Raw genomic sequence first — 105,540 nt, forward strand, 5'->3', positions numbered from 1 at the left:
AATAAATATCCTCCGGCATAGCCGGAGGTTTTTCATATGCGCCTATAAGGCTCTGTCACCAGCAGCGCCCTAACAGGCGCATCACGATCTGACATTTGCATCTATGGATTACTTACGGCCCGTAAACGGGCTACCCGGATAGGGGATCGACAACTGCTCACCCATTTTATCCTCTTCCAGTTGGTGCTTTATGTATTCCTGTATCCTGGTCGTATTTTTTCCAACCGTATCAACGTAATACCCTCGGCACCAAAACTCCCTGTTACGGTATTTGAACTTCAAATCCCCAAATTGCTCATAAAGCATCAGGCTACTCTTGCCCTTCAGGTACCCCATAAAAGCCGATACACTCATTTTCGGCGGGATCTCCAGAAGCATGTGGATGTGATCCACACAACATTCCGCTTCAAGAATATTCACGTTTTTCCATTCGCACAGCTTTCTTAAGATACTGCCTATCGCTTTGCGTTTTTCACCGTAGAACACCTGTCTTCGGTACTTCGGCGCAAAAACTATGTGATATTTACAGTTCCATCGGGTGTGCGCTAAGCTCTTTTCGTCCCTCATTGGGACCCCCTTTTGATTTCTTGTTGAATGTTTGCAGTTGCCAGACCGCAACCTGTTTTAACAAATCAAAAGGGGTTTTTAGAACCGACTCAAAGCTGAAAGCTTTACTGAACCCCCAGCCTAGCTGGGGGTTTTCTGTGCACAAAAAATCCCCGGTGATAAGACCGGGGAGGTTGTGAAAGATTACGGGGTTGCAGGGGGGTTGTTGGTGCGAATTTCCTGCCAAATCTTGTCGCAACGAGCTTTCACAGCCTGATCGTTGCCAGTACGGGTTGCCTGAATGCACTGCTGATAATCCAGCGTGCGTACTGTTTCCTGATCGGCAAACTGCTTATGCTCTTTTTCCTGTTTCAGGACATCCAGTACGCTCTGGCAGGCCTGGATTTTATCCGGGTTGCCTTCCGCCGTATTGATACAAGCGCTATAAGCTTCTTTCAGTTTACTGTCTTCTTTCGGTATCGGCGGTTGCGCACAAGCCACCAGCCCGGACGCCATGACAGCAATGAGAATCAATTTTTTCATAGTATGCCCTCAGGTTACGCGGCAAACTTTACGCCTGCCGCGTGACGAATCAGAAGATGGTAAACGGTGCAATGACGATGAACTTCACGTCGCGCTCATCCTGGAATATGTTGCCGTAACCGCCACCCCAGCTTGGGATGTCTGAGTGGTTGTCATACTGAGTGAAATGCAGCTTGAACAGGGTGCCTTTGGCACGGCCATCCTGTACGGTATAGGCCACATCGAGGCTATAAGCAGACTCTTTGATGGTGTTGTTTTTATCGTAGTAAGCATCTGGGCTGAGCTGCCAGGTCGCAGGCTTCGCATCCCATGCATAGACGTAGGACGCACCCACTGCCCAGCCCGGCAGGCTCCAGTTCTTCAGGTCATACATTGAGCCGAAGAAGATCGCCTTTTCACCGTTGGCGTTGAAGTCAGAGCGGTTGTCCCACCAGATATCGAGACGGCCGTTTGAAGATGCATAGGTTGGCGTCATCCGTTGCAGGAAGTAGCCCTGCTGGCCGTCAGCCTTAACCCACGTCCCTTCCAGGCGGAAATCGAAGACCTCGTTCAGCTTGTAGCCGAAGGTTAACGCCTGCAACCATGCCGTGCCGTCATAAATATCGTTCACGCCGTGATCGCTGACTTTGTCACGAGTACCGTAGAACTGGTAGCTGGTGGTCAACGGACCGCCAGGGATATCAAACTTGTAGCTACCTTTGGCGAAGTACTGATCAATATAACCTTCCGCCTGACCAAATGCGGCTTCCAGCACTAAGTCGTTTTTGAAATCGTATTTCGCACCGATGGAGTGCAGGTAATCAACCTTACTCTTCTGATCGTTTTGATAGAAGTTATCCATTTCAAGGTGCCACGGCGCCTTGTACTCGTTGGTCCACATGTACGAGAAGCTCAGTGCGCCTGCATCGCCATAGTCAAAGTTAGCCCCGGCTTCCGCGCCCTTGTAAGTACCCGGCATGAAGCTCCAGTGTGGCGCTAACAGCGTCTGGCCGGTTGGCTGAATGTAACCCGCACGCGCCCAGGCTGGACCAAGTTTGAATTTAGCGGCCGCTTTATACAGGCTGATCCCGCTCTTATCGCCAGAATAATCTTCATCGTAGGCCTTGTTGATGGAGGAGAACGCGATTTCGTTTGGGTGCCCACTTTCTGCAGATTCCGCCATTTCGATAGCGGTGAAAGCGGCAATATCGAGACCGATAAAATCGGCAGCATAGCCAGACTGGAAGTCGAGGTTGGCGTTCCAGGTGGAGTGTGAAAGGTTGGTTTTGTATTGGTCACCGTCGGTCACGTCTTTACGGTCACGCTCACGCTGCCAGTAATAGATGCCGCCGGTTAAGGTTGAATCGTCGATGAAACCTGCTGCGCTGGCTTGCGGAACGGCAATCCAGCCCGACATTGCGGTGACCCCGGCAATAGCCAGCGCCAGCGCACTACGTTTGCCACTGAACGTACGCATATGTATATCCTCTTTGACTTTTAAAAACGCTCTCGCAAAGGCGAGAAAACGATAAAAAAATAAGCACTGCCAAAAAGTAGCGGGAAGAATTCTCCTAAAGCTACGTCTCTTAGACTATTTTTCGTGACGCGAATTATCAATCCTTTTTCCGCACGAATACGCAAGAGTATGACAGCGAGCACATATTTGATTGCGTTTTGTTACAAATAGAGATTTCAGAAGAAAACATGATAATCCGCAAAGAAACAGCTTATTTCAGCGAGGATGTGGGATTTCGGGCGGGAAAATGTAACAGGCACCAGTCAGTGTTTCATCACGCTAAATGATATTATCTCGCATCACGAAAATGTCATAAAAAAAGCGCCGCGGTGTGCGACGCTCTTTTTTTAACCCAGCGGATTATTCGCCCGCTTTTGCCCAGGTATCACGCAGACCAACGGTGCGGTTGAAGACCCGTTTCTCAGCAGTGCTGTAGCGGCTATCGAGGCAGAAGTAACCTTCACGCTCGAACTGGAAAGCTTTGCTGGTTTCTGCTGCTTTCAGCGACGGCTCGGCGTAACCCTGTTTGATAACCAGAGAGTCCTGGTTGATAACAGACAGGAAGTCATCCGCAGCACCCGGATTTGGCACGCTGAACAGGCGATCGTACAGGCGAATCTCTACCGGCAGCGCATGCTGGGCGCTCACCCAGTGAATCACGCCTTTGACTTTACGGCCATCAGCCGGATCTTTGCTCAGGGTGTCCGCGTCGTAACTACAGAAAATAGTCGTGATATTGCCTTCGGCGTCTTTCTCAACGCGTTCAGCTTTCACCACATAAGCGTTACGCAGACGGACTTCTTTGCCCATCACCAGACGCTTGTACTGCTTGTTGGCTTCTTCACGGAAGTCAGCGCGATCGATCCAAATTTCACCGCTAAATGGTACTTCGCGGCTACCCATTTCAGGTTTACTCGGATGGTTCGGCATCGCCACCTTCTCGCTCTCACCCTGCGGATAGTTTTCGATAACCAGTTTAACCGGATCGATAACGGCCATTGCACGCGGTGCGTTTTCGTTCAGATCTTCACGGATGCAGGATTCCAGTGAAGCGATCTCAATGGTGTTGTCCTGTTTGGTCACACCAATACGCTTACAGAATTCACGGATAGCGGCAGCGGTGTAGCCACGACGACGCAGGCCAGAGATGGTCGGCATACGCGGATCGTCCCAGCCTTCTACGTGCTTGTCGGTCACCAGTTGGTTCAGCTTACGCTTGGACATCACGGTGTATTCCAGATTCAGACGAGAGAACTCGTACTGACGCGGATGCACCGGAATAGAGATGTTGTCCAGCACCCAGTCGTACAGACGGCGGTTGTCCTGGAATTCCAGCGTACACAGAGAATGGGTGATGCCTTCCAGCGCATCGCTGATGCAGTGGGTGAAGTCGTACATCGGGTAGATGCACCACTTGCTGCCGGTCTGGTGGTGATCGGCAAATTTAATGCGGTACAGCACGGGATCGCGCATGACAACAAAAGAAGAAGCCATGTCGATTTTGGCGCGCAGACACGCTTTGCCTTCTTCGAAGCCGCCGGTACGCATTTTCTCGAACAGCGCCAGGTTCTCTTCCACGCTGCGATCGCGGTATGGGCTGTTTTTGCCCGGCGCAGTCAGGGTGCCGCGGTATTCACGGATTTCGTCAGCAGACAGCTCATCGACATACGCCAGACCTTTGGTGATCAGTTCGACCGCATACTGATGCAGCGTATCGAAGTAGTCAGAAGAGTAGCGAATATCGCCAGACCAGTGGAAACCTAACCACTCGACGTCGTTCTTGATGGACTCAACGTATTCGATATCTTCTTTCACCGGGTTGGTGTCATCGAAACGCAGGTTGCATTGCCCTTGATAATCCTGAGCGATGCCGAAGTTCAGGCAGATAGATTTTGCGTGACCGATATGCAGATACCCGTTCGGCTCTGGCGGAAAACGGGTATGAACGGTCGTGTGCTTACCACTGGCCAGATCTTCATCAATAATCTGGCGAATAAAGTTAGTCGGGCGGGCTTCTGCCTCACTCATCGCGGGTTCCTCAAGGCGTAAACAACATATAACGGCATATGATCTTATAAGCCGGACTGGCTGACAACCCTTAGTTACGCAAAATACGTATCAAACGGATAAATGGCAGATCGATACAAAAAAAGCGGCGGAGGATGACCCCCGCCGCTAAGGCACATAAGATTAACTCAGGAACGATTATTTGCCTTTAATCTCATACAGCGCGGTTTCGCCTGCAACGACGTGACCCTGGGCCTTGATAACCAGACCGCTGAAATCGTCGATGTTGCTGCACACTACCGGGCTAATCATGGAGCGCGCATTCGCGTTCAGGAAATCCAGATCCATTTCGAGGATTGGCTGACCTGCCACGACTTCGGCCCCTTCTTCCACCAGGCGAGTAAAGCCCTGACCGTTCAGCACAACAGTATCGATACCCATATGGACAACGATTTCCGCGCCTTTTTCGGTTTCCAGGCAGAACGCGTGGTTGGTGTTGAAGATTTTAACGATGGTACCGGCTGCCGGAGACACCACTGTTTTTTCAGTGGGTTTCACTGCCACGCCGTCACCTACTGCTTTGCTGGCGAATGCTTCATCAGGAACCTGTTCCAGTGCGACCACTTCACCCGTTACGGGGGAAACCAGTGCCGCGATAGTTGCTGTTGCATTTGGAACGGCCTGCGGTTTTGCCGCTGCCGGAGCTGCAGCCACTGGCGCGGCTTCTGCTGCCGGGACAGGACCACGCGCAACAATTTTCTTCATTTCATCGCCAATAGATTCTGCTTTCGCACCGACGATGACCTGGATAGTTTGCTTATTCAGTTTAACGACACCCGACGCACCTAAGCGTTTGCACATTGCGTCATTAACACGAGCAGAATCCTTAACGCTTAGACGTAAGCGAGTAATACAAGCATCAATTGCGTTGAGGTTGTCTGTCCCCCCCACTGCTGCAATGTAGTTGGTCGCCAGCTGATTCAGACCAGCTTCAGTATTACTGTTAGCCTCTTCGGTAACAATATCATCCGTCTTATCTTCACGACCTGGTGTTTTCAGGTTGAACATGCGGATAATGACACTGAACAGGACGAAGTACACCGCAAAGGCAACCGCCCCCATGACGATCAGCATCCACACGTTTTTACTTGCCGCAGGCAAGTTATACATCAGTACGTAGTCGATCGCGCCTGCAGAGAATGAGAATCCTGCGTGAATACCCAGCGCCGTTGCAATGAACAGACTCACACCAGTCAACACCGCGTGTACCAGATACAGCGCCGGCGCCAGGAACATGAACAGGAATTCCAGTGGCTCAGTAACACCCGTGAGGAAAGCGGTTATCGCGACAGAAAGCAGCAAACCACCGACCATTGGGCGACGCTCTTTCGCCGCAGCAAGGTACATTGCCAGTGCAGCGCCAGGCAGGCCAAACATCATGATTGGGAAGAAACCAGACATGAACATACCCGCAGTGCCGTCACCCGCATAGAAGCGGTTGATATCACCATGGAAGACAGTACCGGCGGAGTTAGTAAATTCACCAATCTGGAACCAGGCAATGGTATTCAGAACCTGATGCAGGCCGGTCGGGATCAGAAGACGGTTGATAAAACCGAAGATACCAGAACCTATCGCACCAGCGCTGACGATCCACTCACCACCTGAATGGATTGCGTTCTGTACCGGTGGCCAGACATATCCAAAGATAGCCGCCAGCACCAGACAGAAGAAACCGGTCGCAATCGGGACGAAACGTTTGCCACCGAAGAAACTCAGGAAATCAGGAAGTTTGATATCGGACCAACGATTGTAAACAGCCCCCCCGACTAAGCCCGCAATAATACCTGCCAATGCCCCCATATTAACGGCTGGATTGATAGTCACCATGGCTTTCGTCATGATTAAGAAACCTACAGCACCAGCCAAAGCAGCAGCTCCTGCATTATCTTTAGACCATGACGCCGCCACACCAATCGCAAACACAAGCGCTAAATTATCAAAGATTGCGCCACCGGCTTGTGCGATGAAAGCCATGTTAAGCAGGTCTGGTTGACCAAAACGCAACATCAACGCAGCGACTGGCAGCACTGCGATAGGGAGTTGTAACGCCCTACCTAACCGCTGGAAAAAACCTAAAATATTCATTTATTCCCCCTATGAGACCCCGAACCGACTTAGTCAAAGTCGTTTTTTATAGTATGACTACTCTTAACAACGCAGCGACGTACGACTCTGCTATCAGAGTGTGTGGAAAATTAATTCGCCCCGCAAATTAAATGCACCTTTTTTGTGATTTTTATCACCAAATATCGTCATCCCCCTCTCTTCCGACTGGCTAACAGTGAAAACTTATTTTATCATTCGAAAAATCAGGACGGATTACCGCCTCTTGTGGCGAAACCAGGTTACTCTTAACAGAGAGTCGGTGCCAATCCGCTAACGCTTTTACTACATTAAACTATTGAGGTGAACAATGAGACTGATTCCCCTGGCGACAGCTGAACAAGTAGGTAAATGGGCCGCGCGTCATATCGTCAACCGCATCAACGCTTTTAAACCGACTGCGGATCGTCCTTTTGTTCTGGGTCTGCCAACCGGTGGTACTCCGCTCACCGCTTACAAAGCACTGGTTGAGATGCACAAAGCGGGCCAGGTTAGCTTCAAACATGTTGTGACCTTCAATATGGATGAATATGTTGGTCTGGCAAAAGAGCACCCGGAAAGCTACCACAGCTTTATGCACCGTAACTTCTTCGACCACGTTGATATCCCTGCAGAAAACATTAACCTGCTGGATGGTAACGCGCCAGATATCGACGCAGAATGCCGTCAGTACGAAGAAAAAATCCGCTCCTACGGTAAAATCAACCTGTTCATGGGCGGTGTAGGCAACGACGGTCACATCGCGTTCAACGAACCCGCGTCTTCGCTTTCTTCCCGCACTCGTATTAAAACCCTGACCCATGACACTCGCGTGGCAAACTCTCGTTTCTTTGATGGCGATGTGAATCAGGTGCCTAAATACGCGCTGACCGTTGGCGTGGGTACGCTGCTGGACGCTGAAGAAGTGATGATCCTGGTGCTGGGCCACCAGAAAGCGCAGGCCCTGCAGGCTGCGGTTGAAGGCAACGTTAACCACATGTGGACCATCAGCTGTCTGCAGCTGCACCCGAAAGCGGTGATGGTCTGCGACGAGCCGTCCACTATGGAACTGAAAGTGAAGACCCTGAAGTATTTCAACGAATTAGAAGCTGAAAACATCAAAGGTCTGTAATTGAATTTCCGCCTCTGTTTTCAGGGGCGGTAGCATTTTTATTACCGGGGGTCGTAGTCAATGTATGCACTAACTCAGGGCCGAATTTATACCGGCCACGAAATTCTGGATGACCATGCGGTTGTGATTGCCGATGGCCTGATTGAACGTGTCTGCCCACAGGCGGATTTACCGGCCGGGATTGAGCAACGCTCGTTAAATGGCGCCATTTTGGCTCCCGGTTTTATCGACGTCCAGCTTAACGGCTGCGGCGGCGTGCAGTTCAACGACAGCCCGGATGCGGTGACCGTTGAAACGCTGGAAATTATGCAGAAAGCCAACGAGAAATCAGGCTGCACCAGCTATCTGCCCACGCTGATTACTTCCAGCGACGACCTGATGAAACAAGGTATCCGTGTAATGCGTGAATACCTCGCCAAATACCCTAATCAGGCGCTGGGTCTGCACCTTGAAGGCCCGTGGCTGAATCTCGTGAAGAAAGGCACCCACAATCCAGATTATGTCCGCAAGCCGGATAACGAGCTGGTGGATTTTCTGTGTGCTAACTCAGACGTGATAACCAAAGTCACGCTGGCGCCAGAGATGGTGCCTGCCGATGTGATTACTCGCCTGGTTAACGCGGGCATTGTGGTCTCTGCGGGTCACTCTAATGCCACCCTGAAAGAAGCCAAAGTGGGCTTCCGCGCAGGTATCACTTTCGCCACCCACCTTTATAACGCGATGCCATACATCACTGGCCGCGAACCGGGTCTGGCGGGTGCCATTTTCGATGAAGCCGACGTGTATTGCGGCATCATCGTGGACGGTCTGCATGTGGACTTCGCCAACGTGCGTAACGCTAAGCGTCTGAAAGGCGACAAGCTCTGTCTGGTTACGGACGCGACCGCACCGGCAGGCGCGAACATTGAAGAGTTCATTTTTGCTGGTAAAACAATATACTACCGTGATGGACTGTGCGTAGACGAAAACGGCACGCTGAGCGGTTCTGCCCTGACCATGATTGAAGGCGTGCGTAACCTGGTTGAACACTGTGGCATCGCGCTGGATGAGACGCTGCGTATGGCAACGCTCTACCCGGCTCGCGCCATCGGCGTTGATAAGCAACTGGGCAGCATTGCACCAGGCAAGGTGGCAAACCTGACAGCGTTTACCCGCGATTATAAAATCACCAAGACCATCGTTAATGGTAACGAGGTCGTTACAGAGTAAGTGAAAGTATGACATCAGGCGGACAAGCTCAAATTGGTAATGTTGACCTCGTTAAACAGCTGAACAGCGCGGCCGTTTACCGCCTGATTGACCAGCACGGGCCCATCTCGCGCATTCAGATTGCCGAACAGAGCCAGCTTGCGCCCGCCAGTGTCACCAAAATTACTCGTCAGCTGATTGAGCGCGGCCTGATCAAAGAAGTCGATCAGCAGGCCTCCACCGGGGGCCGTCGCGCTATCTCCATCATCACCGAAACCCGCAATTTCCACGCTATCGGCGTGCGTTTGGGTCGTCACGATACCACCCTGACGCTGTACGATCTCAGCACTAAAGTCATTGCTGAAGAGCACTATCCTCTGCCGCAGCGCACGCAGGAAACGCTTGAGTACGAGTTGCTCAACACCATCGCCACCTTTATAGAGCACTGCCAGCGTAAAATTCGCGAGCTGATTGCCATCTCGGTTATCTTGCCTGGCCTTGTCGATCCAGAAAGCGGGGTGATCCGCTATATGCCGCATATCCCGGTGGAAAACTGGGGTCTGGTCGGCGCGCTGGAAAAACGCTTTAAAGTGACCTGTTTTGTCGGCCATGACATCCGCAGCCTGGCGCTGGCCGAGCACTACTTTGGTGCGACACAGGACTGCGAAGATTCCATTCTGGTGCGAGTCCACCGTGGTACCGGCGCGGGGATTATCTCTAACGGCCGCATCTTTATCGGTCGCAACGGCAACGTGGGTGAGATTGGTCATATTCAGGTTGATCCGCTGGGCGAGCGCTGTCACTGCGGCAACTTTGGTTGCCTGGAAACCGTCGCCGCGAATGCCGCCATCGAACAACGGGTTCGTCACCTGTTAGAAAAAGGCTACCAAAGCAAAGTCACGGCGGATGACTGCACTATCAAATCTATCTGCAAAGCGGCCAATAAAGGGGATGCGCTGGCAAGCGAAGTGATTGAACAGGTTGGCCGTCATTTGGGCAAAACCATTGCTATCGCCATTAACCTGTTTAATCCGCAGAAAGTCGTCATCGCCGGTGAAATCACCGAGGCAGAAAAGGTGCTGCTGCCCGCCATTGAAAGCTGCATCAACACTCAGGCGCTAAAAGCGTTCCGCCAGAATCTCCCGGTCGTGCGTTCAGCGTTGGATCATCGCTCCGCCATCGGCGCCTTTGCGCTGGTGAAACGCTCGATGCTGAACGGTATGCTGCTTCAGCGCCTGCTCGAAGGCTAATCTCTTCCCTCTTCCTCCCGTGTTAAAGGCGACCGGGAGGTAAATGTGTATAATTACGCCTTTCTCAGAAGAAGACTCCGGACAGTCCATGACCATTCAGAACATCATTTGCGATATTGACGGCGTGCTGATGCACGATAACGTGGCCGTTCCCGGTGCTGCAGAATTTGTTGCGCGGGTGCTGGAAAAGAACGTGCCGTTTGTCTGCCTGACTAACTATCCCTCGCAGACGGGCCAGGATCTGGCAAACCGCTTCGCCACCGCTGGTATTGACGTGCCAGACAGCGTGTTTTACACCTCCGCCATGGCGACTGCCGATTTTCTGCGTCGCCAGGAAGGCAAGAAGGCCTATGTGGTCGGTGAAGGCGCGCTGATCCACGAGCTGTATAAAGCAGGTTTCACCATCACCGATGTGAATCCGGATTTTGTGATTGTCGGCGAGACCCGTTCCTTTAACTGGGACATGATGCATAAGGCCGCTTTCTTTGTAGCTAACGGCGCGCGTTTTATCGCGACCAACCCGGATACTCACGGGCGTGGTTACTATCCGGCGTGCGGTGCGCTCTGTGCAGGCATCGAGAAAATCTCCGGGCGCAAACCCTTTGTGGTCGGCAAGCCTAGTCCGTGGATTATTCGCGCCGCGCTCAACAAAATGCAGGCGCACTCTGAGCAAACCGTGATCGTCGGCGACAACCTTCGCACCGACATCCTGGCCGGTTTTCAGGCCGGGCTTGAAACGATTCTGGTTCTGTCCGGCGTGTCCACCATGGATGACATCGACAACATGCCGTTCAGGCCGTCATGGATTTACCCCTCAGTCGCCGAGATCGACGTCATCTGACATCAAACCACGTCCCAGGACGTGGTTTTTTATTTTCGCCCCAGCAAAACAAGTATTCATCTAATAAAAACCGTCATTCACTGAATAATCATCAACAACACAGTGCAAAACATACGCGTTTTTTAGTATTCCCTAATCCTCATTGCACTATTTTCGTTTTCTCCGCTTATTCCCTTGCTTAGGTGGCCGCTTTACGGCATTTTTTAAGGCATGCAACGACACAACATCACGCAACAGGATTAACGGAGAAGTCGCTATGTGTTCTATTTTCGGTGTACTGGATATCAAAACTGACGCGGTAGAGCTGCGTAAAAAAGCGCTGGAGCTCTCCCGTCTGATGCGCCATCGCGGACCAGACTGGTCGGGTATTTATGCCAGCGATAAAGCCATTCTCGCTCACGAACGTCTGTCGATTGTTGACGTCAATGCTGGTGCCCAGCCGCTGTATAACGAAAAGAAAACCCACGCGCTGGCGGTCAACGGTGAAATCTACAACCATCAGGCACTGCGCGCGGAATACGGTGACCGCTATCAGTTCCAGACCGGATCTGACTGTGAAGTTATCCTCGCGCTGTATCAGGAAAAAGGCCCTGAATTCCTCGACGATCTGCAAGGTATGTTCGCCTTCGCCCTGTATGACAGCGAAAAAGACGCTTATCTGATTGGTCGCGATCACATTGGGATCATCCCGCTGTATATGGGCCATGATGAGCACGGCAACCTGTATGTGGCTTCTGAAATGAAAGCCCTGGTGCCTGTTTGCCGCACCATCAAAGAATTCCCGGCGGGCAGCTATCTGTGGAGCCAGGACGGTGAAATTCGTCCTTATTATCAGCGCGACTGGTTCGATTATGACGCGGTGAAAGACAACGTCACCGATAAAAACGAGTTGCGTCAGGCGCTCGAAGATTCCGTAAAAAGCCACCTGATGTCTGATGTGCCTTATGGCGTGTTGCTTTCCGGTGGTCTGGATTCCTCCGTAATTTCCGCCATCACCAAGAAATATGCCGCTCGTCGCGTAGAAGATGACGAACGTTCAGAAGCCTGGTGGCCACAGCTGCACTCTTTTGCCGTCGGGCTGGAAGGTTCTCCGGACCTGAAAGCAGCGCAGGAAGTCGCTAACCACCTTGGCACCGTGCACCACGAGATTCACTTCACCGTGCAGGAAGGCCTCGACGCCATTCGTGACGTGATTTACCACATCGAAACCTATGACGTGACCACCATTCGTGCGTCCACGCCGATGTATCTGATGTCGCGTAAAATCAAAGCGATGGGCATCAAAATGGTGCTGTCCGGCGAAGGTTCCGATGAGGTGTTTGGCGGCTATCTCTATTTCCACAAAGCGCCAAACGCGAAAGAGCTGCATGAAGAAACCGTGCGTAAATTGCAGGCTCTGCACATGTTTGACTGTGCTCGTGCGAACAAAGCCATGTCTGCGTGGGGTGTGGAAGCGCGCGTTCCGTTCCTCGACAAGAAATTCCTGGATGTGGCGATGCGCATCAACCCACAGGATAAAATGTGCGGCAACGGCAAAATGGAAAAACACGTTCTGCGTGAATGCTTTGAATCCTATTTGCCAGCAAGCGTAGCGTGGCGCCAGAAAGAGCAGTTCTCCGATGGCGTGGGCTACAGCTGGATTGACACGCTGAAAGAAGTGGCGGCGAAGCAGATTTCCGACAAACAGCTGGAAACCGCAAGCTTCCGTTTCCCATACAACACGCCATCTTCCAAAGAAGCGTACCTGTACCGTGAAATCTTTGAAGAGCTGTTCCCACTGCCAAGCGCAGCAGAATGTGTGCCGGGTGGCCCGTCTGTCGCCTGTTCCTCAGCGAAAGCGATTGAGTGGGATGAAGCGTTCAAAACCATGAACGATCCGTCAGGCCGCGCGGTGGGTGTTCACCAGTCTGCTTATCAATAATCAGAACGGGCCGTTTTTGCCATCACGCTCAGCGGATCCTCAGGGATCCGTTGTTCTTTTTAAACGTCAGATTTAGCCTAAATAATCCATTTTTGCCGATTATTCCGTCACGCTGTTCGCAACCTAACCAAACAGTCACATTCAGGGCATTTTCATTGAAAAAGGTGTTGACGCTACAAAGCTCAATACGCATAATGCGCCCCGCAACGCCGATAAGGTAACGCGAAAAAAGAGGCTACGTAGCTCAGTTGGTTAGAGCACATCACTCATAATGATGGGGTCACAGGTTCGAATCCCGTCGTAGCCACCATCTTTTTTGCGGGAGTGGCGAAATTGGTAGACGCACCAGATTTAGGTTCTGGCGCCGCAAGGTGTGCGAGTTCAAGTCTCGCCTCCCGCACCATTCCCAGGTAAGCGTTGCACGGATGGGGTATCGCCAAGCGGTAAGGCACCGGTTTTTGATACCGGCATTCCCTGGTTCGAATCCAGGTACCCCAGCCATTTTTCTTCGATTTGCGGTTCTCCGCGGTATTGGGGTATCGCCAAGCGGTAAGGCACCGGTTTTTGATACCGGCATTCCCTGGTTCGAATCCAGGTACCCCAGCCATCGAAGATTGCAGTACTGGCTACGTAGCTCAGTTGGTTAGAGCACATCACTCATAATGATGGGGTCACAGGTTCGAATCCCGTCGTAGCCACCATATTTTATTGGGGTGTCGCCAAGCGGTAAGGCTCTGGTTTCTGATACCAGCATTCCGGGGTTCGAATCCCTGCACCCCAGCCAGGTTCCAAACGATGTGCCAGCGAAAAGAAAATCTGATGGGGTGTCGCCAAGCGGTAAGGCTCTGGTTTCTGATACCAGCATACCGGGGTTCGAATCCCTGCACCCCAGCCACTTTTCTGCTCACATCGTTAAGTCAAAAATTTATTGGGGTGTCGCCAAGCGGTAAGGCTCTGGTTTCTGATACCAGCATACCGGGGTTCGAATCCCTGCACCCCAGCCAATAAACAAAAAAGCTCGCTTACGCGGGCTTTTTTGTTTTTACATCATCTGTATAACCCCATCGGGTCGTAGGCCGGGAAAGCGCAGCGCCTCCCGGCAAAACTCACAGTCCTAAAGCATATTTCAGCGCCTGGCGTTTCAGCACGCCAGCGCGCTCAGCCGCCATCAGGCCGAGATTACGCAGCATTCTCAGCGGCGTAAGATCGTTACTGAAGCTGGCGTAGAACAAATCCATTCCAGACTGCATCACGTAATTATCTGCCATCCGTCGCGTTTGATAGCGCTTCAGAACTTGCAAGCTCGCCCAGTCTTCACCCTGGCTACGCGCATTCGCCAACACGTCGAGCAACGCATCCACATCGCGATAACCGAGATTTACGCCCTGCCCGGCCAGCGGGTGAATGGTATGCGCAGCGTCGCCCACTAACGCCAGTGCTGGCTGCACATAGCGCAAAGCGTGACGTCGCGTTAACGGGAAAGCACCCGCAGCAACAGCTTTGACATCCCCCAGCCGCGCAGGGAAGTGTTGACGGATCTCTTGATCCAGCTGCGGCAAAGACAGCGCCTGAAGCTGGCGAATTTTAGCGGGAGAGTCATACCAGACCAGCGAGGCCCAGCGATCAAACAGCGGCAGGAAAGCTCTGGGGCCAGCGGGCGTGAATTGCTGCCAGGTGCTGTCGCCCGGTTCCTGCTCGCAGTCAACGGTAATCAGCATGCACGATTGTTGATACTGCCAGGCATGGATCCCAATACCCGCCATTTGGCGCACCTGAGAGTTAGCGCCATCTGCCCCGACCACCAGCTTCGCGCGAAGCTCGCTGCCGTCCGTAAAGTTGAGCAGATAACCCTGCGGCTCATGCAGCATCGTTTCAAGCATTGCGGGTACACATAATTGCACATTGTCGTGGGCTTGCAGCGCCTGCCACAACGCGAGTTGCAGAACATTGTTCTCCACCATGTAGCCAAGCTCTGGCAGCTTCAGCTCCGCCGCATTAAACACCACATGCGCGCTTTCCCACTCCCAGGTTTCAAGCTGGCGATAGCGATGCGTACGCATCCCAAGAATCGCCTCCCAGACGCCCAGCCCGCGCAGCAATCCCACCGAGGCAGCGCTGATCGCAGAAATACGTACATCGGGCTGACTTGAAGCGTCGAACGCCGGTGGCGTGGTTTGTTCAATCACCGTGACAGTGAATCCCTGCTGCGCCAGCCCGAGCGCCAGCGCTCCGCCTACCATTCCGCCGCCGACAATCGCGACGTCTGTTTGTTGAGTGCTCATGGTCAATAATCCTTAAACCTGAATCTCTTAAGTTTACCGGATTTTTTTACCCTTTGGGCGAAGGCTCGGTCATGCTGGTCACACTCGCCGCAAAGCATTACAATATGTGCCCTGCGTTCCTTAGAGCAAAGCTAAGTCGATGACAAAAAAACTCCACATCAAAACCTGGGGCTGTCAGATGAACGAATACGATTCATCAAAGATGGCCGATCTGCTGGATGCCACTCATGGCTATCAACTGACCGACATCGCGGAAGAAGCCGACGTGCTGTTGCTGAACACCTGTTCTATTCGTGAGAAAGCGCAGGAAAAAGTGTTCCATCAGCTAGGACGCTGGAAACTCATTAAGGCAAAACGCCCGGACGTGATTATCGGCATTGGTGGCTGTGTGGCCTCTCAGGAAGGCAAACTTATTCGCCAGCGCGCCCATTACGTCGATATCATTTTTGGCCCGCAGACGCTGCACCGCCTGCCAGAAATGATCACTTCCATTCGGGAAATGCGCGACCATCGCAAACCGATCATTGACGTTAGCTTCCCGGAAATCGAGAAATTTGACCGCCTGCCAGAACCGAAAGCCGACGGCCCAACGGCATTCGTCTCGATCATGGAAGGCTGCAATAAATACTGTACTTACTGCGTGGTGCCTTACACCCGCGGTGAAGAAGTCAGCCGTCCAACGGACGATATTTTGTTTGAAGTTGCTCAACTGGCCGCTCAGGGCGTGCGTGAAATCCATCTGCTCGGCCAGAACGTGAATGCCTGGCGTGGAGCGAACTACGACGGCAGCACCGGGGCCTTCTCCGAACTGCTGCGTCTGGTAGCCGCCATCGACGGTATCGACCGCCTCCGTTTCACCACCAGCCATCCTATCGAATTCACTGACGATATCATTGATGTTTACCGTGATACGCCGGAGCTAGTGAGCTTCCTGCACCTGCCTGTTCAGAGTGGCTCTGACCGTATCCTGAACCTGATGGGCCGTACGCACACTGTGCTGGAATATAAAGCGATTATCCGTAAGCTGCTGGTGGCACGCCCGACTATCCAGATAAGCTCTGATTTCATCGTTGGCTTCCCAGGCGAAACCAACGAAGACTTCGAGAAGACCATGAAAGTCATTTCTGACGTCAATATGGATACCAGCTACAGCTTTATCTTCTCTGCCCGTCCAGGTACACCAGCCGCCGATATGGTCGATGACGTGCCGGAAGAGGACAAAAAACAGCGTCTGTATATCCTGCAGGAACGTATCAACCAGCAGGCGATGGCCTGGAGCCGCCGGATGATCGGCACCACCCAGCGCATTCTGGTGGAAGGCACTTCCCGTAAAAGCATTATGGAACTGACGGGCCGCACCGAAAATAACCGCGTGGTTAACTTCGAAGGCACGCCAGACATGGTGGGGAAATTCGTCGATGTTGAGATCGTTGACGTGTATACCAACTCGCTGCGCGGCAAAGTGGTTCGCACCGAAGCTGAAATGGGCCTGCGTATTGCGGAATCTCCGGAATCGGTGATTGCCCGCACCCGCAAAGAGAACGATCTCGGCGTCAGCATGTTCCAGCCATAATCTTGTCGGCCTGCCCCTGTGGCAGGCCCTTGTTTTTCCTCGCCCTGCCCCCAAATAAATAGCAATGCTTGCACCTTTAAACGCTTGCGAGAATAATTTCCTTAAAGCACGTTGAACCCCTACGCACATCGTCAGCCAGAAGAGGAACAGTTTGAATACAGAAACCCGTGAGATTACCCTCGAGCCAGCGGACAACGAACGCCTGCTGAGCCTCTGCGGCCCCTTTGATGACAACATCAAACATCTGGAGCGCCGTCTGGGCATCGAAATCAACCGTCGCGACAACCATTTTAAACTGACCGGACGCGCTATCTGCGTGAACGCAGCCGCAGATATTCTGCGCAGCCTGTATGTGGACACCGCGCCAATGCGCGGCCAGACGCAGGATATTGACCCGGAACAAATCCACCTCGCGATCAAAGAAGCGCGAGTGCTGGAACAAAGCGCGGAAAGCGTCCCGGATTACGGCAAAGCCATTAACATCAAAACCAAGCGTGGCGTTATCAAACCGCGCACGCCGAATCAGGCGCAGTACATCGCCAATATTCTCGACCACGACATCACTTTCGGCGTTGGCCCGGCGGGGACAGGCAAAACCTGGCTCGCGGTTGCTGCTGCGGTTGATGCGCTTGAGCGCCAGGAAATTCGCCGCATTCTGTTGACCCGTCCTGCCGTCGAAGCCGGGGAAAAGCTGGGCTTCCTGCCAGGCGATCTGAGTCAGAAAGTCGACCCGTATCTGCGTCCGCTGTACGACGCTTTGTTTGAGATGCTTGGTTTCGAAAAAGTCGAAAAGCTTATTGAACGTAATGTCATCGAAGTCGCACCGCTTGCCTACATGCGCGGACGGACTCTGAACGATGCTTTCATCATTCTCGACGAAAGCCAGAACACCACCATCGAACAGATGAAGATGTTCCTGACCCGCATCGGCTTTAACTCGAAAGCGGTGATCACCGGTGACGTGACGCAAATTGACCTGCCACGCAACGTGAAATCCGGCCTGCGCCACGCGATTGAAGTGCTGGCAGAAGTCGATGAAATCAGCTTTAACTTCTTCCACAGCGAAGACGTTGTGCGTCACCCGGTGGTGGCCCGTATCGTCAATGCCTATGAAGCTTGGGAAGAAGCAGAACAGAAACGCAAAGCTGCTGAAGCAGCAGAACGCAAGCGTGAAGCGCTGGCGGCACAAACCCAGGAGCAAAAATGAGTTCGGTGATGTTGGATTTGCAGCTGGCCTGCGAAAACGAAAACGGCCTGCCACAGGAGGCCGCCTTTCAGCGCTGGCTGGATGCAACGATTCCTGCGTTTCAGGAAGAGTCAGAAGTCACCGTACGTCTGGTGGACGAAGCCGAAAGCCACGAGCTGAACCTCACTTATCGCGGCAAGGACAAATCCACCAACGTGCTCTCCTTCCCGTTTGAAGCGCCACCGGGTATGGAATTACCGCTGCTTGGCGATCTCATCATCTGCCGTCAGGTGGTCGAGCGTGAAGCGGAAGAACAAGGCAAACCGCTGGAGGCGCACTGGGCGCATATGGTTGTGCACGGCAGCCTGCATCTGCTGGGTTATGACCATATCGAAGACGAAGAAGCGGAAGAGATGGAGGGCCTGGAAACAGAGATAATGCTTGCTCTGGGCTATGATGATCCGTACATTGCCGAGAAAGAATAACCTGTGCGGCGGCTCACCGCCGCGCTGGCATTTTATGCTGTCTGACGCTGAGTTTACGCGCAGCAGCCACGATTTCCCTGACATGAGACCCCATACGACGCCATGAGCGACGACAACTCACACAGTAGCGACACCTTAAACAGCAAAAAGGGATTCTTCTCCCTCTTACTGAGCCAACTGTTCCACGGCGAACCGAAAAACCGTGATGAACTGCTGGCGCTGATCCGTGATTCCGGGCAGAACGATCTTATCGACGAAGATACTCGTGACATGCTCGAAGGGGTAATGGATATCGCCGACCAGCGCGTCCGCGACATCATGATCCCCCGCTCGCAAATGATTACCCTGAAACGCAACCAGACTCTGGATGAGTGCCTCGATGTCATTATCGAATCGGCTCACTCGCGCTTCCCGGTTATCAGCGAAGACAAAGATCACATTGAAGGGATTCTGATGGCCAAGGATCTGCTGCCGTTTATGCGCAGCGATGCCGAAGCTTTCAGCATGGATAAAGTGTTACGCCAGGCGGTGGTGGTACCGGAAAGCAAGCGTGTTGACCGCATGCTCAAAGAGTTCCGTTCCCAGCGCTACCACATGGCGATTGTGATTGACGAATTTGGCGGTGTGTCGGGTCTGGTGACCATCGAAGACATTCTGGAACTGATCGTCGGCGAGATTGAAGACGAATACGATGAAGAAGAAGACATCGATTTCCGTCAGTTAAGCCGTCACACCTGGACCGTGCGCGCACTGGCTTCCATCGAAGACTTCAACGAAGCCTACGGCACCCACTTCAGCGATGAAGAAGTGGACACCATTGGTGGCCTGGTGATGCAGGCGTTCGGGCATCTGCCTGCCCGCGGCGAATCCATTGACATCGATGGTTACCAGTTCAAAGTTGCGATGGCGGACAGCCGCCGTATCATCCAGGTACATGTCAAACTTCCGGAAGATGCCCCCCAGCCGAATCTGGAAGACTAATTTAACGGGACGACAACGCTAAATGGCATTTGCCCCTCTGATTGAACGCCAGCGCGTACGCTTGCTGCTGGCGCTACTTTTCGGCGCCTGCGGAACGCTGGCATTTTCTCCTTATGATTTCTGGCCTGCGGCGATCGTCTCGCTGATGGGTCTTCAGGGATTAACCCTCAACCGTCGGCCGCTGCAAAGCGCATGGATTGGTTATTTCTGGGGCTTAGGTTTGTTCGGCTCTGGCATTAACTGGGTCTATGTCAGCATCGCCCAATTTGGCGGCATGCCTGGCCCGGTGAACGTGTTCCTGGTGGTATTGCTGGCAGCTTATCTGTCGCTTTATACCGGTTTGTTCGCGGGTATTCTTTCCCGCTTGTGGCCCAAAGCGACCTGGCTGCGTGTGGCGATTGCGGCTCCCGTCGTCTGGCAAATCACCGAGTTCCTGCGCGGCTGGGTCTTAACCGGCTTCCCGTGGCTGCAGTTCGGTTATAGCCAGATTGATGGCCCGCTGAAAGGGCTTGCCCCGGTGATGGGTGTGGAGGCGATTAGCTTCCTGCTGATGATGGTCAGTGGCCTGCTGGCGCTGGCTCTGGTCAGTCGCAACTGGCGTCCGCTGGTTGTTGCCGTGGTGCTTTTCGCATTGCCTTTCCCGCTGCGTTACATTCAGTGGTATCAACTGCTGCCTGACCGTACCACGCAAGTGTCGCTGGTTCAGGGCAATATTCCGCAGTCGCTGAAGTGGGATGAAAAAGAGCTTCTGAAAACGCTCCAGATCTATCTCGATGCCACTGAAAAAGTGATGGGTAAGTCACAGCTCATCATCTGGCCGGAATCGGCGATCCCCGATCTGGAGATCAACCAGCAGCGTTTGCTGAGCATGATGGACGATATGCTGCGAGCGAAAAACAGCTCGCTGATAACCGGTGTAGTGGACTCTCGTCTTAACGCAAAAAACCGTTACGACACCTACAACACCATCATCACGCTGGGGAAAGATAATCCATACAGCTACAACTCTACCGATCGCTACAATAAGAACCATCTGGTGCCTTTCGGAGAGTTCGTCCCGCTGGAATCTATTCTTCGCCCTCTCGCACCGTTCTTCGATCTGCCGATGTCATCCTTTAGCCGTGGGCCGTATGTTCAGCCACAGCTTTCAGCCCATAACCTGAAGCTGACGGCGGCTATCTGCTACGAGATCATTCTCGGCGAGCAAGTGCGTGATAACTTCCGCCCGGATACCGATTTCCTGCTGACCCTCTCTAACGATGCCTGGTTTGGTAAATCCATCGGCCCGTGGCAGCACTTCCAGATGGCAAGAATGCGTGCGCTCGAACTGGCTCGCCCACTTCTGCGCAGTACCAACAACGGGATTACCGCGGTGATTAACCCACAAGGTGACGTGCAGGCGATGATCCCGCAGTTCACTCGCGAAGTGCTGACCACCACCGTGACGCCAACGTCTGGCCTTACGCCATACGCCCGTACAGGCAACTGGCCGCTGTGGATCATCACTGCGCTGTTTGGTTTTGGCGCACTTGTGATGAGTCTGCGAAAACGCCCGAGGTAAACACTAAAAATCGTCTCTAAAGAGACGATTTTTAGTGTTTTCTCCCTCTCCACGTGGGAGAGGGCACCAGACCGCACTTTCGCAACGGCTTATCTGCCGGGCGGCACTCTGTTTGCCCGGCCTACATTTCCCCTCTCCCTTTCAGCAAAAACCATTTCTGGCACGCCAATTGCTTAGTTAATTCAGTGAGCTGCGTATTTTATGCTGGTGCGACCCGGTTGCACCAACAACGCCCATCGGTGGCACCTTTTCAGTGCAAGCCAGGATTTTTGCCTTAAAACGGTGCGGCACACTTCGCAAAAACAAACAATAACGCAGCAAAATCTTTACATTAAGCCAAACTAAATGCTAACAAACAGGCTTAATACTGCACACAAAAGTGGCAGGCAATAACAACACGACACTCACAATGGGTATCTGCGCGTCTCCACGACGCCACGATAAGGAGTTGGATATGCAATTACGTAAACTGGCCACAGCAATGCTGGTGATGGGAATGTCCGCAGGCGTAGTCCATGCAGAAGACGCACCTGCCGCGGGCAGTACGCTGGACAAAATCGCCAAAAATGGTGTGATTGTGGTCGGCCACCGTGAATCATCCGTACCATTTTCCTACTACGACAACCAGCAACAGGTTGTCGGCTACTCTCAGGACTATTCCAACGCGATCGTTGACGCTATCAAGAAAAAGCTGAACAAGCCGGACCTGCAGGTCAAACTGATCCCAATTACCTCCCAAAACCGTATTCCTCTGCTGCAGAACGGAACCTTTGACTTCGAATGTGGATCCACCACCAACAACCTCGAACGTCAAAAACAGGCTGCGTTCTCTGACACCATTTTCGTGGTCGGTACTCGTCTGCTGACCAAAAAAGGCGGCCCGATTAAAGATTTCGCTGACCTGAAAGGCAAAGCCGTGGTCGTGACGTCCGGGACCACTTCTGAAGTGCTGCTGCATAAGCTGAACGACGAGAAGAAAATGGATATGCGCATCATCAGCGCGAAAGACCACGGTGACTCCTTCCGCACCCTGGAAAGTGGCCGCGCCGTTGCGTTCATGATGGATGACGCACTGCTGGCAGGTGAGCGTGCGAAGGCGAAGAAACCAGACAACTGGGAAATCGTCGGCACCGCGCAGTCCAAAGAAGCTTACGGTTGCATGCTGCGTAAAGACGACCCGCAGTTCAAAAAGCTGGTGGATGACACCATCGCTCAGGCCCAGACTTCCGGTGAAGCTGCGAAGTGGTTTGATAAGTGGTTCAAAAACCCAATCCCACCGAAAAACCTGAACATGAACTTTGACCTGTCAGACGACATGAAAGCGCTGTTCAAAGCACCAAGCGACAAGGCACTTAACTAATTAAAACAACGATGGGTGGGTTCGCCTGCCCTCTCGATTGCGAGGAAATACGGACAGACTATATATCGGCTGGTCGTTCCCCAGCCGGTATGAACAACTAAATACCCTAAATAATTCGAGTTGCAGGTAGGCGACAAGGGAGTGACAAATTCGTCTGGAACGAATTTGACCAGCCAAGGGCTGGCCTCTGGTGAGAGACAGGATGTCTCTCATTCAATCCCCAGGAGCTTACTTAAGTAAGTGACTGGGGTGAGGGAGTGCAGTCAACACCCCTGCAGCTCGAAGAATGACGGGTATAGGTTTCCTTAGCAGTCTTCGAGGGTAGCGCTGCTACCCTTTTTTTTTCGGAGTCCATTTATGTCAATCGACTGGAACTGGGGTATTTTTTTGCAACAAGCCCCGTTCGGCAACACCACCTATCTGGGCTGGCTGTGGAGCGGCTTTCAGGTTACCGTTGCGTTATCTGTAACGGCCTGGATTATCGCTTTTCTTGTCGGCTCGCTGTTCGGCATTCTGCGCACCGTTCCTAACCGTTTCCTTTCCGGAATCGGCACGTTGTATGTGGAACTGTTCCGTAACGTTCCGTTAATCGTTCAGTTTTTTACCTGGTATCTGGTCATTCCGGAACTGCTGCCGGAAAACATCGGTATGTGGTTTAAATCTGAGCTTGACCCTAACATTCAGTTCTTCGTCTCCTCCATGCTCTGCCTGGGGCTGTTCACCGCTGCGCGTGTATGTGAGCAGGTGCGTGCCGCAATCCAGTCTCTGCCACGTGGACAAAAAAATGCAGGCTTAGCGATGGGCTTAACGCTCCCGCAAACCTACCGTTACGTGCTGCTGCCTAATGCCTATCGCGTGATCGTGCCACCGATGACCTCTGAGATGATGAACCTGGTGAAAAACTCGGCCATCGCCTCAACCATTGGTCTGGTCGATATGGCCGCACAAGCCGGGAAATTGCTGGACTACTCGGCGCATGCCTGGGAATCCTTCACGGCCATCACTCTCGCCTATGTGTTTATTAACGCGGTGATCATGCTGGTGATGAATATTGTTGAACGCAAAATCCGCCTGCCGGGCACGATGGGAGGCAAATAATGTACGATTTTGACTGGAGTTCAATCGTCCCTTCCATGCCTTACCTGCTGGCGGGTTTGGTCATTACGCTGAAAATCACCGTGACGGCCGTGGTTATCGGTATCGTCTGGGGCACAATCCTTGCGGTAATGCGTCTCTCCACCTTCAAACCGGTGGCCTGGTTTGCAACAGCTTATGTGAACGTGTTCCGTTCGATTCCGCTGGTGATGGTGCTGCTGTGGTTCTATTTGATTGTGCCTGGCTTCCTGCAAAACGTGCTGGGGCTGTCACCGAAGACTGACATTCGTCTGGTATCGGCGATGGTGGCTTTTTCCATGTTTGAAGCGGCTTACTATTCCGAGATCATCCGTGCCGGTATTCAGAGTGTGTCTCGCGGTCAGGGTAACGCTGCGTTGGCGCTGGGGATGACCCAATGGCAGTCAATGAAGCTGATTATTCTGCCGCAGGCCTTCCGCGCGATGGTGCCGTTGCTGCTGACGCAGGGCATTGTCCTGTTCCAGGATACCTCGCTCGTCTACGTGCTAAGCCTTGCCGACTTCTTCCGTACCGCCTCCACCATTGGCGAGCGTGACGGAACCCAGGTTGAGATGATCCTGTTTGCCGGGGCCGTCTATTTTGTTATCAGTTTGAGCGCCTCGCTGTTGGTCAGCTATTTGAAGAAAAGGACCGTGTAATGATTTCCCTGAAAAATGTTTCGAAATGGTATGGTCACTTTCAGGTGCTGACCGACTGCTCCACGGAAGTGAAAAAAGGCGAAGTGGTGGTGGTTTGTGGCCCTTCAGGGTCCGGCAAATCTACGCTGATCAAAACCGTGAATGGCCTGGAACCCGTGCAGCAGGGCGAAATTCTGGTCAACGGCACTCAGGTCAACGACAAGAAAACCGACCTGGCCAAATTGCGTTCTCACGTGGGTATGGTGTTCCAGCATTTCGAACTGTTCCCACACCTGTCAATTATCGAGAACCTGACGCTGGCACAAGTTAAAGTTCTTAAGCGCGATAAAACGGCTGCACGCACCAAAGGACTGAAACTGCTTGAGCGTGTAGGGCTTTCCACGCATGCCGATAAATTCCCTGCTCAGCTCTCCGGTGGCCAGCAACAACGTGTGGCGATTGCCCGTGCGTTGTGTATGGACCCGGTGGCGATGCTGTTTGACGAACCCACTTCCGCGCTTGATCCAGAGATGATCAACGAGGTGCTGGACGTCATGGTGGAACTGGCGCACGAAGGGATGACGATGATGGTGGTGACGCACGAAATGGGCTTTGCCCGTAAAGTGGCGAACCGCGTTATCTTTATGGATGAGGGCAAGATTGTCGAAGACTCCGACAAGGATGATTTCTTCAACAATCCGCAATCGGACCGTGCAAAAGACTTCCTGGCAAAAATTTTGCATTGATGACAACGATGCGCGCACTCCGGTGCGCGTGAGACTGATGACAAACCTCTAACGAATATCGTTTTGTCATGGGAGGCAGAACAAAAAATAAGGAAAATCAATTCATTGATTTTCGACTGCTCACCACAAAGAAGGAAAAACCACGCATTTTCCTTCTTTGTCAGCAATCTGGCGCGCACTCCGGTGCGCGTTTTTATTAACCGCCTATCCAGATTAAGACTCCAGGATCAGCGCTGGAAGTTGATTAAGATCAGCACAGCAATAATCTTTCGTTTTAATCTTAATTTCCTTTTACTGACTAATGTATTCATATAATGGATAATGTGCCACTCGCTATTGGTATTGATCTGGGAACCACAAATAGTCTTATCGCCGTCTGGAAAGAAGGGCGCGCGCAGTTAATACCAAATAAATTCGGTGAATATTTAACACCCTCCGTTATTAGTATCGATGACAATAATGCTATCCTCGTTGGGAAACCGGCTCTGGCACGCAGAACATCTCATCCTGACCGAACGGCTTCCTTATTTAAGCGCTCTATGGGAAGTCAAACGACATGGCAGCCAGGCAGCGAGTCATTCAACGCCCCCGAATTATCTTCACTGGTTTTGCGCGCTCTCAAGGAAGATGCCGAAGAGTGGTTGCAGCAGCCAATTCAGGATGTTGTCATTTCGGTTCCCGCCTACTTCAGCGATGAACAGCGGAAACATACCCACCTTGCTGCCGATCTGGCAGGGTTGAATGCCGTTCGTTTGATTAATGAACCTACGGCGGCCGCGATGGCCTACGGCTTACATCATCAACGTGACAGCCGTTCTCTGGTATTTGATCTGGGCGGAGGTACCTTTGACATCACCGTGCTCGAGTATGCGGCTCCGGTGATAGAGGTACATGCCTCCGCTGGCGATAACTATCTCGGCGGAGAAGACTTCACCCATCTATTGCTCGATGAGATAATAAAACGCAGCAATCGGACGAAATCCTCGCTATCAGACAACGAACTGGCCGCGCTTTACACTCAAGTCGAAGCCGCTAAATGCAGTGGTCAGATGCCGCTGCACGTGGAGTGGCAACATCAGCAGCAAACCCTGACCTGCGACTTTTATGAAGATGAACTGGAAGTCCTGTGGCTACCTCTGCTTAATCGCCTGCGCGTCCCCATTGAGCAGGCTCTGAGAGATGCACGTCTCAAACCAGAACAAATTGACAACCTGGTTTTGGTCGGCGGAGCATCACAAATGCCGCTGGTGCAGCGTATCGCCGTCAGGTTATTTAAGAGATTACCTTACCAAAGCTACGATCCCAGCACCATTGTTGCCCTTGGAGCTGCTGCCCTGGCCGCTTGTCGCCTGCGACATGATGACATTGAAGAAGTGATCCTCACCGATATCTGTCCCTACTCTCTGGGGGTTGAAACCAATCAGAACGAGATTCCGGGTATTTTCTCTCCTGTCATTGAGCGGAATACGACTGTCCCGGTCTCAAGAGTTATGACCTACTTTACGATGCACCCGGAGCAACATTTTATTGCGATCAATATCTACCAGGGTGAAAACCACAAAGTTAAAAACAATATTCTGATCGACTCATTTGATGTCGAATTGACGCAAACGGGAAAAATTCAGGCACTGGATATTCGTTTTAGCTATGACATTAACGGCCTGCTGGAGGTCGATGTTGTGCTGGAAGGAGGAAAGACGGAATCCAGGATCATTTCGCACAGCCCTGTCACGCTTAGCCAACAGCAGATAGACGCAAGTCGCAGTCGGCTCGCGGCGCTGAAAATCTATCCTCGGGATATGCTGGTAAACCGCACGCTCAAAGCACAGCTTGAGGAGCAATGGACACGCGCTCTGGGCAGCGAGCGCGAAAGGCTTAGCCGCATCATTACCGATTTTGATGCGGCTTTGCTGTCTAATGATATCGCACACATTGATTCGGTGCGCCGACGCATAAACCGGGAACTCGGCAAACCCGACCTGGATACCGTCTAACGGTTAATGCAGGAAATGAACTATTCTGCTCAGCGCCAACAGGACAAGCAGCATAAAACCCAGCATTTTCAGCACAGGAAGACACCCCGTCGCTGAGTCTTCATGAGTCGATTCATTCACCGTACTTACCCGAACAACGGTCCCTTCTGCAGCGGCCCGTTGCAGAAGACCGCGAACAATCAGCGCCTCCAGCGGATCGCAGTCGCCAGAATCCAGCCGATGAAGCATTGATAAGACATAGGCTTCATCCGGACGTTTCGCACAAACTAACTGCTCAGTCACACAATACATCACCCAAAGAAGGTCAAATTCTTCCAGTTTGCCGGTGCTTTCGACCCGCCTTTTAGACAACAGCTGCTCAACAAAACGGCCGGCGGTAGAGGACAACAACCCACTGTGCAAGATTTGCGCCCACTGTAAACGGGTTCGTGCATTTTCTCCGGTAACGTAGATCAATGGATTACCGTCTTCATCCACCATTTCACGAGCTTCAATAATAACCGTCACTAACGGGAAAACATCAGGTCGATGCTGGCGACACCACTTCAGCAACAAATTATCGGCTTGGGTAGAAGGTGACTGTTGCCAGTATTGGCAGAGTTCCGGCAGCAGACTTTCCCCTTCGTCCGCATTCACACGCTGGGAGTACTCGTAAAAAGCAGCATCTGCATTCCCGGCTTGATCGTTATGCCATGCTCTGGCATAGGCTAGCAGTTCCGGCATATCCCATCCCAGCGAGGTGTACCAGCGCAGCAATTGATACTGCAATTGCTCGTCATCCGGGATAAACATGACGGTATGCATTTCCAGATAATCCAGAGCCCTGCTCAATTGGGTACGCCACAGACGATCAAGGGTAACAAAGTACTCAATTGTCTGATTTTGCAGCGCGGCTGGCAGGTGAGATAAAGTTGAAAAATCAAACAGATCACCACGTTTTATGGTCCGAAGGAAAGCGTCAACGTCGTCCTCATCTAACGATTCGTCAGCATCCTGCTGCCACCATTGTAATCGCTCTGCTAACAACCTCAGGCAGCGAAATGAGATAAATGTCGCGCCCATCGCCTCCGCACAGAGTTTCCAGCGAAGATCGTCGACTTCACCCATGGAACAATCATTAAGTTGATGGATAAATCTCTGCCAGGCCTGAGGCAGAAAACGCTCACGTTCATTACCCAGTAAGGTACGAAAGATCGTCATCAGCGCATGTTCATCCCTTTGGCTACCAGGCTCGGGGAGCACGTCGTTAACGGATGATTCGGCACAGCGAATGGCGTCTTCATAAGCCCGACGCAACTGTTTAAATCCTTGTGGATCGGTCTCCGGGTGAAAGGAGGGTAACAGCGCCAGATAGGCCTGGCGAATAATCACGACCTCCGTTGACGCCTCTATGCCGAGGATTTCCCAACATGTTTTCATAAGTCGCTGACACCCCTGAGTGTCTGTGGACAGGCCGGGTACGCTTTCAACGCTTTCCAGGGGAGTTCAATATAGAACCCCTCTATACCCGCGATAAGTTCGTTAAACATGCGATCACTGGCCTGGTCATACTTCTTCCGGGTTAAGGCTTCTGTAAGCTGACCATAAGGATCGCCAGGGCATTGCCAGTACAAGCGACCGAGTGAATAAGCAGCAAAATAGTGCATCCAACTGTGATAAAAATGGATAGCCCTGACGTACAGCCTTGACTGTAGCCACAGGCTTTCTTCTTCTGTCAGCCACTTATTGAGCACGCCTATTCGACACAAAAAACCCATCCGGACATAATCCCAGGCTTTAATTCCCGCTTCACCACAGATAGCGGCTGTTTCAGCAACAAACTGAGCGTACGCACGACCTTCATTGTTGAGTTCACTGGTATACCGTTGCCATTCACCGGGAGATAAGCGGAACCAGAGTGAATAAAATGCATCAAGATCGCAGGCATGCCCGTTATCCGTCATACGATAAATCATCTGAATTAATTCATCGCGAGTATTAATCCCCCAGGATTCTGAGACATCAAAAAACGGAATATCCAAATACATCCTCGGCGATGAGTGAGAAGGCGAACAATCCTGGTTTAATATTTCCATCGGTGTGGAAAGGGCAAACAGGAGAAGCTGTGACTCTGCGTCCATATGTCATCCGTTGAATATAATCACAGTAAATATATTAATGAGTAAAACGAGACTGATTAATAATAAATAAGAGCCTAAAGAATATACCCGTAACAATTAACGAGCAAAAAAAAACGGAGTCCAGAACAGGTCAAGATCAGAGGGAAAGAATGAAGATTTAGTGCCAAAAAGCGGCAGGCATAAAGGATTATGCCTGCCGCATTGTTTCCGCACAGCGTTGATGATTAAGGCTCAAAAGCCTTACGCTGAAACTGGTCGTGACCGCATTTCGGGCAGAGCGGCAGTACATCCGGCGAATAGACGGGCAGATGGAAATGGCACTTCTCACAAACCAGATTACCCAGCCCAACCACTTCACCGCTGTGATAGACGCCGTGATGGTTTAAATCCTGGAAAACCTCGCGCCATTCCAGCTGTGTTTTGTCGGTGATATCCGCCAGTTCCTGCCAGATGCTCTCTTTAATGACCCGTAAAAACACGCTGTCTTTCAGCTCGTCCTGGCTTTCGTTGTAGCTGATGGCAAACTCTTCCAGATCGCGACGCACGGCCCGGGTCAACTCTTCGATTTCTGTCCGGGTCAACTCCCCGGACTGGCTAACACTCGCGCGCGCTTGTTCAACCAGCGCATCAATATCGCGCTCGCCATTGCGCAGGCGTTCCGTCAGTGTCGTCACCAGTTCACGATAATACTGAGCAACCTTGTTCATTGTTTCATCTCCCGGGCGGTTAACGTCTTCTAATAGTAGACCTTATTTCCCACACGCTTTGTCAGTTCAGCCACAGACCCGGTAAATAAACGCCAGCCTGGAGTGTGTGAAAGGCTGTTTTGACGTGCGCGTTTGGGCTATGCTATGCGGATCTGAATGACCACATCCATTGGCTACGTTTGTAGCTGTATTGAAAACAGGACCACTGGCTGCCATGCAAGAGCAATACCGCCCGGAAGAGATAGAATCGAAAGTCCAGCAACACTGGGACGAGAAGCGCACATTTGAAGTGACTGAAGACAACAGCAAAGAGAAATACTATTGCCTGTCGATGCTCCCCTATCCTTCTGGCCGACTACACATGGGCCACGTGCGTAACTACACCATTGGTGATGTGATTGCCCGTTACCAGCGCATGCTGGGTAAAAACGTGCTGCAGCCTATTGGCTGGGATGCGTTCGGCCTCCCGGCAGAAGGCGCGGCGGTGAAAAACAACACAGCACCTGCACCGTGGACCTACGACAACATCGCCTACATGAAAAACCAGCTGAAAATGCTGGGCTTTGGCTATGACTGGAGCCGTGAGCTGGCGACCTGTACCCCGGAATACTACCGTTGGGAGCAGAAGTTCTTTACCGAGCTGTATAAAAAAGGCCTCGTGTACAAGAAAACCTCCGCCGTTAACTGGTGCCCGAACGATCAGACCGTTCTGGCCAACGAACAGGTTATCGACGGCTGCTGCTGGCGCTGCGACACCAAAGTTGAGCGTAAAGAGATCCCACAGTGGTTTATCAAAATCACTGCGTACGCGGATGAACTGCTCAACGATCTGGATAAAATGGATCAGTGGCCAGACACCGTTAAGACCATGCAGCGTAACTGGATTGGCCGTTCCGAAGGGGTGGAAATCTCCTTTGATGTCACCGATTACGCAGACAAACTGACGGTCTACACCACCCGTCCAGACACCTTTATGGGTGCGACGTATCTGGCCGTTGCAGCAGGTCACCCGCTGGCACAGCAGGCTGCGGCGAACAACCCAGAGCTGGCAGCCTTCATCGACGAATGCCGTAACACCAAAGTTGCCGAAGCTGACATGGCAACCATGGAGAAGAAAGGCGTCGATACTGGCTTTAAAGCCATTCACCCGCTGACCGGCGAAGCGATTCCGGTATGGGCGGCGAACTTCGTGCTGATGGAATACGGCACCGGCGCAGTCATGGCCGTACCTGGTCACGATCAGCGCGACTACGAGTTTGCCAGCAAATACGGTCTGAACATTAAGCCTGTTATTCTGGCGGCCGACGGTTCAGAGCCAGACCTCTCCGAACAAGCGCTGACCGAAAAAGGCACTCTGTTCAACTCCGGCGAATTCAGCGGCCTGAGCTTCGAAGCAGGCTTCAACGCCATCGCCGATAAGCTTGCAGCGCTGGGCGTTGGTGAGCGTAAAGTTAACTTCCGTCTGCGCGACTGGGGCGTTTCCCGTCAGCGTTACTGGGGCGCTCCCATTCCAATGGTGACGCTGGAAGACGGTACCGTGATGCCAACCCCTGAAGATCAGCTGCCGGTTATTCTGCCGGAAGACGTGGTCATGGACGGGATCACCAGCCCAATTAAAGCCGATCCTGAGTGGGCAAAAACCACCGTAAACGGTCAGCCTGCACTGCGCGAAACGGATACCTTTGACACCTTTATGGAGTCTTCCTGGTACTACGCGCGTTACACCTGCCCGGACTATCAGGAAGGCATGCTGGATTCAGATGCTGCCAACTACTGGCTGCCCGTCGATATCTACATCGGTGGTATCGAACACGCCATCATGCACCTGCTGTATTTCCGCTTCTTCCACAAACTGATGCGCGATGCAGGCATGGTGAACTCTGACGAGCCAGCCAAACAGCTGCTGTGTCAGGGCATGGTGCTGGCAGACGCATTCTATTACGTCGGTGAAAACGGCGAGCGCAACTGGGTGTCTCCGAAAGATGCCATTGTTGAGCGCGACGAAAAAGGCCGTATCGTGAAAGCGAAAGACGAAGCGGGCCATGAGCTGGTGTACACCGGCATGAGCAAAATGTCGAAGTCGAAAAACAACGGCATCGACCCGCAGGAAATGGTTGAGCGTTACGGCGCAGACACCGTGCGTCTGTTCATGATGTTTGCCTCTCCAGCCGATATGACGCTGGAATGGCAGGAATCCGGCGTTGAAGGCGCGAACCGCTTCCTGAAGCGCGTCTGGAAGCTGGTTTATGAGCACACCTCTAAAGGCCCGGTTGCGGCACTGAATGTTGATGCGCTGAGCGAAGATCAGCAGGCTCTGCGTCGCGACGTGCATAAAACCATCGCCAAAGTGACCGATGATGTTGGCCGTCGTCAAACCTTCAACACCGCGATTGCGGCTGTGATGGAACTGATGAACAAGCTGGCGAAAGCCCCGACTGAAGGCGAGCAAGATCGCGCGCTGATGCAGGAAGCACTGCTGGCTGTGGTTCGTATGCTGAACCCGTTCACACCACATGTAAGCTTCACCCTGTGGCAGACACTGGGCGGTGAAGGTGATGTGGATAACGCACCATGGCCGGTTGCAGACGAAAAAGCGATGGTTGAAAACACCACGCTGGTCGTCGTACAGGTTAACGGCAAAGTTCGCGGCAAAGTCACTGTGCCGGTGGATGCGACCGAAGAGCAAGTTCGTGAACGCGCAGGCCAGGAACATTTGGTTGCGAAATATCTGGAAGGCGTTACCGTGCGTAAAGTAATTTACGTACCGGGTAAACTGCTCAACCTGGTCGTTGGCTAAGCGCGGGAGGAAGCGTGCGATTTCTGACAACGTTATTGGTATCCCTTGCGGTGCTTGTCACCGCAGGTTGTGGCTGGCACCTGCAGAGCTCCACGCAGGTTCCTGCCAACATGAAACAGATGATTTTCATCTCAAGCGATCCGAATGGCCCACTGAGTCGTTCTGTTCGTAACCAGATGCGCCTTAATGGGATCGAGATTGTGGATGGCAGTTCCATTCGCCAGGACATTCCGTCCCTGCGTCTGGGCGGTGCGAGCATCGGTAAAGACACCGCGTCGGTATTCCAGGATGGCAGAACAGCGGAATACCAGATGGTGATGACCGTGACGGCCAGTATTTTGATTCCAGGTCACGACATCTATCCAATCAGCACCAAGGTTTATCGTTCCTTCTTCGATAACCCGCAGAAGGCGCTGGCGAAAGATTCCGAGCAGGACATCATCATTCAGGAAATGTACGACAAAGCCGCTCAGCAGCTGATTCGCAAGCTGCCAAGCGTGAAAGTGGCGGATGCTGAAGCCACCAAAGAGGAAGAGCAGCCCGCAGCGGACACCCCCGCTGCACCGGCAACGACTCGCACCTCTACTACTCTGGGTAACTGATGATTCGGCTGTACCCAGAACAACTCCGCGCGCAGCTCTCTGAAGGGCTGCGCGCGGCGTATTTACTCCTCGGTAACGACCCTCTTCTGCTGCAGGAAAGCCAGGACGCCATTCGCACCGCTGCGATGGCTCAAGGTTTTGATGAACACCACACCGTCTCGATTGACGCCAGCACCGACTGGAATGCCCTGTTCGCGCTCAGCCAGGAAAGAAGCCTGTTTGCCAGCCGCCAAACGCTGATGCTACTGCTGCCTGAAAACGGCCCAAACGCCGCCATCAATGAACAACTGGCCGGATTGACGAGCATGCTGCACGACGATCTCCTGCTGATTGTTCGCGGAAACAAGCTGACTAAAGCACAGGAAAACGCCGCATGGTGCAGCGCGCTTTCAGAAAGAGCCGTGCAGGTTTCCTGCCAGACCCCAGAGCAAGCTCAGTTGCCACGCTGGTTGGCGGCTCGCGCGAAGCAACACAACTTGCAGTTCGACGAAGCGGCAAGCCAGTTGCTCTGCTACTGCTACGAAGGCAACTTGTTGGCTCTCGCCCAGGCACTGGAACGCCTTTCTCTGCTGTGGCCTGACGGAAAACTGACGCTGCCGCGCGTCGAACAGGCCGTAAATGATGCGGCACACTTCACGCCTTTCCACTGGCTGGATGCGTTGCTGGCAGGCAAAAGCAAACGCGCTCTGCACATTCTCCAACAGCTTCGCCAGGAAGGGAGCGAGCCGGTTATCCTGCTTCGCACGTTACAACGCGAGTTGCTGCTGCTGGTCAATATGAAACGTCAGTCGGTGTCCACGCCACTGAGAACACTGTTCGACAAGCATCGCGTCTGGCAGAACCGCCGCCCGCTGTTTACTGAAGCGCTGAATCGTCTGAGTGCTGAGCAACTTCGCCACGCCGTATCACTGTTGACTCGCACAGAACTGACCCTCAAGCAGGATTACGGACAATCTGTGTGGGCCGAGCTCGAAGGCCTGTCGCTGTTGCTGTGCCACAAAAACCTGCCTGACGTCTTTTTCGAAGGTTGATATGACTGCGTTAAAAGCCATTTATGGCGGCACTTTTGATCCGGTGCATTACGGTCACCTCAAACCGGTTGAGATCCTCGCCAACCTGATTGGTTTGGCAAAAGTGGTGATCATGCCGAACAACGTGCCGCCGCATCGCCCCCAGCCAGAAGCGACCAGTGCCCAGCGCAAAGAAATGCTGCAGCTGGCGATTGCGGATAAGCCGCTGTTTGAACTGGATGAGCGTGAACTCAAGCGCGACACGCCCTCTTACACGTCTGAAACGCTGAAAGCCTGGCGACAGGAAGCTGGGCCTAATCAGCCGTTGGCGTTCATTATCGGCCAGGATTCTTTAATCAATTTTCCGACCTGGCACGACTATCAAAGTATTTTGGGTCATGCGCATTTGCTGGTCTGCCGCCGTCCAGGTTACCCGATGGCGATGAAAGAAGAGCAGCATCAGCACTGGCTGGATGCCCATCTGACGCATCGTGCCGATGATTTACATAACTCTCCGGCGGGCAAGATTTACCTGGCAGAAACGCCATGGTTTGATATCTCCGCGACGCTAATTCGTGAACGCCTGCAAAAAGGGGAATCGTGTGCAGAAATGCTGCCCGAAGCGGTTTTGGCGTATATCCATCAACATGGCCTTTATCAGGCAATTTCTGAAGCTGACTGAACGTAAATCCCGCGAATAATCTCTTTTCATCCTTCACCTCCCTGCAGACCATTGACACCCCCGGCAAGGCTGCTATTCTCCGCAGCCAGACTTGTCCCACCATACTGATTTACAGAAATTGTTTTACAAAAATGGCGATGCAATCGGGGTCATTGGATGGGATGATAGCCCGCCGGTGCCATCCGGCCGGAGACATTAGTCCCGACTTCGTCCTGGATTCAGGTATACTGACGGGCTGTTCATATTGTTAATCTACACCTGACCAGGGGGAAAACTTGCAGGGTAAAGCACTCCAGGATTTTGTTATCGACAAAATCGACGATCTTAAAGGCCAGGACATCGTGGCTATCGATGTTCACGGTAAATCCAGTATCACCGACTGTATGATTATCTGCACCGGTACTTCCACTCGTCATGTGATGTCCATCGCTGACCACGTTGTTCAGGAATCTCGCGCTGCGGGTATGCTGCCACTGGGCGTTGAAGGTGAAAACGTGGCCGATTGGGTTGTCGTCGATTTAGGTGATGTGATTGTTCACGTGATGCAGGAAGAGAGCCGTCGCCTGTATGAACTGGAAAAACTCTGGGGTTAATGCGTGAAGCTGCAGCTCATTGCCGTCGGAACCAAAATGCCTGACTGGGTACAAACCGGTTTCACGGAATACCTGCGCCGCTTCCCCAAAGATATGCCGTTTGAGCTGGTAGAAATTCCTGCCGGCAAACGGGGTAAGAATGCGGATATTAAGCGGATTCTGGATAAAGAAGGCGAATTGATGCTGGCTGCGGCAGGCAAAAATCGCATTGTCACGCTGGATATTCCGGGTAAACCCTGGGATACGCCGCAGCTTGCCGTTGAGCTTGAGCGCTGGAAGCAGGATGGCCGTGATGTCAGCCTGCTTATCGGTGGCCCGGAGGGGTTGTCCCCTGCCTGTAAAGACAGCGCAGAACAAAGTTGGTCCCTCTCCGCGCTGACCCTTCCTCACCCGCTGGTGCGAGTGCTGGTGGCAGAGAGCCTTTATCGGGCGTGGAGCATCACCACCAATCACCCTTACCACCGCGAGTAATGATGACCAGAGTAGATTAAGCAGCGGATGAAATTACAGAATTCTTTTCGCGACTATACGGCTGAGTCTGCGCTCTTCGTGCGCCGGGCAGTAGTCGCCTTTACGGGGATTTTAATCCTCAGTGGCGTGCTGGTTGTTAATCTCTATAGTCTGCAAATCGTTCGTTTTACTGACTATCAAACCCGCTCTAACGAAAACCGCATTAAGCTGGTCCCTATTCCGCCCAGTCGCGGTATCATCTATGACCGTAACGGCACACCGCTGGCGTTGAACCGCACGATTTACCAGCTTGAACTGATGCCTGAAAAGGTGGACAACCTCCAGCAGACGCTTAACGATCTGCGCAGCGTCGTCGACCTCACCGATGATGACATCGTCAATTTCAAAAAAGAGCGTGCCCGCTCGCATCGCTTCACCTCCATTCCGGTCAAGGTTAACCTGACGGAAGTTCAGGTCGCACGGTTTGCGGTCAACCAGTACCGTTTCCCGGGCGTGGAAGTGAAAGGCTATAAACGCCGCTACTATCCTTATGGTTCCGCATTGACGCACGTCATTGGCTACGTGTCGAAAATTAACGACAAAGACGTGGACCGCCTCGATAAAGAAGGCAAGCTGGCAAACTATGCCGCAACGCACGATATCGGTAAGCTCGGCATCGAGCGCTACTACGAAGATGTGCTTCACGGTCAAACCGGTTACGAAGAGGTTGAAGTCAACAACCGTGGTCGCGTGATCCGCCAGTTGAAGGAAGTGCCCCCACAGGCCGGGCACGATATCTACCTGACGCTCGACCTGAAACTTCAGCAGTACATTGAAACGCTACTGGCCGGCAGTCGTGCCGCCGTGGTGGTCACCGACCCGCGTTCCGGCGGCATTCTGGCGCTGGTGTCGATGCCAAGCTACGATCCAAACCTGTTTGTGGATGGCATCTCCAGCAAGGATTACTCCTCGCTGTTGAACGATCCGAACACGCCGCTGGTGAACCGCGCCACACAAGGTGTTTACCCGCCAGCATCCACAGTTAAACCTTATGTTTCTGTCTCTGCGTTGAGCGCAGGCGTGATAACCAAAAATACCGGGCTGTTTGACCCAGGCTGGTGGCAGTTACCGGGTTCCGACAAGCGCTATCGCGACTGGAAAAAATGGGGCCACGGCCACCTGAACGTCACCAAAGCGCTTGAGGAGTCCGCCGATACCTTCTTCTATCAAGTCGCCTACGACATGGGGATCGACAGGCTTTCCGAATGGATGGGCAAGTTTGGCTACGGTCATTACACCGGCATCGACCTTTCTGAAGAGCGTTCCGGGAACATGCCAACCCGTGAATGGAAGCTCAAACGCTTTAAAAAGCCATGGTATCAGGGCGATACCATTCCCGTCGGGATCGGCCAGGGTTACTGGACAGCCACGCCGATTCAGATGAGCAAAGCGCTGATGATCCTGATTAACGATGGTGTGGTGAAAGTGCCTCATCTGTTAATGAGTACTACCGAGGAAGGCAAGCAAGTGCCGTGGGAACAACCGCATGAAGCGCCCGTGGGTAATATTCACTCCGGCTTCTGGGAGATTGCCAAAGACGGGATGTACGGTGTAGCCAACCGTCCAAACGGCACGGCACATAAATACTTCGCAGGCGCGCCTTACAAGATTGCAGCAAAATCAGGTACCGCACAGGTCTTTGGCCTGAAAGCCAACGAAACCTATAACGCGCATCGCATTGCCGAACGTTTACGTGACCATAAACTGATGACGGCCTTTGCCCCTTACGGTAGCCCGAAAGTGGCGGTCGCCATCATTCTGGAAAACGGCGGTGCTGGCCCAGCGGTCGGCACGACCATGCGCCAGATCCTTGACCATATTATGCTCGGTGATAACAACACCGTCCTGCCGGCAGAAAATCCGGTAGCCGCAGCCGCGGAGGACCAATAAACATGACGGATAACCCGAACAAAAAGTCGTTGTGGGAAAAGATCCATCTTGACCCCACCATGCTGCTCATTCTGCTGGCGCTGCTGACCTACAGTGCGCTGGTCATCTGGAGCGCCAGCGGCCAGGACATCGGCATGATGGAACGCAAAATCGGCCAGATTGCGATGGGCGTGGTTATTATGGTCGTCATGGCGCAGATCCCGCCTCGCGTATACGAAGGCTGGGCGCCCTGGCTCTATATCTTCTGTATTGTGCTGTTGGTCGCGGTGGATGCTTTCGGTGCCATCTCTAAAGGCGCACAGCGCTGGCTTGACCTGGGCGTAGTGCGCTTCCAGCCTTCTGAGATTGCCAAGATTGCCGTACCGTTAATGGTGGCGCGCTTCATCAACCGCGATGTTTGCCCGCCTACGCTTAAAAACACCGCGATTGCCCTGGTGCTGATTTTCCTGCCAACGCTGTTAGTGGCGGCACAGCCAGACCTGGGCACCTCGATTCTTATTGCCCTTTCCGGCCTGTTTGTGCTGTTCCTTTCCGGGCTTAGCTGGCGTCTGATCGGCGTTGCTGTTGTGCTGGTGGCGGCCTTTATTCCGATACTCTGGTTCTTCCTGATGCACGATTATCAGCGCCAGCGCGTGATGATGTTGCTCGATCCGGAAACCGATCCGCTGGGCGCGGGCTACCACATTATTCAGTCGAAAATTGCCATTGGTTCCGGCGGCTTGCGCGGCAAAGGCTGGCTGCACGGCACTCAGTCGCAGCTCGAATTCTTACCCGAGCGCCATACTGACTTTATCTTTGCCGTTCTTGCCGAAGAATTGGGGTTGATAGGCTTCCTGGTTCTGCTCGCGCTGTACGTTTTACTCATCATGCGCGGATTGTGGATAGCCGCTCAGGCACAAACCACCTTTGGCCGCGTGATGGCCGGCGGTTTAATGTTGATTTTATTCGTTTATGTCTTCGTAAATATTGGTATGGTAAGTGGAATTTTGCCGGTGGTAGGCGTTCCGCTCCCGCTGGTGAGCTATGGGGGCTCCGCTCTCATCGTACTGATGGCCGGGTTTGGTATCGTGATGTCGATACATACCCACAGAAAAATGTTGTCGAAAAGCGTATAAGAGGTGCGCAATGATGCGTAAACAATGGCTTGGTATCTGTATCGCAGCAGGCTTACTGGCGGCGTGTTCGAGTGATGATGGCGTGCCACAGCAAACTGTCAGCGCACCGAAGCCGGCGGTCTGTAATGGCCCGGTGGTCGAAATCAGCGGCGCCGAGCCTCGCTACGAGCCTCAGAATCCTTCAGTCAATCAGGACTATCAGCGCGACGGCAAGAATTACAAAATCGTCCAGGATCCGTCGAACTTTAGTCAGGCGGGCCTTGCCGCCATTTATGATGCCGAACCAGGCAGCAACCTGACGGCGTCTGGTGAGCCTTTCGATCCCATGCAACTCACCGCCGCTCACCCGACGCTGCCTGTGCCAGGCTACGCACGTATTACCAACCTCGCGAACGGCCGCATGCTGATTGTGCGTATTAACGATCGCGGCCCTTACGGCAACGATCGCGTGATTTCACTTTCCCGCGCCGCAGCCGATCGTCTGAATACGTCCAACAACACCAAAGTACGTATTGACCCGATTATTGTAGCGCAGGACGGCACAATGTCCGGGCCGGGTACGGCTTGTACCACCATCGCGAAGCAGACTTATGCCCTTCCCTCTCGTCCGGATCTGAGCGGCGGCATGGGCAGCGTTTCTTCTGCTCCAGAGCCACAGTCAGGTCAGGGCGATGTTCGCGCAATCAGTAACGATACGCTGAAGCCGGAAGATGCCACCGGCGCACCGGTGAACAGCAGCGGCTTCCTTGGCGCACCGACAACGCTGAACAGCGGTGTACTGGAAGGAAGCGAACCGGCACCTCAACCAACCGCGCAACCTGCTGCCACGCAAAACGCGCCAGTGACTGCGCCGGGTTCTGTTGCTTCAACCGCAGTGCCTGTTGCAGCCGCTTCAACAGCCGCCAGCGGCAGTTATGTGGTTCAGGTGGGTGCAGTGAGCGATCAGGCTCGTGCTCAACAGTATCAACAGCGCCTCAGCCAGCAATTCTCTGTACCTGGCCGGGTGACGCAAAGCGGCGCGGTCTGGCGTATCCAGTTAGGGCCGTTTAACAGCAAAGCGGATGCCAGTTCTCTGCAACAACGTTTGCAAAGCGAAGCGCAGCTGCAGTCATTTATTACACACGCCAACTAAAGGCAGATAAGCATCCTGGCGCACTGAGTATGTAAAAATCATTAACAAAGTCGCGCGCAATGCAGGATGTCTGACCTTATAGCAGATGCTATAGTTAGGCACTTTTTTCACTCCATCACGGATGTCGTTGTTCTGACCATGAAGACCTCTTTTTCTGCTCGTTTACTTATCACGGCGCTGTCCGTCGCGGCACTGACCACCGCCGCCCACGCTGATGACCTGAACATCAAAACCATGATCCCGGGCGTTCCGCAGATTGACGCGGAATCCTACATTCTGATCGACTACAACTCAGGTAAAGTCCTGGCTGAGCAGAACGCTGACTCCCGCCGTGACCCGGCCAGCCTGACCAAAATGATGACCAGCTATGTCATCGGCCAGGCGATGAAAGCAGGTAAGTTCAAAGAGTCGGATCTCGTCACCGTCGGCACCGACGCCTGGGCTACCGGCAACCCGGTATTCAAAGGTTCATCCCTGATGTTCCTGAAACCTGGCATGCAGGTTCCCGTTTCTCAGCTGATTCGTGGTATCAACCTGCAATCCGGTAACGACGCCTGCGTGGCGATGGCCGACTATGTTGCTGGCAGCCAGGATGCGTTCGTGGGTCTGATGAACAGCTACGTCACCGCGCTGGGTCTGCAAAACACCCATTTCCAGACGGTACACGGTCTTGATGCTGACGGTCAGTATAGCTCCGCTCGTGATATGGCTCTGATTGGTCAGGCGCTGATCCGCGATGTGCCAAACGAGTACACCATCTACAGAGAAAAAGAGTTTACCTTCAACGGCATCCGTCAGATGAACCGTAACGGTCTGCTGTGGGACAACAGCCTGAACGTTGACGGCATCAAAACCGGCCATACCGATAAAGCCGGTTATAACCTCGTAGCCTCTGCGACCGAAGGCCCGATGCGCCTGGTGTCCGCCGTAATGGGCGGCCGCACCTACAAAGGTCGCGAAACCGAAAGTAAAAAACTGCTGACCTGGGGCTTCCGCTTCTTTGAAACCGCCAACCCAATCACATCCGGTAAAGAGTTTGCCTCTGAGCCAGCCTGGTTCGGTGATACCGACCGTGCTTCGCTGGGCGTGGATAAAGATGTTTATCTGACCATCCCACGCGGTCGTATGAAAGACCTGAAAGCGAGCTACGTCCTGAACAATGCCGAGCTGCACGCACCGCTGCAGAAAAACCAGGTGGTCGGTACCATCAACTTCCAGCTCGATGGCAAAACCATTGAACAACGCCCACTGGTCGTCCTGCAGGAAATCCCTGAAGGCAACTTCTTCAGCAAGATGATTGATTACATTAAATTAATGTTCCACCACTGGTTTGGTTAAAAAATACGCACTTGAAAGTGTGATTTCCATCCCCATATACTAAGCATCACGATAACGACTCCTGTGGCACGCCGCGGGAGTCGTCTTTTTAAACCACCGGAGCTGACATGAAAACCAAACTTAACGAACTGCTTGAATTCCCTACTTCATTTACCTACAAGGTGATGGGGCAGGCGTTGCCTGAGCTGGTTGATCAGGTGGTGGAAGTGGTACAGCGCCACGCGCCAGGTGATTACTCCCCGCAGGTAAAGCCAAGCAGCAAAGGCAACTACCATTCAGTCTCCATCACCATTACCGCCACTCACATTGAGCAGGTCGAAGCGCTGTACGAAGAGTTAGGCAATATCGAAATCGTACGTATGGTGCTGTGATCCCCGTAGCCCGGCGCTCGCCGGGCTACGCCGCTTCTGCTCTGTGATATACTCCTCGCTTATGTTTTCCCGTTACGCGGAGTTGCCGTTTTGAGTCTGAATACCCTGCTGGTTCGTCAGCTTGGCGTCCAACCTTATGAGCCTGTTTCTCTGGCAATGCATGACTTTACCAATAAGCGTGATGAATCAACCCCCGATGAGATCTGGCTGGTTGAGCACGAACCTGTCTTCACACAAGGGCAGGCAGGTAAAGCGGAACACGTGCTGGTGCCGGGCGATATTCCGGTCATTCAGAGCGACCGCGGCGGCCAGGTGACCTACCATGGGCCAGGTCAGCAAGTCATGTACGTTCTGCTCAACCTGAAGCGCCGTAAACTCGGCGTGCGCGAACTGGTCACGCTACTGGAACAAACCGTCGTGAATACGCTGGCCGAATTTGGGATTGATTCACACCCGCGCGCAGATGCGCCAGGTGTCTATGTCGGGGAAAAGAAAATTTGCTCGCTGGGATTACGCATTCGCAAAGGCTGCTCATTTCATGGCCTCGCGCTGAATGTGGCAATGGACTTATCCCCTTTCCTGCGTATTAACCCTTGTGGCTATGCGGGGATGGAAATGACGCAAATGCAGCATTGGGTTGCAGAGGCAAAAACGGGAAATATTGCGCCAGTGATGGTCCGACATTTTTTAGCACTGCTAAACAATCCACCGCATAAATATATTACAGCTTAATATATTATCCAGCAGGACCTGATATTTTGTCGGGTCCACACCCCTTTTACCTCGTTTTCCTTTACATTAATCACAACTTTCTATATTTTTTCTCCGCTTGTCGAAGAAGTTACTACGACGCATACAAAATTTTACGTTAACACACCACGAAAAAGCGAGATGGCTCCGCAGTTCAAGATATAAATCATTGATAATAGTGAAATAAATCCTGTCTCCGCGATAAAATTGCCTCTCAAAAGCATAATAACAATAAAAACATTTTCAACTATCATTCATATTGTGAATGAATACGGAGTACAAGTGTGGAATATAACGACCAGCCGGAAAGCCGAATAAATCCGCAAAGAGAGAATGATACACCGCAAATCTTCAGGACCCTGCGAAATATCGACCTCAATTTATTGACGATTTTTGAGGCCGTATATGTACATAAAGGCATCGTTAACGCTGCGAAAATTCTGAATCTCACTCCCTCTGCTATTAGCCAATCCATTCAGAAACTACGTACTATATTTCCGGATCCGCTTTTCATCCGTAAAGGTCAGGGCGTCACGCCAACCGCCTATGCCACTCATCTGCATGAATACATCAGCCAGGGCCTGGAATCCATTCTCGGCGCACTCGATCTCACTGGCAGCTACGACAAGCAGCGCACTATCACGATTGGGACATCTCCCAGCGTTGGCGCGGTGGTCATGCCAGCCATTTATCAAACGATTAAAGAGCAGTTCCCGCAGTTGCTGTTACGCAATATTCCCGTTACCGATGTTGGGTTGCAATTGAGCCAATTTCAGACTGACTTAATTATCGACAGCAATGTTCACGACACGCGTACATTAAGCCATCACGTGCTGTACAGCGATCGCATCGTTTTTGTTGCCCGTGAAGGCCATCCGGTGTTTAAAGTGCCGCAAACGCAGGCGTCCTTGAGCCAGTTTGAGTACACGTTGCTGAAGATGGAAGGTGCGGCGCATGCTGAGCTGCGTAAACGCGTGCACGAGATGTTCCCGGAGCGTCAAATCAGCTTCAGCAGTTACAATCTTGTGACGATAGCAGCGCTGATTGGTAACAGCGATCTGGTCGGGTTGATGCCTGCGCGCTTCTTTACGCTGTTCTCGCGCTGCTGGCCGTTGCAGGTCGTGGATTTTGCGCCACTGCGGGAAGAAGAGATCGATTTTTCACTGCATTATAACAAGCTCAGTATGCGTGATCCGGTATTGCAAAGCGTGATTACCGCCATTCGCCAGGCGTTTTAACTCGCCATCGCCCCTCGTTTTTCATTGCCGGGTGCGAACGAAGCGCACAGAAAGCAACATCTGGTTTACAAATTGCCGGGCTGGCAGGCTGCTTATCACTCTTATTGATGGTATACTGCCAGCCATCAGATTCAAAAATAGTTGATAAATACAACATTCCCTTGAATTGAAACGCTTTCCTTCGTTACTCGCAACTGGAACACGCACGCTATGAGTAAACCCATTGTGATGGAACGCGGTGTTAAGTACCGCGATGCCGATAAAATGGCCCTTATCCCGGTTAAAAACGTGGCGACCGAGCGAGAAGCTCTGCTGAGAAAACCGGAATGGATGAAAATCAAACTTCCGGCTGACTCCACCCGTATTCAGGGTATTAAAGCCGCGATGCGCAAAAACGGCCTGCACTCCGTGTGTGAAGAGGCTTCCTGCCCTAACCTTGCCGAGTGTTTTAACCACGGCACGGCAACCTTTATGATCCTGGGCGCCATCTGTACTCGTCGCTGCCCGTTCTGCGACGTTGCTCACGGCCGTCCGGTTGCCCCCGATGCCAACGAGCCGCAGAAACTGGCTCAGACTATCGCTGACATGGCCCTGCGCTATGTGGTTATCACTTCAGTAGACCGTGATGATCTTCGTGACGGCGGCGCTCAGCACTTTGCAGACTGCATTACTGCCATTCGCGAAAAGAGCCCGAGCATTAAAATCGAAACGCTGGTGCCTGACTTCCGTGGCCGTATGGATCGCGCGCTGGAAATCCTCACCGCAACGCCACCAGACGTGTTTAACCACAACCTGGAAAACGTACCGCGTATCTACCGTCAGGTTCGTCCAGGAGCCGACTATAACTGGTCGCTGAAGCTGCTTGAGCGCTTTAAAGAAGCGCACCCGAATATCCCAACGAAATCTGGCCTGATGGTCGGCCTGGGCGAAACCAATGCTGAAATCATTGAGGTCATGCGCGACCTGCGTCGCCATGGCGTAACCATGCTGACGCTGGGCCAGTACCTGCAGCCAAGCCGTCACCACCTGCCGGTACAGCGTTATGTCAGCCCTGATGAGTTTGAAGAGATGAAGGCAGAAGCAGTGGCGATGGGTTTTACCCACGCGGCGTGCGGCCCGTTCGTTCGTTCTTCCTACCACGCCGATTTGCAGGCGAAAGGAATGGAAGTCAAATAACGACTTCATACTTTTAAAAAGGCCATCGCGGCAACGTGACGGCCTTTTTATTTTTGCCCAATGAACGTACAGAGGATCCACTGATTACGGATGCTGCCATTGAACAGTAATGAGATCACCAGCAAGCGGCGAAACAGTTGGTTGCAACTTTCTGACAGACAAAAACACAAGAGGCCGCAACGGGGTGTGTTGTGGCCTCTCTGAATCACTCTGCGGCGATAGAAAAACGACTGGCTTCTTAATGTTGCTGGTCGTTTTGAAACGCGCCTTACTCTTTATGAGAGAGTTTTTCCGCTGGAACGTCGTCTTCAGCGCTCTTTTTCGCCGTGGTGTCGTCGTCGTTCATGGCTTTCTTAAAGCCTTTGATCGCCGATCCCAGGTCACCCCCGAGGGTACGCAGTTTCTTGGTACCGAACACCAGCACGATCAGTGCGGCAACCACCAGCAGTTTGGTAATACTAATCTCACCCATAGATACCTTCTTCATTAAAACAGGCTACAAAACGCGCCATCAAAACCGTAGCTAATTAACGGTCATTTCGCGACGGCACACAATAGCAATCTGTAACAAGGTGAATCAAGCATTGATTAAAAAAACATCACATAATTTGCGGTGGCGCAAAGCGACGGTTGTTTAACACCGGCAATTGCGACCGAATTTCCTGCAATGAGTCCTTGCTCAGCTCAGCATAGATAATCTGCGGTGAGCTTCCAGCGCCCGCAAGCGTCACGCCCAACGGATCAATGATTTTGCTCTGACCGATATTTTTATTGCCGCACTCGCCTGCCGCGACAAAGTAGCAAGTGGTATCCAGCGCTCTGGCAGCCAGCAACGTGGCCCAGTGATGCTCTTTTAACGGCCCGCGTACCCAGGCTGTCGGCAGCACGATGATCTCAGCGCCGTTCAGCGCCAGCGCCAGTGCAAGCTCAGGAAAGCGCAAATCGTAGCAGGTCATCAGCCCGACTCGCATCCCGCCAACTTCAATCAACGCTGGCAGCGTGGTGCCTGCATCCACGCGTTTTGACTCCTGAACTCGGAATGCGTCGTAGAGATGTAGCTTCTGATATTGCGCCACTATCTCGCCACGCCTGAGCGCCACCAGCGTATTAGCCGCCCTTCCTTCACTCGTCGGGACGTGAATCGTCGGGATGGTGGTTAAGTCGTTCCGGCTGCTCTCCTCAAGCAGGAGCCGCAGGAAGCCGCCATTCAGCGGCTGAGCCGATTTAACCGACATATCTGGGTCATTATCATCACGGGCCAGCAACGCCTCAGGTAGCACCAGCAGAGCCGCAGCATTTGTGGCAGCTTGCTGCATCAAGGTCACGCAAGTTTGGGCATTCGTCTCCCAGTCAGGGGTGACGGCAAATTGTCCAGCAGCAACGCGCATAGGCTCTCCTGTTGTCTCTAACCATAGCCATCGGCGATATCCGGCGCTAAGATATTTCTTTTACTATTCAAATAGCAGGAATTGGCAGTGTTACAACTACTTTTGGCCGTTTTTATTGGTGGGGGAACCGGCAGCGTGGCTCGCTGGATGTTAGGCATGCGGTTTAACCCCCTGCATCATGCCATTCCCGTGGGAACGCTGACAGCAAACTTGCTGGGCGCTTTTATCATCGGAGCCGGGCTTGCGTGGTTTAACCGCATGACGCATATTGACCCAATGTGGAAGCTGCTTATCACAACCGGCTTTTGTGGCGGGTTAACGACTTTTTCGACTTTTTCGGCAGAAGTGGTGTTTTTACTTCAGGATGGGCGATTTGGCTGGGCGCTGCTGAACGTCGCCGTCAACATGCTGGGATCGTTCGCCATGACGGCGATGGCCTTCTGGATTTTTTCCGCTGCGCGCTGAATTGAGCACAAAAAAAACCCGCCTTAAGCGGGTTTTGTACTCTACTGTCGAAATGCTTAGATAGGCATTACGTTTGCAGCAGATGGGCCTTTGGCACCGTTAGTGATTTCGAACTCTACACGCTGACCTTCAGCCAGAGTTTTGAAACCGTTGGACTGGATTGCAGAGAAGTGTACGAATACATCTTTGCTGCCATCTTCCGGAGTAATGAAACCAAAGCCTTTGGACTCATTAAACCACTTAACGTTACCTTTAATCTTAGACATCAATATTACCTTTACATGAAAATGGACACAAATGCTGTGTCGGCTAACAGTACAGCAATTGCGGGGCCTTTTGTCCAGCTTAAGTTAACGAAAAAGTGATAAAAGTCTCTAATTTTTCGTTAACCCGGGAATTAGTCGTTGTTTTTCAACATAACTCAGGCCCCACTGCGCTCAGTACGTCATTTTGGGCGCTAAAACTGGAAGCGCATCCAGGCGAAGTATACGTTACCGTTGTTATAAGTGCCTGGAATGTAAGTCATCTGGAACGTTGCTGGCCCGTAACCGATGGAAGCCAACGGCAATAAAACAGGGATCGGGATGTAATTCCAGTTATCGCGCGCCGTGGCACCGACGGTGTAACCCAACCCCAGATGGAATTGATCATCGTTCAGCGGCCGCCAGGTTTTCTCCCAGCCATAGCCACCAATCGGTTCCCATTTGTTGAAGGAATCTTTAAAGGCCATCAGATACAGGCCATGCCAGTTCCCTTTGTCATCCCAACGAGACTGACCAAAACCTGCGCCCCACGGACGTTCGTTGTACTCGTCGGTTTTCTCTTTGTCATACGCAAAACGGGCATGCCACGTGATGGCTGGCACGTAGAGATCGTAATGTTCAGGCGTATGCCAGGTTTCTGCGATGTTATCCCCAAGCGTTGAAAAAGCATCGCCCACCGTCGATGTAAAGCTTGCCTGCGCAGACGATGCAAGCAGCCATTGTGCTGAAAACACCCACACAAAAAACAAAAAATTATTTAATTTTAACACGTTACCCTAGCCGCTTATTTGTTCTTACCTGAACAGAATAACTATCGTAAAATTAATATAACCTTAACAAAAGCGGATTATTCCTTTTTTCAGATAATTCACAGCGCCGTTAAGACGCTGTGAATTATCAATAATCTGAATTTTAATTACTGCCTTTATGGTGCAGCATTTTATACAGCGCGGGAATGACCAGCATGGATAACAGAGGCGCCGTCACCATGCCGCCAATCATCGGTGCCGCGATGCGGCTCATCACTTCAGAGCCCGTCCCACTTCCCCACATAATAGGCAACAATCCTGCCATTATCGTGGCGACAGTCATCACTTTTGGTCTGACACGCAGCACCGCGCCTTCATGAATCGCACGCAGTAATTGGCTATTATCCAGTGAACCTTGCGGTGACTTATATTTGTCAATAGCCGAATTCAGATAAAGCACCATAATTACGCCAAACTCTGCGGCCACTCCGGCTAACGCTATAAAACCAACTGCACTAGCGACAGATAAATTATATCCCAATAGCCACAGCAACCAGACGCCGCCAATCAGCGAAAAAGGCAAAGTCCCCATAATCAATAACACGTCGGAAATACGTCGAAAGGTTAGCCACAGCAGCACGAAAATAATCATCAGCGTGACTGGAAGCACTAATTTTAGCTTCGCGGCAGCCCGCTCCAGATATTCAAACTGCCCAGACCACGACAGCGTAACCCCTTGCGGAAGCACGACTTTTTGGGCAACGCGCTGCTGCATCTCCTCCACGGCCGATTTTAGATCCCGACCGCGCAAATCAACATAGATCCAGTTCGAAAGCCGCGCGTTCTCACTTTTGAGCATCGGTGGTCCATCAACAATCTGCACATCAGCGACTTCGCCTAGCGTGATTTGCCCGCCATTGGCCGTCAGCACCGGCAACTGCCGCAACTTGCCGACGTTATCGCGCAGGTCGCGTGGATAGCGCACATTAATCGGATAACGCTCACGTCCTTCTATCGTTTGTCCTACATTTTCCCCGCCCACCAGCGTACTGACCAGAGACTGCAACTCAGTGACCGAAACACCGTAACGAGCGGCCTGCTGCCTGTTAATGGCAATATCAACGTAGCGCCCACCAGACAGGCGCTCCGCCAGGGCTGACGTCACGCCCGGCACGTCCTTGACCACGTGTTCGATGTCCTGGGCGATACGTTCGATATCGGCAAGATTATTGCCATTCACCTTGATCCCAATCGGGCTCTTAATGCCGGTTGCCAGCATATCCAGCCGGTTGCGGATAGGTGGAACCCACACGTTCGCAATCCCCGGCACCTGCACGGTTTTATCCAGCTCTTCAATCAACTTCGCGGTGGTCATTCCAGGCCGCCATTGATCGCGCGGTTTGAAATGGATAGTGGTTTCCAGCATCGTCAGCGGGGCCGGATCTGTCGCGCTGTCTGCCCTTCCCGCTTTGCCAAACACGCTTGCCACTTCAGGCACGGTTTTTATCAGCCTGTCCGTTTGTTGCAGCAGACGGCTGGCTTCCCGCACCGAGATCCCCGGCAAAGTGGAAGGCATATACAACAAATCACCTTCATCCAGCGGCGGCATAAACTCACTGCCCAATCGGCTAAGCGGCCACAGAGTTAACGCCAGCAGAGCAACAGCCAGCACCACCGTTGTCTTTGGCCGCGCCAGCACTTTATCGAGCAGGGGTTCATAGGCCCGAATCAGCGCCCGGTTTATCGGGTTAGCCTGTTCATCCGGGATTTTGCCACGGATGAAATACCCCATTAGCACCGGCACCAGCGTAATGCCCAGCCCTGCGGCCATCGCCATCGCCCAGGTTTTGGTGAAGGCCAAAGGCGCAAACATTTTTCCTTCCTGAGCTTCCAGCGAGAACACAGGAATAAACGACAACGTGATGATTAACAGACTGCAAAACAGCGCGGGCCCCACTTCAATCGCCGCTTTCTCAGCAATCTGCCAATAATCAGTGCCAGAAGGTTGCTGTTCAGGATGCTCGTGCCGCCACTTCTCCAGCACCTTGTGCATGTTTTCAATCATCACGATCGCCGCATCCACCATCGCGCCGATGGCAATCGCAATCCCGCCAAGCGACATGATATTGGCGTTGATCCCCTGATAATGCATGACGATAAACGCCCCGAGCACGCCAAGCGGCAGGGAAACAATCGCCACCAGCGCCGAACGGAAGTGAAACAGAAACAGGGTGCAAACCAGCGCGACGACAATAAATTCTTCAATCAGTTTGTGCGTCAGCGTTTCAACCGCTTGTTCAATCAGGCCGGAACGGTCATACACCGGTACAATCTCCACGCCTTTCGGCAGCGTTTTTTGCACCTCCTTCAGCTTCGCTTTTACGGCGTGAAGCGTCTCCAACGCATTCTTGCCATACCGCATCACAATGATGCCGCCAGCCACTTCGCCTTCACCATTAAGCTCAGCCACGCCGCGGCGGATTTCTGGGCCAAGCTGCACTGTCGCCACATCGGATAACAGCACCGGAACGCCCTCACGGCTGGCGATCACCACCTGGCGAAAATCATCCAGCCCTTTCAGATAGCCAGTGGTGCGCACCATGTATTCAGCTTCGCCCATTTCAATCACGGCACCCCCGCTTTCCTGATTTGCCGCTTTCAGCGCTGCTACCAGTTGCTGATGAGTCACGTTATACGCGCGAAGCTTGTCCGGATTGACCACTACCTGATACTGGCGAACCATACCGCCGACGCTGGCGACTTCCGACACATTGGGCACGGTTTTCAGCTCATATTTCAGCGTCCAGTCCTGAAGCGCCCGTAAATCGGCGAGGCTGTGCTTGCCTGTTTTATCCACCAGCGCATATTCATAAATCCAGCCAACACCCGTCGCATCGGGCCCTAACTCGGCTTTGACACCTTCGGGCAGCTGCGACTGAATCTGACTCAAATACTCCAGCACCCGCGAACGCGCCCAGTAGATGTCCGTTCCGTCTTCGAAAAGGACATACACATAAGCATCTCCGAACATCGAAAAGCCACGCACGGTCTTTGCACCTGGCACCGAAAGCATGGTGGTCGTCAGTGGCCAGGTCACCTGATCTTCAATCACCTGCGGGGCTTTGCCCGGATAGCTGGCGCGAATGATGACCTGCACATCCGACAGATCAGGCAACGCATCCAGCGGGGCGCGCTGCACGGACCACCAGCCCCATATCGCCATCCCCAGAGCCGCCAGGATAATCAGCAGGCGGTTGCGTAAAGCACCACGAATCACGGCAGCTATCATTGTGCGCCCTCCATCGGTTTCGTTGATTCGGGCAACGCGCTGCGTAAGCTGGCTTCAGAATCAATCAGGAATTGCCCTGAGGTCACTACGCTGTCGCCTGCTTTCAGGCCGCTTCGGATTTCTGTCCAGCCATCGGCAGACACGCCTGGCGTGACGTCTACCGACCGGAAATGCCCGTCACCAGTAGAGACAATCACCCTATTGCCGTTACCGGTGGCAATTAGCGCTTCCTCAGGGATCGCCAGTACAGGTGCCGCTGGCTGTGATTTAGCCAGCGTCACACGCACGTACATGCCGGGTTTCAGTTTCTGTTGGGGGTTATCCAGCACGATGCGTGCTTTCAGGGTTCGGGTGGTGGTTTCCAGCTGCGGCAGCACTTCACTCACGCGCCCGTTAAAGGTTTCACCGGGCCAGCTTTCTGCGAACGCACTCACTTCACTTCCCACGTTCAACACGGAAGCCTGACTTTGCGGGTAGTCCACCACCAGCCAGACCGGGTCAAGCGTCGCCAGTTCAAACAACGGTGCCGTTGCCGTGACCTGAGCGCCTTCACGGGTATCAAGCTTTGCGACGTAACCCGCGCTGTCTGCCCGCAACGTCAAGCGCGTCTGCGGCTTACCGCTTCGCTCCACCTGACGAATAATGGCGTCAGGCATAAATTGCAGCGTCAGCCTTTCGCGAGCAGCGCGAGTCAGCGCCGCATCGCCCAACTGGCGTACCGCCAGATACTCTTGCTGTGCAGCAGTCCATGACGGAATCCACAGTTGCGCCAGCGGCTCCCCTGCTTTTACCCACTGCTGTGGCGCACGGACGAACAGCTTTTCAACCACGCCATTCGCCGGTGATGGAACAGTTTGCAAGCTGCGCTCATCGGTGCTGACCGTCGCCCACGCCTGGAATGGCGGCGTCAGGCTGCGCAGTTGGGCTTGTTTCACTACCATCCCCAGATTCTGCTGTTGCTGCCCGCTGATGCTCACTCCACTTTGTGTCGGGTTTTCATCTGCGTATTTGGGTACCAGTTGCATATCCATAAACGGTGATTTTCCCGGCTTATCAAAACGCTGGCCGGGCACCATGGGATCGTACCAATAAAGGACTTGCCGTTCAGGTTTCGCGTTTTCCGCAGGCATTTTATGGCTCTGGGAACCCGCGTAATACCCGCCAGCCACGGCAAGCGTTGCCACAGCGAGGGCCGTCAGAATAAATGTCTTCATAGTGTTGTCTCCTGGGGGATCAGGTAACGAATCGCGGCCCAGTTACGGGCGACGGCTTTTTCGGCTTCGCTGGTAGAAAGCGTGGTATCGAGTAAATCCCGGCGAGCCGCTAATAACGCAGCAAGATCGGATTGCCCGGAGCGATACTGCGCGTTCAGCAGCCGGACTCGCTGCTGCTGCAACGGCAGCACTTCGTCACGCAGGCGCAGCCAAAGGGTTTGCGCTGCCTGATATTCGGCGACCAATGTGCTGAGCTGCGCGGTGTGCGCCCGGGTCGTCAACGCCAGCTGATCGTTGGCCTGCATCGTGCGGGAGACATCGGCGGCATGATCTTTGTCCTGTCGTCTGGACTGAAACAGCGGCAAATCTACCGTGAACATCACGCCCGCCATGTCGTCGTAATCTTCCGAACGGTGGGCGTAATAGACCTCGACATCCACATCAGGAATGGCGGCAATAGCGGATTCAGAAGAACGTGCTTTGGCGGTATTGGCCTCTTTCGCTGCGGCGATCACTTCAGGATGAAGCGCGATGCCCTCTTCGAGCGTTTTCTCATCCGCAGGAAGGCGCTGCCAGGCAGGAAGCTTGCCGGAAATCGCTGTGACGGATTCGCCCGTCAGTTGCAGCAACCGAGCCTGCGCCAGGCGCACATCCCGCTCGGCTAACGTGACCTTGTCGCGCATCGCACTCAGGCTGATGCGCAGTGCCAGCACGCTATCCGGCGCGGAGGACCCCGCGGCCACACTGGCTTTGAGAACACCAGGCTGATTTTCGGTTTCTTTGACCAGTGCGCGGGCTGCTTTTAGCGCTTGCTCTGAAAGCGCCAAATCCAGCCAGGCTTGTGCGGTATCACGTTGAAGATTGGCTAACCGCGTTTGCGCCTTAGCGTTCACACTTTGCGACTGCGCCTGCAAGGTTTGCGCTTTGCGATCGCGTTTTTCCTCACTGACGTAGCGCTGCATGATGCCGACCTTCTGCATTGTCATGCCCTCGCGGGTAAAGCGCGCGTCATTGCTTCCCTGAACTGGGACGTTTTCAATGCCGAATTTCAGTTTTGGATCGGGGAGCTCACGGGCCGAATCGGCCATCGATTCCAGAGCTTTGGCTTCATTACGGCTGGCAGAAAGTTCAGCCGAATAGTTACGGGCAGCGGTCAGGGTCTGGTCGAGCGTCCACGCTTGCGCACTGGCAGAAGCGTGAAACAGCACGAACAGCACCCCGCCGAGCCACTGGCTCAGCGTGTGTGTTTTCATGGTTATCCCCGGCTTAGTGGCGAACGGTCAGCGCGATAATTTCATAACGTCCGTCAATCAGACTGACGTCAAAATCTACCGGGTCGCCTACGGCAAGTTCCGGGAGAACGAGGGCTTTCGCCAGTGCAAACGACATGGTCATCGGCGGCCATTGCAGTTCAGGCACGGCTTCATGAGAAAGTGTCAACGCATCAGGCGCGATAGCTTTCACGGTGCCTTTGACATGCCAGGATTGCGCGACAGGCGCGGTGACGGAGGGGATATTTTCCGCAGCCTGAGCCGGGATAAAAATGAAGGCAGACAGCGCTATAACCAGCGCGTGAGGCAGTAAAAATTTCATGGTGTTCTCCAGATAATCGTTAATAAGGTGAAAATTAAGCGAGTGATCAGGAGGTTTTATTCACGGAACCGGCAAAAACGGATCGTTGCCGGCGGCCCTGCTGCGGGAGGTTTGAGCGTCCAGTCAGCGGCCATTGTCGCCTCACAGGGCAAGTCCACTAACGCAAGTGTTGTTGAGGCTGGAAGGGCAATAACCGGTGGCTGTTCCACTGGCTTTGGGCTGTTTTCCGGCACGCAGTGCTTTTCGCACAGCGGTGTCTTCATCTCTGTCTGCTTCATCGTCTGGTGTTCCAGATGCTGAAGCATCGCGCTGTCGCCCAAAGGGCTCAGTTCGCAGTGATGCGAGGCAATGACCAGTTGGCTTTGCAGGATCAGCACGCAAAACGCCACCAGCAGCATCGTGAGATGCCGACGCAGAAAACGTAGTCGCCAGGTCCAGGAAGCGTTCATGAGCGATGCCGCAAAGAAAAGGTAGCCTGAGTATATGCAGTGATAATTTTCAACAGGAAGTGTTTTTTAAACTCTTTACATTTCTAAGAGTTATCGCGAAAAATAGATGACATTCGTTAACTTATTCGTTTCATTTCACCATCATTATTTTTAGAATTATTCACTACCGAAATAGTTATAATGTGATAGCCGTGTTTGTTTTGGCTTTCAGAAGGGGTGTGGTGAGCGGTTTATTGATTTTCGTCAGTAAGTTTTGACCGTTTCTTCTGCACATTTCCAGACTTCATCTTTTACATCACCTTTCGGACAGATTTTTCTTTGGGCTGCAGGAACAGGAATCCATCATGCTAACGTTGTTTGAGCTCCTTATTGGGGTCGTCGTCATTGTGGGCGTCGCCCGCTACATCATCAAAGGGTATTCAGCCACGGGCGTGCTGTTCGTGGGCGGTCTGGCGCTGCTGATTGCCAGCGCCATCATGGGCCACAAAATCCTGCCAGCCAGCGCCAGTAGCACCGGCTACTCGGCCACGGACATCGTTGAATACATTAAAATTCTGCTGATGAGCCGCGGCGGCGACCTCGGCATGATGATCATGATGCTGTGTGGTTTTGCTGCCTACATGACCCACATCGGTGCCAACGACATGGTGGTGAAACTCGCCTCCAAACCGCTGCGTTTTATTAACTCCCCTTACCTGCTGATGATTGCGGCCTATTTCGTGGCCTGCCTGATGTCACTGGCGGTTTCTTCCGCCACCGGGCTGGGCGTCCTGCTGATGGCAACGCTGTTCCCGGTCATGGTGAACGTGGGGATTAGCCGCGGGGCCGCCGCCGCTATTTGTGCTTCTCCAGCAGCCATTATTTTATCGCCAACCTCCGGCGACGTGGTGCTGGCTGCAAAAGCCGCCGAAATGCCGCTGATTGATTTTGCCTTTAAAACGACGCTGCCGATTTCCATAGCAGCAATCATCTGCATGGCGGTCGCGCACTTCTTCTGGCAGCGTTATCTCGATAAAAAAGAGAACATTTCCCACGAGATGCTCGACGTCAGTGAAATCACCACCACTGCGCCTTCTTTCTACGCCATTCTGCCTTTCACCCCGATTATTGGCGTGCTGATTTTTGACGGCAAATGGGGCCCGGAACTGCACATCATCACCATTCTGGTTATTTGTATGCTGCTGGCGGCGATCCTTGAATTCTGCCGTGGTTTCAATACGCAGAAAGTTTTCTCGGGTCTGGAAGTGGCCTATCGCGGCATGGCTGATGCCTTCGCTGGTGTCGTGATGCTGCTGGTCGCCGCGGGCGTGTTTGCCCAGGGTTTAAGCACCATCGGCTTTATCGATAGCCTGATTTCTATCGCCACGTCGTTCGGCTCCGCAAGCATTATTCTGATGCTGGTGCTGGTCGTACTGACCATGCTCGCGGCGATGACAACCGGTTCCGGTAACGCGCCGTTTTATGCGTTTGTCGAGATGATCCCGAAATTGGCACACTCTTCCGGCATTAACCCGGCGTATCTCTCCATTCCGATGCTGCAGGCGTCTAACCTCGGTCGTACCATTTCCCCGGTTTCCGGCGTGGTGGTTGCGGTGGCCGGGATGGCAAAAATCTCGCCTTTCGAAGTGGTGAAACGGACCTCTGTTCCGGTGCTGGTTGGGCTGATTGTCGTGATCATCGCCACGGAATTGATGGTGCCTGCAAGCGTGGTGCATTAATTTCGCGGAGTAACGAAAAGGCGCCTGAGGGCGCCTCAGATTGCTGACAAAGAAGGAAAAAGCGTGGTTTTTCCTTCTTTGTGGTGAGCAGCCGAAAATCAATAAATTGATTTTCCTTGTTATTTATTGGGTGATATCTGCCCGTCTCTGCTGGCATAAAGTTTATCATTACTTTGAAAGGCGCCTGAGGGCGCCTTCTAATTGCTGACAAAGAAGGAAAAAGCGTGGTTTTTCCTTCTTTGTAGTGAGCAGCCGAAAATCAATAAATTGATTTTCCTTGTTATTTATTGGGTGATATCTGCCCGTCTCTGCTGGCATAAAGTTTATCATTACTTTGAAAGGCGCCTGAGGGCGCCTTTTTTGTGCTTTAATGTTTCCTGAAACATCCATAGCAAAATCAGGAAAAACCATGTTCAGGAAGGATATCGCTGCCGCCTGCGCCACCACGCTGATGCTGTGCGCACCACTTACTCATGCCGACCCGCTCTCTGCCACGCAGTACGGCGATTTTGATCGCTACGTGCTGGCGCTTTCCTGGCAAACCGGCTTTTGCCAAAGCATACAGGATCGCAATAATAACGAGCCCGATGAATGCCGCTTGCAGAAAGATGAAGCCGACAAAACCAATTACCTGACCGTGCACGGCCTGTGGCCGGGTTTGCCTAAATCCATCGCGGCCCGTGGCGTGGATGAGCGCCGCTGGATGCGTTACGGCTGTGCCACGCGCCCTGTTCCGAACATGCCTGAAGCCCGCGCCAACCGGAAATGCTCAGCGGCAGAAACCGGGTTGTCGCTGGAGATGGCAAACAAACTCAATAACGTCATGCCAGGCAGCGGTGGCACTTCCTGTCTGGAACGCTACGAATATGCCAAACATGGCATCTGCTTTGGCTTCGATCCGGATGCCTATTTCGGCACCATGGTACGCCTGAACGGCGAGATTAAGCAGAACACACTCGGCAAGTTCCTCGCCGACAATTACGGCAAAACCGTCAGCCGCAGTGCCTTCGACAGTGCCGTTGCCAAAAGCTACGGCAAGGAGAGCATAAAAGCGTTCAAACTTACCTGTAATGGCAACCCGGCGTACCTGACCGAAATGCAAATTGCGATAAAAGCCAGTGCCATCAACGCCCCCCTGACCTCAGGCTCTCTGTTGTCGCAGCCACACCCAGGCAACTGCGGCCAGCAGTTTGTCATCGATAAAGCCGGACACTAACGGCTTTCCTGCCGGCGATGTGCCTTACATCGCCGGAAAACACTGACCTCGCCCTGTTTTTCATTCTGTTTGCTTATAAACGGATGCTTATCACATTTCCCCGTCACGGCCTTTAATCTTCAGTAAATGCATCATTTGTCTGGTAACAGTCCCCGCTGAGCTCTGCCCATAATCGCTGCAGACATTCACTGAGGGAATTCATGATGAGTAAGAAACTGATTGCACTTTGCGCCTGTCCGATGGGTCTGGCCCACACCTTTATGGCCGCTCAGGCACTGGAAGAAGCCGCCGTTGAAGCGGGTTACGACGTCAAAATTGAAACCCAGGGTGCGGACGGGATTCAGAACCGCCTGACGGCCGAAGATATCGCCACCGCCGATATCATCATTCACGCCATCGCTATCACCCCGGAAGACAACGAGCGTTTCGAAACGCGTGATGTGTACGAAATAACCCTTCAGGACGCGATCAAGAATGCCGCGGGCACCCTGAAGGAAATCGAAGAACTCATCGCCGCAGAACAACAATAATCCTCATTAGCAGGGGTGTGACATGGCAATTAAAAAACGCAGCGCCATTCGTCCTGCTTCGCCCGACGGCGAAGCCATTGCGCTGGCAACAGCGCCTGTAGAATCTGGTTCGGCCTTCTGGAAAGCGCTCCCGCAGCACATTATGTCTGGCATCTCACGCATGGTGCCGACGTTAATCATGGGCGGGGTTATCCTCGCCATATCGCAACTTATCGCCTACGTCTGGCTGGAGATCCCGCCTGATACCGGCATGATGGATGCACTTAACTCCGGTAAATTCACTGGCTTCCATCTTTCACTGCTGAAGTTTGGCTATCTGACCGAATCGTTCGGCGGCTTGCTCTTCAGCTTCGCCATACCGATGTTCTCAGCCTTCGTCGCCAACTCCATCGGCGGCAAGCTGGCGTTCCCGGCAGGATTTATTGGCGGCCTGGTGGCGACTCAGCCCACGCTGGTACTCAATTTCGACCCGGAAAAACTGAGCTGGCTTGCGACCAAACCAGTGCCTTCCACCTTTATTGGCGCGCTGATTATCGCCATTGCGGCGGGCTATCTGGTGAAGTGGCTCAACACTAAAATTTCCGTACCACAGTATCTGCTGGCGTTTAAAAGCACCTTCCTGATCCCGATTCTTTCAGCGCTGTTTGTGATGCTGGCGATGTATTACGTCATCACGCCGATTGGTGGCTGGCTGAACGCCGGCATGCGCGCAGTACTGCTGGCCGCAGGTCAGGCAGGTTCAATGATGTACGCCGTCGGGATGGCCGCAGCAACTGCCATTGACCTGGGTGGGCCTATCAACAAAGCCGCAGGGTTTGTCGCGCTTGGCTTTACCACAGACCATGTGCTGCCGATTACCTCCCGTGCAGTAGCGATTGTTATCCCGCCAATCGGTCTGGGCCTTGCGACGTTGATTGACCGCCGTCTGACCGGAAAACGTCTGTTCAGCCCGCAGCTTTACCCGCAGGGCAAAACGGCGATGTTCCTCGCGTTTATGGGCATCAGTGAAGGTGCGATTCCGTTCCTGCTGGAGAACCCTATCGCTACCCTTCCGGCTTATATGGTTGGCGCCATTGCCGGGGCGATGACCGCCACCGCGCTCGGTGCCGTGCAGTGGTTCCCTGAATCGGCCATCTGGGCGTGGCCACTGGTGACCAATCTGGGTGCTTATATGCTGAGCATTGCCGTGGGCGCGGTGATCACGGCGCTGCTGGTGGTGCTTATCCGCAACTCAATGCACAAGCGCGGCAAACTGGCTATCGACACGCTGTAAGGAGAAAACGGATATGGCTTTACTGGCAGCGTTACGGGCATGGCTGGAAGCAGAACAGCTTGATGGGGTCATCATCTCTTCCCGACAAAACAAGCAGCCGCATTTCGGCTTTGCGACCAGCTCCGGCTACGTGATTGTCACCCGGCAGCACGCGCACATTCTGGTGGATTTCCGCTACTACAGCGATGTGGCTGCCCGTACGAAAGGCTACCAGTTGCATCTGCTGGACAGCGGACATTCCTTGTCTTCTGTGGTTAACCAACTGGCGCAAGAGGAAGATCTCCAGCGCCTGGGCTTTGAAGGCGACCAGGTGAGCTGGCAAACCGGCAATCAGTGGCAGACTGCGATGCACCCCACACTGGTTAGCAAGTCGCTGGATTCGCTGCGGCAGATTAAGAGCGCCGAAGAAATCGCCTTGATTCGTGTCGCCTGCGGGATAGCCGATGCGACAGCAGACCATATCCGTCGTTTTATCCAGCCCGGCATGCGCGAACGTGAAGTTGCAGCCGAGCTGGAGTGGTACATGAAACAACATGGGGCAGAAAAGCCTTCCTTCGACACCATCGTGGCCAGCGGTACACGTGGCGCGCTGCCTCACGGCAAGGCCTCAGAGAAGGTCATTGTAGCGGGCGAGCTGGTCACTCTCGATTTTGGCGCGCAATACCAGGGATATTGCTCCGACATGACTCGCACATTTTTGGTTGCGGGTCGATACGCCAACGCAGAGCAGTCACCGCTCTACGAGGTCTATCAAACCGTGCTGAACGCACAGCTGGCGGCAATTGCAGCCATTCGTCCCGGCGTGGCATGCCACACGGTAGACAGCGCGGCAAGAACACTGATTAGCGATGCAGGTTACGGCCCTCATTTCGGACATAACACCGGGCACGCCATCGGTATTGATGTGCATGAGAACCCGCGTTTTTCACCCACAGACACCACGTTGTTACAGCCAGGCATGCTGCTGACCGTCGAACCGGGGATCTATCTGGAAGGTGAAGGCGGGGTGCGCATTGAAGACGTTGTGCTGGTGACGGAAAGCGGCGCAGAGGTGCTGTATCAGACCCCGAAAACGCTGCTGATGACAGGAGAAGCGTAATGGATATCGCGTTACTTAAAGCCCTTAGCGAGGCCGATGCGATTGCCGCCTCCGAGCAGGAAGTCCGGCAAATTTTGCTGCGTGAAGCCGATGCGCTGGGGAAAGAAGTCCTGTTCGACGGCCTTGGCTCAACCCTGATTCGCCTCAACGAAAGCAGCGGACCAAAAGTGATGATCTGCGCGCACATGGATGAAGTCGGGTTTATGGTGCGCAGTATTTCGTCGCAGGGCGCAATTGACGTCATTCCCATTGGCAATGTGCGCATGGCCGCTCGAGAACTTCAGCCGGTGCGTATTACCACCCGAAATGGCACTAAAATTCAGGGTCTGCTCGACGGTGAACGTCAGGGCAACGAGGTGACAAAACTGCGCGTCGATGTCGGGGCATGCAATGCAGATGAAGTAGCCGACATGGGCATTGAACCTGGCGACCGCGTGACGTTTGCCACCCCGTTCAGTGAACTCCCCTTCGGGCGTTTGATGGGGAAAGCATTTGACGACAGGCTTGGCTGTTATCTGCTGCTCAGCCTGTTGCGCGAACTTCATCAAACCCCGCTGAATGCTGAAGTCTGGCTGGTGGCAAGCTCCAGCGAAGAGGTTGGACTTCGAGGCGGGCAAACGGCCACCCGGAAAATCAATCCTCAGCTTGCCATCGTGCTGGACACCGCCTGCTGGGCAAAGAACTTCGATTTCGGCAGCGACAACCACCGGCAAATCGGTCAAGGCCCGATGCTGGTGATGTACGACAAAACGCTGATCGCCCCACCTCGTCTTACGGCCTGGGTGGAAGACATCGCCGCTCGTCACGCCATCCCTTTACAACGCGATATGTTCAGCAATGGTGGGACTGACGGCGGTGCTGTTCACCTTTCTGGCACCGGAATTCCGACCGTCGTGCTTGGCCCACCGACGCGCCATGGACACTGTGCGGCGTCGATTGCCGACGCGAACGATATCGACCTGACGCACCAGCTCCTGCTGGCGCTGCTCCACAACGTGAATGCCAAAACCGTTTCTCATCTGACGGACTTCAGATGCTGATTTTGCGCTTACAGGACCCGTTATGCTGACTCTCGACTTTTTATGCCCGCTGCCCAATGGCCTGCACGCTCGCCCTGCCTGGGCGCTAAAAGAGCAATGCAGCGTCTGGCGCAGCGACATTCGCTTTATCAATCACCGGATGAATACCCACGCCGACGGCAAAAGTTCGCTGGCGCTGGTGAGTACCGGCACCCTGTTTAACGACAGCTGCTCGCTGGAAATCAGCGGCAGCGATGAAGAGCAGGCACGTCGCGTGCTGAAAGAGTATCTCGACCGCGAATTCATCGACAGCGACAGCGTGCAACCCTCTGCCTCCGCGCCTGTCGCCCACCCTTTGCCCCGCTCGCTTTCTCGCCTGCGCCCTCACCTGCTTACCGGCAGCATTTTGGCCGAAGGAATTGGCAGCGGCGAACTGACCGTGTGGCGTAATGACAGCCTTGAGCGCTACCGCAGCATACCGCCCGGCCCGGAGGACATGACTCGTCTTGAACACAGCCTTGCTGAGCTGGCCGACAACCTCAACCACCAGCTGCGTGAACTTGGCGGTGACAGCAAAACCATTCTCAGCGCCCACCTGTCGCTGATTCAGGATGAGGAATTTGCCAGCAATATCCGCCGCCTGATGCGTGACACCCAGCTTGGGCTGGCGTCTGCCATCATCGACAACATGGAGGCGATTTGCGACAAACTGCTGGCGTCGAGCAGTGATTATCTGCGTGAACGCGCCAGCGACATTCGCGACATCAGTGAACGGCTGCTGGATATCACCTGGCCGGAGTACCGCAGCCAGGACGTGCTGCACCTGACGCGCCCAACCATCCTTATCGCCGAAGACCTGACGCCGAGCCAGTTTCTGAATCTCAACCTGTCTCAGCTCAAAGGCATGGTGCTGGAAAAAACAGGCCGCACTTCGCACACGCTGATCCTGGCTCGCGCCGCTTCGGTGCCGGTCCTGAACGGCTTTAGCGTGGCAGAGCTTAGCGTGTTCGAACACCAGTCGGTCATTCTGGACGGGCAATGTGGCGTGCTGGTGATTTCTCCCGATGAACCGGTCAAAGAGTACTACCAGCTCGCACGCCAGTTGGCTGACGCCCGAAGCGAGCGCCAGATGCGTGACGCGGCGCTGCCCGCCGTTTCTCGCGATGGCCATCATCTCGAAATTGCCGCCAACATTGGCAGCGCTCTGGAAGCGCCCGGCGCATTCAGCCTGGGTGCGGAAGGCATCGGTTTGTTCCGCAGCGAAATGCTGTATATGGACAGGCAAACGCCGCCGGACGAACAGGAGCAATTCGAAGCCTATCAGCAGGTGCTGATGGCCGCAGGCGGCGACAAGCCGGTTATCTTCCGCACCATGGACATTGGCGGTGATAAGCAACTGAACTACCTGAATATCCCGCAGGAAGAAAATCCTTTCCTGGGCTATCGCGCAGTGAGAATTTACCCGGAATTCGCCGGATTATTTCGTACCCAGCTGCGCGCCATTTTACGTGCAGGCACCTGTGGCAATGCCCGTTTGATGATCCCCATGGTGCATAGCCTTGACCAAATTTTGTGGGTGAAGAACACGCTGAACGACGTCAAAATCGAGCTTCAGCAGGAAGGATTACGTTACGCCGATAACCTGCCGCTGGGGATCATGGTCGAAGTGCCGTCGGTCTGCTACATCATTGACCACTTCTGCGAAGAGGTCGATTTCTTCAGCATCGGCTCTAACGATATGACCCAATATTTGTATGCTGTGGATCGCAATAACCCGCGAGTCTCTCCGCTGTACAACCCGATTACGCCGTCGTTTTTACGCATGCTGCGCCAGATAACGACCGTTGCCCATCGCCATGACAAATGGGTCGGCATCTGCGGCGAACTGGGCGGTGAAACCCGCTATCTGCCGCTAATGTTGGGGCTGGGTTTAGATGAACTGAGCATGAGCGGGCCGCGCATTCCGGAAGTGAAAAGCCAGCTTCGCCAGCTCGACAGCGCCGCTTGTCGCACACTGGCTGATAAAGCCTGCGATTGCCGCAGCGCCGAAGAGATAGAAGCGTTACTGAACGAGTTCACGCCCCAGGAAGAAGCCCGCCCGCTGCTGGCGCTGGAGAACATTCTGTTTCTCGATAAAGCGTGGTGTAAAGAGCAGGTTATCCAGCTGCTGTGCGGGAATTTGTGCGTCACCGGGCGCACGGATAAACCGGCAGAGCTTGAGGAAGATATCTGGCAGCGTGAAGAGATTGTCACCACCGGCGTGGGCTTTGGTGTCGCCATCCCGCACACCAAATCGGCGTGGATACGTCATTCGAGCATCAGTATTGCGCGGCTGCCCTCGCAGATTGACTGGCAATCAGAGATGGGCGAAGTGGAGTTGGTTATCATGCTGACGCTCGGTGAAAGCGAAGGGATTAACCACGTGAAGGTCTTTTCGCAGCTGGCGCGCAAACTGGTGAACAAGCAGTTCCGCCAGTCGCTGATGGCCGCCACGGATGCACAAGCCATTCTGGCCTTGCTGGAAGCCGAGCTGAGCTTCTGACGTTACAGAAAACGAGACCGGTATTCCCCCGGCGTCAGCCCAAACTGGCGCCGGAACAAACGGCTGAAATAGTCACTGTCCGCAAACCCGCAACGCAGCGCCACATCGCCAATCGGCAGGTGGTATTTCTGCAAAATCATTCGTGCTTTTGCCATTCTCACCCAACGTAAATAATCGACAAAACTCATCGTGCCCTGCTGGCGGAACAGCCGCGAAAGATGGTTCGGTGTGATGTTGAAAAAGCTCGCCACCGATTCCCGCGTCAAAGGCTGGGCGTAGTTGTCCTGTAGCCAGTTGCAGATGCTTTTGTACAAAAACTGAGGGCGGCTCGGCGCACCGTCCGCGCTGGTGGTGACACTCTTTCGGCACAGATGCAGCAGGCTGAGCGTCAAAGGCTGAATGATTTGCTGATCCTGCGGGGAGCGGCTCAACAGCGTCAGCGCTGTCAGCATGGCCTCACCTTCGCCACGTTGCTGATGAGGAATTTCGATTTTGCGCAGCGGTTCCGGCGTGCCGCCGTTGCGGCTGTCATAAAAGGCCATGCCCGTCCAGGCAGGCGCGAACACCATGCTTAACATCATCGAGGAGCGTGTGAACAACGGCACGTTAGCCGCGCGGGCAGGAATAAACAGCATCTCGCCTTGCCTGATAGTGAACTGGCTCTCATCCAGTTTGTTGCCATATTCCCCGCGCAGAACCACTTCCAGACGCGGTAAATCGAGGCACAAGCCGCCCACAGGAAGCGCTTTTGGCGATCCAGCAAACCAGACGCGCCCTAATCGCTCAGGATTAAGCACCAGTCCACTCAGTAAGTCAGCAAAGAAACGCTGATCGGCAGGGAGTTGCGTAACAGGCATGCGGAAACTCAGTGGCAAGAAAAAGCTGAGTTTACCCGATTCATCCGGGGAAGTACGCCCGGCACATCACGTGCCGGGCATTTCCATTACGACTGAATAAACGCCAGCAAATCTTCGTTAATTTGCTGCTTGTGAGTGGTGCAGATCCCGTGAGAACCGCCCTGATAAACCTTCAGTTCTGAATGCGGCAGGATCTCAGCGGCCACCTTGCCACAGGTTTCGAACGGCACTATCTGGTCATCGTCGCCGTGAATCACCAGCGTTGGGATAGTCATACGCTTCAGGTCTTCGCGCAGATCGGTTTCTGAAAATGCTTTAACACAGTCATAAAGCGCTTTAATGGAGCCCTGCAAACCCTGAGCGACAAAGCTATCGCGTACCGCTTCTGACGCTTTCGCCCCAGAGCGATTGTAGCCATAAAACGCCATGGTCAGTTCGTGGAAGAACGCGCCACGGTCATTCACCACGCCTTCACGAATGCCGTCAAACACCTCTTTGGGCACGCCGTTTGGGTTGAAATCGGTTTTCACCATGATGGGGGTGACGGCACCAATCAACACCGCTTTGGCTACGCGATCGGTGCCATGGCGACCGATATAGCGCGCCACTTCGCCGCCGCCGGTGGAATGCCCGACATGCACGGCATCTTTCAATTTAAGGTGTGCCGTCAGTTCTGCCAGATCGTCGGCATACTGGTCCATGCTATGTCCGTCCCAGGGCTGTGAGGATCGGCCATGCCCACGGCGATCGTGTGCAATCACGCGGAAACCGCGTGACCCGAGAAACAGCATCTGGTCTTCAAACGCATCTGCCGTTAGGGGCCAACCGTGGCTGAACACCACGGGCTGACCGCTTCCCCAGTCTTTGAAATAGAGACTACTGCCATCTTTCAGGGTCAATTTATCGTAACCACTCATGGGATCTCCTGTTTCCTGAATAGGCTGACGCCGGGAGGCGCAGCGGTGCTTATCAAGGATAAGACAGATTTGAGATCGGTCACGTTTATCGAACAAATATTCTTCAAATCGATAAATCTTCCGGATATTTGAACCCCGTCGCAAAGTGTTAATAAATGTGTCCGATCGTATTTACAGCACCCGTGATGTTACCAGTATCATGTTACCGGTATCAGTGATAAATGCAGGGATTAAGCCACGCAATCACTACCTCTTTTGCTGTCACGATCACAGAGGATATTAAGATGACAGAAGTCACGAACGCACTCGGAGCCGGAACGCTGCTCGGCATCGCCGCAGGTGCCGTCGCACTCCTGCTGGTATTGATCATGCGCTTTAAAGTGCATGCCTTTTTAGCCTTAACCCTTGTCAGCATCGTGGTAGCACTGCTGACCGGTATTTCGTTTGATAAAGTGGTTCCCACTCTGCTGACCGGTTTCGGTGGCACGCTGGCTGGCGTCGCGCTGCTGGTCGGGCTGGGGGCCATGATTGGTCGTTTACTTGAGGTGTCCGGTGGCGCAAAAGTGCTGGCCGATACCCTCATCAACAAGTTTGGTGAACACCGTGCGCCGTTTGCGCTGGGTGTGGCCTCATTGCTGTTCGGTTTCCCTATCTTCTTCGACGCCGGTCTGGTGGTGATGCTGCCTATCATCTTCAGCGTGGCGAAGCAGTTTGGCGGTTCCACGCTGAAATATGCTTTCCCGGCTGCGGGTGCTTTTGCGGTCATGCACGCACTGGTTCCGCCACACCCTGGTCCGGTTGCAGCCAGTGAACTACTTGGCGCGAACATCGGCCTGTTGGTGATTGTGGGTCTGATTATCGCCCTGCCAACCTGGTACATCGGCGCGTATCTGTACGGCCTGTATGCCGGTAAGAAATTCGACATCAAACTGCCGTCTTCTTTCCTCGGCGAAGTGGAAGCCGATGCGAACCACAAGCCGCCTTCATTCGGCATGGTACTGACCATCCTGCTGATGCCGCTGGTGCTGATTTTCCTTGAAACCGGTTTAAACACCGCCGTGGTATTAGGCTGGGTCGCCAAAGACGACACCGTGGTGAACTTCCTGCGTATGCTCGGTAAAACCCCGGTGGCGTTGCTGATCACCGTGTTCTTTGCACTGGCTGTTTTCAGCCGTCAGCACAGCCTCAAGCATCTGGAAAAAATCTGTGACGGCGCATTAGGCCCTATCTGCGGCATCATTCTGGTGACGGGTGCAGGCGGGATGTTCGGTGGCGTTCTGCGTGCCAGCGGTATCGGCGACGCGCTGGCGGGTGTGCTGTCTGATACCGGCATGCCAATCATCATCGCGGCCTTCGTGATTTCCACGGCGCTGCGTGTGGCACAAGGTTCTGCTACCGTCGCGCTGACCACCACCGCGGCGCTGGTGGCTCCAATGGTTCATGCCACAACCGGCATCAGCCAGCTTGATTTGTGCTTTATCGTTATCGCCATCGCAGGCGGCGCAACTGTGCTGTCGCACGTCAACGACTCAGGTTTCTGGCTGGTCGGTCGCTTCCTCGAAATGGACGAGAAGACCACACTGAAAACCTGGACAGTCATGGAGACTCTGCTTGGCAGCATCGCCTTCCTGCTGGCGCTGATTGGCAGCCTGATCTTCTAATGTGAGCCAAATCACTTCAAAGATCTGACGACAGTCAGTATGATGGTTCTACCCCAAAACCCTCGTCTTGCACGACGAGGGTTTTCTTTTGGATACAGGTACCTGGAAAAACATGGAGTAAACGATGACCAGACCCGCCATTATCATTAATGAGTTCGATGCCGAGCGCATCGACCGGCTGCTTGAGAAACCAGAATGGGCGAACTCCCCGGTGGCTCAGGCGCTGAATGATGAGCTGGACCGCGCGCAAATGTGCGCCCCGACAGAGATGCCGCACAACGTGGTCAGCATGAACAGCCAGGTAAGATTCCGCGATCTGAGCAACAACGAAGAGCGTGTTCGTACGCTGGTGTTCCCGGCCAACATGACCGACAGCAGCACTCAGCTTTCCGTTCTGGCTCCGGTTGGCGCTGCCCTGCTTGGCCTGCGCGTGGGCGATACCATCAACTGGACGCTGCCGAACGGCACCACGACACATCTCGAAGTGCTTGAGCTTATCTATCAGCCTGAAGCCGCTGGTGAATTCCACCGCTAAGCTTGCCTTTCAGAGGATGTCCCCCACATCCTCTTTCCGTCTTATCCACCGACAAAACTTTACGCTCCCTCCGGGCTCGCTTTGCCATATTTGCGACGTGAATGTCACATAACCATTGCGATATGTGATTGTATAAAAGCATCTATCACAAGGAGGATAGCTTATGTACAACACCCTCATTATGCCGGTTGATGTTTTTGAAATGGCACTCAGTGACAAAGCAGTCCGTCATGCGGAATTTCTGGCGCAGCAGAAAGGCGTGATTCATCTCCTGCACGCGATTCCCGGCTCCGCCAGTTTGACCATGAGCCGTTTTGCCGCCGATTTACGCCGCTTTGAAGAGCATCTTCATCAGGAAGCAGAAAACCGTCTTCAGACCATGGTTGAGCACTTCAGCATCGACCCGTCACGCATCAAAATCCATGTGCGAATGGGTAACTTGCGCGATGTGGTCAACGAACTGGCTGAAGAGCTGAAGGCCGATGTTGTGGTGATTGGGTCGCGTAACCCGTCCATCACCACGCATCTGCTGGGATCGAATGCGTCCAGCGTTATCCGTCACGCGCATGTGCCGGTGCTGGTTGTCAGATAACCCAATGAAAAAGCCGCGCAGGAGGTTATCCTGCGCGGCTTTTTATGGCTTCATTGCCCGGCGGCGCGACGCTTGCCAGGCCTACTGGATCGATGCCCTTCCTAGGCCGGCGTCAGGCGTAGCCGCCACCCGGCTTTAGGTTAATCAGTACAAGTGGCCAATATTGACAATGGTACTGACGGTGTCACCAAAGAAAGTCATGCGGCTCAGCAGCAGGCCAATGAACAGCAAAACGAACAAGACTCCCGCCCGTTTTTCGCCTCGCCAGCTTGCCACTAAAGCAACTATCAGGCAGAGCAACGCACCAAGGTACAGTGGAGAAGTCAGCCATGCGCGCCCGGTCATCTGCACGACAGTGCCGCCACTCAGCCAAATCAAAGGCGCAGCAATCAACACGGCCAGGCAAACCAGAATGCCCTGGCGTAAAGCCGTCAGAGCTGGCGCAACCTTCAGCAGCGGAACAGCGGCGCAGCCCATCACCCAAACGGTGACGAAGAACAGCAGCATGGTGATGCCGTTGGCTGTGGCGACCATCGCTGGCGCGGCATAGGTCATCCCCTGCACCGCCACCAGCACTAAGCCTAATAACGACGCGATAACCGCAGGGATCTTATGGCCTTTAGTCAGAAAAGTGACGCCAATCGCTGCGCCATAGAGCGTCGCGCCCAAAATTTCCCGGCTCAGCCACGCGTGTTTCAGGTTACGCAGTGCGTCATACGCCCGGTCAGGATGCGCCAGGTGTAAGACTGCCGCAATCGACGCCACGGCCAACACCAGCCCTGTCACTAGCCAGTGCATGCGTGTTGTCACCAGCGTACCGCGCAGCGTTCTCCAGGTCAGCAGCAACGCCATGCCTACCGACATCTGACTGAGCACCGTAAAAATCACCAGCGGGAGTTCATAATGTTCCATTAGTTGTCCTCCGGTTGCTGAGGCTGACGGGCCAGAATGAAGCGCGTGCCCGGATTCAGTTTCGGCATATGCGGGTACCCCGGCGGATACTGAACTGCGTTTTTCGGCATGGGGTCAGCATCCAAATCTATCAGCGTCAACGCGCCAACCGGGCAGGCATTCACGCAGGCAGGTTGCATCCCGATATCCAGACGTTCGTAGCACATACTGCATTTTTCGGCCTTTTTCGTCTCTTCATTGAAACGCGGCGCGCCGTAAGGACAGTTGCGAATACAGTTTTTGCAGCCAATACAGTGCTCAGGATTGTGCACCACAATGCCGTCCTCACGCCGCGTATAGGCTTCGACCGGGCAAGCTTCGACACAAGCCGGATGCTCACAGTGGTTACAGGCCAGCGAATAGAACGCGCGTTCTTCGTGCGGATAAATCTCTTTATCCAGCGGATAGACATAGCGCCAGAAGCGCTCTGGCTCCAGTTGGTTGAAGCTTTTGCACGCCATCGCACAACCACGGCAGCCGATGCACTTGTCACTGTTTACTAAGAATGCGCGTCTCATGCTGTCGCTCCTTTACCTGTCGCGTGGGCGATATCCACAAACTGGCTGTGAATGGCGGCACCTGGTGCGCCCGTTGCCATTTGTCCCATATCTGCCGGGGTATCCATCACCACGTTTTGAACGTTGTAACTGAGTTTGTTGAACCAGGATTCATACATCACGAGGAAATCTTCCGGCACGTTGGTGGTGATTTTGGCGCGTAGTTCCACTTCGCCTGCGGTGTTGAACACTCTCACTTTGTCGCCTTCGGCAATGCCCTTCTTGCTCGCCGCAATGGGATGGATGTAGACAAACGGCTCTGGCCAGAAGGTCTGCATCCAGTCGAGATTAACGAACTGCGAGTGCAGGCCGTATTGCAGATGTGGCGTAAACAAATGGAACGGCAGCGTGCTTTTCGCCGCTTCTTTGTATTCCGGCAAAGCAGTGTGCCCATTGGCCGCGCAACGCTCTGATTTGAACTCATACTTGCCAGACGGCGTTTTGAATTTGCGATCGTACCAGGCCGCCGTGCTTGGCATTTTGGCCTTGTGTGGCCCTTCGAGCAGATCTTCCCAGTTACGGATGCCAAACTGTTTGGCCATGCCGTCGTTGAATTCCTGATCCAGCCATTTTTTCGGGTTAAATTCCTGCGGGAAGGTGCAGGAACCCGGCTCGATTTTGTTAATGGTGGCCGAGAGCAGCGCCGCAATTTCCGGGTCGCTTTTGCACTCGTAAAGCGGCTTGATGGCCGGTTCGTTGACCGACAGCCAGTAATGCCAGTAAGACGAACACACATCCCACTGTTCGAAGGTGGTCGTCACTGGTAAAACGATATCCGCATGCTGGACGGTTTCATTGAAGAACTGATCGACCACCACCACCATTTCCAGCTTCTCGAACGCTTTTTCCATCTTATTGCGGTCGAAATCCTGCGCGAAGGGGTTTTTGGAGGCCACCCACAGCATGCGAATAGGCGGTTCATTAGCATCAAGAATGCCCTGTGCGGTCTGGTTGATATTCAGCGCGCGGTCGGAATACTCGCTCTTCTCAGCGCTGTCGCTAACAAACTCACCGACAGGACCGCCAGCGCCTTTCATGCCGACAGATCCGACAGGCGGTTTTTGCGACATCAGCGCGTAGTTGAATCCCCAGGTTTGCAGGTGGCCGTAGCGTGCGCCGCCGCCTTCAAGCCCGATATTGCCCGTCATCGCCACAAAGGCATCAATAGCGCGGACGTTTGCGCCGCCGTTTACATGGCGCTGCATGCCGTAGCCAATCCACACCGTGGAAGGCTTCGCTCGCATAAATTCTTCGGTCAGGGTTCGAATAACATCGGCAGACAGGCCGCAAATTTCCGAGGCCCATTCAACCGTGACGTTTTCGCGGAGATACGTCTCAAACTCAGGGTAACCGTGGGCGTAGTTATTGACGAAGTCGTGATCCACCTGGCCGATGTCCAGCAGATGGCGGCACATCCCGAGCGCCAGCGCGCCATCAGAGCCAGGACGCACGCGCAGATACAAGTCGGCTTTCGCCGCGGTTTGGGTCAACAGAGGATCGATAACGACCACTTTCGCGCCCTTCTCGCGTGCCTGATAGATGTACTTCATGCTGTGCATCGAACACCAGGCCGGGTTTGCGCCCCAGATAATGATGTATTTCGCCTTCACGAAGTCTTCCGGATCGTTACACCACATGTCGCCCATGTCGTAATTTTGCGCATCAATCCCGGCAGGCCAGCAAGGCGTGCCCGCAAAGCGCGTAGTGTAGCCGAGCGAGGACATCATCCCTTCCACGGCGTAGCCCATCACCCCAAGGTTGCCGGAATACTTCGACAGCGCCAGACCGAGCATTGAGCCGTCTTTCTTTTTGATTTCCAGCATCTTGTGAGCGATTTTTTGCATCGCTTCATCCCAGGAAACGCGGCGCCAGTTACCGCTTCCGCGGCCATCCTGCACCATCGGGTACTTGATACGGTCCGGGCTGTAAACACGACGAGGATAGGTCAACCCTTTCACGCAAGGCGCGCCGTGGGTGTACGTGGATTCCGGAGCTCCGTCCACAAAGGTGATCACCTCGTCTTTCACCCACGTTTTCAGGCTACAGGTGTCATAGCAGTTACGCGGGCAGGCGTTGCGATAAACATTGTAGGCTTTTGGGTTAAAGGGAATCGGAGGCTGGGCGAACGCACAACGTGAGGAGAGAAGCCCTCCCGGTAGCGCGGCAAGCGTGCCAACCGCCATTAGTCCCTTAATAAATGAACGTCGATTCACATTTCCAGGTTCATTGCTCATGACACACTCTCGTTTTTAATTCTTCAATCCAATGGGATAATTCCAGCGCGGCCATTTTCATTACCGTCGTGCTGGCATTGTTTGTTATTTTTTCGATAAACATCGGCACCCACAGTGTTAAATGCTGTGAGACAAAACGCTGCAGGAGCGGGGTAAATCCGGGCGTTGACCGGGCATTAATGAACAGCAGAACCGCTAATTCCAGCTCATAAGAAATATGATCATCTGGAATATTGTCTTCACGACTGACCGTTAACCCCAGACTCTCCATCAGTTCACGAACATGAAGCGTGGTAGCCCCCATGATCAACGGTTCATCACCGAGATAAACAGAGGAGTACGGCGGCGCCTGAAGTGCTGCGGGGCCCACAAACAGGCGATTGAAGTCATACTCCGCTTCCTGCCATTGCTGATCAGGCTGTTCTGCTGGCAGTAACGCTAACTCTTTTGCTTTATTTTTAAGACGTTGACTATCGCCATAAATATAAAAATCACGAAGCTGCAACCCCTTCCTTTCAAAAGGTGGCAACAACTCATAGACATCAACCATCAATACCCCCAATTACATTCATGAGATAAATATAACCATGAAGTGTTAGATTTTAAGAGAGGGAGAATACTTATTTCTTTGACGCAGAGAAGTAAAAATGAAGGTAAAAATACCCTTTCTGGTATTTTAGGATTTGCTTCGCAAAAAATAGTGGCGGGGAAATTAATGAATGCAAATGAGAATCAGAATAATAAAAAACCGCCCGGGAATGGGCGGTTTTGGCATTGCAGGTAGAGTCTTACTTTTTTTGTTTTACGCAGTCTTAGTGCGAATCAGGTAATCAAACGAGCTCAGTGAGGCTTTCGCCCCTTCGCCGGTCGCAATAATGATTTGCTTGTACGGCACGGTGGTGCAGTCACCCGCGGCGAACACGCCTTTGACGCTGGTTTCGCACCTGGCATCAATCATGATTTCGCCCATGCGGTTGCGTTCGATAGCGCCTTCCAGCCAGGTGGTGTTCGGCAGCAGACCAATCTGGACAAAGATCCCAGACAGCGCCACGTGATGCGCATCACCGCTCACACGGTCACGGTAATCCAGGCCGATGACTTTGCTGCCATCACCTTTCACTTCCGTGGTCTGAGCGTTAAGAATAATGTCGACGTTTTTCAGGCTGCGCACTTTATCCTGCAGCACCTGGTCGGCTTTCATTTCTGGTGCAAACTCAAGCAGCGTCACGTGCTCAACAATGCCCGCCAGGTCGATTGCCGCTTCAACACCGGAGTTACCACCGCCAATGACAGCGACACGCTTACCTTTGAACAGCGGGCCGTCGCAGTGCGGGCAGTAAGTTACGCCTTTGGTGCGATACTGGTCTTCACCCGGCACGTTCATGTTGCGCCATTTCGCCCCGGTCGCAATGATGATGCTGCGAGCTTTCAGCACGGCACCTGAAGCGGTTTCAATCTGATGCAGGCCGCCTTCGACAGAAGCCGGTGTCAGCTTGCTTGCGCTCTGTGAGTCGATAACGTCCACATCATAGTCAGACACGTGCTGCTTCAGTGCGCCTGCCAGTTTCTGGCCTTCTGTTTTTGGCACTGAGATGTAGTTTTCGATATCCACGGTGTCCAGCACCTGGCCGCCGAAACGTTCACCCATCAGGCCAGTACGAATGCCTTTACGTGCAGAGTAAACAGCCGCCGCCGCGCCCGCAGGGCCGGAACCCACAATCAGCACATCGTAAGCTTCACGTTTGTTCAGCTCTTCTGCCGCGCGTTTTTCCGCCCCGGTGTCCACTTTCGCCACGATTTCCGCCAGCGTCATACGACCCTGACCAAATTCTTTGCCGTTCACGAATACCGCAGGCACACCCATCACGTTGCGATCGGTGATTTCATTCTGGAACACGCCGCCGTCAATCGCGGTGTGTTTGATGCGTGGGTTCAGTACTGCCATCAGGTTCAGTGCCTGCACCACATCCGGGCAGTTGTGGCAAGAAAGCGAGTAATAGGTTTCGAACTCAAACTCCCCGTCCAGCGCGCGGATCTGCTCCAGCATCGCCTGCGCTTCTTTTGACGGATGACCGCCCGTCCACAGCAGTGCCAGTACCAGCGAAGTAAACTCGTGGCCTAACGGAGAACCAGCGAAACGCGGCCCCTGGTTTGAACCGGGATTCGTTATCAGGAAAGACGGCTTACGCACCGCCAGGCTGTTGTCTTCTTTAAACGTCACCTGAGGTGAAAGTTCGGCGATTTCCGCCAGCAGTTCCTTGATTTCTGCCGATTTAGCGCTGTCGTCCAGCGTGGCAATCAGCTCAACAGGTTTGGTCAGTTTCTCAAGGTAAGCCTTGAGCTGGGTCTTCATGTTGGTGTCGAGCATCATTCATCTCCTGCGAATAAAACATCATCATGCAAGCGGCCTTGCGGCTGCCTGAATGCGGCTTGCATCATAGTGTTTGGGGAAAAACGGGTGCCTGAGCACCCGTTGATTGCCGGGTGGCACTGCGTTTACCCGGCCTACGCTTTGCCAGGCCTGTTGGGTAGGCCGGATAAGCATCGCGTCATCCGGCTTCGCAGCGCCTGAAAGGCTTAGATTTTACCGACGAGATCCAGGGATGGAGCCAGTGTCGCTTCGCCTTCTTTCCACTTAGCCGGGCACACTTCGCCTGGGTGGGAAGCGACGTACTGAGCTGCTTTCACTTTACGCAGCAGGTCAGATGCGTCACGGCCGATGCCTTCAGCGGTCACTTCGATGGCCTGGATGATGCCCTGTGGGTCAACAACGAAAGTGGCACGGTCGGCCAGGCCTTCGTCTTCACGCATGTTGTCGAAGTTACGGGTCAGGGCACCTGTTGGGTCGCCGATCATCGCGTATTTGATTTTAGCGATGGTCTCGGAGCTGCCGTGCCATGCTTTGTGAGTGAAGTGGGTATCGGTGGAAACAGAGTAAACATCCACGCCCAGTTTCTGCAGTTCGTCGTAGTGGTCAGCCACGTCACCCAGTTCGGTCGGGCAGACGAAAGTAAAGTCAGCCGGATAGAAGAAGAACACACTCCAGCGACCTTCGGTGTCTTTCTCAGTGACTTCTACGAATTCGCCATTTTTGAAAGCCTGGTTTTTGAAAGGTTTGATTTTAGTGTTAATTAAGGACATCTGTACTTCCTCCGTGTTTTCGTTGAGAGCTAAGGTAACCCACTCACCCCGTTTCGGCTAATGCGTTTCCTTTATCAAATCAATAAGCGTTAGCTAACAAACCCAACGACGTGATGAAAAGCAGAAAGTAAAAAGGCCACCTTTTCAGGTGGCCCGAGACTGATGACAAACCTCTAACGAATACCGTCTTGTCATGGGTAGTAGAACAAAAAATAAGGAAAATCAATTCATTGATTTTCGGCTGCTCACCACAAAGAAGGAAAAACCACGCTTTTTCCTTCTTTGTCAGCAATCTGAGGCCACCTTTTCAGGTGGCCCCGTTACCTGAAACCCCAAAGGGACATTCAGTGCCAGCAAGCTGGCTGTGCGTTGCGCTCCACAAAACCTTATAAAAGGCCGTAACAGCGGGAGGGATTAGGTCCAGCTGCGCACGTTAATGGTCGGGGTTATCAAACCGGAGAGCCTGCCGACAGCGGCAGCCATTCTGACAAGCGCAGATCCGAGCAAAACCTGGCATGATTACGAGCAATCAGGGGGCAAACTGAAACTGGATGTTCCGGCGACTATCCCACCCGCGCAACTGCAAATCTTAAGCACTAATCAGAAGCTTATGGATTCATTGGGAGCCAACGCCACACCGGCCATTTATTATCTGAATTCGGACAATCTGAATTCGGACAATATGCTGCAGCAAGTTGTGGGCTTGCCAGATACCGAAAATTTAAATGCTATGATGGGAGAGAAATAAGCATTATGGCAGGGTTGTTTTCAGATAACCCTGCCCTCTTTTTGGAAACCCATTCAAATAATTTTTATAAACATCATGAGGTAATATTATTCATTAGAATGATATTTTAACAAAAAGCAAAAAAAGTTAATATTTTAAATGCTAATGAATCCATTTACTTACACAACATAATTGTATATTTTTGCCAGATAAATCTAATATCTTAAAAAGGCGATGGAATGTCTATCTATAAACTCCCATTGGAGCAAACAGTTCTGGAAGCAAGTATGGAGCGCATCTGTTGGACGCTGGGTAATTTCGACCGTATTTGCATCTCGTTTTCCGGCGGTAAAGACTCCACAGTGATGCTGCATTTAACCGGCCAACTGGCGCGGAAACTTAAAAAGAAATTCAGCGTCCTCTTTATTGACTGGGAAGCGCAATTCAGTAGCACCATTGAACATTGCGAAAAGATGCGCGCAGAATATTCAGACGTCATTGAGCACTTTTATTGGGTCGCGCTCCCGCTAACCACGCCCAACGCCTTAACGCAGTTTTCCCCCGAATGGCAATGTTGGGAACCCGGTACGACCTGGGTGCGACAGCCACCAGCCGATGCCATTATCGATCCCGCTTATTTCCCGTTTTATCAGCAAGGGATGTCCTTCGAGCATTTTGTTCGCGACTTCGCCGAATGGTTTTCGCAAAAACGCCCTGCCGCCGTCACCATTGGGATCCGCGCGGATGAGTCCTACACCCGCTTTCTGGCGGTGGCCTCACAGCGCAAACTGCGTTTCGCCGATGACAAACCCTGGACCAGCATGGCCCCCGGCGGACACTGCTGGTACATCTACCCGATTTATGACTGGAAGACAGCGGATATCTGGACCTGGTTTTCACGTACCCAAAGCAGCTATAACCCGCTGTATAACCTCATGTATCAGGCAGGCGTTCCCTTGCGTTACATGCGTATTTGTGAACCTTTCGGCCCGGAGCAGCGTCAGGGTTTGTGGCTTTATCACGTGCTGGAACCCGAGCGCTGGGCGGTAATGTGCGAACGTGTTAACGGGGTTCACTGCGGCGGCATTTATGCAGGTCACGATAATCAATTCTATGGTCACCGCAAGCTAGAAAAACCGGAAGGCTTTAGCTGGAAAGCTTATGCATTGTTTTTACTCGAAACCATGCCACCACCGACCGCGGAGCATTACCGCAACAAGATTGCTATCTATCTGCGCTGGTATCAGAAGCACGGACAGGAAGACATTCCAGATACTCAGGATAAAGACACCAGTTCGAAGGATATTCCTTCCTGGCGACGCATCTGCAAAGTCTTATTAAACAATGACTACTGGTGCCGAATGCTCTCTTTCAGCCCCAATAAAACCAAAAACTATCAGCGCTACAACCAGCGCATTTCTCAAAAACGTCAGGAGTGGGGAATTTTATGCAAAAACAATTGAGTGAACAGTTATCCCACTGGCTGGCGTCGTTGCCGGAAAAAGAACGGATTGAAGCCATCAACGATTTTCGTCAAACGCTTCATCAGCTGAGTCCTTTTCGTCAGCACCCAATTGATTGCGTACTGTGGGTTAAAAACGAGCACATCGCCCCGAACGATTACAACCCCAACAACGTCGCACCACCGGAGAAAAAACTGCTGCAAAAATCACTGGAAGCGGACGGGTTTACGCAACCGGTAGTGGTGTATACCAAAAGCGACCGGAGGTATGAAATTGTCGATGGATTCCACCGCCATGAACTGGCGAAATCGAAACCAGCGCTGAAAAAAAAGCTCAAAGGCTATTTGCCCGTCAGCGTGTTACAGCATGACGGCAGTGAAATCTCCAGCCGTATGGCGTCCACTATCCGTCATAACCGCGCCCGAGGCAGACATCAAATTAACGCGATGGCGGAGATTATCCGCGAGCTGTATCAGCTAGGCTGGACGGACGTCAAAATTGGTGAAGAACTGGGGATGGATGCGGACGAGGTTTTGCGTCTGCGGCAAATTAACGGTCTACAGGATTTGTTTGCCGACCGTCAATTTTCTCAAGGCTGGACGGTGAAATAACGACAGCTTACACAGCCGTTCTGCACTGACAACGGCGTACAAAGCATAAGATAAAGCCGAAAGATATTAGCCATCCGGATGTCCGGATGGTTTCTCAGGTCAGCGATAATACACAGAAAAATAACAAATGAGCAACAGCGATATTTCAGGGGCACTCCATCGTTCGCGATTGTAAAGGTCGCTGCGCTAACCCGCTGATCCTCAACGTGCCCGCAAATAACCTCTTTCTGGTCCATTGACGGGGAACATTCCCCCTCTATACCTAATGATGACTCTCACACCATGACTTCGGAGCAACTATGCATATCGATTTGACGGGTAAACGCGCGCTGGTGACCGGTGCCAGCCGCGGGCTTGGGCGAGCTATAGCATTGTCACTGGCGAAAGCTGGCGCTGATGTGGTGGTAACGTATGAAAAATCGGCCGACAAGGCACAAGCTGTAGCGAATGAAATTCGCGCCCTGGGGCGCAAGGGTCATGCGATTCAGGCTGACAGCAGCGATGCGCAAGCCATTGTGGACGCGGTGAATGAAACGGCTCATACGCTGGGCGGGCTGGATATTTTGGTGAACAACGCCGGAATTGCACGCGGCGGCCCGCTGGAAACGATGTCGCTCGAAGACATTGATGCCGTGATCAGCGTGAATATTCGCGGCGTAGTGATTGCCACTCAGGCCGCGCTTCCTCATCTCGGTAAAGGGGGACGCATTATTAACATCGGCAGCTGCCTCGCCAACCGGGTAGCGTTCGAGGGGATCGCCGTTTACTCAATGAGCAAATCCGCGCTGAACTCCTTTACTCGTGGCCTGGCGCGAGATTTGGGCCCGCGTGGCATTACCGTTAATCTGGTGCATCCCGGCCCTACCGACAGCGACATGAATCCGGCTGACAGCGAACAGGGCAGAGAGCAAGTCAAACAGATTGCCGTCGGGCATTACGGCAAACCGGAAGATATTGCCGCCGCCGTGACCTTCCTCGCCAGCCCTGCCGCCGGGCAAATTACCGGCACCGGTCTCGATGTTGATGGTGGTGTAAACGCCTGAGTCCGGTTTCGTACTTCTGCTTTTGCGACCCCGCTTCCCGTTTTACTGCACGCCTTTGTCGACCGGCAAAGGCGCTTGCAGCCTGCCTCGTAAGCTGATGCATTGCCTCTTTTCCCCCTCGCCTGTCTGCTTCTACACTGCCTGACATTCTCTAATACATAAACAAGTAATAATCTAATTATTTACTAATAAATAAGGAAAGACTATGTTGCAGGAAGACAAGTTGACGATCATTTGGTCACGAGCGGCGAAGAAAGATTTTCTGTCGCTGGATAAGCGTTATCAGCAAAACATCGAGATGAAATTAGGCTATTTGGGTGATACAAGCGCCCCACCGCTCGATATTCGAAAACTTAAAGTGCCAGAAGATCACTATCGGCTTAGGGTCGGTAACTACAGGATTATTTTCACTCGATCGGGTGACAATGATGAAATCTGCTCTGTCGTGGCAGTCCTGCGAAGAACCTCGAAAACCTATGCCTTCCATGAGGAGCCAGCACGCTATGAACATACAATTTATCAAAGATGAACAAGGCAACACCCAATACGTCGTGGTGCCCTACCACGTGTGGTTCAACATGATGCTCGACCGTGTCCCCCTTGAAGAGGAAGGTGAAGAAGAGAATTGGGAGGAGATCCCCACTGAACATGATGAATATGACAATGTGGGTATCCCCCACGAAATCGCCTGCCTCATGACCTCCGAGGATGTCAGCCTGCAGGCGGCCTGGCGCATCGCGCGCGGTCTGTCGCAGCAGGAAGTGGCGGATATACTTGGCATTACTCAGTCGGCTGTCTCGCAACTGGAATCACCTGATTCCCGTCCGCAAAAGCGCACCAGAGAGAAACTGGCCGCCATCTATGGGTGTACTCAGGAACAAATCAGCCTCTTTCTGCCGAAAGAAGGCTAACAACACTTCGCGCCGCCTTTGCCACCGTATCGCGCGTCCTGACGCTCACGGAAAAACTCTTCGTAAGTCATCGGCATTTTGTCCGGATGGTTCAGGCGCGTGTGCTCCACGTAGTTGTCGTAATCAGGCACGCCAATCATCATTTTCGCCGCCTGGCCGAGGTATTTTCCGGCTTTTGAGAGTGTGTCGAACATGTTATCTCCTGTAGATCTCCCCTCTCCCCTGCCCTCTCCCAAAGGGAGAGGGAGAGAACCGCACCAGAATTTTCCCCTCTCCCCGCGGGAGAGGATTAGGGAGAGGGGCTGGCCCCCCTGTTAATGCACGCTCTTCGCCTGGGCCACAATCTGTTCCAGATTTTCCGGCATCGGCTCATAAGGCGTTTCTTTGGCGGTCGGTTTGTCTTCTTTCAGTGCCGCCAGCGCAGTCTTCACAGAATAGAACGCCAGCACCACCACAACCACCATAAAGAAGATGGTCAGCCCGGCATCCAGACGGTTATTGAACACCAGCTGCGAAAGCTGGGATTCGGTGTACTGCACCGGGATCTTACCGCTGTCGATCATTGCCTGGAACTTATTGGCAATCGCCAGGAAGCCCACTTTAGCATCGCTGCTGAAGGCTTTCTGCCAGCCTGCGGTCAGGGTACAAATTAACAGCCACGCCGTGGGTACCAGCGCAACCCACGCGTAGCGCTGACGTTTCATCTTGAACAGCACCACAGCACACAACATCAGTGCCATACCCGCCAGCATCTGGTTGGCGATACCGAACAACGGCCACAAGGTGTTAATGCCGCCCAGCGGATCGACCACGCCCTGATGCAGGAAGTAGCCCCACGCCAGCACACACAGCGCTGTTGCCAGCAGGTTGGCTGGCAAGGAGTCAGTGCGTTTCAGGTTCGGGCTGATCACGCCCAGTAAATCCTGCAGCATAAAGCGCGCCGCACGTGTGCCTGCATCCACCGCCGTCAGAATAAACAGCGCTTCAAACAGAATGGCGAAGTGATACCAGAAAGACACATCCATCAGGCCGCCAAGCGAACCGTGCAGAATGTACGCCATCCCTACGGCAAGCGTAGGTGCGCCGCCTGCCCGGGAAATGATCGACTGCTCCCCGACTTCGTTAGCGATTTGTGTCAGCGTATCCGGCGTGATGGCAAAGCCCCAACTGCTGACCACTTGCGCCGCTGAAGCGACCACATCAGTGGTTCCCGCAGGCGCGAGTACGGCCATCGGGCTGTTCATGGCGAAATAGACACCCGGATCGATAATGCACGCGGCGACCAGCGCCATGATGGCCACGAAGGATTCCATCAACATGCCGCCGTAGCCAATCAGGCAAGCCTGACCTTCATTGGCGAGCATTTTCGGCGTGGTACCAGAAGCAATCAGAGCGTGGAACCCCGATACCGCGCCACAGGCAATGGTAATAAACAGGAACGGGAACAGGTTCCCCGTCCACACCGGGCCAGTGCCATCGATAAACCTGGTTAGCGCAGGCATGGTCAGCGTAGGACGCATGATCAGAATGCCAATTGCCAGCCCCACGATGGTGCCTATTTTCAGGAAGGTAGAAAGATAATCGCGCGGAGCCAGCAGCAGCCAGACGGGCAATACTGCGGCGACAAAACCGTAGCCCACCAGCATCCAGGTCAGCTGCACACCGGTGAAATCAAACCACGGTGCCCACGTCGGGCTTTCTGCTACCCAGCCGCCAGAAATAATGGCAAACACCAGCAGCACCAGGCCAATCACCGACACCTCACCAATACGCCCTGGGCGCAAATAGCGAATGTAGATGCCCATAAAAATCGCCAGCGGAATGGTAAAGGCGACGGTATAGGTACCCCAAGGGCTGTGAGTCAGCGCTTTCACTACGATCATCGCCAACACCGCAAGGATGATGACCATGATCATAAAGGTCGCTATCAGCGCGATAACCCCGGCGGTGGCGCCCATTTCCTCTTTCACCAACTCACCAAGGGAGCGTCCGTCACGGCGCGTGGAAACAAACAGCACCATAAAGTCCTGCACGGCACCGGCGAGCACAACGCCTGCCAGGATCCAAATCATCCCGGGCAGATAGCCCATTTGCGCCGCCAGCACCGGCCCAACCAACGGCCCTGCTCCGGCAATCGCCGCAAAATGGTGACCGAACAGCACTTTCTTATCGGTCGGCACATAGTCCAGTCCGTCATTATGACGTACCGCTGGCGTCATGCGGGTGGGGTCAACGGCCAGCACGTTTTTGGCGATATAGCGGCCGTAAAAACGATAAGCGATAAGGTAGATACAAACCGCCGCCACCACTATCCACAGGGCGTTGATTTGTTCACCACGATTCAGTGCGATGTAGCCAAGGGCAAAGGCTCCCACAATCGAGAGAACTGCCCATATAAGGTATTTCCCTGAGTTGTTCATGGTCTTAGTCCGTCAGTGTAGGGGGAAGATGTTACATTTTGTATCTATAACACCGCTTTTGGATTTAACAACCTGACAACCAAGGAAAACCGACTTCTCACCTGGTATTTACATTACATTGTTAAGCCGATCACTTTTCATGCAACATCCCTCGTCAGAACCCATTCGTTTTCTGCATCACACTTTTGATTCTTTATTAATTTCCTGACGTTACAAAATGATTTGCATCATTATTTTTCCTGCCGCAGCCCGCAGAATGAATCGGCGAAACAACCACCTACAAGGAAATGGAGATGAGTACACAACCGCAGGAAAACAGAGTGGGACCCGGCGCGTACTTCGCGTTGGCCTTTGCCGCTGTCTTTTTTTCAGGCTTGCTCGGCGGCAAGGAATGGTACGGCGTTTTTGATTTCACTACCCTCAACGGTGCTTTCGGCAAAGTCGTGAGCAGCGTCAATCAGCAAGGCGAGACAATTACCACAACGACCTCCGCCTTTCGCGGCCATGGCGGTCACGGGGCAATGGACGGCTTTCTGTTTGCGCTGGGGCTGATCCCCGCCGTGATGTTCGCCCTTGGCATGATTAACGTGCTTGAGCACTACGGTGCTTTACGCGCCGCTCGTCGCCTTCTGACTCCGCTGTTACGCCCGCTGATGGGCATTCCGGGAACGACCGGGCTGGCGCTGATAGGCAGCCTGCAAAGCACGGATGTCGGCGCCTCACTAACGCGAAACCTGGCTGATGAAGGCCAGATCACCGAAAAAGAGAAAGATATCTTCGCCATGTTCCAGTTCTCGGCCGGTGCCATGATCACCAACTTTTTCTCCTCAGGTGCCATTCTGTTCACCCTCATGGCGGTGGACGGCACAACCGCGGTGCCGACTTCCATCGGGGCCTGCATCGCCGTGATGTTCATGATGAAAATTGTCGGTGCCAACCTGATGCGGCTGATCCTCAGCATCAGCGAGAAAAAAGCGACTGTCTCTACAACCGCACAGGGAGAAGCCTCATGAGTGCCCCAACCTCGAACCCCGTTATTACCGACGTCTTTGTCGAAGGTGCCCGCAAGGGCTGGAATATCGCCACCACCAGCACCCTGCCAAACGTGGTCATGGCGTTCATTATTATCAAAGCGCTGGAAATCACCGGAGCACTGAAAGGCCTGGGCATTGTGTTCGCGCCACTGATGGGTTTGTTCGGCCTGCCGGGTGAAGCGGCAGCGGTGCTTATCGGCGGCTGGATGTCGATGGGCGGAGCCATCGGGGTCGCGATTGGTCTGTTTGATAAAGGTATTCTGACAGGTGAACATTTAGCGATTCTGGCGCCTGCCATCTATCTGATGGGCTCTCAGGTGCAGTATCTGGGCCGCATTCTTGGCGTTATCGGCACCCGCGCCAAACGTATTCCGCTGATGATTGCAATCTCCGTCATCAACGCCTTCTTAGCCATGCTGCTGATGCGCGTCATTATCTAAACAAGGACTGACCATGAAACTGGAAAAATACATCGAAGAATTACGCACGTTGGTGGATGTTGACTGCGGAACGCAGACCCACGAAGGCGTGGCGAAAGTTGCCACCACAATGCAAACCCTTTGGCAGCAAGAAGGCTGGCACACTGAGCAAGTCGATTTAGGCTCCGCCGTGGGGCCGGGCGTATTTGTGTGCAATAAACCCAAGGCAACCGAATTTGACGTCTTGTTGGTCGGGCATCTGGATACTGTTTTCCCGGCGGGTACCGTGGCAGAACGCCCGATGAGCCGCGATGAAGAACGGCTTTATGGGCCGGGTGTGTCCGACATGAAAAGCGGATTGCTGAATATCCTGTGGGCCATGCGGACGCTCCCGGCAGAACATCTTGCACGCCTGTCTATCGCCGTGGCGATGAATCCTGATGAAGAGACGGGCAGCGTGCATTCGCATGAATGGATCGGCAAGCTGGCAAAACGCGCTCGCTGTGTTCTGGTCTGTGAGGCCGCTCGTGCAGATGGCTCGCTGGTAAAAGCACGCAAAGGGATGGCGGGCTATAAGCTTACTTTCACAGGCGTCGCCGCGCATGCGGGGAATGAGCCGGAGAAAGGCCGTTCTGCCATCACCGCTTTTGCAAACAGCGTTCTGGCTATCAATGCGCTGTCGAACACTGATCGCGGCACCACGCTGAACGTCGGTGTGGTACAGGGTGGAAGTGCAGCGAACGTGGTGCCAGCCGCACTCAGCGCAGAACTGGATGTTCGATTCTGGGAAAACGACGAGTACGACCGCGTGCATCAAGCGTTAACGGCGCTGTGCGAAAAAGGGTTCCTGGAAGGAGTCTCCACCAGCCTGACACGGGTGAACCATAAACCGGCGATGGCCGCGAGCGAAGAAACCCAGTTGCTGATGCGCCTGGTGGAACTGGCCGGTCAGGAGGAAGGCATTAAAGTCACCTGGCAAGCGGTGGGTGGCGGCAGTGATGCCAACCACACAGCAGCGCTCGGCATTCCAACGCTGGACGGATTAGGCCCGGTAGGGGCAGGCTTCCATAGCCCGGCAGAATGGCTGGATATTGCTTCGATTGAGCCACGAATTCGCCTGCTTCGTCGGGTGGTGTCAATGCTTTAATTTCCCCTCACCCTGGCCCTCTCCCCAAAGGGGCGAGGGCATCAAACAATGCGATGTTCTCCCTCTCCCCTTTGGGGAGAGGGGCGGGGTGAGGGGCAGCCCGAGCTACCCCATCACCCTCGTACTCAAACGACACGTACAGCACCGCCGCCCTTGCTCATCAAACACCACAATTTCCCAGCTCTGGGTTTGTTTGCCCAGATGCAGCGGCTGGCAGACCGCACGCACTTTGCCTTGAGAAACGGCTCGATGATGAGTCGCATTAAGCTCCGTGCCTACAACACATTGCCCTTCGCGTGTCATCAGGTAGCCCGCCATCGACCCCAGCGTTTCGGCTAGCGCCGCGGAAGCACCGCCATGCAGCAGACCAAACGGTTGATGCGTCCGGCCATCCACTGGCATGTCTGCTTCAAGGGTGTTGTCCCCTAAGCGGGTGTAGACAATCCCTAAATGCGCGACCATCGTATTCGCGCTGGTGGCGTTGAGTTGCTCAAGCGTTAAATGTCGAACCCAAATCATCACGCCCCCAGTGTTGACCCGCCGTCCACCACGATATCCTGCAGCGTGATGTGGCTGGCGTTATCAGAAGCGAGGAACAGGATGGTGTTGGCAATCTCCTGCGGACGGGCGATTTTGCCCAGCGGAATGCCCAATTTGAACTGCTCACCAAAGCCACGAATGCGCTGCTGTTCTGCATCTTCGTTCACCCACAGCGTTCGCTGCATATCCGTGTCCGTCGAACCTGGCGAGACAATATTGCAGCGCACGCCGCTGGAAGCCAGCTCAAGCCCGACAGTTTGCGCCAGGCTTTTCAGCGCCGCTTTTGATGCGCCATAAGCGCTCATTCCCATTCGCGGTGTGTGTGCAGCATCGGATGCTACAGTGACAATCGCTCCGCCCTGCTGGCGGCGAAACTGAGACATCGTGGCGCGGAACAGATGAAACGCGCCGCCCACATTCACCGAAAACGTCTGCTGCCAGTCTTCCAGGCTGAGCTGATCCGTTGCGCCCATGCGCAATATCCCCGCCGCGTTGACCAGAACATCCAGGCGCTGAACGTCGTTAAACACGCGAGCGCACACCTGTTGAACCTGTTCGGCATTCGCCACATCGAGCACTTCGGTCGCAAACGGATAAACGTCTTCGCCAAAGGCAATATCGAAACCGGTCACGCTCGCCCCGGCTTCAGCAAAGGCCAGCGCGGTCGCGTAGCCGATCCCTTTCCCGGCTCCGGTGACCCAAACTGTTTTGCCCTGAAAATCCCAGCCCGCCATTATTTCACCTCACGGGAAAGCAGCGCCCACCAGGCATCGAGGGTTGGATTCTTAGCCAGCATCACGAAATCGATATCGCCATGCACCTTACGCCAGCGTGCCGCCAGCGCCATCATGCGTACCGAATCCAGACCGTAATCAATCAGGTTTTCATCATCCATCGGCTCGTCGGACTCATCCAGCAGCGGCAAAACCATCGCCCGCAGCGCAGCTTTCGAAACCGGTAACGGCAGCAATTCTTCGCTCATAACCACCCGGCCTGAACGTCCGGCTACATACTTCAGGGACATCAGATGTTCTTCGCGGCTGAAATCCGCCAGTGCATCCGCGACAAAGAACGGTTTGATATCACGCATGAACGCGTCCGTCGCGGTGGTCATGCAGCCAATGTGCGCGTACACCCCGGTGATGATCAGCTGATTGCGTCCGGTTTCCTTCAGCAGGTGTTCCAGCGGCGAGCGATGGAACGCGCTGTAGCGCCATTTCACCAGCACGGTATCGGCTTCATCCGGGGCAAGCGCGGCAATCACACGCTGCTGTTCTGGCGAACGAGTCAGCCCCGGCCCCCACATGTCATTGAGCAACGCGCGATCTTCATCGTTCTGCTCTTTTGGCTGCGCGGTGTAGTAAACCGGGATGTTGTGCTTTTTGGCGAAATCACGCAGGGCTTTAATGTTCGCTACCACGGTTTCCATCATCTCGCTGTTTTCACCCCAGAAGTTGAGGAAATATTCCTGCATATCGTGAATCAACAGCGCTGCGCGCTCAGGCTCAAAGGCCCAGTCCACTTTATTAGCCGGAATATCCGCGGCGGTTGGCAGTGCGTAGGCCTGCAGTTTTGGAATTGCCATACTCTTCTCCTTCAGGCCAGGGCGCGTTCAGCCAGCCACTGACGTAATTGTTTTTTATCGACTTTCCCTACCGGTGTCAGCGGCAGTGCGGCAACGCACTCCACGCGATTCGGCAGCTTAAATTCCGCCACGCCCTGCTCGCGCAGAAAGCGACGCACCGCCACGGCTTTCAGCGGTTCGCGAACCACCAGATACGCGCAGCTTTTCTCGCCCAGCAGGTTGTCTTCCATGCTGACCAGCGCGGCATGAATAACTGCCGGATGGCGCAGCATCAGGTTTTCAATCTCTTCTGCGGCGATCTTCTCTCCGCCACGGTTAATCTGATCTTTCTCGCGCCCTTGCACGGTGATGTAGCCGTCTGCATCGATGGAAATCAGATCGCCGGAGCAGTAAAACCCGTTGGCATCAAAGGCGCTGGCGTTGTGTTCAGGGCTTTTGTAGTAGCCTCTGAAAGTGTAAGGGCCACGGGTCATCAGCCGCCCCACTTCGCCCTGCGGCAAAGGATTACCGTCGGCATCAGCCACCCACACTTCATCGTCAGGCGACATCGGGCAGCCCTGGGTGTGAATGATGCGTTCCGGCGAATCGTCCAGACGGGTGTAGTTCACCAGCCCTTCCGCCATGCCGAAAACTTGCTGCAACTGGCAGCCCACTTCTGCAGGAATGCGCGCGGCGAGCGTCGCGGACAGGCGAGCGCCCCCCACTTGCAACAGTTTCAGGGAAGCAAGTTGCGCATTGCTGCCGGTTGCCTGAATTTCCTGTAGCCACAGGCTCACGGCAGGCGGAACCAGCGCCGCCACGGTAATCTTGTGTTGTTCAATCAGCGGGAAGCAGAGCGTCGCACTGGGATCGGCCGCCAGCACAACGCAGCCTTCAGCGAGAAAAACACCCAACGCGCCGGGCGAGCTCATGGCGTAGTTATGAGCCGCAGGCAAGGCGCACAGATACCGCGTGCGGGTATCGAACTCACAAATTTCATTGCTACGACGAATGCTGTAGTAATAATCGTTGTGGGTACGAGGAATGAGTTTTGGCGTGCCCGTGCTGCCGCCGGAAAGCTGGAAAAAGGCAACTTCATCAGCCTTAGTCGGCGTGGGCACAAAATTATCGGCCGGTTGGGCAATGGCGGCCGCCAGGTCGTGCTCGCCATGATCGTTACGCAGAAGCACCGCCCGCACCGAGCGATGCTCACTCACAAACGAGTTCAGAAACTCATCATTGGCAAACAGCGAGTGTTCACGATCGGCAATCAGAAGGGCAGGCTCAATCTGCGCGGCGTAAGCATGCAGCTCACTCCGCTGATGGCTGAACAACGCGTTGACCGGAGCCACGCCAATACGCAGCAGCGCAAACAGCGTGATGTAAAACTCCGCCACGTTGCCCAAATGCACCAGCGCAGTTTCGCCGGGTTTCACACCCAGACGCTGCAATGACGACGCCAGATTATCAATCTGCGTGTTGAGCTCCCTGTAAGTGACACGGCGCTCTCCCTCAATCACCGCCAGCGCATCGCTATGAGCGTGGCGGGTCAACATGTCGGTCAGCGGCAATTCCTGCCAGTAGCCCTTTTCACGGTAGCGAGCCGCCAGATCGTCTGGCCAGCGAGTAAACGCGACGCTCATGGTCACTCCTTAATTCAGGCCAAACACGTTCAGCATGGTGGTTAACTTCACGCCCGTTTCACGCCATTCACCAAGCGGTGAAGAGGCAGGCACGATGCCCGCGCCAGCAAACAAACGAAGATGATTTTGACGGACTTTGGCGCAGCGAATCGTCACCACCCATTCACCGTTTCCTTCTGCATCGCACCAGCCGACAATGCCGCCGAACAGCTCGCGTTCGAAAGGTTCAAGCTCGGCAATCAGCGCTTTCGCCACATCATGGGGGAAGCCGCTTAGCGCCGGAGTCGGGTGCAACAGACAAGCCAGCGACAGCGCGTTTTCCTGCGCTTTCGCTTCGCCTTCGATGGGCGTGGCGAGGTGCCAGAGTGTTGGGGTGGTAATCAGCTGCGGGGATGACGGCAGTGCGAGTTTTTCGCTGCGTGGAGCCAGCACTTTTTTCATCGCCTGGGTGACGAGATCGTGCTCATGGCGATCCTTTTCAGATGCCAGCAGACGGTTACCCGCTTCACGATCCAGCACGTTATCCGGCTGACGACGCGCAGAACCTGCCAGTGGCAGAGAGCTGAAATGCTTGCCCTCTTTGCGTAACAGCAATTCCGGGCTTGCGCCGAGTAACACACCGCCGTCAGCCAGGGGCACATGGAAATTGAAGCTCGCCGGGTTCTGAGCGATCAGACGTTCCAGCAAAGCTCCGGTATCCACGGCAGTATCGGTGGTCATTTCGATCAGACGCGACAGGACAATCTTGTCCACTTGCGGCGTCGCGGTGAGCTCTGCGGCTTTCGCCACCATCGACATAAACACATCCTGCTCGGGGATCTCCTTGCGGGCTGTTACCTGCATGGGTTTCAGCGTCGCGGCGAAGGGCGCGGAGTGTTGTTTGTCAGTGCGGGAAAACGCTTCGCTGCTTTTGGGGATAAACAGCGCGGAAGGTTGTGTCGTGTCGAAGGGAATGGCCCCGACCAGCAACGGTTTGTCGATGCCTGCCGCTTTGGCGTCAGCAAAGGCCTGAGCGATGCTGGTCTGGAATTCGCCAGCCAACGTTTCGCCCCCTTCCACGGGCTGAGAAATTCGGCGAAAACAGCCGTGGGTCGTAAAACTGCGGTACGGCGACATAAAAAAGAAGCTGTCGGCAGACAGCGTTGGTGCGACTTCCTGAACGGCCTCAGCCAGTGACGTTTCCATATCATCCTCCAAAACGATAAAGATATTAATAATGATTATCATTTATATTTTTGTTCGGTAAGGTAAAAGTAAACGCTCGCACTGTCAACTTCCGCAGCATCATCCTGCTTGCATCTGCACGCCCCTCAAGTGAAAATGAGAAGCATTAATATCACCAAAACAGGATACTGACCTCGTGAAATCCCCTGCTTTTTTCCGTAATGCCCTGTTGTGTCTCGGTCTTTCGCTTTTAGGATTAACCTCAACGCTGGCTGCCGACTGGCCTCGTCAGGTCACTGACAGCCGCGGGACGCGTACGCTCGACAGCAAGCCGCTGCGCATTGTTTCCACCAGTGTCACCCTCACCGGTTCACTTCTCGCCATTGATGCGCCCGTGGTAGCAAGTGGCGCGACAACCCCGAATAATCGCGTCGCGGATGACCAGGGTTTTCTGCGCCAGTGGGGGGATGTCGCCAGACAACGCAAACTCGCTCGCCTGTACATTGGCGAGCCCAGCGCTGAAGCGGTTGCCGCTCAAATGCCGGATCTGATCCTCATCAGCGCCACTGGCGGTGATTCCGCGTTAGCGCTCTACGATCAGCTCTCCGCCATCGCGCCAACGCTTATCATCAATTACGACGACAAGAGCTGGCAGCAACTCCTGACGCAGCTCGGCACGATCACCGGCCAGGAGAAACAAGCCGCAGCACGCATCAGCGAATTTGACAGCAAGCTCAACGCGCTAAAGCAAAAAATGAAACTGCCGCCGCAGCCTGTCAGCGCACTGGTGTACACCGCCGCGGCGCATACCGCCAACCTGTGGACGCCGGAATCCGCACAGGGCAAGCTTCTGGCACAACTCGGCTTCAGCCTGGCACCGCTGCCTGAAGGGCTGCACACCAGCCAAAGCCAGGGCAAACGTCATGACATTCTGCAGCTTGGCGGAGAAAACCTGGCGACCGGTCTAAACGGGCAATCGCTGTTTCTGTTTGCTGGCGACCAGAAAGATGCCGACGCGATTTATGCCAATCCACTGCTCTCACACCTGACCGCAGTGCAGAACAAGCATGTTTATGCGCTTGGCACCGAAACGTTCCGTCTTGATTACTACAGCGCGATGCTGGTATTGCAGCGTCTTGAGGCTTTGTTTGGCTGAGTTATTGCCGGGTGGCGGCTTTCGCCTGACCCGGCCTACTTTATGGGGTCAGTCCAGAAGCGCCGCCGGGCAATCAGGCGGCTTCTTCCACTGGCTCAGCTTCCCGCCGAAATCCACGCAGTTCACGCAACAGCAGAATCAGCAACAGTCCCACGATCGCCAACGCCCAACCGCTGACACTCGCTGCGGCGGCTGGCGTTAACATCGCACCCATTCCACCCAGCAGTGCTGCACCGATGGCATCGCCTGTCACGTTTTGCGCCGTCCACAATCCGTTAATTCTGCCGAGCATCGCTTCAGGCGTTTGTGTCTGAATAAGGGTGTATTGCAGCAGCGAACTGACAGCGCTCAGCCAGCCGAACAGCGCCAGACAAATTACGCCCAGCAGCCAAACTGGCATCAGGCTGAATAAGCCAATCGCGATAAACGCCGCCACCGTGGTGGTTAACATCAGCATTCCAGGCCGTACGTGCTGCGCGAGCCGTCCGCTGGTGAGCGCCCCGAGCGCCGCGCCCAACGGGATTGCCGCGTAAAGCAGGCCAATTTGCGCCGCTGACATTTGCCACTGCATCGCCAGCGCCGGATAAAGCACGCGCACCGCGCTCGCCATCGTCAGCAAACCGCCGAGCAGCGCTATGCCGCCAATTAGCGGGCTGTTAAAGAGAAACTTCAGACCCGCCATTAACGATTTCAGTGGATGCTCACGAGGCTGCGGCGGAGGCGGTAACTGAGGTAAACGCAGCAGCGTCAGAGTGGTGATAAACGTCCCGATAGCCGCCAACAGATAGTTCCAGGAGAAGCCCCCACTGGCGAGCAGCAACCCGCCAACCATCGGAGAAATCACTGAGCCCAGACGGACAGTCAGCATGGTGATGGCCCCGGCCTGCATCAGGTTTTCTCGCCCGACCAGAGCGGGCGTGGCGGCCAGCAGTGCTGTCACGCCGATGGATGCAAACAGCCCGTCCCAAATGCCGAGCAAATAAATCGCCAGTAGCGAAGGTTCTGGCAACGACGCATTCAGCCACAGGCCTAAGAAGCCGATGCCGCAGGTTCCGCGCGCCAGCAGGATCAACTTTTTGCGCTCATAGCGATCGGCCAATACCCCGCCCAGCATCAGACCGATAAACATCGCACCGCCGGTTAAGGTGACGGACAGCCCGACCTGCAAGGTTGAATGGGTCATCATCTGGATTTGCACCGGCACCGCAACGCCGAGCAAGCCGAGAGAAAGAATGGAGATAAAACGGGCAATAAAGACGGCGCGAAACGCCGGGTGAGTCTTCAGCAGGCTGACGTTCAGCAGCCAGGATTGTCTTTGCATCACAGGGCCTTCAACGAACTTTCGGTACCATTTCCGTGGCCGCACATGCTAACATAAACGAATAAGATCGATAACGATAATTACTATCATTATCAACCAAAGGACCTGGCGATGTCGTTCTCCCCCGCCGCTCTGCGCACCGTCGCAGGGCCCGGATTGTTGATACTGTTATCTACTGCTGTTGCCCTCAGCCTGCTGGTTGGTGCCAAATCTCTGCCGTTAAACGTGGTGGTGGATGCCCTCTCCGGCAGTTGTCAAAGCGCCGATTGCACCATCGTGCTCGATGCCCGTCTGCCACGAACGCTGGCCGGTTTGCTGGCTGGCGCAGCGCTTGGCCTGGCGGGCGCGTTGATGCAAACGCTGACCCGAAATCCGCTCGCCGACCCAGGTATTCTGGGCGTCAATTCCGGAGCCAGTTTCGCCATTGTGCTGGGTGCCGCGTTGCTGGGCATGACTTCCCCGCAGGAACAATTACTGCTCGCCTATTGCGGCGCGTTTGTCGCCTCGCTATTGGTGGCCTTCACCGGCAGCCAGGGCGGTGGGCAACTTAGTCCGGTTCGCCTGACACTCGCAGGCGTAGCACTTGCCGCCGTGCTGGAAGGGTTATCGACCGGGATTTCACTGCTCAATCCGGATGTCTACGATCAGCTTCGATTCTGGCAAGCGGGTTCCCTCGATATTCGTTCACTGCAAACCCTGAAGGTCGCCGTTTTCCCCATGTTGCTGGCCACAGCAATCGCGTTAGGGTTGAGCCGTTCGTTAAACAGCCTGAGCCTGGGGGCAGACACGGCGACCGCGTTGGGCAATAAAGTGGCCCGCACGCAGCTGCTTGGCCTGCTTGCCATCACGCTTTTGAGCGGCAGCGCTACGGCATTGGTCGGCCCGATAGCCTTTATCGGCCTGATGATGCCGCATATGGCGCGGTGGCTGGTGGGGGCCGATCACCGCTGGTCATTACCCGTCACACTGCTCGCCACCCCTGCTCTTCTTCTTTTCGCGGATATTCTAGGTCGCCTGCTGGTGCCGGGTGAATTACGCGTTTCGGTCGTGAGCGCCTTTATTGGCGCACCAGTGCTGATTTGGCTGGTACGTCGCCAACCACGCGGAGGTGCCGCATGATTGCCCCTTCCCGCAGGCTGGTGTTGAGTTGCCTTTTTCTGGTGCTCACCAGCCTGATGACTGCGCTTTTCAGCCTCCGCAGCGGTGTCGTCACCCTTGAGTTCTCACAAATCTTCTCGGCATTGTTCGGGGATGCGCCACGTAACGTGACCTTAGTCGTGACCGAGTGGCGTTTGCCCCGCGTGCTGATGGCGCTACTGGTTGGTGCCGCGCTGGGCGTTAGCGGAGCCATTTTTCAGTCACTGATGCGTAACCCACTCGGCAGCCCGGATGTGATGGGTTTCAACACCGGGGCGTGGAGCGGCGTGCTGGTGGCGATGGTGCTGTATGGTCAACATCTGACAGCGATAGCGCTCGCTGCGATGGCCGGTGGGATCGTGACTTCGCTGATCGTCTGGCTGCTGGCGTGGCGCGATGGCATAGACACGTTTCGCCTGATCATTATTGGTATCGGCGTGCGGGCCATGCTGATGGCGTTCAACACCTGGCTGCTGCTGCGTGCTTCGCTGGAAACCGCCGTTTCGGCCGGGCTCTGGTACGCAGGTTCGCTCAATGGCATGACGTGGGCGAAAACCTGGCCGTCAGCCCCTCTGTTACTCATTATGTTGGCTTGCGCGGCACTGTTAGTACGTCGCCTGCGCCTGCTGGAAATGGGCGATGACAGCGCCTGCGCCCTTGGCGTGCAAGTCGAACGCTCTCGCCTGTTGATGATGCTGGTCGCGGTGGTACTCACCGCCGGAGCAACAGCGCTGGCAGGCCCGATTTCCTTTATTGCCCTTGTCGCACCACATATTGCACGCAGGCTCAGCGGCACCGCTCGCTGGGGGCTGACTCAGTCCGCCCTGTGTGGCGCGTTCGTGCTGGCACTGGCCGATTACTGCGCTCAACAACTATTTATGCCTTACCAGCTTCCGGTGGGCGTGATGACCGTCAGCCTTGGCGGCCTCTATCTCATCGTGCTGCTTATTCAGGAGTCTCGTAAAAAATGACCGCCCTCTCCTCCCGACTACACGGCGAGCACTTAACGCTCAGTTATGGCAAAAAAGTCATCGCCGACAATTTAACGGTGGCAATCCCGGACGGGCATTTCACCGCGATAATCGGCCCCAACGGCTGCGGGAAATCGACGCTGCTGCGCACACTCAGCCGCCTGATGACACCGCAACAAGGCCATGTCTGGCTTGATGGCGAACAGATCCAGCACTTTGCCAGCAAAGACGTGGCGCGACGTATTGGCCTGTTAGCGCAAAATGCCACCACGCCCGGCGATATCACGGTGCAGGAATTAGTGGCCCGAGGTCGCTATCCGCACCAACCTCTGTTTAGCCGTTGGCGAAAAGAAGATGAAGATGCCGTTCACAGAGCCATGAAAGCCACTGGCGTCGTAGAACTGGCGAATCAGAGCGTGGACACGCTTTCCGGCGGGCAACGTCAGCGTGCGTGGATAGCCATGGTACTGGCTCAGGAAACGGCGATTATGCTGCTTGATGAGCCCACGACCTGGCTTGATATCAGCCATCAGATTGACCTGCTGGAATTGCTCAGCGAGTTGAATCGCGAAAAGGGCTACACCCTTGCGGCTGTCTTGCACGACCTGAATCAAGCCTGCCGCTACGCCACGCACCTGATTGCACTGCGCGAAGGCAAGATTGTGGCGCAAGGCGCACCGCGCGACATCGTGACCGCAGAGTTGATCGAACAAATCTATGGCATGCGCTGCATGATCATCGACGACCCGGTAGCAGGCACGCCGTTGGTGGTGCCGTTGGGGAGATCCGGCAGCTAAGCTGCGGATTCTGTGAACAGTAATAAGCCTAATACATTCTCTTGCAGCACAAAAAACTCCCTTTTATGACAAAAAAGATCCGCGTAAAGCGTGTCGTAAACGAAAACTGGTTATTCAGACTCATATCTTTGCATATTACTGAATCATTACGCTAAATCCATTTTTAGCCTGTTTTCGTTTGCAGTGTAAATAAATTTTCGAGTGAAAGATAAACTTAATACAATACATTAATGAAATTACTTTATTTCAGCTAAAACAATTAGCCCAACAATCACCCACCACTAAACACACAGAGATAAAATATAATTAAAACAATATTTCAACAATCACCCCCACAGAATAAAACAATAGTGCAAAAAGCCCTCGAAATTGAAATTCATTCATTACCCACCCCTCTTTTGAAAGTAAATTAATTGTATTAAAAACAATATGATAAACACCCAAAAGAAATAAAAACCTTCAGGCATTGAATAATAATAATGACGAGGTAATATGCACCGCGTTTATTATTCGTTGAAGGTGATTGCGTATTCTCGCTGGTGAAATAGCTGGCGTTATGCCTGTCAGAAGCGATAAACGCCGTCAGCCACAATGATAAACCGTGCTTATGCACGTCTTAGCTAACACCATAAAAAGCAATAAAGAATGTGCGAATACAAGCACAGGATAAATTTCGTCTGCAGAACGTCGTACAGACAAAAAAGTAACGCGACGGATACCGGCAAGTATCCGTCGCGTAGGGGGTGGAGTTTGGGTTCGCGAAAACCTGAGCTCCGACGTTAAGTGATTTCGACATCAAATTAACAGGCTTATTAGATATGAAAAAACAGCTTATTGCATTAGCCATTATGGCGGGTGCAGCCTCTGGAATGGCTCATGCGCAGTTGAGTGCCAGCGATCTTGACGTGATTGAGGCTTATCATCAACTTCATCCTGAAGTGCCGATGGATAAAATCAATATTATGCGCGAGAGCTGGCGTGATAATTTGCAGTCAGTAGAAGATGCAATGAATGGCATGACCTATTACAACGGGCATGAAAATGTACCGGTTCCCCCTCTGGACACGTCAATTACCCTTGCACACACGCTCACTCCAGCAACTTACTCACAACCCCCTGCGGTCGTAAATCAGGATGTCACAACTCCGGCAGGCATTACGCCGGAAGACACTACGAGTGCAAACACCAGGACAATCGATGAGCTTAAAACGCATGATGCTGAACAAACGCAGGATATTAACGATAACAGCCACGCGATTAACGACAACAAAGAGCATATCGATCAGGTTGCGCACGACTCTGACATTCGTACCGATCGCCAGAATCAGATCAATACCGCTTTCGCTGACACACTCGTCAATACCAAAGCTCTGGACGCGAAGCAATCCACTGCCATCAACACCCTGGCAGTTGGCGTACAGCAAAACAAAAACACGGGTGCCTACGCACAATCTCGCGCTGATGCCGCTTATGCCAATACTCAAGCCAATCAGCAGGCTCTGAAGGCCACCAATCACCGTGTTGCTGAAAACAGCCAGCAATTGGCGAACCATGAGCAGCGTATTCAAACGCTGGAAGCCAATAACAACACTAGCTTTGGCAAGCTGAAAAATGAAGTGGATGACAACCGTCAGCGCGCCTCTGCAGCGATTTCTGGCGTGGCGGCGATGGCAAACATTCCTCAGGTGATTCAGGGTCAGACTTTCAGCGTAGGGGCTGGCGTGGGCACGACCGATAGCGAGAGCGCGTTAGCCGTTGGTTTCTCTGCCCGCGCAACTGAACATGTTGTGGTGAAAGCTTCGGTGTCTGATGACACTCAGCAGAACTTCGTGGTTGGCGGTGGCGTGAGCTACGGCTGGTAATTTGGAGTTAAACAATGCCCCACCTGCGTGGGGCATTGAGACTGATGACAAACCTCTAACGAATACAGTTTTGTCATGGGTGGCGAAACAAACAATAAGGAAAATCAATTCATTGATTTTCGGCTGCTCACCACAAAGAAGGAAAAACCACGCTTTTTCCTTCTTTGTCAGCACACTGAATGCCCCACCTGCGTGGGGCATTTCCTGTTTTATTGCCCGGCGGCGCTTCGCTTGCCAGGCCTACAGGTCCGAGCTCATCGTAGGCCGGTGCCAGCGAAGCGCCGCCCGGCATTCGCGCAGATTCCACCGATACGTGTGCTGATTTATGATGAACCGTTACCCCAGTATCTCCTTAAGCACCGGGCCAATCCGCTCAAAAGCCTTTGGCGAGATAATATCAACGTGCGCGCAATCCTGGTTAAACACATCCAGTTCGGCCACCCACGGTGCCCACGCTTTATGCGGGTCCATGCCCGGCGTTAGCGTTTTCTGCGCCACGAACAGCGTCGCTTTGCCGTCGAACGGTACGCTGTGAGCCGTTGTCAATAACCGTACTGCATCCGCATAGTTCCCCTCGATGGCGGTGAACAGTTCGCCCGAAGTTTGCCCTTGTTGTGCGGCCAGGAACGCTTCCCGCTCACGGTTAATTTCTGCGAGCACTTCCGGGTCCAGACCGTTAGCTTCCTTCTCTGACCAGTTCTGCGTTTCCGGCGGCCAGGTGTCTAACAGGCCGAGGAAGGCGACGGTTTCACCACGCTGACGTAAACGAGCCGCAATACCCTGCACTAACGTGCCGCCGAGGGAATAACCGAACAAGTAGTACGGCCCGTGCGGCTGCTGTTCCAGTAGCGTCGCAAGATGGTGTTCACACAGCGCATCCAGATTTTCTACGCTCGCCATCGGCCCTTCCGGACGTGGCGACTGAATGCCAGTGATGGACCAGCGTGCCGTCAGCCATCTCGCCAGCACGCTAAACTGCCAGGCGAAACCGGACGCCGGGTGGAAGCACCACAGCGTCGGTCCGGTGCCTTCACGAAGCGGTAAAATTGCTTCATAGCCCAGACGCTGACTTCGCTCATCGTTATCGGACTCAAGCAGTTGGCTGAGTTTACCCACGGTCGAAGCGACCATCACCTGACCCGGTGTCACCTGCCGTTCAAAGCGTCGACTCAGCTGGGCTGCCAGCCGCATGGCGAGCAGTGAGTGTCCGCCAAGGGCAAAGAAATCAGCTTCCACATCATTGACCTCGCAGGCCAGCAATTCGCTGAAGGCTTGAGCTACCGCTTGCTCTGTTTGCGTTTCCACTGCCCTGCCTGGCGCTTTTTGTGACAACTCCGGCAGCGGCAGCGCTTTACGATCCAGTTTACCGTTGGCACTTAACGGCAAGGATGACAGCTGGATAAGCGCCACCGGCACCATGTGCGGAGGCAGCATTTCACGCAGCTGTTCGAGCAGCCCGTCACTATCCAGCGGAAGCCCTGAACCGGAGACAAAGTAGCCCACAAGCTGGCGCGCATCGCCGCCCACGCTGGCAGCCTGATTGAGTACGCAGGCGTGAGCGACGGCTTGCTCTACGTCATCGAGGCTCTGTATCGCGCGTTCAATTTCACCCAGCTCGATACGCTGGCCGCGAATTTTAAGCTGATCGTCACTGCGGCCCAGATATTCCACTGCGCCGTTATCCAGCCAGCGTGCAACATCACCGGTGCGATACATGCGCTCGCCGGGAGCAAACGGATCGGCGATAAAGCGGCTGGCGGTCAGATCGGGACGGCCCATGTAGCCTTGCGCTAACTGGATGCCGGTCAGATAGAGATCGCCCGCCACGCCAAACGGTACCGGACGCATCATGCCGTCCAGAATTCGTAGCCCGGTATTCCAGACAGGGAAACCAATCGGCACGCTATTGCCGGTTACCGCGGCAAGTTCTGGCCCGTATGCCGGATACCAGCTCACATCCACGGCGGCTTCCGTCGGACCATAAAGGTTATGCAGTGGCGCTCCGGTCAACTGTTCCCATTCGCGACACAAGGCGGCTGGTAGCGCTTCGCCGCTACAAAATACGCGTCGCAGTGATTTGCAGCTATGAACGTTATCTTCATCCAGCGAAGCCACAAAAGCCGCCAGCATAGAAGGCACAAAGTGAGTCGTGGTGACACGATGTTCTGCGAAGAATTGCTGCAACGCCTGCGGATCGCGGTGCGCATCCGGCTCCGCCATCACCAGTTTTGCTCCGGCAATAAACGGCCACCAGAATTCCCATACCGAAACGTCAAAACTGCACGGTGTTTTCTGCGCCACCACATCTTCGGCGGTGAGCGGGTAGCTCTCCTGCATCCACAGTAAGCGGTTCACGATGGCCGTTTGCCCGACCATCACGCCTTTTGGCCGCCCGGTGGAGCCGGAGGTAAAGATGATATAGGCGGTCTGTTCCGGTCGGGAAAGCGTAGGCAGAACGTCATCTGTCACTGGCAACGGTGCGGTATAGCAAAGTGTGTCGATGTCAGCGAAGCGATGCAATTGATCGTCGGCGGTGATGAGCAGCGAGGGCTTTGCATCCTCAAGCATCATTTGCAGACGATCGTCAGGATAACCCGTGTCGAGCGGCAGCCAGGCAGCGCCTGCTTCCACAATGCCATGTAGCGCGAGCGTCAGGAAAACAGAGCGAGGCAAGGCCACCGCGACGCTGTCGCCCGGTTTGACGCCACGTTCACGCAACAGCACGGCCAGCGCCTGCACCTGTTGGCGCATTTCACGGTAGCTGAATTGCCAGCGCGCATCCGCCAGCGCCGGAGCATCCGGGGTTTTCTCTGTTTGTGCAGCCACCAGCGAACTGAGGGTTTCCGTTGGCAGCATCATGCCGGTATCGTTGATACTCGCCAGGCGCTGATACTCTGCCTCTGACACCAGTTCCACTTCACCACAGCGCAATTCAGGATTAGTGGCAAACTGCTCCAGCATCGACAGTAAACGCGAGGCATGGTTATGCAGCTCGGCTTCGTTGTAACGCTGTTGGTTTGCCAGAATTTCAACGGACAGGCCACCGGAGTCATCCGGGAACAAGGCCAGTTCGAGATCGTTCACCGGGCCGGTGGCAAGTGTGTGCGTGGTGGCATTTACGCCATCGAAATCAAGCTGATAGTCAAAGACTTTGACGTTAAACACCGGCCCAAACAGCGGTTCATCGCCAGCCGCTTTGCCACTGTCTCTGACGATTTGTTCGGCGTCATAGCGCTGATGACGACGCATTTTTTTCAGCTGAGAACCCAGTCGCTCAGCCAGTTCAGGTAGCGTTTCCTGCGGGCGAATTTCAACGCCCAGTGGCAACACATTCAGCACCGGCCCGGTTGCCGTCAGTGCCGCAGAGCCCATGCGACGCATGAAGATGTACCCCGCCGCATAGTCACTGCGCCCGCATAAACGCCCCAGCCACAGTGCCGCCAGTGCCAGCGCCAAATCAGTTCGCGGGTTTAAGTATGTTGTAACTAATCGTGTGAATGCTTGCTTGTTTGCTGTCAGCTTCAATCGCCAGATGGCAGTGGAATGGGCGCGCCCAGGCAACGGCGCAGAAGAAAGCGATGCCGGTGATGGCAGGCTTTTTCGCTGTTCAGCCCAGAAAGCTCCATCGCGAAGCCAGGCTTCGCTCTCACGATATCGCTGATACTCTTCCACCACTTCAGCGAAAGGCGTGAAGGGAGAGTCGGGCATCGTTTCGCCACTCAGCAGTGCTTTATAAATCTGGACAATCTGGCGGGTGATGGCCGGGAAACTGAAGCCATCGACCAATAAATGGTGGTAGCGCTGATACCAGTACCAGCGGTTTTCTGCGACCTGATAAAGCTGATGGCAGACCAGCGGGTTTCCGCTATCCACACGCGTGTTTTGGGCTAAATCAGCCTGCATTTGCGCTTTTGCTGTGGCACAGGCATCGGCCTCACCGCGTAAGTCGAACAGGGCTGGCGTGGCGAACGTCTGATCATCAAGCCACTGCCAGGCTTCGCCATTTTCTTGCGCAAAGCGCGTCCGCACGGTCTCTGTTTGATTCAGGCCGGTTGCAATCGCCTGCTGAAACAGCGCGCCGTTGATGTCGCCTTCCAGCTCAACATAATGGGCCACGCTCCAGGCATTAGGCAGCGTGGAGAGCTGCTCCGCCATCCAGATCCCCGGCTGTGCCGCCACCAGCGGTAAACGTTCACTCATGGCGGGCTCCGGCATAATAAGAAGGATTCAGGGTCGTCCAGCGTTCTGCCAGCCAGGCATTGCAGGCTTCCGCCGATTGCGGCTGACATACAACACGCCAGCCTTCGGGCAACGCACAGTGCTGCGGCCACAGGCTGTAGTGATGATGAGCATTTCGCAGAATAGAGAACTGCCCTTGCGCATCATCGAAAGGGTTACTGATTTGCATACCAAACTCCTGTCGTAAAGCGCGCTTATGCCGTGACGAGTGGCAGCCAGAGCGCAATCAGCCCGGCCGTGAGTCCACCTCGCCAGCACAGCGCATCGTGTCCGCCGTCAACCTGACGCCAGAAAAGCGGCTGCTGTGTCTGCTGTAGTTGGTGTAAGAGGGCCTGATTGGCCTGAAAGATAATCGGTTCACGTCGCCCGGCCTCAAGCCAGATACGCAAGCCCTGCGGTGAAACTTCACCGCGAGAAAGTTTTTCGAGGATCACGCCGCCGTGACCTTCGCCGCGTGTCGGCCACCAGTAAGAACCTGACTGGCTTAGCACACAGCCAAATCGCTGCGGCCAGTTCAGCCCGGCAAACATTGCCGCTAAGCCACCGAAGCTTTGCCCGGCGACCACGGTGCGTTGCTCACGCTCACTGAAAGGCGCGATACGCTGAATTTGCGGGAGAAGCTCCTGCTGAAGCGCCAGCCAGAAATCAGTGTTGCAGGGCAGCTCTGCGCCGCGGTACGCCGTGTCGATGGCATCCACCAGCACATACACCGCCGCCGGAAGCTGCCCTTCGCGGGTCAACCGGGCCAACGGCGACCAGACAGGCATGCTTTCGGCCCAGAACTGGCCATCAAGCAGCAGCGCCATTGGCCGTTCTGCGGCTTCACCCGTGGTGTAAATCCACACTTTGCGCGAATTTCCCAGCCGCTGGCTATGCCAGTGAATGCAGACTGGCGGCGCGTACGGCACGTCGGGTAAATCCCAGCCGGGCTGAACAGGCGCATCAGGCAGTGAAAGCGCTGAAACCGCATGGCCTCGCCCACCCCGCCAGCTTTGCGCATTCAGCGGATCGGCTATCGCCTGGGGCAACAGCTTTCGCCAGCCTTCGCGCAGCAACGGGCGGTCGGGCTTGTCGGTGTGAAACAAAGAGGCAGCAAAATCGTTTTCAGTCGTCACCGGAATGAAGCAGTAACTCCCACGCCAGGTGGCGGGCAGCGTGGTTTGCCACTGCCAGACGTCAGTGCCGGGCAGACGGGACAGCGTCTGCGGCACGGCGTTCTGGTGATGATCGGTGACGCCGGTGATGTAAATCCACACCCGCTGGTACGGCGATGTTTCTTCCTTTCCGGCAGGATCACGCCAGTAAAACGTGACATGGCATTGGTCACCTTCCCTGTGCCACTGCGGCCCGTGGAGGGTTTTCCACCACTCATCACTCCCTGTTACTGCCGTTTGCATCACGTTAACCCCGTGTTTGCTGTGGAATGCTTTGTTACACGTTAAAAATTATTGATAATATTATTGATAACTATTTGCATTTGCAATAGCGTATTGACGCGCGTTTTTGACACACACAACTGCCAAGCAGGACGATAATGAATAACAAGCTCAAATCATTGGCCTTACTGGTCAATCTGGGGATTTATGGGGTGGCGTTTCCTTTGCACGCCGAGGGAACCGCTGAGGAGAAAACCACGGCGAATGATGAAACGATGGTTGTCACCGCGGCTCAGCAGAACCTGCAGGCTCCGGGCGTTTCCACCATCACCGCAGAGGAAATTCGCAAAAGACCTCCCGCTCGCGACGTCTCTGAAATCATCCGCACCATGCCTGGGGTAAACCTCACCGGCAACTCCACCAGCGGCCAGCGCGGCAACAACCGCCAGATTGATATTCGCGGGATGGGCCCGGAAAATACCCTGATTTTGATTGACGGTAAGCCTGTCACCAGCCGTAACTCTGTGCGTCTGGGCTGGCGTGGCGAGCGTGATACCCGCGGCGATACCAGTTGGGTTCCGCCAGAAATGATTGAGCGCATTGAAGTGATTCGTGGCCCTGCTGCGGCCCGTTACGGCAACGGCGCAGCGGGCGGCGTGGTGAACATCATCACCAAAAAAGCCAGCAACGAGTGGCACGGCTCCTGGGACACCTACATGAACCTGCCGGAGCACAAAGACGAAGGCTCCACCAAACGCACCAACTTTAGCCTGACCGGCCCGATGGGCGGCGATTTCAGCTTCCGTCTGTTCGGTAACCTCGATAAAACACAGGCCGATGCCTGGGATATCAACCAGGGCCATCAGTCTGAGCGTACCGGTATTTACCAGAATACCCTGCCTGCCGGGCGTGAAGGCGTTGAAAACAAAGACATCAACGGCCTGTTGCGCTGGGACTTCGCCCCGATGCAGTCTCTGGAGCTGGAGGCAGGCTACAGCCGCCAGAACAACCTTTATGCGGGCGATACTCAGAACACCAACACCAACAATTTCGTCAAAGAAAACTACGGCAAAGAGACCAACCGCCTCTACCGCCAGAACTTCTCTCTGACCTGGAACGGCGGCTGGGATAACGGCCTGACCACCAGCAACTGGGTGCAATACGAGCACACCCGCAACTCACGCAAAGGCGAAGGCCTGGCAGGCGGCACCGAGGGAATTTTCAATAGCAATAAATTCGTCGATATCGACCTCGACGATATCCTGCTGCACAGCGAAGTGAACATCCCGATTGATTTCGTCTTCAATCAGAACCTGACGCTCGGCACCGAGTGGAATCAGCAGAAGATGAAGGATAACGGCTCGAACACCCAGACCTTTATGGGCGGCACGATCCCAGGCTTTAGCAGCACCGGCCGCAGCCCTTACTCTCAGGCAGAAATCTTCTCGCTGTTTGCTGAAGACAATATCGAAGTCACCGACACCACCATGCTGACGCCTGCGCTGCGTTACGATCATCACAGCATTGTGGGCGACAACTGGAGCCCATCGCTGAACCTGTCACAAGGTTTGTGGGATGACTTCACCCTGAAAATGGGCATCGCCCGCGCCTATAAAGCGCCAAGCCTGTATCAGACCAACCCGAACTACATTCTCTACAGTAAAGGCCAGGGCTGCTATGCCAGCGCCAGCGGCTGCTACCTGCAAGGCAATGACGACCTGAAAGCCGAAACCAGCATCAACAAAGAGATTGGGCTGGAGTTCAAACGCGACGGCTGGCTGGCAGGCGCGACCTGGTTCCGTAACGACTATCGCAACAAGATTGAAGCGGGCTATGCGCCGGTGTACTCCAACGCCGCCGGGACAGATGTCTATAAGTGGGAAAACGTGCCGAAAGCGGTGGTTGAAGGCCTGGAAGGTACGCTGAACGTGCCGGTTACCGACACCGTGAACTGGACCAACAACATCACTTATATGCTGCAAAGTAAGAACAAGGAAACCGGCGATCGTCTGTCGATCATCCCGGAATATACCCTGAACTCAACGCTGAGCTGGCAGGTGGTGCAGGACTTCTCGGTGCAGTCGACCTTTACCTGGTATGGCAAACAGCAACCGAAGAAGTACAATTACAAAGGCCAACCAGCGACCGGCAGCGAACTCAACGAAGTGAGCCCGTACAGCATTGTTGGCCTGAGCGGCACCTGGGATGCGACCAAGTACGTCAGCCTGACGGCGGGTATCGACAACCTGTTCGATAAACGCCACTGGCGCGCAGGTAACGCCCAAACCACTGGCGGCGCAACCGGGTATATGTACGGTGCGGGGGCTGAGACTTATAACGAGTCTGGGCGGACTTACTATCTGAGTGTGAATACGCACTTCTAAGTCCAGAACTGTTCCCCTCACCCCGGCCCTTATGTCTTGATCTTCTCCGTTTCTGCGGAGAAGATCCCCGACTGATCATCGGGAGGTTACCGGTGAGCATCACCCGGCCCTGGTGCCCCTGAGCCCGTGGGAGAGATTATGCCCCGGTAACCTGTTTCCCTGTCGCCTCAAGACCGAACGGTATCCTGTGCCCCGAGCACCCACATATAAGGATGGTCCGGCGATATTATTCATAAGGTTATGGAGTGCCATGATGAGTCTTGTCTCCGTCGGCGTTGATATCGCCAAACTCAAGTTTGATGTTGCTGTCCTGCTGCCAAATCAGAAGTACAAAACCAAAA

The 105,540-nt window shown here is 54.0% G+C and carries 92 protein-coding genes, 8 tRNA genes and 1 pseudogene; 63 read left to right on the forward strand and 38 right to left on the reverse strand.

Translation table 11 applies throughout. The features are described 5' to 3' along the window. Positions 1-108 precede the first annotated feature (108 nt). The 5 genes from tnpA to nagE all read right to left on the reverse strand — a co-directional run bounded on the left by tnpA (position 109) and on the right by nagE (position 6,739). Positions 109-567, reverse strand: a complete 459-nt coding sequence (gene tnpA, locus ACLW56_RS14475; RefSeq protein WP_330981770.1) for an IS200/IS605 family transposase — start codon at positions 565-567, stop codon at positions 109-111. 183 nt (positions 568-750) lie between these two features. Next, positions 751-1,089, reverse strand: a complete 339-nt coding sequence (gene chiQ, locus ACLW56_RS14480) for a ChiQ/YbfN family lipoprotein (RefSeq protein WP_330984463.1) — start codon at positions 1,087-1,089, stop codon at positions 751-753. 49 nt (positions 1,090-1,138) lie between these two features. Then, on the reverse strand, positions 1,139-2,545 hold the full coding sequence (gene chiP / locus ACLW56_RS14485) for a chitoporin ChiP (protein WP_330984464.1): 1,407 nt from the start codon (positions 2,543-2,545) through the stop codon (positions 1,139-1,141). Positions 2,546-2,944: 399 nt separating this feature from the next. Beyond that, entirely contained in the window at positions 2,945-4,612 is a 1,668-nt protein-coding gene (gene glnS / locus ACLW56_RS14490) for a glutamine--tRNA ligase (protein ID WP_330984465.1), read from the reverse strand. Between the two features lie 177 nt (positions 4,613-4,789). Beyond that, complete coding sequence (gene nagE, locus ACLW56_RS14495; protein ID WP_330984466.1) at positions 4,790-6,739, reverse strand: PTS N-acetyl glucosamine transporter subunit IIABC; 1,950 nt, start codon at positions 6,737-6,739, stop codon at positions 4,790-4,792. 328 nt (positions 6,740-7,067) lie between these two features. Between nagE and nagB the strand changes: the two genes are divergently transcribed. The 13 genes from nagB to ACLW56_RS14560 all read left to right on the forward strand — a co-directional run bounded on the left by nagB (position 7,068) and on the right by ACLW56_RS14560 (position 14,072). After that, the gene (nagB, locus tag ACLW56_RS14500; protein WP_330984467.1) at positions 7,068-7,868 is read left to right on the forward strand and encodes a glucosamine-6-phosphate deaminase; all 801 of its coding nucleotides are present in this window, start codon (positions 7,068-7,070) and stop codon (positions 7,866-7,868) included. A 60-nt stretch (positions 7,869-7,928) separates the two neighbouring features. Further along, positions 7,929-9,077, forward strand: coding sequence for an N-acetylglucosamine-6-phosphate deacetylase (gene nagA, locus ACLW56_RS14505; RefSeq protein ID WP_330984468.1), 1,149 nt, complete (start codon positions 7,929-7,931; stop codon positions 9,075-9,077). Positions 9,078-9,085: 8 nt separating this feature from the next. After that, a complete protein-coding gene (gene nagC / locus ACLW56_RS14510; RefSeq protein ID WP_330984469.1) occupies positions 9,086-10,306 on the forward strand; it encodes a DNA-binding transcriptional regulator NagC in 1,221 nt (406 codons plus the stop codon). Between the two features lie 88 nt (positions 10,307-10,394). After that, on the forward strand, positions 10,395-11,147 hold the full coding sequence (locus ACLW56_RS14515; protein WP_330984549.1) for an HAD-IIA family hydrolase: 753 nt from the start codon (positions 10,395-10,397) through the stop codon (positions 11,145-11,147). Positions 11,148-11,403: 256 nt separating this feature from the next. After that, entirely contained in the window at positions 11,404-13,068 is a 1,665-nt protein-coding gene (gene asnB, locus ACLW56_RS14520; RefSeq protein WP_330984470.1) for an asparagine synthase B, read from the forward strand. Positions 13,069-13,301: 233 nt separating this feature from the next. After that, a tRNA-Met gene (locus ACLW56_RS14525) sits at positions 13,302-13,378 on the forward strand. Between the two features lie 8 nt (positions 13,379-13,386). Beyond that, positions 13,387-13,471 (forward strand) — tRNA-Leu (locus ACLW56_RS14530). A 23-nt stretch (positions 13,472-13,494) separates the two neighbouring features. Continuing rightward, positions 13,495-13,569: transfer RNA gene (locus ACLW56_RS14535), tRNA-Gln, on the forward strand. Between the two features lie 31 nt (positions 13,570-13,600). After that, positions 13,601-13,675 (forward strand) — tRNA-Gln (locus tag ACLW56_RS14540). A 17-nt stretch (positions 13,676-13,692) separates the two neighbouring features. Further along, a tRNA-Met gene (locus ACLW56_RS14545) sits at positions 13,693-13,769 on the forward strand. An 8-nt stretch (positions 13,770-13,777) separates the two neighbouring features. Next, positions 13,778-13,852: transfer RNA gene (locus ACLW56_RS14550), tRNA-Gln, on the forward strand. Positions 13,853-13,888: 36 nt separating this feature from the next. Continuing rightward, a tRNA-Gln gene (locus ACLW56_RS14555) sits at positions 13,889-13,963 on the forward strand. A 34-nt stretch (positions 13,964-13,997) separates the two neighbouring features. After that, a tRNA-Gln gene (locus ACLW56_RS14560) sits at positions 13,998-14,072 on the forward strand. Between the two features lie 102 nt (positions 14,073-14,174). Here ACLW56_RS14560 and ubiF read toward each other — a convergent pair. Next, complete coding sequence (gene ubiF / locus ACLW56_RS14565; protein WP_330984471.1) at positions 14,175-15,350, reverse strand: 3-demethoxyubiquinol 3-hydroxylase; 1,176 nt, start codon at positions 15,348-15,350, stop codon at positions 14,175-14,177. Positions 15,351-15,489: 139 nt separating this feature from the next. Here ubiF and miaB point away from each other — a divergent pair, with 139 nt between their 5' ends. The 10 genes from miaB to ACLW56_RS14615 all read left to right on the forward strand — a co-directional run bounded on the left by miaB (position 15,490) and on the right by ACLW56_RS14615 (position 26,987). Continuing rightward, positions 15,490-16,923, forward strand: a complete 1,434-nt coding sequence (miaB, locus tag ACLW56_RS14570; protein WP_330984472.1) for a tRNA (N6-isopentenyl adenosine(37)-C2)-methylthiotransferase MiaB — start codon at positions 15,490-15,492, stop codon at positions 16,921-16,923. A 151-nt stretch (positions 16,924-17,074) separates the two neighbouring features. Further along, positions 17,075-18,130, forward strand: coding sequence for a PhoH family protein (locus tag ACLW56_RS14575; RefSeq protein WP_330984473.1), 1,056 nt, complete (start codon positions 17,075-17,077; stop codon positions 18,128-18,130). Next, a complete protein-coding gene (ybeY, locus tag ACLW56_RS14580; protein WP_330984474.1) occupies positions 18,127-18,594 on the forward strand; it encodes an rRNA maturation RNase YbeY in 468 nt (155 codons plus the stop codon). The genes ACLW56_RS14575 and ybeY overlap by 4 nt, the downstream gene beginning before the upstream one ends. Before the next feature lie 102 nt (positions 18,595-18,696). Then, positions 18,697-19,575 carry a CNNM family magnesium/cobalt transport protein CorC gene (gene corC, locus ACLW56_RS14585; RefSeq protein WP_330984475.1) on the forward strand — a complete coding sequence of 293 codons (879 nt, stop codon included), beginning with the start codon at positions 18,697-18,699 and terminating at the stop codon, positions 19,573-19,575. A 22-nt stretch (positions 19,576-19,597) separates the two neighbouring features. Then, positions 19,598-21,136, forward strand: a complete 1,539-nt coding sequence (gene lnt, locus ACLW56_RS14590; RefSeq protein ID WP_330984477.1) for an apolipoprotein N-acyltransferase — start codon at positions 19,598-19,600, stop codon at positions 21,134-21,136. A 454-nt stretch (positions 21,137-21,590) separates the two neighbouring features. Continuing rightward, positions 21,591-22,496: an amino acid ABC transporter substrate-binding protein gene (locus ACLW56_RS14595; RefSeq protein ID WP_330984478.1), complete on the forward strand. Its 906-nt coding sequence runs from the start codon at positions 21,591-21,593 to the stop codon at positions 22,494-22,496. 357 nt (positions 22,497-22,853) lie between these two features. Next, positions 22,854-23,594, forward strand: a complete 741-nt coding sequence (locus ACLW56_RS14600) for an amino acid ABC transporter permease (protein WP_330984479.1) — start codon at positions 22,854-22,856, stop codon at positions 23,592-23,594. Beyond that, a complete protein-coding gene (gene gltK, locus ACLW56_RS14605; protein ID WP_330984480.1) occupies positions 23,594-24,268 on the forward strand; it encodes a glutamate/aspartate ABC transporter permease GltK in 675 nt (224 codons plus the stop codon). The genes ACLW56_RS14600 and gltK overlap by 1 nt, the downstream gene beginning before the upstream one ends. After that, complete coding sequence (locus tag ACLW56_RS14610; RefSeq protein ID WP_330984481.1) at positions 24,268-24,993, forward strand: amino acid ABC transporter ATP-binding protein; 726 nt, start codon at positions 24,268-24,270, stop codon at positions 24,991-24,993. The genes gltK and ACLW56_RS14610 overlap by 1 nt, the downstream gene beginning before the upstream one ends. A 314-nt stretch (positions 24,994-25,307) precedes the next feature. Further along, positions 25,308-26,987, forward strand: a complete 1,680-nt coding sequence (locus ACLW56_RS14615; RefSeq protein ID WP_330984482.1) for a molecular chaperone HscC — start codon at positions 25,308-25,310, stop codon at positions 26,985-26,987. A 3-nt stretch (positions 26,988-26,990) separates the two neighbouring features. On the opposite strand, the gene ACLW56_RS14620 is transcribed toward ACLW56_RS14615, so the two are convergent. From ACLW56_RS14620 to ACLW56_RS14630, 3 genes are all read right to left on the reverse strand, one after another. Next, complete coding sequence (locus tag ACLW56_RS14620; protein ID WP_330984483.1) at positions 26,991-28,406, reverse strand: J domain-containing protein; 1,416 nt, start codon at positions 28,404-28,406, stop codon at positions 26,991-26,993. Continuing rightward, positions 28,403-29,107 (reverse strand): DUF1266 domain-containing protein, encoded by a 705-nt coding sequence (locus ACLW56_RS14625; protein ID WP_330984484.1) that lies wholly within the window; start codon positions 29,105-29,107, stop codon positions 28,403-28,405. Before ACLW56_RS14625 ends, ACLW56_RS14620 begins: the two co-directional genes overlap by 4 nt. A gap of 224 nt (positions 29,108-29,331) precedes the next feature. After that, positions 29,332-29,814, reverse strand: coding sequence for a zinc ribbon-containing protein (locus tag ACLW56_RS14630; protein WP_330984485.1), 483 nt, complete (start codon positions 29,812-29,814; stop codon positions 29,332-29,334). 214 nt (positions 29,815-30,028) lie between these two features. Between ACLW56_RS14630 and leuS the strand changes: the two genes are divergently transcribed. From leuS to lipA, 14 genes are all read left to right on the forward strand, one after another. Continuing rightward, complete coding sequence (leuS, locus tag ACLW56_RS14635; protein WP_330984486.1) at positions 30,029-32,611, forward strand: leucine--tRNA ligase; 2,583 nt, start codon at positions 30,029-30,031, stop codon at positions 32,609-32,611. 14 nt (positions 32,612-32,625) lie between these two features. Further along, positions 32,626-33,213: an LPS assembly lipoprotein LptE gene (lptE, locus tag ACLW56_RS14640; protein ID WP_330984487.1), complete on the forward strand. Its 588-nt coding sequence runs from the start codon at positions 32,626-32,628 to the stop codon at positions 33,211-33,213. After that, a complete protein-coding gene (gene holA / locus ACLW56_RS14645) occupies positions 33,213-34,244 on the forward strand; it encodes a DNA polymerase III subunit delta (protein ID WP_330984488.1) in 1,032 nt (343 codons plus the stop codon). Before lptE ends, holA begins: the two co-directional genes overlap by 1 nt. A gap of 1 nt (position 34,245) precedes the next feature. Further along, entirely contained in the window at positions 34,246-34,905 is a 660-nt protein-coding gene (gene nadD / locus ACLW56_RS14650) for a nicotinate-nucleotide adenylyltransferase (protein ID WP_330984489.1), read from the forward strand. A gap of 275 nt (positions 34,906-35,180) precedes the next feature. Next, positions 35,181-35,498 (forward strand): ribosome silencing factor, encoded by a 318-nt coding sequence (gene rsfS / locus ACLW56_RS14655; RefSeq protein WP_312624465.1) that lies wholly within the window; start codon positions 35,181-35,183, stop codon positions 35,496-35,498. 3 nt (positions 35,499-35,501) lie between these two features. Continuing rightward, positions 35,502-35,969 (forward strand): 23S rRNA (pseudouridine(1915)-N(3))-methyltransferase RlmH, encoded by a 468-nt coding sequence (rlmH, locus tag ACLW56_RS14660; RefSeq protein ID WP_330984490.1) that lies wholly within the window; start codon positions 35,502-35,504, stop codon positions 35,967-35,969. Between the two features lie 27 nt (positions 35,970-35,996). Further along, complete coding sequence (mrdA, locus tag ACLW56_RS14665; protein WP_330984491.1) at positions 35,997-37,898, forward strand: peptidoglycan DD-transpeptidase MrdA; 1,902 nt, start codon at positions 35,997-35,999, stop codon at positions 37,896-37,898. A gap of 2 nt (positions 37,899-37,900) precedes the next feature. Continuing rightward, entirely contained in the window at positions 37,901-39,013 is a 1,113-nt protein-coding gene (gene mrdB / locus ACLW56_RS14670) for a peptidoglycan glycosyltransferase MrdB (RefSeq protein ID WP_330984492.1), read from the forward strand. A 13-nt stretch (positions 39,014-39,026) separates the two neighbouring features. Continuing rightward, positions 39,027-40,145, forward strand: a complete 1,119-nt coding sequence (rlpA, locus tag ACLW56_RS14675) for an endolytic peptidoglycan transglycosylase RlpA (protein ID WP_330984493.1) — start codon at positions 39,027-39,029, stop codon at positions 40,143-40,145. 138 nt (positions 40,146-40,283) lie between these two features. Further along, on the forward strand, positions 40,284-41,483 hold the full coding sequence (gene dacA / locus ACLW56_RS14680; protein WP_330984494.1) for a D-alanyl-D-alanine carboxypeptidase DacA: 1,200 nt from the start codon (positions 40,284-40,286) through the stop codon (positions 41,481-41,483). 107 nt (positions 41,484-41,590) lie between these two features. Continuing rightward, positions 41,591-41,854 (forward strand): DUF493 family protein YbeD, encoded by a 264-nt coding sequence (gene ybeD, locus ACLW56_RS14685; RefSeq protein ID WP_330984495.1) that lies wholly within the window; start codon positions 41,591-41,593, stop codon positions 41,852-41,854. Positions 41,855-41,944: 90 nt separating this feature from the next. Continuing rightward, positions 41,945-42,586, forward strand: coding sequence for a lipoyl(octanoyl) transferase LipB (gene lipB, locus ACLW56_RS14690; protein ID WP_330984496.1), 642 nt, complete (start codon positions 41,945-41,947; stop codon positions 42,584-42,586). A 302-nt stretch (positions 42,587-42,888) separates the two neighbouring features. Continuing rightward, on the forward strand, positions 42,889-43,842 hold the full coding sequence (locus tag ACLW56_RS14695) for a YbeF family transcriptional regulator (protein ID WP_330984497.1): 954 nt from the start codon (positions 42,889-42,891) through the stop codon (positions 43,840-43,842). Positions 43,843-44,052: 210 nt separating this feature from the next. After that, the gene (gene lipA / locus ACLW56_RS14700; protein ID WP_330984498.1) at positions 44,053-45,018 is read left to right on the forward strand and encodes a lipoyl synthase; all 966 of its coding nucleotides are present in this window, start codon (positions 44,053-44,055) and stop codon (positions 45,016-45,018) included. Positions 45,019-45,286: 268 nt separating this feature from the next. Here the strand turns inward: lipA and tatE are convergent, their stop codons facing one another. Both tatE and ACLW56_RS14710 read right to left on the reverse strand, forming a co-directional pair. Continuing rightward, on the reverse strand, positions 45,287-45,490 hold the full coding sequence (gene tatE / locus ACLW56_RS14705) for a twin-arginine translocase subunit TatE (RefSeq protein ID WP_330984499.1): 204 nt from the start codon (positions 45,488-45,490) through the stop codon (positions 45,287-45,289). Positions 45,491-45,617: 127 nt separating this feature from the next. After that, positions 45,618-46,406: a deaminated glutathione amidase gene (locus ACLW56_RS14710; RefSeq protein ID WP_330984500.1), complete on the reverse strand. Its 789-nt coding sequence runs from the start codon at positions 46,404-46,406 to the stop codon at positions 45,618-45,620. Between the two features lie 87 nt (positions 46,407-46,493). Between ACLW56_RS14710 and crcB the strand changes: the two genes are divergently transcribed. After that, on the forward strand, positions 46,494-46,871 hold the full coding sequence (gene crcB, locus ACLW56_RS14715; RefSeq protein ID WP_330984501.1) for a fluoride efflux transporter CrcB: 378 nt from the start codon (positions 46,494-46,496) through the stop codon (positions 46,869-46,871). A 56-nt stretch (positions 46,872-46,927) separates the two neighbouring features. Here crcB and cspE read toward each other — a convergent pair whose 3' ends face one another. The 7 genes from cspE to ACLW56_RS14750 all read right to left on the reverse strand — a co-directional run bounded on the left by cspE (position 46,928) and on the right by ACLW56_RS14750 (position 54,428). Beyond that, the gene (gene cspE, locus ACLW56_RS14720) at positions 46,928-47,137 is read right to left on the reverse strand and encodes a transcription antiterminator/RNA stability regulator CspE (protein ID WP_004100146.1); all 210 of its coding nucleotides are present in this window, start codon (positions 47,135-47,137) and stop codon (positions 46,928-46,930) included. A gap of 191 nt (positions 47,138-47,328) precedes the next feature. Beyond that, positions 47,329-47,883: a lipid IV(A) palmitoyltransferase PagP gene (pagP, locus tag ACLW56_RS14725; protein ID WP_415377866.1), complete on the reverse strand. Its 555-nt coding sequence runs from the start codon at positions 47,881-47,883 to the stop codon at positions 47,329-47,331. Positions 47,884-48,046: 163 nt separating this feature from the next. Beyond that, positions 48,047-51,172 carry an efflux RND transporter permease subunit gene (locus ACLW56_RS14730; RefSeq protein WP_330984503.1) on the reverse strand — a complete coding sequence of 1,042 codons (3,126 nt, stop codon included), beginning with the start codon at positions 51,170-51,172 and terminating at the stop codon, positions 48,047-48,049. Beyond that, complete coding sequence (locus ACLW56_RS14735; protein WP_330984504.1) at positions 51,169-52,386, reverse strand: efflux RND transporter periplasmic adaptor subunit; 1,218 nt, start codon at positions 52,384-52,386, stop codon at positions 51,169-51,171. Before ACLW56_RS14735 ends, ACLW56_RS14730 begins: the two co-directional genes overlap by 4 nt. Further along, positions 52,383-53,639 carry a TolC family protein gene (locus ACLW56_RS14740; protein WP_330984505.1) on the reverse strand — a complete coding sequence of 419 codons (1,257 nt, stop codon included), beginning with the start codon at positions 53,637-53,639 and terminating at the stop codon, positions 52,383-52,385. The genes ACLW56_RS14735 and ACLW56_RS14740 overlap by 4 nt, the downstream gene beginning before the upstream one ends. Before the next feature lie 13 nt (positions 53,640-53,652). Further along, positions 53,653-53,979, reverse strand: a complete 327-nt coding sequence (locus ACLW56_RS14745) for a copper-binding protein (RefSeq protein WP_330984506.1) — start codon at positions 53,977-53,979, stop codon at positions 53,653-53,655. 56 nt (positions 53,980-54,035) lie between these two features. After that, positions 54,036-54,428, reverse strand: a complete 393-nt coding sequence (locus tag ACLW56_RS14750) for a DUF2946 domain-containing protein (protein ID WP_330984507.1) — start codon at positions 54,426-54,428, stop codon at positions 54,036-54,038. 344 nt (positions 54,429-54,772) lie between these two features. Here ACLW56_RS14750 and dcuC point away from each other — a divergent pair, with 344 nt between their 5' ends. Next, entirely contained in the window at positions 54,773-56,146 is a 1,374-nt protein-coding gene (dcuC, locus tag ACLW56_RS14755; RefSeq protein WP_330984508.1) for an anaerobic C4-dicarboxylate transporter DcuC, read from the forward strand. Between the two features lie 168 nt (positions 56,147-56,314). Here the strand turns inward: dcuC and ACLW56_RS14760 are convergent, their stop codons facing one another. Beyond that, positions 56,315-56,557 (reverse strand): hypothetical protein, encoded by a 243-nt coding sequence (locus ACLW56_RS14760; protein WP_330984551.1) that lies wholly within the window; start codon positions 56,555-56,557, stop codon positions 56,315-56,317. On the opposite strand from ACLW56_RS14760, the gene rna reads away from it, so the two are divergent. The 6 genes from rna (at position 56,556) to ptsP (ending at position 63,825) form a co-directional block, all read left to right on the forward strand. Next, entirely contained in the window at positions 56,556-57,362 is an 807-nt protein-coding gene (rna, locus tag ACLW56_RS14765) for a ribonuclease I (RefSeq protein WP_330984509.1), read from the forward strand. The genes ACLW56_RS14760 and rna overlap by 2 nt on opposite strands. 203 nt (positions 57,363-57,565) lie before the next feature. Continuing rightward, complete coding sequence (locus ACLW56_RS14770) at positions 57,566-57,892, forward strand: PTS fructose transporter subunit IIB (RefSeq protein WP_330984510.1); 327 nt, start codon at positions 57,566-57,568, stop codon at positions 57,890-57,892. 22 nt (positions 57,893-57,914) lie between these two features. Then, entirely contained in the window at positions 57,915-59,165 is a 1,251-nt protein-coding gene (locus ACLW56_RS14775) for a PTS fructose transporter subunit IIC (RefSeq protein WP_330984511.1), read from the forward strand. 13 nt (positions 59,166-59,178) lie between these two features. Continuing rightward, the gene (gene ypdF, locus ACLW56_RS14780; protein WP_330984512.1) at positions 59,179-60,264 is read left to right on the forward strand and encodes an aminopeptidase; all 1,086 of its coding nucleotides are present in this window, start codon (positions 59,179-59,181) and stop codon (positions 60,262-60,264) included. After that, on the forward strand, positions 60,264-61,304 hold the full coding sequence (ypdE, locus tag ACLW56_RS14785) for an aminopeptidase (protein WP_330984513.1): 1,041 nt from the start codon (positions 60,264-60,266) through the stop codon (positions 61,302-61,304). Before ypdF ends, ypdE begins: the two co-directional genes overlap by 1 nt. A gap of 22 nt (positions 61,305-61,326) precedes the next feature. Then, positions 61,327-63,825: a phosphoenolpyruvate--protein phosphotransferase gene (ptsP, locus tag ACLW56_RS14790; RefSeq protein WP_330984514.1), complete on the forward strand. Its 2,499-nt coding sequence runs from the start codon at positions 61,327-61,329 to the stop codon at positions 63,823-63,825. A gap of 2 nt (positions 63,826-63,827) precedes the next feature. On the opposite strand, the gene ACLW56_RS14795 is transcribed toward ptsP, so the two are convergent. Next, a complete protein-coding gene (locus ACLW56_RS14795) occupies positions 63,828-64,682 on the reverse strand; it encodes an AraC family transcriptional regulator (RefSeq protein ID WP_330984515.1) in 855 nt (284 codons plus the stop codon). 86 nt (positions 64,683-64,768) lie between these two features. After that, on the reverse strand, positions 64,769-65,599 hold the full coding sequence (locus ACLW56_RS14800) for an alpha/beta hydrolase (RefSeq protein ID WP_330984516.1): 831 nt from the start codon (positions 65,597-65,599) through the stop codon (positions 64,769-64,771). A gap of 284 nt (positions 65,600-65,883) precedes the next feature. On the opposite strand from ACLW56_RS14800, the gene ACLW56_RS14805 reads away from it, so the two are divergent. The 3 genes from ACLW56_RS14805 (at position 65,884) to uspG (ending at position 68,387) form a co-directional block, all read left to right on the forward strand. Further along, on the forward strand, positions 65,884-67,260 hold the full coding sequence (locus tag ACLW56_RS14805; protein ID WP_330984517.1) for a GntP family permease: 1,377 nt from the start codon (positions 65,884-65,886) through the stop codon (positions 67,258-67,260). Between the two features lie 124 nt (positions 67,261-67,384). Further along, on the forward strand, positions 67,385-67,795 hold the full coding sequence (gene rnk / locus ACLW56_RS14810; protein ID WP_330984518.1) for a nucleoside diphosphate kinase regulator: 411 nt from the start codon (positions 67,385-67,387) through the stop codon (positions 67,793-67,795). 163 nt (positions 67,796-67,958) lie between these two features. Beyond that, complete coding sequence (gene uspG / locus ACLW56_RS14815; RefSeq protein ID WP_330984519.1) at positions 67,959-68,387, forward strand: universal stress protein UspG; 429 nt, start codon at positions 67,959-67,961, stop codon at positions 68,385-68,387. 144 nt (positions 68,388-68,531) lie between these two features. On the opposite strand, the gene ACLW56_RS14820 is transcribed toward uspG, so the two are convergent. The 6 genes from ACLW56_RS14820 to ahpC form a co-directional block, all read right to left on the reverse strand. Continuing rightward, positions 68,532-69,299 (reverse strand): dimethyl sulfoxide reductase anchor subunit family protein, encoded by a 768-nt coding sequence (locus tag ACLW56_RS14820; RefSeq protein ID WP_330984520.1) that lies wholly within the window; start codon positions 69,297-69,299, stop codon positions 68,532-68,534. Continuing rightward, positions 69,299-69,856, reverse strand: a complete 558-nt coding sequence (locus tag ACLW56_RS14825; protein ID WP_330984521.1) for a 4Fe-4S dicluster domain-containing protein — start codon at positions 69,854-69,856, stop codon at positions 69,299-69,301. The genes ACLW56_RS14820 and ACLW56_RS14825 overlap by 1 nt, the downstream gene beginning before the upstream one ends. Further along, entirely contained in the window at positions 69,853-72,129 is a 2,277-nt protein-coding gene (locus tag ACLW56_RS14830; RefSeq protein WP_330984522.1) for a molybdopterin-dependent oxidoreductase, read from the reverse strand. The genes ACLW56_RS14825 and ACLW56_RS14830 overlap by 4 nt, the downstream gene beginning before the upstream one ends. Continuing rightward, positions 72,119-72,679, reverse strand: a complete 561-nt coding sequence (locus ACLW56_RS14835; RefSeq protein WP_330984523.1) for a molecular chaperone — start codon at positions 72,677-72,679, stop codon at positions 72,119-72,121. Before ACLW56_RS14835 ends, ACLW56_RS14830 begins: the two co-directional genes overlap by 11 nt. A 252-nt stretch (positions 72,680-72,931) precedes the next feature. After that, a complete protein-coding gene (ahpF, locus tag ACLW56_RS14840) occupies positions 72,932-74,497 on the reverse strand; it encodes an alkyl hydroperoxide reductase subunit F (protein WP_330984524.1) in 1,566 nt (521 codons plus the stop codon). A 209-nt stretch (positions 74,498-74,706) separates the two neighbouring features. Then, a complete protein-coding gene (gene ahpC, locus ACLW56_RS14845; protein ID WP_014069297.1) occupies positions 74,707-75,270 on the reverse strand; it encodes an alkyl hydroperoxide reductase subunit C in 564 nt (187 codons plus the stop codon). A gap of 418 nt (positions 75,271-75,688) precedes the next feature. On the opposite strand from ahpC, the pseudogene dsbG reads away from it, so the two are divergent. The 6 genes and pseudogenes from dsbG to ACLW56_RS14875 all read left to right on the forward strand — a co-directional run. Continuing rightward, positions 75,689-76,018, forward strand: a pseudogene (dsbG, locus tag ACLW56_RS14850) (thiol:disulfide interchange protein DsbG); the annotation flags it as partial. A 218-nt stretch (positions 76,019-76,236) separates the two neighbouring features. Next, on the forward strand, positions 76,237-77,460 hold the full coding sequence (locus ACLW56_RS14855) for a phosphoadenosine phosphosulfate reductase (RefSeq protein WP_330984525.1): 1,224 nt from the start codon (positions 76,237-76,239) through the stop codon (positions 77,458-77,460). After that, positions 77,445-78,071, forward strand: a complete 627-nt coding sequence (locus ACLW56_RS14860) for an IbrB-like domain-containing protein (protein ID WP_330984526.1) — start codon at positions 77,445-77,447, stop codon at positions 78,069-78,071. Before ACLW56_RS14855 ends, ACLW56_RS14860 begins: the two co-directional genes overlap by 16 nt. A 299-nt stretch (positions 78,072-78,370) precedes the next feature. Next, complete coding sequence (locus ACLW56_RS14865) at positions 78,371-79,114, forward strand: 3-oxoacyl-ACP reductase family protein (RefSeq protein ID WP_330984527.1); 744 nt, start codon at positions 78,371-78,373, stop codon at positions 79,112-79,114. Positions 79,115-79,319: 205 nt separating this feature from the next. Continuing rightward, positions 79,320-79,643, forward strand: coding sequence for a type II toxin-antitoxin system RelE family toxin (locus ACLW56_RS14870; RefSeq protein ID WP_330984528.1), 324 nt, complete (start codon positions 79,320-79,322; stop codon positions 79,641-79,643). Next, on the forward strand, positions 79,618-80,025 hold the full coding sequence (locus ACLW56_RS14875; protein ID WP_330984529.1) for a helix-turn-helix transcriptional regulator: 408 nt from the start codon (positions 79,618-79,620) through the stop codon (positions 80,023-80,025). Before ACLW56_RS14870 ends, ACLW56_RS14875 begins: the two co-directional genes overlap by 26 nt. Here ACLW56_RS14875 and ACLW56_RS14880 read toward each other — a convergent pair. After that, positions 80,022-80,219, reverse strand: a complete 198-nt coding sequence (locus tag ACLW56_RS14880) for a YbdD/YjiX family protein (RefSeq protein WP_330984530.1) — start codon at positions 80,217-80,219, stop codon at positions 80,022-80,024. The genes ACLW56_RS14875 and ACLW56_RS14880 overlap by 4 nt on opposite strands. A gap of 120 nt (positions 80,220-80,339) precedes the next feature. Further along, a complete protein-coding gene (gene cstA / locus ACLW56_RS14885; RefSeq protein WP_330984531.1) occupies positions 80,340-82,445 on the reverse strand; it encodes a pyruvate/proton symporter CstA in 2,106 nt (701 codons plus the stop codon). A 293-nt stretch (positions 82,446-82,738) separates the two neighbouring features. Here cstA and ACLW56_RS14890 point away from each other — a divergent pair, with 293 nt between their 5' ends. Genes ACLW56_RS14890 through ACLW56_RS14900 form a run of 3 tightly spaced genes read left to right on the forward strand, consistent with a single transcriptional unit; the run spans position 82,739 to position 85,045 of the window. Further along, positions 82,739-83,458 (forward strand): nucleoside recognition domain-containing protein, encoded by a 720-nt coding sequence (locus ACLW56_RS14890; RefSeq protein WP_415377872.1) that lies wholly within the window; start codon positions 82,739-82,741, stop codon positions 83,456-83,458. After that, on the forward strand, positions 83,455-83,919 hold the full coding sequence (locus ACLW56_RS14895; RefSeq protein ID WP_330984533.1) for a YjiG family protein: 465 nt from the start codon (positions 83,455-83,457) through the stop codon (positions 83,917-83,919). Before ACLW56_RS14890 ends, ACLW56_RS14895 begins: the two co-directional genes overlap by 4 nt. Before the next feature lie 13 nt (positions 83,920-83,932). Continuing rightward, complete coding sequence (locus ACLW56_RS14900) at positions 83,933-85,045, forward strand: M20 family metallopeptidase (RefSeq protein WP_330984534.1); 1,113 nt, start codon at positions 83,933-83,935, stop codon at positions 85,043-85,045. 105 nt (positions 85,046-85,150) lie between these two features. Here ACLW56_RS14900 and entH read toward each other — a convergent pair whose 3' ends face one another. Genes entH through entC form a run of 5 tightly spaced genes read right to left on the reverse strand, consistent with a single transcriptional unit; the run spans position 85,151 to position 89,977 of the window. Next, entirely contained in the window at positions 85,151-85,564 is a 414-nt protein-coding gene (entH, locus tag ACLW56_RS14905; RefSeq protein WP_330984535.1) for a proofreading thioesterase EntH, read from the reverse strand. Continuing rightward, positions 85,564-86,319 (reverse strand): 2,3-dihydro-2,3-dihydroxybenzoate dehydrogenase EntA, encoded by a 756-nt coding sequence (entA, locus tag ACLW56_RS14910; RefSeq protein ID WP_330984536.1) that lies wholly within the window; start codon positions 86,317-86,319, stop codon positions 85,564-85,566. The genes entH and entA overlap by 1 nt, the downstream gene beginning before the upstream one ends. After that, on the reverse strand, positions 86,319-87,170 hold the full coding sequence (locus ACLW56_RS14915; RefSeq protein WP_330984537.1) for an isochorismatase: 852 nt from the start codon (positions 87,168-87,170) through the stop codon (positions 86,319-86,321). Before ACLW56_RS14915 ends, entA begins: the two co-directional genes overlap by 1 nt. 11 nt (positions 87,171-87,181) lie before the next feature. Then, positions 87,182-88,792 carry a (2,3-dihydroxybenzoyl)adenylate synthase EntE gene (gene entE, locus ACLW56_RS14920; RefSeq protein WP_330984538.1) on the reverse strand — a complete coding sequence of 537 codons (1,611 nt, stop codon included), beginning with the start codon at positions 88,790-88,792 and terminating at the stop codon, positions 87,182-87,184. Between the two features lie 9 nt (positions 88,793-88,801). After that, positions 88,802-89,977: an isochorismate synthase EntC gene (gene entC, locus ACLW56_RS14925; protein WP_330984550.1), complete on the reverse strand. Its 1,176-nt coding sequence runs from the start codon at positions 89,975-89,977 to the stop codon at positions 88,802-88,804. A 175-nt stretch (positions 89,978-90,152) separates the two neighbouring features. Between entC and fepB the strand changes: the two genes are divergently transcribed. Then, positions 90,153-91,112: a Fe2+-enterobactin ABC transporter substrate-binding protein gene (gene fepB / locus ACLW56_RS14930; protein ID WP_330984539.1), complete on the forward strand. Its 960-nt coding sequence runs from the start codon at positions 90,153-90,155 to the stop codon at positions 91,110-91,112. A 73-nt stretch (positions 91,113-91,185) separates the two neighbouring features. On the opposite strand, the gene entS is transcribed toward fepB, so the two are convergent. Continuing rightward, complete coding sequence (gene entS / locus ACLW56_RS14935; RefSeq protein ID WP_330984540.1) at positions 91,186-92,433, reverse strand: enterobactin transporter EntS; 1,248 nt, start codon at positions 92,431-92,433, stop codon at positions 91,186-91,188. Positions 92,434-92,544: 111 nt separating this feature from the next. Between entS and fepD the strand changes: the two genes are divergently transcribed. The 4 genes from fepD (at position 92,545) to ACLW56_RS14955 (ending at position 97,200) form a co-directional block, all read left to right on the forward strand. Continuing rightward, positions 92,545-93,552, forward strand: a complete 1,008-nt coding sequence (fepD, locus tag ACLW56_RS14940) for a Fe(3+)-siderophore ABC transporter permease (RefSeq protein WP_330984541.1) — start codon at positions 92,545-92,547, stop codon at positions 93,550-93,552. Next, on the forward strand, positions 93,549-94,541 hold the full coding sequence (gene fepG, locus ACLW56_RS14945; protein WP_330984542.1) for an iron-enterobactin ABC transporter permease: 993 nt from the start codon (positions 93,549-93,551) through the stop codon (positions 94,539-94,541). Before fepD ends, fepG begins: the two co-directional genes overlap by 4 nt. Continuing rightward, positions 94,538-95,338 carry an iron-enterobactin ABC transporter ATP-binding protein gene (fepC, locus tag ACLW56_RS14950; RefSeq protein WP_330984543.1) on the forward strand — a complete coding sequence of 267 codons (801 nt, stop codon included), beginning with the start codon at positions 94,538-94,540 and terminating at the stop codon, positions 95,336-95,338. Before fepG ends, fepC begins: the two co-directional genes overlap by 4 nt. Positions 95,339-96,156: 818 nt before the next feature. Continuing rightward, the gene (locus ACLW56_RS14955; protein ID WP_330984544.1) at positions 96,157-97,200 is read left to right on the forward strand and encodes a YadA C-terminal domain-containing protein; all 1,044 of its coding nucleotides are present in this window, start codon (positions 96,157-96,159) and stop codon (positions 97,198-97,200) included. A gap of 336 nt (positions 97,201-97,536) precedes the next feature. Here the strand turns inward: ACLW56_RS14955 and entF are convergent, their stop codons facing one another. The 3 genes from entF to fes are packed head-to-tail and all read right to left on the reverse strand — an operon-like array spanning position 97,537 to position 102,836. Continuing rightward, complete coding sequence (gene entF / locus ACLW56_RS14960) at positions 97,537-101,400, reverse strand: enterobactin non-ribosomal peptide synthetase EntF (RefSeq protein WP_330984545.1); 3,864 nt, start codon at positions 101,398-101,400, stop codon at positions 97,537-97,539. Beyond that, positions 101,393-101,608: an MbtH family protein gene (locus ACLW56_RS14965; protein ID WP_330984546.1), complete on the reverse strand. Its 216-nt coding sequence runs from the start codon at positions 101,606-101,608 to the stop codon at positions 101,393-101,395. The genes entF and ACLW56_RS14965 overlap by 8 nt, the downstream gene beginning before the upstream one ends. A gap of 25 nt (positions 101,609-101,633) precedes the next feature. Beyond that, positions 101,634-102,836 carry an enterochelin esterase gene (gene fes / locus ACLW56_RS14970; protein ID WP_330984547.1) on the reverse strand — a complete coding sequence of 401 codons (1,203 nt, stop codon included), beginning with the start codon at positions 102,834-102,836 and terminating at the stop codon, positions 101,634-101,636. 137 nt (positions 102,837-102,973) lie between these two features. On the opposite strand from fes, the gene ACLW56_RS14975 reads away from it, so the two are divergent. Continuing rightward, the gene (locus tag ACLW56_RS14975) at positions 102,974-105,199 is read left to right on the forward strand and encodes a TonB-dependent siderophore receptor (protein WP_330984548.1); all 2,226 of its coding nucleotides are present in this window, start codon (positions 102,974-102,976) and stop codon (positions 105,197-105,199) included. Positions 105,200-105,540: the final 341 nt, after the last annotated feature.

It is taken from the genome of Pantoea sp. sgz302252 (assembly GCF_047713085.1).
Taxonomy (GTDB): domain Bacteria; phylum Pseudomonadota; class Gammaproteobacteria; order Enterobacterales; family Enterobacteriaceae; genus Scandinavium.

Excerpts from the sequence above, each read along its gene's own strand:
- tnpA (WP_330981770.1), bottom strand. The coding sequence starts at position 567 with ATGAGGGACGAAAAGAGCTTAGCGCACACCCGATGGAACTGTAAATAT.
- chiQ (WP_330984463.1), bottom strand. The coding sequence starts at position 1,089 with ATGAAAAAATTGATTCTCATTGCTGTCATGGCGTCCGGGCTGGTGGCT.
- chiP (WP_330984464.1), bottom strand. The coding sequence starts at position 2,545 with ATGCGTACGTTCAGTGGCAAACGTAGTGCGCTGGCGCTGGCTATTGCC.
- glnS (WP_330984465.1), bottom strand. The coding sequence starts at position 4,612 with ATGAGTGAGGCAGAAGCCCGCCCGACTAACTTTATTCGCCAGATTATT.
- nagE (WP_330984466.1), bottom strand. The coding sequence starts at position 6,739 with ATGAATATTTTAGGTTTTTTCCAGCGGTTAGGTAGGGCGTTACAACTC.
- nagB (WP_330984467.1), top strand. The coding sequence starts at position 7,068 with ATGAGACTGATTCCCCTGGCGACAGCTGAACAAGTAGGTAAATGGGCC.
- nagA (WP_330984468.1), top strand. The coding sequence starts at position 7,929 with ATGTATGCACTAACTCAGGGCCGAATTTATACCGGCCACGAAATTCTG.
- nagC (WP_330984469.1), top strand. The coding sequence starts at position 9,086 with ATGACATCAGGCGGACAAGCTCAAATTGGTAATGTTGACCTCGTTAAA.
- ACLW56_RS14515 (WP_330984549.1), top strand. The coding sequence starts at position 10,395 with ATGACCATTCAGAACATCATTTGCGATATTGACGGCGTGCTGATGCAC.
- asnB (WP_330984470.1), top strand. The coding sequence starts at position 11,404 with ATGTGTTCTATTTTCGGTGTACTGGATATCAAAACTGACGCGGTAGAG.
- ubiF (WP_330984471.1), bottom strand. The coding sequence starts at position 15,350 with ATGAGCACTCAACAAACAGACGTCGCGATTGTCGGCGGCGGAATGGTA.
- miaB (WP_330984472.1), top strand. The coding sequence starts at position 15,490 with ATGACAAAAAAACTCCACATCAAAACCTGGGGCTGTCAGATGAACGAA.
- ybeY (WP_330984474.1), top strand. The coding sequence starts at position 18,127 with ATGAGTTCGGTGATGTTGGATTTGCAGCTGGCCTGCGAAAACGAAAAC.
- corC (WP_330984475.1), top strand. The coding sequence starts at position 18,697 with ATGAGCGACGACAACTCACACAGTAGCGACACCTTAAACAGCAAAAAG.
- lnt (WP_330984477.1), top strand. The coding sequence starts at position 19,598 with ATGGCATTTGCCCCTCTGATTGAACGCCAGCGCGTACGCTTGCTGCTG.
- ACLW56_RS14595 (WP_330984478.1), top strand. The coding sequence starts at position 21,591 with ATGCAATTACGTAAACTGGCCACAGCAATGCTGGTGATGGGAATGTCC.
- ACLW56_RS14600 (WP_330984479.1), top strand. The coding sequence starts at position 22,854 with ATGTCAATCGACTGGAACTGGGGTATTTTTTTGCAACAAGCCCCGTTC.
- gltK (WP_330984480.1), top strand. The coding sequence starts at position 23,594 with ATGTACGATTTTGACTGGAGTTCAATCGTCCCTTCCATGCCTTACCTG.
- ACLW56_RS14610 (WP_330984481.1), top strand. The coding sequence starts at position 24,268 with ATGATTTCCCTGAAAAATGTTTCGAAATGGTATGGTCACTTTCAGGTG.
- ACLW56_RS14615 (WP_330984482.1), top strand. The coding sequence starts at position 25,308 with ATGGATAATGTGCCACTCGCTATTGGTATTGATCTGGGAACCACAAAT.
- ACLW56_RS14620 (WP_330984483.1), bottom strand. The coding sequence starts at position 28,406 with ATGAAAACATGTTGGGAAATCCTCGGCATAGAGGCGTCAACGGAGGTC.
- ACLW56_RS14625 (WP_330984484.1), bottom strand. The coding sequence starts at position 29,107 with ATGGACGCAGAGTCACAGCTTCTCCTGTTTGCCCTTTCCACACCGATG.
- ACLW56_RS14630 (WP_330984485.1), bottom strand. The coding sequence starts at position 29,814 with ATGAACAAGGTTGCTCAGTATTATCGTGAACTGGTGACGACACTGACG.
- leuS (WP_330984486.1), top strand. The coding sequence starts at position 30,029 with ATGCAAGAGCAATACCGCCCGGAAGAGATAGAATCGAAAGTCCAGCAA.
- holA (WP_330984488.1), top strand. The coding sequence starts at position 33,213 with ATGATTCGGCTGTACCCAGAACAACTCCGCGCGCAGCTCTCTGAAGGG.
- nadD (WP_330984489.1), top strand. The coding sequence starts at position 34,246 with ATGACTGCGTTAAAAGCCATTTATGGCGGCACTTTTGATCCGGTGCAT.
- mrdA (WP_330984491.1), top strand. The coding sequence starts at position 35,997 with ATGAAATTACAGAATTCTTTTCGCGACTATACGGCTGAGTCTGCGCTC.
- mrdB (WP_330984492.1), top strand. The coding sequence starts at position 37,901 with ATGACGGATAACCCGAACAAAAAGTCGTTGTGGGAAAAGATCCATCTT.
- rlpA (WP_330984493.1), top strand. The coding sequence starts at position 39,027 with ATGCGTAAACAATGGCTTGGTATCTGTATCGCAGCAGGCTTACTGGCG.
- dacA (WP_330984494.1), top strand. The coding sequence starts at position 40,284 with ATGAAGACCTCTTTTTCTGCTCGTTTACTTATCACGGCGCTGTCCGTC.
- ybeD (WP_330984495.1), top strand. The coding sequence starts at position 41,591 with ATGAAAACCAAACTTAACGAACTGCTTGAATTCCCTACTTCATTTACC.
- lipA (WP_330984498.1), top strand. The coding sequence starts at position 44,053 with ATGAGTAAACCCATTGTGATGGAACGCGGTGTTAAGTACCGCGATGCC.
- tatE (WP_330984499.1), bottom strand. The coding sequence starts at position 45,490 with ATGGGTGAGATTAGTATTACCAAACTGCTGGTGGTTGCCGCACTGATC.
- ACLW56_RS14710 (WP_330984500.1), bottom strand. The coding sequence starts at position 46,406 with ATGCGCGTTGCTGCTGGACAATTTGCCGTCACCCCTGACTGGGAGACG.
- cspE (WP_004100146.1), bottom strand. The coding sequence starts at position 47,137 with ATGTCTAAGATTAAAGGTAACGTTAAGTGGTTTAATGAGTCCAAAGGC.
- ACLW56_RS14730 (WP_330984503.1), bottom strand. The coding sequence starts at position 51,172 with ATGATAGCTGCCGTGATTCGTGGTGCTTTACGCAACCGCCTGCTGATT.
- ACLW56_RS14735 (WP_330984504.1), bottom strand. The coding sequence starts at position 52,386 with ATGAAGACATTTATTCTGACGGCCCTCGCTGTGGCAACGCTTGCCGTG.
- ACLW56_RS14740 (WP_330984505.1), bottom strand. The coding sequence starts at position 53,639 with ATGAAAACACACACGCTGAGCCAGTGGCTCGGCGGGGTGCTGTTCGTG.
- ACLW56_RS14745 (WP_330984506.1), bottom strand. The coding sequence starts at position 53,979 with ATGAAATTTTTACTGCCTCACGCGCTGGTTATAGCGCTGTCTGCCTTC.
- ACLW56_RS14750 (WP_330984507.1), bottom strand. The coding sequence starts at position 54,428 with ATGAACGCTTCCTGGACCTGGCGACTACGTTTTCTGCGTCGGCATCTC.
- dcuC (WP_330984508.1), top strand. The coding sequence starts at position 54,773 with ATGCTAACGTTGTTTGAGCTCCTTATTGGGGTCGTCGTCATTGTGGGC.
- rna (WP_330984509.1), top strand. The coding sequence starts at position 56,556 with ATGTTCAGGAAGGATATCGCTGCCGCCTGCGCCACCACGCTGATGCTG.
- ACLW56_RS14760 (WP_330984551.1), bottom strand. The coding sequence starts at position 56,557 with ATGGTTTTTCCTGATTTTGCTATGGATGTTTCAGGAAACATTAAAGCA.
- ACLW56_RS14770 (WP_330984510.1), top strand. The coding sequence starts at position 57,566 with ATGAGTAAGAAACTGATTGCACTTTGCGCCTGTCCGATGGGTCTGGCC.
- ACLW56_RS14775 (WP_330984511.1), top strand. The coding sequence starts at position 57,915 with ATGGCAATTAAAAAACGCAGCGCCATTCGTCCTGCTTCGCCCGACGGC.
- ypdF (WP_330984512.1), top strand. The coding sequence starts at position 59,179 with ATGGCTTTACTGGCAGCGTTACGGGCATGGCTGGAAGCAGAACAGCTT.
- ypdE (WP_330984513.1), top strand. The coding sequence starts at position 60,264 with ATGGATATCGCGTTACTTAAAGCCCTTAGCGAGGCCGATGCGATTGCC.
- ptsP (WP_330984514.1), top strand. The coding sequence starts at position 61,327 with ATGCTGACTCTCGACTTTTTATGCCCGCTGCCCAATGGCCTGCACGCT.
- ACLW56_RS14795 (WP_330984515.1), bottom strand. The coding sequence starts at position 64,682 with ATGCCTGTTACGCAACTCCCTGCCGATCAGCGTTTCTTTGCTGACTTA.
- ACLW56_RS14800 (WP_330984516.1), bottom strand. The coding sequence starts at position 65,599 with ATGAGTGGTTACGATAAATTGACCCTGAAAGATGGCAGTAGTCTCTAT.
- ACLW56_RS14805 (WP_330984517.1), top strand. The coding sequence starts at position 65,884 with ATGACAGAAGTCACGAACGCACTCGGAGCCGGAACGCTGCTCGGCATC.
- rnk (WP_330984518.1), top strand. The coding sequence starts at position 67,385 with ATGACCAGACCCGCCATTATCATTAATGAGTTCGATGCCGAGCGCATC.
- uspG (WP_330984519.1), top strand. The coding sequence starts at position 67,959 with ATGTACAACACCCTCATTATGCCGGTTGATGTTTTTGAAATGGCACTC.
- ACLW56_RS14820 (WP_330984520.1), bottom strand. The coding sequence starts at position 69,299 with ATGGAACATTATGAACTCCCGCTGGTGATTTTTACGGTGCTCAGTCAG.
- ACLW56_RS14825 (WP_330984521.1), bottom strand. The coding sequence starts at position 69,856 with ATGAGACGCGCATTCTTAGTAAACAGTGACAAGTGCATCGGCTGCCGT.
- ACLW56_RS14830 (WP_330984522.1), bottom strand. The coding sequence starts at position 72,129 with ATGAGCAATGAACCTGGAAATGTGAATCGACGTTCATTTATTAAGGGA.
- ACLW56_RS14835 (WP_330984523.1), bottom strand. The coding sequence starts at position 72,679 with ATGGTTGATGTCTATGAGTTGTTGCCACCTTTTGAAAGGAAGGGGTTG.
- ahpF (WP_330984524.1), bottom strand. The coding sequence starts at position 74,497 with ATGCTCGACACCAACATGAAGACCCAGCTCAAGGCTTACCTTGAGAAA.
- ahpC (WP_014069297.1), bottom strand. The coding sequence starts at position 75,270 with ATGTCCTTAATTAACACTAAAATCAAACCTTTCAAAAACCAGGCTTTC.
- ACLW56_RS14855 (WP_330984525.1), top strand. The coding sequence starts at position 76,237 with ATGTCTATCTATAAACTCCCATTGGAGCAAACAGTTCTGGAAGCAAGT.
- ACLW56_RS14860 (WP_330984526.1), top strand. The coding sequence starts at position 77,445 with ATGCAAAAACAATTGAGTGAACAGTTATCCCACTGGCTGGCGTCGTTG.
- ACLW56_RS14865 (WP_330984527.1), top strand. The coding sequence starts at position 78,371 with ATGCATATCGATTTGACGGGTAAACGCGCGCTGGTGACCGGTGCCAGC.
- ACLW56_RS14870 (WP_330984528.1), top strand. The coding sequence starts at position 79,320 with ATGTTGCAGGAAGACAAGTTGACGATCATTTGGTCACGAGCGGCGAAG.
- ACLW56_RS14875 (WP_330984529.1), top strand. The coding sequence starts at position 79,618 with ATGAACATACAATTTATCAAAGATGAACAAGGCAACACCCAATACGTC.
- ACLW56_RS14880 (WP_330984530.1), bottom strand. The coding sequence starts at position 80,219 with ATGTTCGACACACTCTCAAAAGCCGGAAAATACCTCGGCCAGGCGGCG.
- cstA (WP_330984531.1), bottom strand. The coding sequence starts at position 82,445 with ATGAACAACTCAGGGAAATACCTTATATGGGCAGTTCTCTCGATTGTG.
- ACLW56_RS14890 (WP_415377872.1), top strand. The coding sequence starts at position 82,739 with ATGAGTACACAACCGCAGGAAAACAGAGTGGGACCCGGCGCGTACTTC.
- ACLW56_RS14895 (WP_330984533.1), top strand. The coding sequence starts at position 83,455 with ATGAGTGCCCCAACCTCGAACCCCGTTATTACCGACGTCTTTGTCGAA.
- ACLW56_RS14900 (WP_330984534.1), top strand. The coding sequence starts at position 83,933 with ATGAAACTGGAAAAATACATCGAAGAATTACGCACGTTGGTGGATGTT.
- entH (WP_330984535.1), bottom strand. The coding sequence starts at position 85,564 with ATGATTTGGGTTCGACATTTAACGCTTGAGCAACTCAACGCCACCAGC.
- entA (WP_330984536.1), bottom strand. The coding sequence starts at position 86,319 with ATGGCGGGCTGGGATTTTCAGGGCAAAACAGTTTGGGTCACCGGAGCC.
- ACLW56_RS14915 (WP_330984537.1), bottom strand. The coding sequence starts at position 87,170 with ATGGCAATTCCAAAACTGCAGGCCTACGCACTGCCAACCGCCGCGGAT.
- entE (WP_330984538.1), bottom strand. The coding sequence starts at position 88,792 with ATGAGCGTCGCGTTTACTCGCTGGCCAGACGATCTGGCGGCTCGCTAC.
- entC (WP_330984550.1), bottom strand. The coding sequence starts at position 89,977 with ATGGAAACGTCACTGGCTGAGGCCGTTCAGGAAGTCGCACCAACGCTG.
- entS (WP_330984540.1), bottom strand. The coding sequence starts at position 92,433 with ATGCAAAGACAATCCTGGCTGCTGAACGTCAGCCTGCTGAAGACTCAC.
- fepD (WP_330984541.1), top strand. The coding sequence starts at position 92,545 with ATGTCGTTCTCCCCCGCCGCTCTGCGCACCGTCGCAGGGCCCGGATTG.
- fepG (WP_330984542.1), top strand. The coding sequence starts at position 93,549 with ATGATTGCCCCTTCCCGCAGGCTGGTGTTGAGTTGCCTTTTTCTGGTG.
- fepC (WP_330984543.1), top strand. The coding sequence starts at position 94,538 with ATGACCGCCCTCTCCTCCCGACTACACGGCGAGCACTTAACGCTCAGT.
- ACLW56_RS14955 (WP_330984544.1), top strand. The coding sequence starts at position 96,157 with ATGAAAAAACAGCTTATTGCATTAGCCATTATGGCGGGTGCAGCCTCT.
- entF (WP_330984545.1), bottom strand. The coding sequence starts at position 101,400 with ATGAGTGAACGTTTACCGCTGGTGGCGGCACAGCCGGGGATCTGGATG.
- ACLW56_RS14965 (WP_330984546.1), bottom strand. The coding sequence starts at position 101,608 with ATGCAAATCAGTAACCCTTTCGATGATGCGCAAGGGCAGTTCTCTATT.
- fes (WP_330984547.1), bottom strand. The coding sequence starts at position 102,836 with ATGCAAACGGCAGTAACAGGGAGTGATGAGTGGTGGAAAACCCTCCAC.
- ACLW56_RS14975 (WP_330984548.1), top strand. The coding sequence starts at position 102,974 with ATGAATAACAAGCTCAAATCATTGGCCTTACTGGTCAATCTGGGGATT.